The sequence below is a fragment of the Streptomyces sp. NPDC012888 genome (assembly GCF_042900645.1).
Lineage (GTDB): Bacteria > Actinomycetota > Actinomycetes > Streptomycetales > Streptomycetaceae > Streptomyces.
In genome coordinates this window covers 1-111386 of the sequence record NZ_JBIBBM010000012.1, presented here as the reverse complement: position 1 = coordinate 111386, position 111386 = coordinate 1, and the positions used below count along the sequence as shown (strand labels likewise).

The following is a 111386-nucleotide window of genomic DNA, read 5'->3' as shown; positions in this document are numbered from 1 at the left end:
TAGCGCTCGCCCGCGGGGGACGCCACGTCGTAGACGCCGTCGCTGACGAACAGCAGCCGGTCCCCGGCCTCCACCTGGAAGCGCTGGACGGTGTACACGGTGTCCTCGAACATGCCGAGCGGGAGCTGGGCCTCGAGTTCGATCGGCTCGGCCTTGCCGTGCCTCAGGCGCCACATCTTCGGCGAGCCGGCGTCGATGATCTCCGTCTCCCCGGTGGCCAGGTCGAAGCGCAGGTGCAGCACGGAGAGGTGCACGGCGCCCTGGTAGTGGCCGTAGACGGCCTGGTCGGCGAGGCACACCTGGTCCGTGAGGGAGAGGCCGGCACGGCGGGCGTTGCGCAGGGCGTTGATGGCCAGGTTGGTGAGGAGGGCGGCCTCGATGCCCTCGCCCATGCCGTTGGTGACGGTGAGGGTGAGGTGGTCCGCGGAGGTCGACCAGTCGAAGTTGTCGCCGTAGATCGCGTAGGCGGGTTCGAGCTGGGCCCCGAGGTCGTACTCGGGGCGGGAGCAGGAGCGGCCCGGCAGCAGCTGCCACTGCATCTCGGCGGCGAGGGTGAGGCGGTCGGCGCGGCGGGCCTGCAGATAGAGGTCGGTGTCCCGCTCGGCGACCACGATCCCGTAGCCCAGGACCTCCGCCACGTCGGCGAGTTCGCCGGCGGTCGCCTCGTCGAGGGCGTCGGCGCGGAGCCGGACGCTGAGGACGCCGAGGCGGTCCCCCCGCACGCTGATCGGAAGGTGCGCGGTGGCCGACCCCGTGCGCTTGTCGGTCTCGACGTAGGGTTCCTGAGCACCGAACGCCCGGCCGGGCGCACTGGTGTGGACGGGAACCGGCTCGGCAGTATAGGGCAACGCGCTGACCGGTTGCAGTATGGTCATCGCGTAGTCGGCCATGAGCAGGTCGACGGATTCGGCGGCGTAGTGAGCGGCGAGCGCTCCCTGCACCGCTTCGAGGAGGGCGTGGGGCGCGGCCCTGCGCAGGGCGCGTTCCACGGCCGTGAATCTCTCCACCGTTCGGGTACCACCTGTTCGGAACTCGGGAAAAGGAGCGGATGGTCTCTCATGCCTCAGCGACTGACAGGGCCTTTGCGAAGTGTCACAGTTGGGGACATGCATTCCAGAACTTCCCCGGGCGGCGATCGGGATGCTGCCGCGCAGTCGACTCGCGAGATCATCGAGCTGCTCGAGGTGCTCTGGAGCCGCGGCAGGGACGCGACCCCGACGGCACCGGCGTCGTCGTCCCAGCTCCGGGTGCTCTACGCGCTGGACCGCAACGAGGGGATCAACCTGCGCACCCTCGGCGAGGTGCTCAGCTCGGCCCCGTCGTCGGTGAGCCGCATGTGTGACCGCCTGCACGCGCTGGGGTTCATCAGGCGTTCCCCGAGTTCGTCCAGTCGCCGGGAACTCGAGCTGCGCCTGACGAGCAGGGGGGAAAGCTACCTCAGGGACCTCAGGGCCCGTCGCGAACGAGCGCTGCTCGAGACCATCAGCAACATGACGGTCGAGGACCGGGCCGCACTCGCAAGGGGTCTGGCCGGCCTCTGCCGAGCTGTCGAGGACACCAGTCCCAAGAGCGGAGAACGGGGCGGCAGCGCTGTGGAAACGGCCTGACCCGGTCTCCGGTCAGGCGAGTCGACCGGTTCACAGTACTCCTGGTGTTCTGGCTGCCGGGCTGTCCCGCAGGGTTGGCGCACTCTGCGCCCAGCCAGAGTCTTTCCTGACACCCACGTTTGTCAAACGGCAAATGTTGTCTGCCTGCAAGGTTAGTGGATTCACGCCTTGACTCACCCACCGCGCCCCACCGCGCCGCACCGCGCCCCACCGCGCCAGGGTGAAGCGGCAGCTGGTGGTCGCGCGTCGATCACGCTGCGCGCGCCCGTGGAGCGCGCCCTCCACCCCGCCGGCCGGGCCGTGTTGAGACCCCCGGGGGCGACTGACGGCCTTTCCCGGGCCGCGATCCCTCGGCTAACATTTGTCGCGCAACAACAATTGCGAAGGCGGACGCATGAACACCACGGAGCCCGAGCCACGGCTTCGAGTCAGTGGCGCCCTGCGAGAACGCGGCGACGCGGTGGCCGACCGCCGGGTGCGGCCGCAGTCGGAACGAGCCGTCCTCTGGTCGAACCGGGCCTGCGACTCCCGGGGGTCGAGACCACCCTGAACGCGCAACAGGGCATGACCGCACCTGGCCGGCAGCAAACCCCTCACCCCCAAAAGGGGGCCGCAGATGTCGTTCTCCGATGATTCCCGTCCCTCACGCCTCATCTCCCCGCCCACACCGCCGACGGACCCGCCGGACACCCACGACGACAGCGCGACGCACGAGATCAGGGCCGAGGAGGACCTGCTCACCGCACGCCACGCCGTCCGGGAGGCCACACTGCGCATCGGCTTCGGGCTGGTGGACCAGACGCGCATCGTGACCACCGCCAGCGAACTCGCCCGCAACGCCTACGTCCACGGCGGCGGAGGTGCCCTCACCGTCGAGCTCGTCCAGCGGGCGGGACGGCTGGGACTGAAGCTCCGCGTCACCGACCAGGGCCCCGGCATCGCCGACCTCGAAGCCGCCTTCGAAGACGGCTTCACCACGGGCGCCGGCCTGGGTCACGGGCTGGGCGGTGCACGCCGGCTGATGGACGAGTTCCACGTCCACACCGCTCCGGGCGAGGGAACGACCGTCACCGCCCTGCGCTGGAAGACCCGGCCGTGAACGCCGCCGCGGCACGGGGGTCCCGGCATCGCCGACATCGGCCCCAGCCTCACCGACGGCATAGACCACGCCGGACCCAGGCCCCCCGACCGCGCTGTCCGGCCTCCCGCCCACGCTCCTCGCGGCCCGCCCGGCCCACACCCGCCGCCGGAACCGCGACGACGCCACCGTCCTGGCCCTCGGCCACCACCTGGACCACAGATGACCAGTGACACCCTCCGCACACCGGCCGCCCTGCGCCGCACCGCACGCCGCATCGCACTCGCCCACCGGCTGGCCCCCGACGACAGAGCCCGTCTGGTGCTGTCCGTGGGCCAGGTCGCCGACCCCGTCCTCGCCGCCGGACACCCCGTCACCCTGACCTCCCGGCACGAGGCGTCCCCGCACGGCAACGGCTCCCTGACGCTCACCCTGCGCCTGCCCACCCGCGACGCCGTCACCACCCCGGCCACAGCACGACTCCCGCTCCCCGGCCGGCAGACCACGGACGGGGCCGTGTACTGGCACCTCGCCACCCCGCCCGCCCCGCCCGCCCCCGCACCCCACCACGGCCCTCTGCCCCCACCCCACGGCAGACCCGCGAGAACCGCGCCCGAGGACGCCACCGACCTCGCCCTGGCCGAAGAAGAACTGCGCGCGGTACTCGCCAAAGCCGACAACCTCACCGCCGAACACCGCAAGCTCAAGCACGAACTGGCCGAAACCAACAGCGGCGTCCTGGCCCTCTACGTACAACTCGACGAGCGGGACGAAGAGCAGCGCCGCTCCCACGGCCGGACCCTGCGCGCCCTCGAAGACGCCCTGCGCCCCAAGCCCCTGGACGTCGAAGGCCTCGAACTCGCCGTCCACTACGCCCCCGCAAGCACCGACGACCCGACCGGCGGCGACCTCTACGACTGGTTCGTACTCCCCGACGGCACCGTCCACATCACCATCGTGGACGCCCTCGGCCACGGCATCGCCAGCACCCGGACCGCGCTGAACGTCACCCACACCGTGCGGACCCTGGCGCTCGAAGGACACCCCCTCGACACCATCGTGGCGCGCACGGACCAGATCCTCGCCCCGCTGGACCACAGCGTCATGGCCACGGTCCTGCTGACCCGGTTCGACCCCGCGACGGGCGAGGTCCACCTCGCGAACGGAAGCCACCCTCCGGCGCTCCTCGTACGAGCCGACGGCACCGCCACCTACCTCATGGCGCGCGGCCGCGGAATCGGCTTCCCGCTCCCCGGCAGCGACAGCGTCGTCACGGCGGCCCTCGCACGCGACGACCTGATCGTCCTCTACACCGACGGCCTCACCGAAAGCCGCAGGGACCCCTTCGAGGGGGAGAGGCGCCTCCTCCTGGCCGCCGGCCGCCACCGGGGCCGCCCCACAGCGGAGATCCCCGCCGCCATCGCCGGCGAGGTGCTCACCGACGTCCTCCACAAGGACGACACCCTCGCCATCGCGGTCCGTTTCCCCGCCCGGCCGCCAGGGCGACGACCGGAACCGGGCGGTCCTTCCCCGCTGACGCCCTGAGGAACGAGGAAGGACTACGGCACCCGGACCCCGATCAGACACGTGTCGTCGTCCGTGTCGGATCTGCTGTGGGCGAGCAGGTAGTTCAGCCGTCGCTCCAGCCCGTCGGCGGGGGTCTCCGCCGCGGCCAGGAGCTGGTTCAGGGAGACCTGCACGGAGGTGTCCCGGCGCTCGACCAGGCCGTCCGTGTACATCAGCAGCGTGTCACCGGGTTCGAGCTGCACCTCTGCCTCCTCGTACTCCGCCTCGGCGATCGCGCCGAGGAGCATGCCGCCCGGCATCGGAAGCGTCTGCGCCCTCGGTCCCCGTACGAGGACGGGCGGCAGGTGGCCCGCCCGGGCCCACCGCAGCACCCGGCTCTCCGGGTCGTACAGGCCGCACACGGCGGTGGCCGTCACCTGCTCGGTCAGATGGTGCGCCACCAGGTTCAGCCATGACAGCAGCTGCCGGGGGCCCGCCCCGGTCACGGCCAGGCCCCGCATCGCGTTGCGCAGGACCACCATGCCCGTGGCCGCGTCGATGCCGTGGCCGGCGACGTCCCCGACGCACAGCAGCACCTTCTTCGACGGCAGCACCACGGTGTCGTACCAGTCGCCGCCCACCATCGACTCCTTCTCGGCGGGCCGGTACCGCACCGCGACCTCCAACCCCGGCGCGTCCAGCGGACCGCGGGCCGGCGGCATGATCGCGTGCTGGAGCTGCAGGGCCAGCCGGTTGCGCTCGGCCGCTTCCTGCTCGGTGTGCGCCAGCTGGTCCCGCGTGGCGGCGAGAGCCACCTCGGTCCAGTGCTGGGACGAGATGTCCTGGTACGCGCCACGGACGGCGAGAAGCCTGTCGTCGGCACCGAGAACCGGCTCGGCGATCACCCGGATGTGACGGGTCACCCCGTCCGGCCGCTGCAGCCGGAACGCCGTCGACGTCGCCCTCCGGTGGTGCAGCAGCGCCTGCAGGAACCGGCCGATGGCGACCGAGTCGTCCGGGTGCACGTGGTCCGCCAGATCGTGCAGCGCCACCGTGCCGTCGGAGACGGCCCGCCCGTACAGATCGAACAGCTGCTGGTTCCAGGTGATCTCGCCCGTCGCGAGGTTCTCCTCGAACCCGCCGATGCGGCCCAGGCGCTGCGCGTGCTGGAGCAGGCTGGCGAGCCGGGCCGTCTCGTCCTCGATGCGCCAGATCAGCAGCACGCACCCGCCGTGCCGGGTGATGCTCAGGTCGGCGACCGACGAGAGCGGCACCTCGTCCACGAGGGCGGTCAGCGTGACCCGCTGCGCCCGGAACGGCTCCCCGGTGGCGTAGACGCGTTCCGTCCGCTCGAACAGCTGGCTCTCGCTGGCGGCCACCGGGTAGGCCTCGAGCAGCAGGGCCCCGTTGACACCGCTGCGGGCCCGCCCCGCCGGGTCCAGGAAATGACTGTTGGCGTGGCGGATCCGGAAGTCGACCAGGTGCCCCTCGGCATCGAGGTGCGGGACGAGGACGAGGGCCGGATCGTACAGGCCTTCCGACAGTTCGATCAGCTCGGCCACAGCGGCCTCGCCCTGGGTCACGGGTGCCTCCGCGTCGCCGGGCGGAAGGCCTTCGAGCGTGTGCGCGCACAGCTCCGCGAGGGCCTCCAGCTGGCGGGCGATCACCGGCGAGGGCGGCGCGAGGGCCTGCGGCCAGCAGATCTCCAGCACGCCGTGGACACGCCCGCCCGTCCCGGACAGCAAGGCGATGCGCCCGCCCTCGGGGAAGTGCCGCTGCCCGATGGAGGGCGTCCCGTCCTCGCCCAGGGAGGAGAAACGCACGGTACGGCGCTCGGTGAGGGCCTGCCGGGCGACCGTGGCCACGCCGGGAGGTACGTAACGCCACCGGGCCGCCTCGTCCGGTGGGAAGCCGGCGTGCGCGCAGAGGGTGAGGGAGCCGTCGGCCCCCGCGGTCCAGACGGCGACGGCCGCCGCTCCCAGCGGCGCGAGGGCGTGTTGCAGCAGGGACTCCGCCACGGCCTGCGTGTCGCCCGTGTGCAGGACGGCGCTCTCGGCCGTACGGAGACGGACGGCGACCGACGCCTCGGACCGCTCACCGCCGCCCGGCCCACCCACCGCCTGGCGCACGAAGTCACCCACGGCCGCGGCGACCTGGTCGTGTGCGGCCTGGTTGACGACCTCCGCGGCGAGTTCGAGCTGCGACATGCCGGTCTGCTCGGCGAGCTCGGCGAGCTGCCGCGCGGCCCGGGCCGGTCCGCAGCGGAGCCGCTCGACCATGACGCCCGTCGCGAGTTCGATCAGGGCCCGGCCGTCAGCGGCGGCGTGGGCGGCTCGTACCTCCTCGCGAAGACGTTCGACCGTGGCGGCCAGACGGCCCACCGCCGACACCTGCTCCCCGGCCCGTGCCGGCAGCAGAGCGTCGCCGGGAGCCCCGGCCTCGGACTCCCCGGCGCCGCGGACCGGCACCAGGGCAGCCCGCCGGGCATCGGACCGGTCCGCCTGCGGCGGGACCGTACCGTCCTGCCCGGCGTCGTGGGGGAGGGTCACGACGCCCCCTGGGTGTCATCGTGCCGGGGTGCCAGCCAGCGGCGGACACAGGCGATGAGGTCGTCCGCGTCGACGGGCTTGGTGACGTAGTCGCTGGCGCCCGAGGCGAGGCTCTTCTCCCGGTCCCCGGGCATGGCCTTGGCGGTGACGGTCACGATGGGCAGGTCCGCGTGGGCCGGCATCCGCCTGATCTCCGCGGTCGCGGCGTACCCGTCCATCTCCGGCATCATCACGTCCATCAGGATCAGGTCGATGCCGGGATGCGAGGCCAGCGCCTCGATGCCCTTGCGCCCGTTCTCCGCGTGCAGCACCTCGATGCCGTGCAGCTCCAGGATGCCGCTGAGGGCGTACAGGTTGCGCGCGTCGTCGTCGACGACGAGCACCGTACGGCCCCGCAGCGAGCCGTCCACGGGGCGGGGCGTCTGCTGCCTGGTCTCCTCACCGCGCAGCAGCGGGACGACGTCGCCGGGCTGGTCGGCGGACAGGTGCAGGGCGATCCGCTCCCGCAGCTCGTCCAGGCTCGACAGCAGCTCCAGGGGTCGCTGCCGGGCGCGTGACTCGAGCATCCTCTCGCGCGCCGCGTCCAGCCGCCGGTTGTTGTGGGCGAGGACGGGGACGGTACGCAGGGCGGGGTCGCCGTCCATGGCGTCGAGGAAGTTCAGGCCCTCGTCGCCGGCCATGTCGAGTTCGAGGACCACGCAGTGGAACGGGGCCGCGGCCAGTGCTTCCGCCGCCTCGTGGGGTCCGACCGCGGCGACCAGTTCGATGTCGTGACGGTCCCCCATGTCGTGCCCGCCGCGCAGTTCGGCCACCGAGCTCTCCGCGACCAGCGACAGCAGCCCGCGGGGTCGTTCCTCGAGCACCAGCAGCCGGCGCGGCTTGCGGACGTCGGCGTCGCCGGACGCCGGCCGGTGACCGGGGGCCGGCTCTTCGGCACGCGGGGCGGAAGCGGGGGAGGAGCCCTCCTGGCCGTGGCCCGCCTGTTCCTGGTACTCGGCGTGCACGGTCGGCAGGTACAGGGTGAAGGTGCTGCCCTCGCCGTGGACGCTGTCGACGGTGAGCGCGCCACCGAGGAGGTAGGCGATCTCGCGGCTGATGGACAGACCGAGCCCGGTGCCGCCGTACTTGCGGTTGGTCGTCCCGTCCGCCTGCTGGAAGGCGCCGAAGATGGCCTCGAGGTGCTCGGCGGCGATCCCGATGCCGGTGTCCTTGACCCGGAAGGCGAGCACGGAGCCGCCGCGGTGCACGGTGGCGGGCAGCTCCTCGTCCGTGGCCGGCTCGATGCGCAGCTCCACGCTTCCGCGTTCGGTGAACTTGACGGCGTTGGAGATCAGGTTGCGCAGCACCTGCCGCAGCCGCGTGTCGTCGGTGACCAGGTCTACGGGCACGCCGGGCGCGGTGGAGAGGGAGAAGGCGAGGTTCTTCTGCGTGGTGAGCGGGCGGAAGGTGACCTCGACGTAGTCCAGGAGCTGGCGCAGCGCGATCGGCTCGGGGTTGAGGTCCATCTTCCCCGCCTCGACCTTCGACAGGTCGAGGATGTCGTTGATCAGCTGCAGCAGGTCCGAGCCGGCCGAGTGGATGACGCCGGCGTACTCGACCTGCTTGGCGGTGAGGTTCCGCGTCGGGTTCTGGGCGAGCAGCTGGGCGAGGATCAGCAGGCTGTTGAGCGGTGTGCGCAGCTCGTGGCTCATGTTGGCGAGGAACTCGGACTTGTACTTCGAGGCCAGCGACAACTGCTGGGCTCGGTCCTCGAGTTCCTGCCGGGCCTGTTCGATCTGCAGGTTCTTCGCCTCGATGTCCCGGTTCTGGGCGACCAGCAGAGCGGCCTTCTCCTCCAGTTCCGCGTTGGAACGCTGCAACTCCTCCTGCTGGACCTGCAACTGCTCGGAACGGGTCTGGAGTTCGCCGGCCAGCCGCTGCGATTCGTCCAGCAGCTCGTCGGTGCGGGCGTTGGCGACGATCGTGTTGACGTTGACCCCGACCGTCTCCATCAGCTGTTCGAGGAAGTCCCGGTGGATGGGGGTGAACTCGGTCAGCGAAGCCAGTTCGATGACGCCGAGGACCTGGTCGTCGACGACGATGGGCAGGACGACGAGACTGCCCGGCCGGGTGGGGCCGAGCCCCGAGGAGATGCTGATGTAGTCGGCCGGCACACCGTCCGCCGTGATGGTACGGCGGCTCCGGGCGGCCTGCCCGACGAGGGACTCGCCGAGACGGAAGCGGTCGTACCCGGCGCTGCCGGCGGGACGGCCGTAGGAGCCCACGCGCCGCAGCACGGTCCCGTCGGCGTCCTCCTCCGCCAGGTAGAAACCGCCGTACTGCGCGGAGACCAGGGGAGCGAGCTCGTCCATGACCAGCTCCGCCACCACGGCCAGGTCGCGGTGGCCCTGCATCAGCCCCGAGATGAGGGCGAGGCTGGACTTGAGCCAGTCCTGTTCCTGGTTGGCCCGCGTGGTCTCCCGCAGGGACCCGACCATCGCGTTGATGTTGTCCTTGAGCTCGGCGACCTCGCCGGAGGCGTCGACGGTGATCGAGCGGGTCAGGTCGCCCTCGGCGACCGCGCTGGCGACCTCCGCGATCGCGCGGACCTGCCGGGTGAGGTTCCCGGCGAGTTCGTTCACGTTCTCGGTGAGCCGCTTCCACGTGCCGGAGGCCCCTTCGACCTCGGCCTGTCCACCGAGCCGTCCCTCACTGCCGACCTCGCGCGCCACGCGCGTCACCTCGGCGGCGAACGAGGACAGCTGGTCGACCATGGTGTTGATGGTGGTCTTCAGCTCCAGGATCTCGCCCCGGGCGTCCACGTCGATCTTCCTGGACAGGTCACCGTTGGCGACGGCGGTCGTCACCTGGGCGATGTTGCGGACCTGCCCGGTCAGGTTGTTCGCCATGGAGTTGACGTTGTCGGTGAGGTCCTTCCAGGTGCCGGCGACGTTGGGCACCCGCGCCTGCCCGCCGAGGATGCCCTCGGTGCCGACCTCGCGGGCGACGCGGGTGACCTCGTCGGCGAAGGCCGACAGCGTGTCCACCATCGTGTTGATGGTGTTCGCGAGCGCGGCGACCTCGCCCTTCGCCTCCACCGTGATCCTGCGGGACAGGTCTCCCCGGGCCACGGCGGTGGCGACCTGCGCGATCGAGCGCACCTGACCGGTGAGGTTGGAGGCCATCACGTTGACGTTGTCGGTGAGGTCCTTCCAGGTGCCCGAGGCGCCGCGCACGGTGGCCTGGCCGCCGAGGTTGCCCTCGGTGCCGACCTCGCGGGCGACGCGGGTGACCTCGTCGGCGAAGGAGGAGAGCTGGTCGACCATCGTGTTGATGGTCTCCTTCAGCTCCAGGATCTCGCCCCGGGCGTCGACGGTGATCTTCTGGGAGAGATCGCCCTGCGCCACGGCCGTGGCGACCTGCGCGATGGAACGTACCTGGGAGGTCAGGTTGCCGGCCATCGCGTTCACGGAGTCGGTCAGGTCCGCCCAGGTGCCCGAGACGCCCGGTACCTCGGCCTGGCCGCCCAGGGTGCCCTCCGTACCGACCTCGCGGGCGACCCGGGTCACCTCGGAGGTGAACAGGGACAACTGGTCGACCATGCCGTTGAACACCGTGGCGATCTCGCCCAGCAGCCCGTCCGCCTCGTCCGGCAGCCGCGTGCCGAAGTCGCCGTCACGGACGGCGGTGAGCCCGGCGAGCAGCTGCCGCAGCTCGGGTTCCCCCACCTTGCCGGCACCACGGGCGCGCGTCCGCTGTGCGGGACGCGCGGTTTCGACCGTTGTCTCAGCCATGCCCATTCCTCGTCGACGTAACGGGTGCCCCGCCGGAGGACGGAGCACCGCAGCGGCCCGCGCGGCCGCCCCCTCGGTGCCTTGCCACATCAAACTGTTGCCGCATGACAAATACGCCGCAGAGTACCCCGTCACCCGGGCGGGGCGAAACCGACCACACGACCACCGCACTCCGGCGCACGCGGCCGTCCCCGCCGGGACGGGGCCCCGGCCCCACGCCTCCGCGGCCGGGCGATACGGTGACCCCGGTGCCACACACGGTCACCCCCACGCCCACCCCCGCCGCCCCAGCGGGCAGCGAACCCGATCCGGAGTTCCCGTCATGAGCCCAGCCCCGACGCCGCCCACCCAGCGTCGCCGCCGAGCAGCTCAGGCCGCGACCGAGGTCGTGGAACTGCTCGAGGTCGTCTGGGAGCGCAGCAGGGACGCACTGTCCCAGCCGGTGTCCACCTCGCAGCTGCGGGCCCTCTACGCCATCGAACGCGAGGAGGGGATCAACCTCCGGACCCTCGGAGAGGTGCTCGGCTCGACGGCCCCCTCGGTGAGCCGCCTCTGTGACCGGATGAGATCCCTGGGGCTCGTGGAACGCTCTCCCAGCCCGGTCAGCCGCCGGGAGCTGGAACTCCGCCTGACCGAGCAGGGCAGGGTCTACCTCCAGGAACTCCGCGAGCAGCGGGAGCACGACCTGACGGAGGCCCTCGGCACCATGTCCTTCGCCGAACGCGAGGAACTGCTCAAGGGCCTGCGGGGCATGAGGAACGCCTTCGAAGCCACGGGGACCGGCACGGCGCTGAGCGGCATCCCGGCGGACTGACCCCACCGTGACCCACCCGCACCCCACCCGAACCCCGGCCGCCCACCAGACGGCGCCCCAAGCCCGCCCGCGGCATCACATACCCTTCCTTCGTCGTTTCGGGAGAGGGCGGGCGAGGACCCAGTGGACGCGATAGGCCGAATCGGGCACGCATGGCTCATACCCCGGGGGCAGGGCGCCGCCGTTCACGCCCGCGACCTCACGACCGCCACCCTCACCGCGTGGGGCTGGCCGGCCGACCGCGTGGAGATCGCCGTACTCCTCGTCTCGGAGCTCGTCACCAACGCCCACCGCCACGCCGGCACGGATGCCTGGCTGCACCTCGATCCCATCCCGGACGGCGCCCGGCTCGCCGTCCGCGACAACGACCCGGCCCCACCCGTGCCCAGGACGCCCGATCTCGACCGCGCCACCGGCGGCTTCGGACTCCACCTGCTGGACCGGCTCTCCGCGGAATGGGGCGTCGACGGCGATTCCACCGGAAAGCGCGTCTGGGCCCACGTCCTCACCTGCGGCCCGGCGGGCTAACCTTTGCCTCACAGCAACTGTTCGGTCGCCGCGCCGCGCAGCGAGCACAGAGAGAGGCCGCAGCATGACAGCGAAGGATCCCCGTCTCGACATCGAGGTCCTGGTCCGCGACTCCGGCACCGCCGTCCTGACGGTGGGCGGTGAACTCGACGTGGACACCGCCACGTCCCTCCACCACCACATGGCGAACCAGTTCCTCCACGGCCGCCGCCACGTCGTCCTCGACCTGTCGAGGCTCGACTTCATGGATTCGTCGGGCCTGAACGTCCTCATCAAGGCGGGCCGCGAAGCCCGAGCCACGTCCGCCCACCTCCACCTCGCCGCTCCCACACCCGCGGTCCGCAGCCTCTTCGAGATAACCGGCCTCACCCTGAACACGCCGATTCACGACGACGTCGAAGAAGCGCTCAAGTCCGCCCACGCGAACCGCGAGGACACGCCCGTCCCGGACTAGCCGGCAGCCGGGCCGGCGGTCCTGCCGCAGGCCTGCATGACGGACGACTGGCTTCCCCCACACGCGTCTGCTCCCACCCGGCATGGCCCGGCAGTACTCGGCGCCGTACGCAAGCCGTTGGGCCCTGCTCGGGACTGCTACGGGTTCACTTCGACAACGAGTGCCGTTCCCGGACCGTGTGGCTCGGGAGGAGTCCGGGACAGCGAACCCCCGCTGCCAGGACGCGCGGCGGGCCACAGCGCCGGACCCGCACCGGTCTGCCCATGTCCGGCGGTCCGTTCGACAGGTACCGACCGGCGGGGGAAGATGGAAGCGAACGACTCCCTCCGGGGTGGGTCGGTACGTGCAGGGGGAGCGTGGACCCGTGCCGTACTGAACGCGGACTTCTCGTTCCTCTCGTCATAACCCTCGCCCCGCTACAGGTGTGAGGAACACAAGATGAGCAAGCGCATTGGTGTCTTCCTGGGCGCCCCGTTGCTGGCGTGCCCTCTCGTCCTCGGCCCGGCTGCATTCGCCGCATGGTCGGCCTCGCCGCAGGCGCCGCTGCCGGCGGCGCAGTGCTTCGTGGAACCGAAGCCGGGCGACGCGACGAAGTCGATCGTCACCGGCGAAGGGTTCAAGAAAGGGACCAAGGTGACCGTGGACCAAACCGACGGCCCCGGCGGCGTACTCGTCACCGTCGGCGACGACGGCAAGTTCACAGCCGCCGACCAGCCCAACGGCAAGTACACCGCTTCCGGTGGTGGCCTCAGCGCGAACTGCCTGAGCGGTCAGGCGGCCCAGGACGCGGTGAACAAGAACGCCATCGACGCCGCCCGCAGGGCCGGAGCCAAGGAAGGGTTCACCATCGGCAAGGAACTCGCCGAGGCCGGCAACTGCGATGCGGAGCCGAAGCCGAAGCCGGTGCCACAGGGACTCGTCCCCGATCCCGCAGCGCAGAAGGAAGCGAAGGAAGCGCACGACGCCGCCTTCGAGGCTGCCTTCAACACAGCCATCAAGCGGTACTGCACCGATTAGGAGTCGGGCAGCGTCGCCACGACCCGGCCGTGGTGCCGGGTCGTGGTGTGCTGCCCGGGCTGGCTAGGTGCTGGCTTGGGTCGGGGACCGCCCCCCTCCGCGTCGGCGGGTGCCTGGCGGTGAACCGGGGCATCGGTCCGCTAGGGGAATGGCACCGGTCCACAGACAGGTCGAGCCCTGCCCGGCGCGAAGAGCGCCGCCACCGATGACGGGCAGGCGTCGCCCCTTTTCCCGCGCAAGGCGCCGCAGGATCGCCGCCTGGAGCCGTAAGCGCAGTGGAACACCTTCGGATCGCGAGTTGGCAGGCCGTGCGGCGCGCCGGGGCTGTACACGAACGACCACTGTCGGTTGTCGTCTCGTCTCGGCCCTGGCCGCCGGTACGGCGGCCGCGTGTTCACGCAAGGCGCTCGGTGTGTCACATCGAATGACCGTCCGGCTCGCCGGCGCGCCCAGGGACGGTGCTCGCGAGGCCTCTAATGCATGATCGCGAGCGCGTCAAGTCCCGAGTTCTCGCAACGTGCCTCCGCCGGAGCGGTCGGGCCTACTTGAAGTGCGGCCCCCACCGGAACGACAACGGGACACCGCGCCGGCCGGACAGGACCCGGTCTCCGATACTTCTACCGCCAGGAGAAAGCCATGATTCGCAAGATCCACGCCTCCCACGACGTCCCCAAGCGACCCCGTCTCCGTCTTGCGACGGCCATCGCCTCGGGCGCGCTGCTCTCCGGTGCCGTTCTGCTGCCGGTCACCGCCGCGTCGGCGTCCACGATGCCCACCACAGCTGTCACGGGCGCGGTGAGCCACGACGACCACCACAAGCACGACCACCACAAGCACGACAAGCACAAGCACGACCACAACAAGCACGACAAGCACAAGCACGACCACGACAAGCACAAGCACGACAAGCACAAGCACGACCACGACAAGCACAAGCACGACCACCACAAGCACGACAAGCACAAGCACGACCACCACAAGCACGACAAGCACAAGCACGACCACGACCACCACAACCACGACAACGACCACCACAAGGACAAGCACGACGACCACTGACAAGCGGACGGTGCCGGGCCGGGCTCACCTGTTGGGCTGATGGATCGGGGCTGTGCCGGAGTCCGGCCGGGTGGCGGAATCGACGCCCCCGGCCGGACTTCCGCATGCCGCGACAAGGAAGAGCGGGCGCGGATTTCCGCCCGGCGGTGGCGGAATGCGACGGCTATCGCGGCGGTTGAGGGGGCGAAGGCCTTGCAGGTCTCGAAGGCGTCGAAGGCGTCGGCTCCTGAATCCCCTGAGCCGACGCCCTCCTTGGACCCTGTGGACCCCCTGGACCTTTAGACCCCAGGGATCTGCCGGGCGCGGAACGCCTCGCGCACCGCGGACGCCGCGTCCGCTCCGTACATGCGCTGCGCGGTCGCGATCGTCGTCAGTGCCGCGTCCTTGAAGCTCGTGTCCGCGCGGAAGCCGAATTGCGCGTTCACGATGATCCGGTCGGCGGTGCGGGCGCCGAGCGCCCCGCGGATGTCCCACAGGGCCCGGGACCAGATCTCGCCGTCCGCGTGGACCTCTCCGGTCCGGTCGGCGTACACCTTGTCCTCGTCGATGCGGCGCAGGCAGTGCGGGGCCGCGCTGTAGGAGACCGCGTCCCAATCGCCGACGCAGGCCGGGTCGGCCTTGAGCGGCCAACCGTACTTCGTGCCCGCGTGCACGCCGACCGCGACGGCGAGGTAGTCGCCGAACGCCTCGCCGATCGCGCCCGCCTCCGGCGACGTGCCGAAGCCGGGGACCTGGGCGTGGTGTACCGCGTGCCCGTACTCGTGGAGGACGATCTCGGCGTCCTCGGCGTCGTCCACCCCGCCCTTGCCGAATCGGATCTCGGCCTTCTTGTCGGTGAAGTAGGAGTTGTCGGCGCCCCATTGGTTGATCCGGACGGGCTGCACCCGGTCGTTGGCGCCGGGCAGCTCGCTGCCGAAGCCGAGGGCCTGCAGGTACTCCTGGGCCTCGTTGACCCAGAAGTACGCCATCACCTGCTCGAACTGGTCGTCGGTACGGCTGTACGTACCCACGTCCGCGAGCCGCGCCGAGGCGCCGGTGTCCGATCGTACGGTCGCCCACCGGCCGGAGAGCGAACCGCTGCCGTCCAGGTTCCGCAGCGCGGCCACGGTGTAAGCGGATTCCGGCACGGCCGCGTTGCCGTCCTTGCCGTCGGTCAACGCCTGGTCCCCGGAGGACTGGACCGGGTTGACCATGAATATGCGGGCCTGGGGGAGTGCGGTGCCGGCGGTGGCGCCTGCGGGCTGGGCGGAGACCGGGGCGGCCATGGTGCAGAGCGCCACGGTGGCGGTGGCCGCGGCGATGAGGCCGCGGGATGTGCGGCGTGCCATGAACATCCTCCTGTGATGGAGTGGCGGGAGGTGGTGTGCGTGTGCGTGGTGGTGCGGCCGTGATCCTTGCGTACGCGGAGCCGCTTTGACCAGGCCCGGGAAGAGGTTGTCGCCGACGGCCGCTGCGGCCGGCGGCATCGCGCGTACGAAAGGCGCGCTCGGCGGCGTACCGGCCCACCACTCGGTGATCCACACCCCGCCCGGCGAACTGCCCGCGCCGCTCGCCGGGCGGGCGCGGGTCCCGGCTCGACCGGTTCGCCGGACCCCTGGCCGGGACGCGTCCGAGCGATCTCATCGTCGCTCCGCCGCGGCAGGCCGCGCCTATCCCCCCAGAGCCGACCACCGCGCCGTCCTGCCCCCCCGGCGACCAGCCGCCCTCTCGGGATGACGCCCCGTGCCGGGCCCTGTGGGCCTGCCGCGGAGGGGACGGGTGTTAGGAAGGCGTCAATGTTTCCGGGACCGCATCCCCCTCGGGGCGGCCTTCCGCGTCCTCGCGCGTTGCCGGTCCGGAGGGCGGCCGGAGGGCCCTTGACCGTTGCCGCGCCTGCCCTGCACGGGCTTTCGGCCCCTGCGTCGATGGCCGGCGGGGGAGGTGCGGAGGTCTTTGGCCGTCGCGTTGGGCACGTCGGCTCGAGCAGCTGCGCGGGGCGCGCCGCCTATGGCGCGGGCGCATACTCGTTGATCGCCGCGCGACCCGTTCGGAGTGGTCCTGGGCGAACGTGGCGGAGTTGCCGGGAAGGGTTGATGGGGATCATGGGCGAGGCGAGCGAGCCGGTGATGCCGGAGGTGGTGGACAGCGCGGCTGCGCGGCTTCAGCCGACGGGCAGGCTGGCGCAGTGGATGCTGCGGCACCGTGTGCAGCCGGTGGGTCCGGCGGCCGGTGAGGCGCACGCAGAGCCGCACGCCTGGTGGAAGGTGATGTGCCTGACCGGCGTGGACTACTTCTCCAGCCTCGCCTATGTCCCCGCGATCGCGGCCCTCGCCGCCGGCGCCGTCTCGCCGCTGGCGACACTGCTGATCGTGGCGCTGACGCTGCTGGGGATGCTGCCGATGTACCGGCGGGTGGCGAAGGAGAGCCCGCACGGCGCCGGGTCGGTGGCGATGCTGGAGGACCTGCTGCCGTTCTGGTGGGGAAAGCTGTTCGTCCTCGTCCTGCTCGGCTTCGTCGCCACGTCGTGGATCATCACCATCACCCTGTCCACCGCGGACGCGTCCGTGCACGTGGTGGAGAACCCCTTCTTCCCGGCCGCCCTGCACGGCCACGAGGTCGCCCTGACCGTCGCTCTACTGCTGGTCCTCGGCGGGGTGTTCCTGCTCGGGTTCAGCGAAGCGGTCAGCGTCGCCATCCCGCTCGTCGCGGTGTTCCTCGCCCTGAACGCCGTCGTCATCGGCGTCGGCCTGGCCCACGTCATCACCACACCCGGCGCGTACGCGGCCTGGACCGATGCCCTCGTCGAAGGTGGCGGCGGTTTCGGCGACCTCGTCGGGCCGGCGCTGCTGGCCTTTCCGCTGCTGGTTCTGGGCCTGTCCGGGTTCGAGACCGGCGTGAGCATGATGCCGTTGGTCGCCGCCGACGGGGCAGACGCCGAGCAGCGGCTGCGCTCACGGATCCGCAACACCCGCCGGCTGCTGACCACCGCCGCCCTCATCATGAGCGTCTACCTGCTCTCGGCGAGCTTCGTCACCACCGTCCTGATTCCGCACGAGCTGTTCGAGCCGGGCGGCGCGGCGAACGGCCGTGCCCTGGCGTGGCTGGCCCATGAGCACGTCGGTGAGGCGTTCGGCACGGTCTACGACATCAGCACCATCCTGATCCTGTGGTTCGCCGGCGCCTCCGCCATGGCCGGGCTCGTCAACATCGTCCCCCGCTACCTCCCCGACTACGGCATGGCTCCCGAATGGGGACGCGCTGTCCGCCCGGTCGTGATCGTCTACACGCTCCTGTGCATCGGCATCACGATCGCCTTCGACGCCGACGTCGACGAGCAGGCCGGCGCCTACGCCACCGGCATCCTCGCCATGATGGTCTCCGGCGCCTTCGCCGTCACCGTGTCCGTCGCCCGGCACCGCCGGCGCGCCACCACCGTCGGCTTCGGCCTGCTCACAGCCGTCCTGCTCTACGCCCTGGTCGCGAACATCATCGACAAGCCGGACGGCATCGTCATCTCCGCGTTCTTCATCGCCGGGATCATCAGCGTGTCGCTGATCTCACGGGTCTCGCGCACCACCGAGCTGCGCGCCGACCGCATCGTCTTCGACGATGACGCCCGCCGGTTCGTCGACGCCACCCTCGCCCACGACGGTGCCATCAACATCATCGCCAACCGCCGCCAAGCCGGCGACGTCGCCGAGTACCGCGACAAGGAACGCGAACAGCGCGGCGTGAACCCGGTGCCCGGCCGCGCCGACGTCATCTTCCTGGAGATCGACGTGGTCGACCCCTCCGACTTCAGCGACACCCTCACCGTCCACGGCGTCGAAGTAGACGGCCACCGGATCCTGCGCGCCGAGGCGCCGGCCGCACCGAACGCCATCGCCGCGATCCTGCTGGCCCTGCGGGATGCCACCGGAGTTCAGCCCCACTGCTACTTCGCCTGGGCCGAGGGCAGCCCGTTGGTGCACATGGTCCGCTACTTCCTCCTGGGACGCGGCGATACCGCACCGGTCACCCGCGAGATCATCCGCAGTCACGAACCCGACCCCGCCCGCCGCCCCGGCATCCACGTCGGAGGCTGACCACCGCAGCCGTACGCAGCCGCGACACCGGCAGGCACGCCGTGAACGCTGCTCCGGACCGCCGCATGCGGCGTCGCGTCGCGCCGAGCAGACCTGGTGTTCGCGGGGACCGTCGGTCGGCGCCAGGCCGTTGACCCTCCCGACCGTCAACGGCCGACCGCGTTCCCGCGGGCCGGCCGCCGGAGGCCGCGTCAGCGGCCCACCGGGTCGCCGTCGGCGCCGTCGTTGCGGCCGAGCAGCAGGACGTGGCCGCCGTGGTCGAGGGGCGTGTCCACGCGCAGGCGGATGCGCCTCCCTCGCCCGTCACGGCGTCGACCAGGTGTACTTCGCCGCGACCGCCGCGGGTGACGGCCACCCAGCCGGAGCCCGGGGACGCTGCCACCGCACGACGTTGCACGCCCTCCCAGGGCGTGCCGCCACGTCGGGGGGCGCCGCCCATGGCGGGAGAGCGGGACGCGGAGGAGGGTGTCGTCGGCGCCCAGGAGCACCGGTTCGCGTGGCGACGAACACCTGCCCGGAATCGGGGTCCTGCGCGTCTCCGAGCCCGTCGTCCGGCACGGGCAGGACCGCGTGCGGCGTGACCGCCGGGCAGCCGGGCGGAGCCGTGAGGAGATCCGCGAACCGGTGGACCGCCAGCGCGCCCGGTTCCCTGTGCCGCAGCACCACCAGCGGGCCGCCGCCGCCCAGCACCCTCACGCCCGGCTCTCCGACGCGTGTGCGGACCCGAGCGGCCTCTCCGGTGGCCAGGTCGACGACGGTCAGGAGGTCCGACCGCGGCTCTGCGTTCTCGCCCGATCCGGTCGTGACGGCCAGTCGGCGGCCGGACGGATCGCAGGCCAGGTGCTCGGCCGGCACGGCCACGGGCACGGTGAGTTCCACGAGTTCCTCGCCGAACGGGTCGAGTACCGGCAGTTCCCCGCGGCGGTCGTCCACACATGCGACCCGCCCTCCCGGCAGCGTCAGGAACCCGGCGTGCTCGGAGAGATGCCGCCCGGTCAGGCGGGCTGTGACCGTGCCGTCCGGCACGCTCGCCACGTACACCGACCCGTCCACGTGGTCGGAGACGAGGAGCGAAGCGGTAGCGGATGGCGGACATCCGCGAACTGCCGAACGCCGCCGGCGACCGCACCGTCCTGGTGATCGCCCACCGGCTCGCCGCCGTCCGGCACGCCGACCACATCGTCGTCCTCGGCGCGGGACGGGTGGACGGCACGGGCGACCACCCGTCGTCGCCCCCGTCGCCCTGGTCCTCGTACGAGCCCTGGCGACCTGGCGCGAGATGGACCTCTCGCACGACCTGGCCTAACGCGTCCTCGCCACCCTGCGGGTGCGCGTCTTCGACGGGCTGGCCCGCAGCGCTCCCGCCCGCGTCGCCGGCCGGCGCAGCGGAGACCTCGCCGCCACCGCCATGGCCGACGTGGAGGCACTGGAGTTCTTCTACGCCCACACCACCGCCCAACTCCTGGCCGCCGGGGCGGTCTTCACCGGCGGTGGTGCGGTCCTCGCCACGGTGGAGCCGTGGCTGCTCGCGGCCGTGGTGGCCCCGCCCGCGCGCTGCTGGCGCGGCCGAGAGTCCTGGTACTGGACGAGTCCACCGCCCACCCTGGACAACTCCGGTGACGCCCAGCTCGCCACCGCGCTCGCCCAGGAAGGCCGCACGACCGTCGTCATCGCCCACCGCCGGGCCACCATCCGCCGGGCGGACCGCAAAGCCGTCCTGGAAGGCGGGCGCATCGTGGGGGAGGGCACCTGGGAGCAGCTCACGAGCCGCCCCGACAGCGCCCTGAACCGCAGCCTCGCCGACACCGCGACCGAGGAGGGGTCCTGACCGGTGCGTCGCACGCGTCCGCCGGGCCGTCGGCCGGCCCGTCCGCCGGCCCGGACACCTGCCTCGCTCCTACTCCGCGGCGGCCGGCGCGGCCAGTCCGGCGGGCAGGTCGCGGACGCCCATGCGCAGGTGCTCGACGTGGTAAAGGGCCTGGTCGAGGAGTTCGGCGACGTGGTCGTCGTACAGGGCGTAGACGATCGAACGGCCGTGGCGCTCGCCGGTCACCAGGCCGAGGTTGCGCAACAGGCGGAGCTGGTGGGAGCAGGCCGAGGCTTCCATGCCGACGGCCGTCGCGAGTTCGCCGACGGAGGACGGGCCCTCGCGGAGCCGGGCCAGGATGTGGAGCCGCGACGGCGTCGCGAGGGCCTGGAGGGTCGCGGCCACTTCCGCGGCGCCGACGGTGTCGAGGCGTTCGCGCGTCGTGGCGCTGCTGGTGGCGTGCGTTCCATGGCCCATGCGACCATGATACGGACAACATATGAAGACCTCTTCAGATGTTCTTGTATGGTGGAGGGGTCACCCCGTCCGCCCGTGAAGGGTTGCTTCGCCATGTCTTCCGTCCTGGACAGGCCCTCGACGGCCGCCGCCGGCCCGGACCGGGTACCGCCCCGGCGGCGCACCCGGATCCTGGCCCTGCCCGAGGCCCGGTGGGCGCTCGCCGCTCTCGGCCTGTTCCTGGCCGGCCTCCCGCTGTACCTGCTGGACGCTCCGGTGTGGCTGTGGGCGCCGCTGTTCGCGGCCACCTACGTGGCGGGTGGCTGGGAGCCGGGCCGGGAGGGGCTGAAAGCCCTCAAGGACAAGACACTGGACGTGGACCTGCTGATGGTGGTCGCGGCCCTCGGAGCGGCCGCGATCGGCCAAGTCCTCGACGGGGCGCTGCTCATCGTCATCTTCGCCACCTCCGGCGCCCTGGAGGCGATCGCCACCGCCCGCACCGCCGACTCCGTACGAGGCCTGCTCGACCTGGCGCCCGAGACGGCGACCAGGATCGCGGACGACGGCACGGAGCAGACCGTCCCGGCCGACTCCCTCGCCGTGGGCGACGTCGTCCTCGTACGGCCCGGGGAGCGCGTCGGCGCCGACGGTCGCGTGGTCGACGGCGCGAGCGAGGTCGACCAGGCCACCATCACCGGTGAGCCGCTGCCCGCGCCCAAGCAGCCCGGCGACGAGGTGTTCGCCGGCACCCTGAACGGTTCGGGCGCCCTGCGGGTGAAGGTCGGGCGTGACCCGTCGGAGTCGGTGATCGCCCGGATCGTGGCGATGGTCGAGGAGGCGGCGGAGACCAAGGCCCCGACGCAGCTGTTCATCGAGAAGGTGGAGCAGCGCTACAGCCTCGGCATGGTGGCCGCCACGCTGCTGATCTTCGTGGTCCCCCTGCTCCTGGGCGCGGATCTGCACTCCACGCTGCTGCGCGCGATGACCTTCATGATCGTGGCCTCGCCCTGCGCCGTCGTCCTGGCCACGATGCCACCGCTGCTGTCGGCGATGGCCAACGCGGGCCGCCACGGCGTACTGGTCAAATCCGCCGTCGTCATGGAACGCCTGGGACAGATCGACGCGGTCGCACTGGACAAGACCGGCACCCTCACCGAAGGCACCCCCCGGCTGACCGATCTGCGCCCGCTCGGCACCTCCGGCCTGGGGGAGGACGAGCTCCTGCACTTCGCCGCGGTCGCGGAGCACCCCAGCGAACACCCCCTCGCGCGCGCCGTCGTCGACGCGGCCCGGGCCCGCGGGCTCGCCCTGACGACCGCCGAGGGCTTCTCCTCCACCCCGGGCACCGGCGTCACCGCCACGGTCGACGGCCGCGCCGTCGCGGTCGGCAGCCCCGCCCGCCTGCTCGACGACCCCACCCACCCGGCCGCCGTCCTGGCCGCCGAACTGGAGGGGGGCGGGCGTACGGCAGTGGTGGTCACCCTCGACGGACACCCCGTCGGCGTACTCGGGATCGCCGACCGGCTCCGCCCCGGGGCCGCCACCGCCACCCGCGCCCTGGCCGGACTGGCCGGCCGCACCCCGGTCCTTCTCACCGGCGACAACCCGCGCGCCGCCGCCCGCCTCGCCGCCGAAGTCGGCATCACCGACGTACGGGCCGGCCTGCTGCCCCAGGACAAGGTGGCCGCCGTCCGCGAACTCCAGAACGGTGGCGCGAAGGTCCTGGTCGTCGGCGACGGCGTCAACGACGCCCCCGCGCTGGCAGCCGCCCACACCGGCATCGCCATGGGCAGGGCCGGCTCCGATCTCGCACTGGAGACCGCCGACGCCGTCGTCGTCCGCGACGAACTCGCCACCATCCCCACCGTGGTCAACCTCTCGCGCCGCGCCCGCACGCTGGTGATCCAGAACCTCGTCATCGCCGGTACCTTCATCACCGCCCTGGCCGTCTGGGACCTCGTCGGCACACTGCCGCTGCCCCTCGGCGTCGCCGGACACGAGGGATCCACCGTCCTCGTCGGCCTGAACGGCCTCCGCCTGCTCGCCGACGGCGCCTGGCAGCGGGCCCGGCCGACCGCACGCTGAACTGTCGGGAAAGCCGGGCCGGACGGTGCCGTGGCTGCGACCACCCTCCGGCCCGGAGCGTGCGGGCCGGCGTTTCAGGCCGCCTGCTCGTGTTCGCAGGCGTCCTCGATGCCGTACGTCTCCCAGGCGGGGAAGTCGTCGTCCGCGGGAACGGCCTCGCCCGGCATCAGCAGGCACGCGTCGAGGGCCGCGCGGAGGGCGTCGGCACGCAGGCCGGTGCCGATGAACACCAGCTCCTGCCCCTGCGTGGTCTCCGGGCCGCGGGCGCCGGAGGGCTCGAAGCGGGCGACGGCACCGGCCTGGGACCACAGGCCGGTCACCCGCGGCCGGCTGGCGAGCCGGAAGAACCCCTTGGAGCGCAGGACGCGCCCGAACGTACCGCTGTCGAGGCCCTTGGTGACGAAGGCCCACAGCCGTCCGGGGTGGAAGGGAAGGTCCGAACGGAACACGAGCGAGGAGATGCCGTACTCCTCGGTCTCCGGCACGTGGTCACCGTTGAGCTCCTTCACCCAGCCCGGAGCCTGCTGCGCCTTCTCCACATCGAAGAGGCCGGTCCCGAGGACGTGTTCGAGGGGCACCCGTCCGCGTACGGCGGGGACGACGCTCGCCTCCGGGTTGAGCCGGGAGAGCGTGGCGCGGAGCCGCCGCGCCTCCTCCGGTCCGACCAGGTCGAGCTTGTTGAGGACGATGACGTCGGCGAACTCGACCTGGTCCATGAGCAGGTCGCTGACGGTGCGCTCGTCGTCCTCGTACTGGTCCAGGCCGCGCGCGGCGAGTTCGTCGCCGCCGTCGAGCTCCGGCAGGAAGCCGACGGCGTCCACGACCGTCACCATCGTGTCCAGGCGGGCGAGGTCTCCGAGGGTGGCGCCGTCGTCCCGGGGGAAGGAGAACGTCGCGGCGACCGGCATGGGCTCGGAGATGCCGCTGGACTCGATGAGCAGGTAGTCGAACCGGCCTTCGCGGGCGAGCCGGTCGACTTCCTCCAGGAGGTCGTCGCGCAGGGTGCAGCAGATGCACCCGTTGGTCATCTCGACCAGGCGTTCCTCGGTACGGGACAGGGCCGCCTCGCCACCGCGCACGAGCGCGGCGTCGATGTTGACCTCGCTCATGTCGTTGACGATGACCGCGACCCGCAGCCCCTCGCGGTTGCCGAGCACGTGATTGAGCAGCGTGGTCTTCCCGGCCCCGAGGAATCCGGAGAGCACGGTCACGGGCAGCCGGTCGGTGGACGTCATGAGCGTTCAGCCCTCCGGGTGGACGAGGCCGCGCTCGTACGCCTTCACCAGGCGCTGCGGGACCTGGTGGACGACGCCGTCGACGGTGACCGGCACCAGCTGCGGCGTGGTCGCCTTCCACTGGGCGCGGCGGTGGCGGGTGTTGCTGCGGGACATCTTCCGCTTGGGGACGGCCATGGTGCGACTCCTCGTTCCGGATCTGACACGGAGAGGCTATATGAAAACGGTTGCCATTCTCAATTCGTCCGGCGCGGCAGGCCCCCGATGCTCGCCCGGGGCGGCCGGCGGCCCTGTCGTACCCGGGTTTCGGGGCAGGACGCGCGGAGACAATACGAGTGGCACACCGTCGGTCTCCTCGGGCCACGGTGGCCGGATCTCGGGGCAGGGGGGCAGCGTGTCGCGTGCGTGGAAGGCCGTGGCCATCGTGGTGGCCTTGGCGGGAACGGGCTCCACACCGTTGATCTGGGTACTGGACGGTTCGGACGCCGGACAGCTCACCGGGGCGTCCATCCAGGCCGCCGTCGGCATCGCGGCCCTGATCTGGGCGCTGCTCCAGCCGGGCGCCCCCCGCAACGCGACGCCCCGTACGGAGGACACGGCGGCGCGGACGGGTACGGCGGACGCGAGCGGCGGTGCGAGCGCCGTCTCGGGCATCAGGCGCCGGCCGGGCCGGGGCGGCAGCGGTTCGGCGCGGGCCGAGGACACCGGCGACGCCAGAGCCACCGGCCGGAACAGCCGCGGTGTCAGCGGCATCGACCACACCTGACCTGACCCCCGGCGGTCAGGCCCCGGCACCCGGCACCCGGCGACCAGCACCGGCCCCGACGGTCGAGAGCAGAGCCGGCCGAAGGCGAGGGACATCCGCTCATGACACCAGGAGACCGCCAGCCCGGGGAACCCTCCCCCTCCGGCCCCGCCGACGAGCAGCAGACGGCCGCCGGCACCACACCCGCAGCCGCATCCCCGCCGGCGACCGGCGAGACCCCCGGGCCCACGTTCCACGCGTCCGGGACCGGGAACGCGAACGCCTCCCACGGAGGCGTCGCCAACTCGGGCGTCATCGGGCGCCTGACCGTGGTCCAGCCCCGGAGATCCCCCAAGGACGCGCAGGGCAGTCCCGACGTCCCGGCGCTCTGGGAGCTCCGGCGACGGCGCATGGCCGGTGCGATCATGCTCGGGTGGGTCACCCCCCAGCTCCAGGACGCCCGTAAGCGGTTGCACCTGGTCGACGTCCCGATGACACTCGCCATCGCCGGCGACCGCCCCACGCCGCTTCCCCCCGGCACCCCACCACGCGACGTGTTCGAACGATCCGCTCAGCAGCTGCTGATCCTCGGGGAGCCGGGCGCGGGCAAGTCGACCCTCATGCTGCGCCTGATGGAGGACCTGCTCCGCGACGGTGATCCGTGGACGACGCCCCTGCCCGTACCGGTCGTCGTACCGCACGACCGTCCCGCCCCCGCCGACATGACGGACTGGTTGATCCCCCAGGTCACCTCCTGGTTCGACCTGCGGCCCGCCGAGGTCGCGGCTCTGCTCCACTTCGGCCTGCTGGTCCCGTGCCTGGAGGGCCTGGACGCCGTCGCCGAAGCCCACATGGAAGGATGGGCAGCGGCTGTCACCGGGCACCTTCGCCGGCACCGTGAGCAACCGATGGTCGTAGCGAGCCGCGAGGCGACGGCCCAGGCCATGCACCTCGACCCGGCCCTCACCGGCAGCCTGCGGATCCAGCCGCTCACCGACACACTGCTCGACGAAGCCGTCGCCTCACTCGGCGACGACCGCCACCCCGTCCAGGACCTGCTCGCCGACAACCCGGGCATCAGGGAATGGTGTACCACCCCGCTGATGCTGGCGGTGGTCGCCGCGGTGGACCCCGGCGACTGGGACGCCCCCTCGCACGAAGAGGTCCTGCAGTTCGCGGTCACCTCGTCCGACCCCCGCCACCTCGAGGCGATATGCGAATCGGCACAGGCCAGGCAGCACGTGCGCGAGCAGTACGCGGCCCTGCGGCACTACGTCGACAGCCTCCTGCGGGAACCCGCCCCCGCTCCCGCCACCCCACTCAGCAAGACCCGCAAGACCCGCAAGACCCGGCCGCTCGAACGCCCCGTGCCACCGGTACGCACGCTGCGCTCGGACCCGAAGCTGACCCGCGGGCTGCGCGGTCTGGCGCGGGCCATGAGGTACAGCGGGCAGGAGTACTTCGACGGCGTCACCCTGCTGGCCGCCTCGGACCCGGCCGAAGCCCGCCTCCTGGGCGCCCGGACCTTCGCCCCGCGGGTACGGCAGGAGATCGTGCGGGACCTGGCGATCGCCGGGATCGTCCTGAGCACCCATGCCTACTCCATGGCCCCGGGCGTCCTGCTGCTGTTCGGCTGGTCGCTGCTCATGCTCTGGTACACCCAGGTGTACGGCGGGGTGTTGGAGGCGCCGGCTCTGCGCTGGGTCGGGCGCTGGACCCACGTCCTGCCCGGCCAGTGGGGCGCAGCGGTGCGGACGGCGGCCCTGGGCTACGTGGTGACGTTCGCGTACGCCATCATGACGAGGCTGCCGTTCGGGACGGCCGCGGTCGTCGCCGCCGTCATGGCGGCCGCGCTCCTGGTCGTGGGAGCCGGCGCGGGCCTCGCCAAGTTCCGTACCCGCGGCACCGCGGCCGACCCGAGACGCTCCCTGCTCCGCGTCCTGCTGCGGGGACTCGCCGCCGCGGCCGTGCTCGGACCGGTCCACGCGGCGGCGGCGTGGTGGTGTGCGGAGCTGGCGGGGACGAAGAGCTTCTCGATCGGTCCGTGGGCCGGCGACGCCGCCTTCGGCGCCTTGTACGTCTTCACGGTGTCCGGCGGATTCGCGCTGATGCGGCACGTGATGGACCGGCTGCGGCTGCGCCTGAACCACGGCGTGCCCTGGCGGCTCGCGGCGTTCCTGTCGACGGCGACCGACCACGGCCTCCTCGTGGCCACCGGCAAGGGGTACCGGTTCGTGCACTCCACGATCCGTTCCGCGGCCGAGGTCGCCCTGGCCGACCGACCCGCCGACGTACCCGCCCCCACCCGTACCCACGGCCCCTGGGCGAGCGGGTACGACAGGCCGGACAGGCTCTTCGCAGGGGTGCTGGACGAGACGGTGGCACGGCGCGACATCCGCCGGAAGCTGGCCGCACGCCCCGACCTCGGGGAGGAGGGCCTGCGGGAGTCCCTCACGGCCCGGCGGGCCGCCGTGCTGTCGCAGGTGTCCGGTCACGAGGAGGCGTACCGTGCCGTGCTCCACCACACCCGGGCCGCCGACGACGCCGACCCCACGATCAGGCACTACCTACCGATCGCCCTGGTGTGGCTGCTCCTCGGCACCAGCCCCCTGGTCCGACTGGTCGTCCGCGACGGAGAGCCGGTCGGCTTGCTGGAGGGGGCCCTCAGCATCGGGCTCGTGCTCGCCCTCCTGATCGCACCGCTGTGGGCCCTGGGCCGCGAAGGCGACGAGCACTCCGTCGCGGTGCCCGTCATCGGCGTCGCGTACGTCCTCGTGGCCGTACTGTCCCTGGTGTTCGCTCTCTTCGGAATCCTGGACAGCCGGTTCGGCCGGGCCGCGCCCGACGCGTTCGACGGCCGGTACCTGGTGGCGGCATGGCTGGGGACCTTCTGCCTGCCCGCCGCGGTGGCGGCCGTCGGTTACGGCATCGGCCGGTCCCTCGACCGCCTGCGCATCGGCCGCCGCGTGAACTGGCCGGCCGCCGAAGCCGCGTTCGAGGAATGGACGGCGGCCCTGGAGCACGAGGTCCTGACCCGCGCCCACGCACTGCTCGACGAGGAACCACCGACGGAGCCGACCCGGCGCGACGACCGCCGCGCCGGCCCCGGGCCACCACCCGGGACCTACTGATCGTTTCAGAGGGGCAGCCCCGTCCGTCGCGGCCTCACACTTCGGCCGGCCACCGTTCCTCGGCGTGGGACGCCGTCAGCGCGCGGGCGTGTCCTGTTCGTAGCAAGAAGCCTGCTCCGGACTGCTCACCGGTGAGGTCCGTTCTGGCCGCTCGTCGGGTAGAGCACCACGGCCGGGATGACGATGATCGATCCGCTCCACGGCTGCATCCACGGCGGACGCGGGCGGGGCGGCGGGACTTTTACGGGTTGCCGGGTGATGATGACGCGGTGCGACTTGATCACGTGTCCTATGCGGTGGCCCGCGACAGCTTCGTCTCGACCGTCCAGTGGATCGGATCGGCCCTGGGTGCCGGGTTCGTCGACGGGGGCGTGCACCCGCGATTCGGCACCCGCAATTTCGTTCTCCCGCTGAGCGGCGGCACCTACGTCGAGGTCGTCACCACACTCGACCACCCCGCCGCCGACCGCGCACCCTTCGGCCAGGCGGTCGCGCGCCGCGCCGCCGAGGGCGGCGGCTGGCTCGGTTGGGTGGTCTCCGTCGACGACATCGCCCCGGTCGAGGCCCGCCTCGGCCGGACCTCGTCCGAGGGTCACCGTGTCCGCCCCGACGGGTTCGACCTGAGGTGGAAGCAGATCGGCCTGCTGGAACTGCTGGAGGACCCGCAACTGCCCTACTTCCTGCAGTGGCTGGTCCCCATGGAGGAGCGTCCGAGTGCCGACCCGCGCACCTCCACCACCATCCACGGGGTCTCCATCGCCGGCGACGCCGCCTCCATCGCCGAATTCCTCGGCGAACCGGCCGACCACCCCCTCGACCAGATCGACGTCACCTGGATCGAGGACGAGGAACCGGGCCTGGTCTCGGTCGAGTTCGCAACCGCCCACGGCCCGGTCACGATCTGACCAGGGCCCGGCCATGGGTGGAGCGGCCGGCCGTGGTGAGACTGCCGCCGGGTGGTGTGACCGGACGACGGCGAGGGCGCCCCCTGACCGTGCTGACCATGCCCGCCTCGCGGCGGAGGGCGCTGGCGCCGGCCGGAGGAGGTGGGGGCTCTCACGTGGTGGTGATGTGGGTGAGGGCGGTCTGGAGGCGGCGGATGGCGTCTTCGGCGTTCTCGTACTGCTGTGGGGTGGGCTGGGTGGCGCCGAAGGTGGGGCCGGCGCCGGGTGGCAGGGCGCGCCAGTTAAGGACGGGGCCGAGGGCGGTGCAGGCCGCGCCGAGGAACCAGGCGAGGCGGCCGTGGACGTGTGCGAGGGCGACCGCGAGGGCGGCGAGGGCCTCGCGCAGGTGCCGGAGCCGGTCGATCACCGCCAGCAGCTCCTGTATTTCAGCCGGTCCCACGGCGGCGCGTAGATCGGCGGCTGCTTTCGCGGCGACGGCCCGGTCCTGCTCGCTCACCTCCCAGAACCGGTCACGGATCTGCTGCTCGGCTTCTTCGGCGAGTTCCTCGATGGCGGTCCGCATGTCCACGCCCATGACCCTAGTGCCGGCGGCCGCCTCATGTGGAGTCCGCTGTCGCCTGAGGGGGTGACGCGGAGCCGGTACGGCGCCAGGATCTCGCGAACGGGCACTGCCCAGGTTCTGTTCCCGGGCACCTTCGACAGAGCGCGCACCGGCGCGCACCGGCTCGGACACCGGCCCCAGCAGCACGACCAGCCCACGTCGGCGCATGCGCCGAGTACCTCCCAGGACGGCACCGGCAGGCCCCGCCGGCGCTTGCGCGTGGGGCCGACACCACCGGCCTGACCCCGGGTCCAGCGGTCACTGGTGGGACGGGCCTTCACTGGCGTTGACCTGACGGTCCTCGCGTTCGTGGTGGAGGGCGCGCAGCCGGTTGCGGGTGGCGGCGGGCAGGCCGGCCACCACGCAGTCCCAGGCGTGGTGGAGCATGTCGGTGAGGTCTTCGTCGGACACCGTGTCGTCGTTCAGGTGCACGGTGAGCCAGTGCCAGCGGCGGCCCTGGTACCACGGGCGTACGCCCGCGTGCTGCTCGCACAGGTGCAGGGCGAGCCGGGGTTCGCACTTGACGGTGACCTGGTCGGGGTGGGTCCTGGTGGCAGCCGCGAGCATGGCGAAGATGCTGCCGCCGACCTTGTAGACGGGCCTGCTGGGACCGTACGGCTCTTCCTCCGTCACCTCGGGCAACGACAGGGCGAGCTCCGCGATGTCCTCGGGCGTCATGGTGATGTCCTTCGTCCGGCCGGGTTCCCCGGGGGCCGCGTTCAGCGGTAGTCGTCGGGGTTCGGTGCCTGACCGGTGCGCATGTAGTCCTGGAAGTAGCGGACGGAATCAGGAGTCGATCCGTCGGCGTCGGTGAAGCCGTACTGCTTCGCGAGGGTGCCGACGGACAGCGAGCCGCCGTTGAAGCGGGCCACGTCCGGGTCGGTGGCGAGCGCGGTGACGGCCCGGGCGGTGAAGAGCGGGGTCTCGGAAATGGCGAAGGTGGGGTCCACCTTGCAGCCGTCGCGCCAGTTCTCCTCGGTGATGTGGAACGCGTCGAGCATCGCCTCGGTGCGCATCCAGCCCGGCGCCAGGCCCACAGCCGTACAGCCGTACTCCTTCACCTCCTCCGACAGCGCCCACGTCATCCGGAACGGCGCGAACTTGGCGAGGTCGAAGGCGAACGGGGCGCGGTAGTGGTCGCGGTTGAACTCCTCGGTGCCGTCGGTGAGCTCCACCACCAGGCCGCCGGGCCGGCGGACCAGCAGGGGCAGGAGGTAGTGGCTGGTGACGTAGTAGGCCTCGATGCCGAGCCGCAGCATGCGCAGGCCGCTCTCGAGGTCGCAGTCCCACATCCTCTTGCCGCGCTCGACGAGGTGCTCCGCGCCCCAGATGGCGTTGACGAGGATGTCCAGCCGGCCCTGTTCCCGGTCGATGCGCTCGGCGAGTGCCTGCACCTGCTCCGCCTGGAGGTGGTCGACCGCGACGGGGATGCCCTCGCCGCCGGCGGCGGTGACCAGCTCGGCAGTGTCCTCGACGGTCTCGGCGCTTCGGCCCGACTCACTCGCCTTGCCGCGGGTGGTGCGGCCGGTCACGTAGACGGTGGCCCCGGCCCGGCCGAGCTCGACGGCGATCGCGCGAGCCCCGCCGCGGCTCGCCCCGGTGACCAGCGCCACCTTCCCCGCCAGCGTCATGCCTTCGTCGTGGTTCATGTGGTTCATGCGGTTCATTCCTTGTTCGCTCAAACGGGGGCGGTCGGAGCGGTCGGAGACCGTCCGTTCCCCGGCCAGTCGATCCCGTCCGGATCCGCATGCCACTGCGGCTTGCGGCCTGCGGATCCGGGCGAGTCGCGTGTGTCACGCCTGGTTGCCTGCGGCGCTGATGCAGAAGGGCTGGCCGGAGGGGTCGAGCAGTACCGTCCAGTGCTTGCCGCCGGGCTGGTGGGCGGGCTTGGTGGCACCGAGGCTGAGAAGGCGCTGCTCGGCGGCCTCGACGTCGCTGAAGGTGAGGTCGAGGTGGAAGACGAGCTCGTCCGCGGGCCAGTCCGGCGCCTTGAAGGACTCGGCGGTGTAGAACACGTACGTGGTGGTGCCGTCGCTGATCATGGCGGCGGTGTCACCGAAGGTCTGGGTGACCTGCCAGCCCAGGGCGGCGGCGTAGAAGTCGGCGAGCGCCTTGCCGTCGTGTCCCCAGAAGGCCGCGCACTTCACTGAGCCGGTAGCGGCTGCGTTGTTCTCGGTCATGGTGGTCACCAGTTCTGCTTCTGGGTGACGGCGATGACGTAGCCGTTCGGGTCGGTGAAGTAGAAGAGCTTCTGGCCCTGGTGCTCCATGACGTCCTTCTGGACGGTGACCAGGGGGCGGATGCGCTCGACGTAGGCGTCGAAGTCGTCCACCGCCAGGTAGAACATGCCGAACGCGCCGACCGGGGTGTCCTTCAGGACCGGCAGCCAGTCGCGCAGGTGCTCGTCCCGGTAGACCATCAGCGCGAACTCGCCGTCGAAGAGCAGGATGCGCAGGTCGTCGTCCGGGTCGTTGCCGGCCGGCAGGGCGGTGAAGCCGAGCTTCTCGTAGAAGTCGACGGCCTCCTGGGTGCCGGACACGCCCAGGCACGGAGAGACGGCAGGGGGCTTCATCAGGATCGCTCCTTGGCAGGTGAGGACGGGAGGGGCCACGCCCGGGGCTGCGGCTGTCAACGGCTCCCGTTTAGTACATCTGTACTGTAGCGCGAACGCAAGCCGGTGCGCAATACGGACATACCTCTTGATCGGGAGACTGTGCCCGCTGCCCTTCGCGCAGCCAAGGCGGCACAGCGCTCGGGACAGGCCGGCGTCAGTAGCGGGAACTGCGAGATCGGATTTACCGTACGGATGTACTGCAACCCGTAGATCGTGCAGATGGAGGACCTCGAATGACCGCCGAAAGCCCCACCCGGCGCCGCCGCGACCCACAACGGCGGATCGAGGAGATCGCCACCGCCACGGAGAAGGTGATCGCCGAACGCGGCATCGAAGGACTGACCCACCGCGCCGTCGCCGAAGAGGCAGGCGTCCCCCTGGGAGCAACGACCTACCACTTCGCCACCAAAGACGACCTGATCCACACGGCCCTCCAGCGGTCCGTCGACCGCTACGCCGCCTACCTCCAGGACTGGGCGGCCCAGCGGCCCGGCCTCACCCCCGACCAGCTGGCCGTCCTGCTCACCGACGTCCTGCTCAGCTGCATCGGACCGCAGCGCCCGCAGCAGGTCGTGGAATTCGAGCTCTACGTCGCCGCTCTGCGCCGCCCGGACCTGCGCCCCATCGCCGATCAGTACATCGAGCTCAGCATCCAAGCCCTGACGCAGTACACCGACCCCGTCACCGCCACCGCCACCGCAGCCGCCATGAACGGTCTCACCATGCGCGGCCTGGCCGGCACGCAAGCCCCGGCCCGCACCGACATCGAAACCGTCCTCCGGCGCATCCTGACCCCCAACCCCGTCCTCACGCGGCGAGATCGTCACGAGCGCGATGACCAGGCGGTGTGATCGAGGCGGACGAAGACCGCGTCCTCGCGCGGACGGAGGTCTGCCGGAGGGCGTCCGGCTACGGCCCGCACGAGCGTCGCAGGGCGGTGCGAGGCGGCAGCACGGTGATGCCCACCGTCGGCCAGAGCCCGCCCGCAGGCCCGGACGAGCCGGCACCCGAGCTCTGTCCCCGGGCACCTCCGCCGACCCCGCACACCACGACGACGGCCGGCACGTGCCCCCGCCCTGCCCGAGGCCCAGGTGCGGCACCTGGCCCTGTCCGCCATCTGCCGGGTGGTAGGCCGGCGAGCGGTGTTAGCCGCCGCGCCCAGGGGGGCACACGTCTTCCCGCCCGGGGCCCGTTCACCGGCCGGTGCCGGGACGGACCCGTTCACCACGTTCAGGGAGGCTGCTGGGATGACGACGGCTCGCGAGATCATGACGGAAGGCGCCGAGTGCATCGGTGCCGAGGAGACGGTGCTCGACGCGGCGAAGAAGATGACCCGGCTCGGGGTGGGCGCGCTGCCGATCTGCGGCACGGACGACCGGCTCAAGGGCATGCTCACCGACCGCGACATCGTCGTGAAGGTCCTCGGCGCCGGCAAGGACCCCGCCGAGGTCAAGGCCGGCGACCTCGCCCAGGGCGAGGCCGTCACCATCGGCGCCGACGACGACGCCGCCGAGATCCTGCGCACGATGAGCGAGCACAAGGTCCGCCGTCTGCCCGTGATCGACGGTCATCGCCTGGTCGGCATCGTCGCCCAGGCCGACGTCGCCCGCGCGCTTCCCGACCCGAAGGTCGGCGACCTCCTCCAAGCGCTGTCCACCGACTGACCCGCCACCCGCGAGGCGGGCGACCGGCGAGGCGCTGAGGTGGTGCCGGAGCCCGCGACTCACCCGGGCCCGCAGCTCCGGCCCCTTCGGCGGAGAGGCGAGAGCGCAAGGCACCCCTGACGCGCTGTCAGGCTCATCGGCACCGCTGGGCGGATACGCCGGGTCGCCCGGGCGTTGTAAGTCGCGGATGGCAGCCTGCAGGTCGCGGTGCCCGTAAGCGACGGTCATGCCGATGTGGACGGTGACGGGTCCGCGCGCGGGGGTGGTGCGGCTGCAGACCGCGCTGATGCGGCAGCTCCCGACGCGCACGCCGGCCAACGCTTCAGACCGAGGCTCGGAGAGCCCTCCGCAGACGCTCGCCGAACTCGGCTGGGTGTGTGGACAGGCCGATGTGCCCGCCCGGGAAGTGCTGGAGCTCCATGCCGAGACGTTCGGCCAGGAAAGCGGCCGAGCGGTAGGGAAGCTCTCCGCGTGAGTCCTGGCCGCCGGCGAGCACGAGTCGGTCCGACAGCGCCTGCAGCTGGTGCAGGTCCGGGGCGTAGGACATGAAGCTGGGCACGATCCGCCCGACGAAGTGCGGCAGGTTGGCCATCGTCTGCTCGGTCCGCGCCGCTGCCTGGGGCGGTAGCTTCGGCCCTGTCTTCGGCTCGCTGGTGTCACCGTCCTTCTTCAGGCCGGCAGCGAACGCGGCCATCGCCGGCATGAGCCCTTGGGTGCGGAACGTGTGCTGCACGTGTGCGACGAGTGCGCGGTGTTCAGTCGCGTCCGGCAGGACCTCCACTACTGGCGGCTCGTGCGCCACAAGGCGTGAGATGCGTTCGGGGTGGACGGTGAGCAGGTGCAGGGCGGCGATCGCGCCCGAACTGGCGCCGAACACTCGGGCGGGCTCGCCGGGCGACAGCAGTTCCAGCACCCGGAACGCGTCGTCGGCGTGCTCGGCCACTTGCTGCTCGGCGTCGGGGTCGTCCAGCGTGCTGCGGGACATGCCGCGCGGGTCGTAGGTCGCGACGGTGTATTCGCCGACCAGGTCGTCGGCTATGCCGTCGAAGGCGGCCGCGCCGCCCGTCCCTCCGGGGATCAGCAGCAGGAGCGGGCCCCGGCCGCGCACTTCGTAATGCAGCGTCGCGCCCTTCACGCGCAGGCTGCCGATGGTCGGGGCGCTCATGAGGAGTCTCCTTCTCGGGACGGGGGCCAGTGCTCCAGGAGGGTGTGCAGAGCGTCGAGCGCACGGGTCCAGGACTGCTGCGGCGACCGTCCCTGCGTGAAACCGCCCGCCGCTTCCAGGGCGACGAACCCGTGGAACGTACTGCGCAACAACCGGACCGCGTCGGTCAGGTCCGGCTCGGCCAGCCCGTAGCCGCGCAGCATGCCGTAGGTCAGCTCGACCGCGCGCCGTGGTCCGGGCGCCTTGGCGGCCAGCTCGGGGTCGATCCGGATTGGAGTCTGTGTGGCCATGTAGCGGCCCGGATGCTTGTGGGCGTACTCCCGCCAGGCATTAGCGAAGGCGATGAGTGCGTCCTTCCCCGCTCGACCGGCGGTCGCCTCCGCGATGCGGATGGTCTTCTCGTCCGCCGCCAGCAGGGCGATCCGGCCTCGCAGATCCTCCAGACTGCGGACGTGCGTGTACAGGCTCGCGTCCTTTACTCCCAGGCGCCGCGCCACCTGCGACATGGTCACCTGGTCGAGCCCGACGTCGTCCGCGAGCTCTGCGCCCGCGATCGTCACCCGCTCCGGTGTCAGTCCGGCCCGCACCATGCACCCTCCCAAGATCCTTGAGGTCCTAGTTCTAACCTAGTGATCCTAGGAAAGCAATCGATGCGATCAACAAGACGTGCGCGGCATCACGGACTGCCTGACAGGTCCTGGTCGTTGGGTGGAGGCTCGATGGCTGTCCGGAGCAGGGCTGTGCCGCCTGCGCGAGGCTTTCGGTCCCTCACCATGCCCGGTCCGCGATGAACCGGTACGGCAGCGTGGCCGAACGTTCCCGAGGTCCGACGGGGGCGGCCGGCTTGTGGGATCTCGGCCGGGGTGAGTCCCTGGTTCTCGTCGACGAAGGCGAGGGTGGCGTCGTCGAAGTCCGCGTTCGGCGGGGGTGTGGTGCCGGGGTCTGCGAACAGGCGGAGGGTGGCGCGGAGGGTCGCGTTGCCGGGGGTGTCGGGGCCGCCGGCGGGGAACGCGGCGGCGAGGTACGGCAGCGGCGTGCCGCCGGGGTAGACGTTGGGGCCGTTCGCGGTGAACAGGCCCAGGAGGGGTCCGGGGCCGCTGTTGACGCGGGCCATGAGTTTGGTGTTGAGGCGGCGGGTGAGCTCGGTTCCGGAGGTGGCGAGCTGTGGGTCGGTCAGGTACACCTGGGACTGCACCAGCGAGTCCAGAGCGGCCGCGATCAGCTCCTCCTTGTTGCCGGGGTTGGGGTCCTGGGGTGGAACACGCTCGGCCCCAGCTGGCGGAAGTCCTCGAATCGGTAGCGTTGGTTGAAGAGGATGTTCGGCAGCGTCTCACCCGGCCCCGGGGGACCGACCTGAGCGATCGAGGCCGGTGGAAGGTTGGCGAACCGAGCCCGGGCGAAGACGGTGCCGCTGCGGAGCGCGGCGATTGCCGGCTCGCCGAAGGTGCACTGCAGGGAGGCGGACGCTGCCCGCAGGGCCGGGTCCGGGACGGTGCGCCGCAGCCCGGGGTCGATGAGGAAGAGGCGTACGCCTTGGGCGGCACGGAAGGCTCCGCAGCGGCGGCTCAGGGTGGAGGCGAGCTGCTGGGCAAGTCGGCGTTCACTGGGCGATGGCCCTGCGGCGGGGGTCAGCGGTCCGGACGCCGCGGGCACCCCCTTCAAGCGGGTGCGGTTCACATCGACGTGCGGAGCCGCGATGTCCTGGACGTCAGGCTGGTACGCCCGGACCTGGTGGCAGGGGTGAGCGCGGACAGGGCCGTTGACCAGGGCGTGTTCAGGCATCCGCTCCGGTTCCAGCGGATCCGCGTGGACGTGTTGGTCGGACCACGTGCCGCGGTTCGGGCAGGGGGTTGCGGCGGCGGCCGGGTGAGTGCGCGGCCGGGGCGGGCCACCTGTGGGTGGCCGGCCCCAGCGGCAGGTTGCCGGTCAGCTCTGGAAGCGGTCGTGGGCACCGTCTGCGGCGTCCTCGGCCTGCTCCTGTCCCCGCCGGCTGCGCTGGCCGGCGCGCTCTTGGGCGTCCTGGCCGCGCTCTCGGGCCTGCTCGCGGCGCTCCGAGGCTTCGTCCTGGGCGCCTGCCCTGGCCTTTTGTGCCTGTTCCTTGAGCTGTTCCGCCTTGTCCTGGAACTGGTCCCTGATGCCCATGGCTCTCCTCGGTGTCGGGTTCTGGGGCCCTTCCATGACCTCATTCCCGCGACCGGCCGTCGCCCTGGCTTGAGCCGTCCGGGTGGTGCGGGGGAGCTGTCGTCGGGCGGCCGCCGGGACGGGCTTCGGTGTCCCACTCGCAGGGATGAATCCGGGCCTCGCGCACGCGTAAGCGGCCTCGGTGTGCCCCCAACTCGCTCCAGCAGCAGGGGAAATCGGGCGGGGTCAGCCCCGAGCCGACCGCCCACCGCCAGGCCGCCGGGCCGACGTCAACCCTGGCCCGTGGTCCGCGTGCGGTGGTGCAGGCCGCCGACACGGAGCAGGTGTGCGCGGCCCCGGATTCGTGCAGCCGGCGTTCGTGGAGCCGTACTCGCTCGATATGTCGGGCAGGAGCAGCGTCTCCCCATATGGGAGCCTGTGGTTCACGAGTTCGGGAGGCGCGCCGTTCGGGGCGGAGCCGATGTTCATGAGATCGGGAGGCACCCGGCCGCTCAGTGGTGACGGGCTAGCTTGACTGCCGAGATGAGCAGGAGCACGGCCAGTGCGGGGATGAGCACCAGGTCCGGGAACACACCCAGGAGCAGCCCGCCCAGCACCGCCCCGGTGACCGAGCCTGCGGCCATGACCGCCGTGAAGCGGAGGTTGGCGCCGAGGACGGCGAAGCTGCCGTCGCGGCTGTAGCGGGCGAACGCGACCAGCATGGTGGGCAGGGAGACCAGCAGGGACAGACTCCCGGCGGTCTTGATGCCCTCCCCGAACAGCAACACGATCGTCGGGATCAGCAGCTCTCCACCCGCAACGCCCATGATCGCGGCGACGACACCGATACCGAACCCAGCGGCGACGCCGACGGGAATCTGGGCCCAGAGCGGCAGGTCGAGGGTCCGCAGGGTGGTGGCGTGGGTCAGGGCCAGGGCGGCCGCCATGAGGACCATCAGGGCGGCCAGGACCTTGTAGAGAGTGGTGCTGCGCATGCGTACCGCCCAGGACGCTCCGGCCCAGGCGCCGAGCAGGCTGCCGGCCAGCAGGTTGACCGCGACGGGCCAGCGGGCGGCGACCTCGGCGGCCGGGACCGCGGCGAGGCGGGCGGGCAGCGCGACGAGAACCACGACCAGGCTCATCGCCTTGTTCAGGATGACCGCCGAAAGCGCGGCGAATCCGAAGAGGCTTATCAGCAGCGGCAGGCGGAACTCGGCGCCTCCCAGCCCGATCATCCCTCCCAGAACGCCGATGGCCGCTCCCGCACCGAACACCGCGGGTGCTGAGTGGGTCGGCCGTAGGGGATGGATGGTCTGGTCCGTGCTCATGACGGGCATCCTCGCTGGTGGCCCGCCCCTGCTGCTACGCAGCACTCCCACCTTCGGGACAAGACACCGGATGTCCGTTCCTGATCTGTTCGGACCTCCGAGAACGGGCTACGACGCCCCCACACGCTCCGCTCCACTGGCGAGGGCCCGGTGCTCTCGAAACCCGGGTTCTGGCTCAGGTTCTGTGGTGCGGCCACGCTGACTGAGCGGATCACCTCGCGGTTGGCCGATCCTGATGGCGAGAACGAACCCCGGGTTACTCCCTCGCCCCGGCTGTAGACCTCTGGCTAAGAGCGCCCGGCAGTAGGCGTGCTGGGCGGTCTTAATCGAGTGCGAGAGTCTCGGTCCGGGTGATACAAGGTCTGCGTGCCTGAGCATCTCTACTTCCCCACCCTGCTGCGGATGATTGACGAGCGGTCCGCCGCGTTTCGCGCCGCCGTCGCCGCGGCCCCCAGCCTCGACGCCGATGTCCCGTCCTGCCCGGGCTGGACGCTGTACGACCTGGCGAACCACCTCAGTGAGGGGGACCGCTTTTGGGGCTACATCGTGCTGAACACCGCGCCGGGCGACGAGCGGCCGAACAAGGACGGGCTGGCGGCGCCCAGGGAGCGCGAGGCCCTCATAACCTGGCTGGCCGACTCGACGGAGCAGCTGCTTACTGCTCTGCGCGAGGCCGGCCCGGACCGGGGGTGCTGGGCCTGGTGGGAGCCGCTGGCCTCGCCGCACACGGTGGCCGCCGTGGCCCGCCGCCGCGTCCCGGAGTCGCTGATCCACACCTACGACGCCCAGCTGGCCTCCGGTACCCCGCAGGAGCTGCCGACGACCGAGGCGGGCGACGCCATCGAGGAGTTCCTCGCCACCGTCTGCACCGGCACGGTCCCGTGGCCGGGCGAGCCCGCCACCATGGACTACCACGCAGCCGAGGCTGGCTCCTGGCGCCAGACGGTGGACGCCGCCGGTTCCCGCTTCACCCGCCTCACCGCGGCGGAGGCCGCCGAGAGCAAGCCCACCGCCGCCATCTACGGCACGGCGAGCGAGATGGCCCTGCTCATGTACATGCGCATCCCGGCCGGCTCGCTGCGGATGGAGGGCGACGCCGACCTGCTCCAGCAGCTGCAGGACTGGGGCTAAGACCGGCCGGCAAATGGATCACTTGAGGCGTCGGGTGGTGGGGCGGTCGTCCCAGCGGTAGCGCGGGGTCGCGCGGCGGATGAGCATACGCAGCGTGACGATCGCTGCGGACAGGTCGGCTGTGCCCCGCCTTCAGCAGTGCGTGGACCGCAGCGTGCCGGGCCCGGGTCCGATCGGCGAATCGGTGTCCGCGCGGCCAAGGAGAGCCGGACAAGTCCGCGGCCGGAACGGCCCCGAGATCGGGTCCAGGTTCAGGAGCCATAGGAACCGGAGCGCGGAGGCAGCAACGGTGCTGGGCAACGCTGCGCTCGGCAGCCTCGCTCAGGTTGTGCCAGAGGTTCCACCGGTCCGCGACCTGGGCGGCCTGCGGTGCATCGGCGCTGGCGCCCTCGGCGAGGAATGGCGCCCGATCCCGGCACACGACCTCGACGCCGGGCCGATCGGCGAACCAGGCCGCCAGGCTCGATGCCTCCCCGGTCGGGCAGTAGGTCGACAGGACGGCGGGTCTCGACGTCGACGAGGACGGTGCCGTAGTGGCGGCCCGCGGGTGGCGTACTCGTCGACGCCGAACCACACGCGGGGCGGGCACCTCCGGCTCGGGAAGAGCGTCGACCAGGCGCAGGGCGGTACTTCGGCTGACGGAGACTCCGAGCACGGGGCTCAGCCGAGCGCCGGCCCAGCCCGCCAGGGCGAGACCGACCGAGGCCAGCGTCGAGCGCAGCCGCTCGGTCCGTTGACCGTGTCGACGGGTCAGGCCGGGTATCTGCTCGACGAAGGTCCGGCAGGCGCATTCGCAGGTGCACCGGCGGACCCTCAGCCGGAGAACAACGCTTCGTCCGGCGATCGGCACATCAGCGGGAAACCACAGGGAAGAACCATGAACCCGGTTCGACCAGACCTCGCACGCCTGGCAAGCGGCACCGTTCGCAGTGCATTCGGCGTCGACGCGAACTATCGCGATGCTCACGTCCACCGACAGCACCGCGGCGTCCGTGATTGACGGGACAACAGCTCTTGCAACCGGAGCACGATCTCTTCCACAGCCCCGAAGTGTCATCCCAACCGCCCTGACGACGGCTCAGTTTCGGGCGACTTCGCATACTGCCGAGGGAAGCCCAACCGTCACTCAGCGTGGCCGCGTCACAGAAGTTGTGCCAGAACCGAAACTCGTGAACATCTGGGGCCCGTGGTTGCCCCCGACCGCCGCCCAAACCGCTGTCGAAGCACTGTCCGTTGTCGTGGACAAGGCCAAGCAGCGTGATCGGCAGCAGGAGGTGGTGCGAACTGCTCCTGCCAGCCCGGCGGCACATCCCGCAGAGGGGGTCGTGGGGGGCAGGTGTGGTGGGAGGCCGAGGACGGGGTTCGTGCAGCCCAGCGCGGGGTGTTCCCCGCAGTCGTTGCAACAGGGGTGGTGCTGTCGCCGGTCCGGGTGAGTCATTGCTTCCGGGCTGTGGGGTGGGCTGCGAGGGCTGTGACGGCGGCGGCGATCGACAGTGCGGCGAGCAGTGTGAACAGGGCGGGGTATCCGCCGAGGGGCCCGGCGAGGACGGCGCCGGCGAAGGGGGCGAGGGCTGCTGCGGCGTGTGCGGGTGCGCTGAGGAGTCCGGAGAGTCGGCCGTAGTGGGTGGTGCCCCAGCGGTCGGTGACGGCGGTGGCCTGGAGGAGGGTGAGGTTGCCGCGGATGACCCCGGCGAGGAGGGAGACCGCGAGGAGTAGTGCGTAGGGGCCGGTGCTGGTGGCGAGGGCTGCGGTGGTGAGGGCGCCGAGGGCGATCAGGGTGACGCTGCGGGCGGTGACGTCGAGATGGCGGGCGAGCGCCGCGTAGAGGATGCGGCCGAGGGTTTGTCCTGCGCCGCCGAGGCCGAGGGCCCATGCGGCCTGGGTGGTGGTGTAGCCGCGTTCGATCAGGAGGGGGACGAGGCCGATGACGACGGCGTACATGGCGAACGCGGACAGGGTGAAGGTGACGGCCAGCATCCAGAACGCCCGGCTGCGCACGACGTGTTCATGTCCGCTGTTGACGTGCGACGGGCTCGGCGGGGCCGGTGGCCAGGGGGCTTTCAGCCCGAGGGCGTGGGCCGGGACGGTCAGGACGGCGAGGATGCCGGCGAGCACGGCGTAGGTGGCGCGCCAGGACATGTGGTCGGCGAGGGCCGCGGTCAGGGGTGCGAAGACGGTGGAGGCGAGCCCGCCGGCGAGGGTGACGATGGTGAGGGCGCGGATGTGGTCGGGGGCCCACCAGCGGGTGAGGGCGGCGAAGGCGGGCTGGTAGAAGATGCCGGCCATCGCTGCTCCGGCGAGCAGCCATCCGGCGAAGAAGACGGCCGGGTTGGGGGCGGCGGCGATCACCAGCAGGCTCAGGGCTCCCAGGACGGAGCCGGCCGTCATGACGGTGCGGGGGCCGCGATGGTCCAGGACGCGGCCGACGTAGATGCCCGCGACAGCGGAGACGACGAGGGCGGCGGAGAACGCCGCGGTGGTCGCACCCGCGCTCCAGCCGGTGTCGGCGGTGATGGCGGGGTTGAGGACCGGGAAGGCGTAGTAGACGATGCCCCAGCTGGTGATCTGGGTGAGGCAGAGGGCGGGCAGCACGGCGCGTGGCCGCGACCGGACCCCCGTCCCGGTCGCGGCCACGCCGCTTCGGAGGTCGCTCACCTCAGCAGCCGCCGGAGGCGGCGGGGGCGGTGCCGATGGTGAGCGTGGCGGGGGCCGCGCAGCAGCCGCCAGCGGTCTCCTCCGCGGCTGCGGGCTCGTCGTAGAGGCCGGCGCCGCCGCAGACGCCGGTTTCGGGGAGGGTGAGTTCGACGCGTTCGGCGGCTTCGCGGTCGCCGGCGAGGTGGGCGGCGATGGAGCGGACCTGCTCGTAGCCGGTCATCGCGAGGAAGGTGGGGGCGCGGCCGTAGGACTTCATGCCGACGAGGTAGACGTCCTGCTCGGGGTGGGAGAGCTCGTCCTGGCCGTGGGGATAGACGGTGCCGCAGGAGTGCTGGTTGGGGTCGATCAGCGGGGCCAGGGCGAGGGGGGCCTGGAGGCGCTCGTCGAGGCCCAGGCGCAGCTCGTCCAGGAAGGACAGGTCGGGGCGGAAGCCGGTGAGGACGATGACCTCGTCCACCGGGTCCAGGCGGCGGCCGTCCTCGCCGATGAGGACCAGTCGGCCGCCCTCCGCTCGTTCGATGGCGTCGGTGCGGAAGCCGGTGACGGCGTCGGCATAACCGCCGTCCACCGCGGCCTTGGCGGCGAGGCCGAGTGCGCCGCGGGCGGGGAGCTGGTCGGCTTCGCCGCCGCCGAAGGTGGAGCCGGAGATCCCCCGGCGCAGGATCCAGGTGGCGTGAGTGCCGGCCGCGTCCTGGGTCTTGGCAAGGTCGGCGAGGTAGGCGAGGGCGGTGAAGGCGGAGGCGCCGGAGCCGATGACGGCGGTGCGCTTGCCGGCGTAGCGGGCGCGGATGGCCGGGTCCGTGAGGTCGGGGACGCGGTAGGTGACCCGGTCGGCCGCTGCCTTCTCGCCGAGGGCGGGAAGGCCGCTGGCGCCGGCGGGGCTGGGGGTGGACCAGGTGCCGGAGGCGTCGATGACGGCGCGGGCGAAGACGCGCTCCTCGCGGCCGTCGGCGTGCTCGATGTGGATGACGAAGGGCTGGGTGTCGCGGTCGGCATCCACGATGCGGTCGCGGCCGGTGCGGGAGACGCCGGTGACGCGGGCGCCGAAGCGGACGCGGTCGCCGAGGACGTCGGCGAGGGGCTGGAGGTAGTGCTCGGCCCACTCCCCGCCCGTCGGGTAGGAGTCCGCGTCCGGCTTGACCCAGCCGGTCGGGGCCAGGAGCTTCTCGGCGGCCGGGTCTACGACCTCAGCCCAGCGCGAGAACAGGCGTACGTGGGCCCAGTCGCGGGTGGCGGCTCCGGCGTGCGGGCCGGCTTCGAGGACGAGGAAGTCCAGGCCGCGGTCTTCGAGGTGCGCTGCGGCGGCCAGTCCGGCGGGGCCGGCCCCGATCACGACGACGGGCAGGTCGGTGGTGGCGGACGCGGTCATGGCGTGTCTCCGGGGTCTTGGTGCAGCTGACGGGTGAGCGGGGCAGACGGGGCGGGCTGGAGGTGGTCAGCAGCAGCCGACGCCGGTGACGACGGCTTCGCGCTTGGCCTGCGGGTCGCAGCAGGCTCCGGCTTCTTCCGCCGGCTCGCTGGTGCCGCAGCACGGGGAGGCCTGGGTGCGGGCCGTCTCGGCGGCGGGCTGTGCGGGGGTGGGGCCGCAACAGGAGGCTGCGGCTTCGGTGACGGGGGTGGTGGGCTCGGTCATGACGACTCCTGGTGTTTCGATGACTGTCGATGCCTTGCCGCCAGCATGGCAGCTGCTTCGATGGACGTCAACATAGACATTCATCGATTCGAGGTCATGGAGCATGTCGGCGTGGCGGTCGTCGGGGGCGGCCAGTCCGGCTTGGCGGCCGCGCAGGCCCATGTGCAGGCGGGGCTGAAGCCCCTCGTGCTGGAAGCGTCGGAGCGGGTGGCCGGTCGCGGCCGGGGCCGCCGGCGACAGGCACTGCGACAGCCTGCCCCTGTTCTCGGCGCCCGGTTCAGGGCGCTGCCTGGCCTGCCTTGTGGTGGGACCCGGACCGCTACCCGCACCGCGACGAGGTCGTCGCTACCTGGACCAGCACGCCTCCCGCCTGGACGCCACCCCGCTCGGCCGCGCCATGCGCACGCCGCCGGCGTAGCTCGTCCTGGAGGACGGTCGCTGCGGCGCAGCGCTCGCCGCGGGCCTGCCCGGGCGCCGCACCGTCTTCACCGGCCTGGACGGCGGGAAGGTCATCGGGGCGGACGGGTGACCAGTCGACACGGCTGGGCGGCCCTGGCGCCGCGACGGCGCCTCGCTCACCCACCCCGGGGTTCGCGATCGCAGGGCTGGAGTGGCAGCGAAGCCTGTCCTCGAACTCCCTGCGCGGGGTTGGCTGGGTGGGACGCCGAGCGGGCCGCCCGCCGCCCGGCCCGCCACCTCTCGCGCAGGTGAGGCGATGGCAGGACTCCCGCCTAATTCGACGTGTGTCAACATAGACGTATGTCGAACGTGAAGGTGTTGCCGCTGCTGGAGCCCGAGGCCGTCGTGCCCTGCTGCCCGCCGCTGACCGAGCGCCCGATCTCCGCGGACGAGGCCGAGGTCGCGGCGAGGATGTTCAAGGCGCTCGGTGACCCGGTGCGTCTGCGCCTGTTCTCCGCCGTCGCCTCCCACGAGGGCGGTGAGGCCTGCGTGTGCGACATCTCCGACGTGGGTGTGTCGCAGCCGACGGTCTCCCACCACCTGAAGAAGCTGAAGGAGGCCGGCCTGCTGTCCTCCGAGCGGCGCGGCACGTGGGTGTACTACCGGGTCGAGCCTGCCGTGCTCGCCGCGATGGGTGCGCTGTTGGCCGGTGCCGCGAAGGGGGCCTGAACGCAGTGCACATCACCTCACTGCTGCCCGAGCACGCCGACCGGCTCCTCGCGATCTACCAGGCCGGGATCGACGAGGGCGACGCCACGTTCGAGACGACGGCACCCGAGTGGGCCGTGTTCGACGACGCGAAGCTCGCCGAGCACCGCTTCGTCGCCCTGGACGAGGACAAGACCGTCGACGGAGGCGGCCGGGATCTGGACGATCCAGTCCGGGATCTTCCCCGAGAACACCGCCAGCCTCGCCCTGCACGAGCGGGCCGGCTTCCGGGTCATCGGGACCCGCGAGCGGATCGCCCGCGACCGCCGCGTCTGGCGCGACGTGGTTCTGCTGGAGTGGCGCAGTCCCCCGCGCTCGGCCGGGCCGGCTCTGCCGGCGTGGCCGACTCCAGGAGCTGATGGAACTCCGCCCGCACACGCTCCGGCTCGGCGCGCAATGCCCGGCCGTCGAAAGCCGGTCCCGGCGGTGCGTCCGTGCCCGCTCCCTGTCCCGTACAGGGTCAGTCCGGTTCCGGCGCAGGCCCGTCAGGCCAGCAGGTCCCGGAGCTGGCGGGCGGTTTCCCGGGCAGGGCGGCCGACGCCGATCAGGGTGGCCGAGGCGGGGCCGGTCCAGTCGCCGTAGCCGAGGAAGTGAAACCGGGGATCCTCCAAGGACCCGGTGCCGCTCGTGGTGATGTGACCGCGGCTGCCGCGCAGGCGCAGCCCGGCGAGGTGCGCCAGGGCCGGGCGGAAGCCCGTGCACCAGATGACCGCGTCGGCAACGGCAGCGGTGCCGTCCGCCCATTGCGCGCCGGTGGCGGTGAGCCGGCTGAACATCGGCTTGGCCGTCAGGAGTCCGGCGTCGCGGGCCGCGCGGACCGGGGGTACGGCGACGATGTCGCCGAGGGAGGCGACGCCGCCGGTGTCGGCCCGGCCTTCATCGAGGGCGCGGCGGCGGGCGGTCGCGGCGTCGAAGAGCGCGCGGCCGTCGATGTCGTCGGCGAGGTAGCGGGGCGGGCGCTGGGTCACCCAGGTCAGGTGGGCCGTGCCGGCGAGGTCGGCGGCGATCTGTGCCCCGGAGTTCCCACCGCCCACCACGATCACGCGCTGCCCCGCGAACTCGGCCGGGCTGCGGTACTGGACGGTGTGCAGCTGGCGTCCGGTGAACTCGCGCCGGCCCGGGACGGCCGGGAGGAACGGGCGGGTCCACGTCCCGGTGGCGCTGACGACGGCACGGGCCTGCCAGTCGCCGCAGTCCGTCTCGACCCGCAGGAAGGCGCCGTCGCGATGAACGGCGTGCGCCCAGCCCCCGTGCTGGACCGCGAGTTCGTACCGCTTCTCGTAGTCCGCGAGGTACGACACCACGTGGGCGGCGTCGGGGTAGAGGTGTCCGTCCTGCGCCGGCATCAGCCGGCCGGGCAGCGAGGAGTACGCGGCGGGGGAGAACAGGCGCAGCGAGTCCCAGGTGTGCTGCCAGGCCCCACCGGGCGTGGCCTGGGCGTCGAGGATGACGTGCTCGATGCCCAGGCGGCGCAGGTGGTAGCCGGCGGCGAGCCCTGACTGGCCGCCGCCGATCACCACCACGTCCGTGCGTCGGCTCATGCCGCGGGCGCCCCGGTGTCCGTCTTGCCGCGCATGAAGATGACCGCGACCAGCCCCAGGCCGACGACGACACCCACCAGCTGCATCACGATGAAGCCGGCCACCGAGGACGGGGCGATACCGGCGAAGGTGTCGGTGAAGGCGCGCCCGATGGTGACGGCCGGGTTGGCGAAGGAGGTGGAGGAGGTGAACCAGTACGCGGCACCGATGTACGAGGCGACCGCGAACGGCGCGAACCGCAGCCGGTCCGTCTTCGCCAAGCCGAAGATCAACAGAATCAGGCCGGCGGTGGCGACGACCTCGCCCAGCAGCAGGTTCCCGGCGGAGCGGTCGTGGGTGGACCACTTGACGAGCGGTTCGCCGAACATGGCGTCGGCCAGGATCGCGCCCGCGATGGCTCCGGCGATCTGCGAGGGCACGTACACGGCGAGCTCGCGGGCGTTGACGCCGCCTCCGCCGCGGCGGGCGGTCCACCATTCGGCCAGGGTCACGGCCGGGTTGAAGTGGGCGCCGGAGACCGGGCCGAGGAGGGTGATCAGGACGCCGAGGCCGAAGACGGTGGCCGTGGAGTTGGCCAGCAGCTGCAGGGCGACGTCGTCGGTGAGCTCGGTGGCCTGGATGCCGGAGCCGACCACGACGGCGACGAGGGCGGCGGTGCCGACCAGCTCGGCGGCGGCGCGGGCGATCAGCGGGGTGCGGGGCGGGGTCGCGCCGGGGGCGGGCTGCGGCGACGTGTCGGAGGTCACGGCGTCGCTCGCGGCGGGCTCGGTGGCGGTCAAGGCGGGTTCTCCTCGGGCACAGGTGAGGCAAGGCGCGGGATGGCTAGGGGCAGGACCGCTTGAGGTTCGCTTCGGCGGTGGCGCGCGCGGTCGCCGCGAGGTCGGCGAACTGACCGGCGATGCCTTCGATGACTTCCGGGCGCAGGCGGTAGTAGGTGAACCTCCCGCACGGCTCCGTCTCCACGACCCCGGCCTCGCGCAGCACCTTCAGGTGGTTGGAGAGGTTGGTCTGCCTGGCACCCGTCTCCTCCACGAGGTGGGTGGTGCAGAGCGTCTCCCTGGCGAGGAGGGTCACGATCCGGAGCCTGAGCGGGTCGGCCAGAACCCGGAGCAGATCAGTGTCGACTGACGTCATCATGTGCTGATACTGTCACATCAGCTGGGGCTGACACCAGCCCGTGCTGACCCTATTGGCTCCTTTGAACGGGAACGCCATGCCCACGCCTCCCTCGCCCCTTCTGCCGGACGAACGCCTGGCAGCGGGGGCCGCCCGTCTCGCCTCCCGGTACGCCGGCCGCTTCGCGCCGGAGACCGTCCTCGGCCTGCTCGCCGACTCCTGCACCCGTCTCGCCGAGCACGCCCGGATCCGCACGCACCCGGTCGTGCTCGCGGAGCGGCTGACCGCCGAGCGCCTGGACGCACTCGCCCACACCCGGGACCTGGCGGACGGCGACCGGACGCGGGTGCTGTTCGTGTGCAGCCAGAACGCGGGCCGCTCCCAGATGGCCGCAGCCCTCCTGGCCCACCGCGCAGGGGAGAACGTGGTCGTCTCCTCGGCGGGCACCCACCCCGCCGCCGACGTCGAGCCGCACATCCTCCAGGCCCTGACCGAAGCGGGCGTGGAACCGGCCGACGCCTACCCCAAGCCTCTCACCGACGAAGTCGTCCAGGCCGCGGACATCGTGATCACGATGGGCTGCGGCGACACCTGCCCCGTCGTCCCCGGCCGCCGCTACCTCGACTGGCCCGTCCCCGACCCCGAAGGCGCGCCGATCGCCGTCGTCCGCGACATCCGCGACGCCGTCGACACACACATCACCGACCTGCTCACCCAGCTCGGCACCCAGAACCAGTGAACCGCTCGACCCCCGCAGTCGCCCGATCCCCAAGGAAGAACGATGTCCTCCGCTCCTGCCGCCTCCGTCCTGTTCGTCTGCATCCACAACGCCGGCCGCTCCCAGATGGCCGCGGGCTTCCTGCGCCACCTCGCCGGCGACCGCATCGAGGTCCGCTCCGCCGGTTCCATGCCCGGCGACCAGATCAACCCCTCCGCAGTGGCGGCCATGGCCGAGCTGGGCATCGACATCTCCGACCAGACCCCGAAGGTGCTGACCCCCGAGGCCGCGCAGGCCTCGGACTACATCATCACCATGGGCTGCGGCGACGCCTGCCCGTACTTTCCCGGCAAGACCTACCTCGACTGGCAGCTCGAAGACCCGGCCGGCCAGGGCGTCGAGGCCGTCCGCCCCATCCGCGACGAGATCAAGGGCCTCATCGAAGGCCTGATCGCCGAGATCGACGCCAAGCACAGGGCCTGAGGCCGACGTGACCGACACGGCCACAAGACCGTGATCATCGCCACCGGATCCGGCTACCGCAAGCTCGGCCTCCCCAAGGAGGACGAACTCGGACACGACCCGCGCACCGAGCTGTTCACCGGCCAGGTCGACCTCGACGACGCGCGCTACATCAAGGTCGCCTCACCCTCGACCCGTACGAACATCCCCGGCGTCTTCGCCGCCGGCGACGTCGTCGACCACACCCACCGCCAGGCCATCACCGCAGCCGGCACCGGCTGCGCAGCCGCTCTCGACGCCGAGCGCTACCTCGCCGCCCTCACCGACCAGCCCCGCGACACAAGCCTCCTGGTCTGAACGGCGTAATTCCAGTAAGGGCCCCGCTGTGGGCCGCAACGGACGGACGTAGCGGCCCACAGGAGCTCCAGCCGTCTGCTGACGAGTCGCGCTGGGTTCAGGGCGCGGGTCGGGTCACGGTTCGCGGAGCGGCCGGCGTCGTTGCGCTGTTCAGCTCGGTGACGTCAGCCGACGCCCCGAAGTCCTGAAGCCCTCCATCTTTCCTCGCCGAGCCTTCGCCCTGACCAGGCCCCACAACGCTCGGCGTCCGCCACGCCGCCTTCGACCAGGTCGTCCGCTGTGTGATCACGGTCGTCGCCGTCGCTCCGGTAAAGCCGACCGGGGCCCCCGGGGTACGTGCTTCCCGGCAAGGCTGCTCGGGGCCGGGGCCGGGGCCGGGGCCGTCGCGGCGCCCAGCCGGAACCCGGTCAGACGTACCAGAGCACGGCCACGGCGCGAAGAACGCCGCGCAGACGAGCGGCGCGACCCAGGCGGGCGTGCCGGACGCGCGGGAGGAACGGGCCGCTGGAGAACCGTTCCCCCGGCGGCGCCGCTGGTCGCGGCGAACTCACCGGCGGCGGAGTTCACCATGCGGGTCGAGGGGTTCGACTACTGGCTGGCGGACGAGGCGTGGCGACGAACCATTGCTAGGGCGGCTAACGATCTTGCGCATCTTGATCGAAGAAGCTGTGGAGCGCTTTCTCCATCTCCTCTTTTAGTCCGGTCAGCCGGGAGAGGAGGAACTGTTCCTCCGTGGACAGGTAGCTGCCGGATTGGATCTTTGTCATCAGTTCCGCGATTCTCTCCGCCACGATGCTCACGCAGATATTGGCTGCTTCGTCGAAGCCCTCGGAGAATACTGCTACGTGGCGCTCATCGGCTCGCGCCTGCTGGTCCTCCCACACTTGGCGCCCAATTTTCAGGGTGGCTTCTTTCCAGTCCGGCACGCTGCCCCCTCGTTGTAAGTGATGCCGCGTTGATCAAAGTTACCGTCCCGCACCCGAGTTGGCTGCCTACTCGCAGCAGATCGGCGAGCAGCCCGCGGCTGCCCCGCCCTGCCGTTGCGCGCCTCTCCCAGAGCCTCGCAGCCTTCCGCACAGCAGGGCCTGATGAGGGCTCACATGGTTTCCAGCGCCATCAGGTGGCCGTAGGGCACCACGGGACGTCCCCGGGTCGTGTGCGCCAGCCGCGCCCGGGCAGACCTGGCAGTGTCGGGCGTCGAGGCGATACAGACCATCCCTACGGCGGCCGTCTCCCATGTGCGCTGTCATCGCCGGTGAGAGAGCACCCAGCCGCTGCCGGACTCCCATGAGCCTCGGGTGAGCTGCCTGATACTGCCGCACGACCGGACCGGGCCGGTGGCCTCTCGTTGCGCCCGGGGCATCCTGCGCCCGGTCCTGCCCGCCGAAGCTGTGAGTGGGTGGAACGGCGGGCCAGGCAGGCCGCAGTGTCCGTATCCGGTACATGCCTCACGACCACGGGATCGAGGTCTGCGACCTGGCCCGGCCGCCATCTCGGGCCCCCTCACCTCGCCGACGCCGCGACCCCTGAACAGCCGGGCGATCACGCGCTGGCCGCTCCCGCGGCTGTCTGTCGACCAACCTGCACCTGGCCTGCGCACGGGCAACGGCCCTTGCCGCTGGTCCTGGTCATGGGTGCATGCGGGCACCCTTGAGCACCTTGTCGACCGCGTTGCGCGGCCCGTACACCGCGAGCCCCACCAGGTCCAGCTGGTTCCCCGGCACCGCGCGCACCGCCGCCCGGTTGTCGCGGTCGTTGCCCGTGGCGAACAGGTCGGAGGTGAACACGGCCCGCGGTAGCGCACGCGCCAAAGCGCGGCCGTGCGTGGTGGTGAGCGCCTCCTTCGTGCCCTGGAAGACAAGAACAGGCTGGCGGAACATCGGCAGATACGGGGTGCCGTCCGCGTCGGCATACGGCTCGCCGATCACCTCGGGCAGCTCGGTGCCGAGCCCGCTGACCAAAAATGCGGTTACGTTCAGCCGCTGCCAGGGCTCCAGATCCTCACGCAACAGGACAGCGATCTTGGTGTCGAACCGTGCAGGGGTGCTCTCGATCGTCATGCCGGCAGCCTGCCAACCGCCCCGCCCCGACTTCTTGTACGTTCTTTGCATGGTGACAGCCCGGAACGAGGTCTCCGCGTGGCGCCCGCGCGTGTCCGGCGTCGTCGAGGTCTTCCACGCCCAGTTCACCGAACACGCCTACCCGATGCACGTCCACGACGTATGGACGCTGCTCATCGTCGACGACGGCGCCGTCCGCTACGACCTCGACCGCCGCGAGCACGGCACCGCCCCCGGCACCGTCACCCTGCTCCCCCCTCAGGTCCCGCACAACGGCTCGCCCGCCACTGCGCACGGCTTCCGCAAACGCGTCCTCTACCTGGACCTGACCCGGCTCGACGAGAGCATGATCGGCCCGGCCGTCGACAGCCCCGACTTGCTCGACCCGCTGCTGCGCTTGCGTGTCGCCCAACTCCACACGGCTCTGGCCGACCGCGGCGACGCCCTTGAGGCGGAGAGCCGCCTCGCCCTCATCGGCGACCGGCTGCGCGACCACCTGCGCCCACAGCCGGTGACCGATCCGCCCGCCGACCGAGGCCTCGCCCACCGCCTGCGCGAGCTGCTCGACGCCCGTCTGCCCGACGGCGTCGGCCTGGACGTGGCCGCGAAACTGCTGAACGCCCACCCCTCGCACCTGGTGCGCGTCTTCACCGCCACCTTCGGCATCGCACCGCACCAGTACCTGATGGCACGCCGCGTCGACCGTGCCCGACGCCTGTTGCTCTCCGGGCTACCGCCCGCCGAGGTGGCCCCCGCAACCGGCTTCTACGACCAGTCGCACCTGACACGCCACTTCAAACGCCACACCGGCACCACCCCCAGCCGCTACGCCCGCGGCACCTGGCCGTCGTAGCGGCTGGGGCGGTGCGCACCGCGGTCCTGCTGCTGCGACGGCGGACATCAGCCGCAACGGGCACGTCTACCACAGCATCCGGCGCATCGACGGCGGCTGGACGAAGTTCGGGGAACCGCCGGCCCGATCGGCACGGTCGGCGCGGTCGCGACGGCGAGCGTCGACGGCCGGCTCCAGGTCGCCGCCGTCGCGGGCGGCAAGGTGTGGCACACCCTCCGCACCCCCGCCGGCCACTGGTCCGAGTGGGGCGACGTGACCCGGGCCGCCGGCGCCACCGGCCCGGTCACCGCCGTCACCTTGGCCGGCACCGGAGCTGACGCCCACCTGGTCGTCGCGACCGACGCGGGCACCCGCCAGTACCACGCCATGCGCCGCGCCAACGGCACCTGGGAGGGCTTCGCCGAACTGAAGGGCGGCCTCGGCGCGGTCACCGTCTCGTCGGTCGCGGGCGCCGCCGTCGACGGCGAGTTCCAGCTGGGGGCGACGACGACCACGGGCAAGGTGCTGCACACGGCGCGGCGGACCGACCGCACCTGGTCGGCGGCAGCGCCGGTCACCCTGACGGGCGCGGACGGCACCCCGTCGGCGGTCTGGCTGGCCGGCACGCTGTAGCCCCCGGACCCGGACCCCGGACCTGCGGCCCGGCCGACGGGGCGGCATGCCCGACCCCGTGTCACCGGCGTCCGAACGAGTTCACCCCCGACCTGTGGCTGCGTGGCCTCTTCTGCCGGCCGGGGGGACGGTTCCCCGGCTGCTACCACGCAGCCACGAGGCCGCGCCGGGCCGCTCGAAGGGGCCCGCACCCGGGTGGGTGCGGGCCCCGTTCACGCAGGTCCTGACCGCCGCTCCAGCACGGGCGGTACCGCTACTTCGGGCAGGCGTCCTGGGTGACCTTGCCGCCGGCGACGCTCGCGGTGGCGGGGTCGATGGCCAGGCACTTGCCGGTCCAGTTGTTGATGAAGGCGTAGGCCGTGCGGGACGTACCCGCTATCTCGACCGGGGTGGGGACGATGTTCCACATCTGGCTGCCCGAGAACCAGCGGGTCTCGCACTCCCACCAGAACAGCTGGGTGCCCGCGGCCGGCGGGGTTCCGTTGTTGTAGGGAACGGTCAGGCACTTGCCGTTGCTCGCCTTGACCCAGAAGTGGCCCCTGCCGTCGTAGTTGGGCTCTTCGGCCGTCCACTGGTGGCTGCTGGGCGGGGTCGACTGGCATTCGCGCTGGGTGACCAGTCCACCGGCCTTCGAGCTGTCGAACTCAGGTCCGCGCACCATGCACCGCTTGCGGTACTTCGTGTTCTCGTAGGTCCTGGTGCCGTCGTTGACCGTCCAGAGGGCCGGGTGGTCGCCCTTGACCAGAGCGTCCTTGTTGCGGTCGATGATGTTCTGGATCAGGGCCCAGCCGGGGAAGTCCGACATGACCACGCCGATGCGGCCTCTGGTCGCGTTGCTGTTCAGGTAGTTCATGAGCATGAGGTTCTGGCCGGGTACGTAGCTGACCACGCCTCCCGAGTCGTCCACGTAGCCGCCCGCGTACTGCTCCGGGCTGGGTTCGGCCAGGTTGGAGGTGGCGGAGGTGTACGTCATGTACCAGCTGTCGCCGGTGTCGGCGCTCGCCCTGTCGATGTTCGCCTTGACGCCGTTCCACTTCGTATCGGCGTCCTTCGGCTTCCAGTCGTCCGCCAGGTTGGAGTGGAAACCGCTGACGCCGTAGGAAGCGCTGGAAGTGCTGTCGGAGACGCCGAAGGTGCCGAGCACGATCTTGCCGCGGACCTGGTCCAGGGTGGGTGTCGAGGCCAGGCTGTTCCTCGTGACGGAGGGCTTGTAGAAGCGGTTGCCGTACTTCTTCGCGTAGCGGTCGAAGATGGCCGCGATCACGCCTGCGGAGACGTTGGACGGGTCGTTGGTACAACCCGTGGCGCCGCCACCGGTGCCGATGGGGCACTCGGCCTTCAGGCGCATCACGATCGTCTCGCCCTGGTTCCGGCTGAGGAAGTCATCGGCCTTGGTGAGGACGTCGTCGAAGTTGGCGTTCTGGTAGATCGCGCCGTGGTGGATCGTGAAGAACTCGTTCTCGGTGACGCGCACGCGCACGTCGAGGGCGCGGATCCCCTTGTCGAGCTGCTCGGTCAGGGTCACCGCGTTGTCCCCGAGGTCCTCCTGGGTCTGCGCGAAGTAGCCCCCGTGGATGGACAGCGTGTCGTGGGTGCCGAGGATCGACAGCCGGGACAGCGGGGTGCGGCCGTCCAGGCCCTTCATCCAGTCCCGCTTGAGCGGCGCGTTCCTGAGGGAACGGAAGGCGTCCGCCTTGCCCGACCCGGCCGCCACGGCCGCCGGGGCCGTCGCGGAGACCAGCGAGCCCGCGGCGACGCAGCCCGCCAGCAGCGGGGCCAGCGCGCGAAGCCGGCGCCGCGTTCCGGCGCGGGAACCGTGGGAGAGAGGGTGGTGAGACATGGAACTCCTGATACCGGACCGTGCTCGACAGGGATGACCGCCCCACCGGCGGTACCGGTCGGGCCGTGCGGCGGGAGGAGAGCGCGAAGGCACGTACGGTCGCCAGGGGCGGCCACCCGGGGCACCCGTCACGACATCGGGAACCCCCGGCATCGGCGGCTCCGGCCCGCCGTCCCCCGCACTCTTCCTCCGGCCTGCGCCCAGTCCATCACCGGGCACCCGGCCCTGACCATGCAGTCCCACCGGCAGAACTAGCGCTCTCCTACTTCTGCCGGTGAGAGCCCCCGGCGTCCACCCCCCTGCCCCCGCGCCCACCCCGGGCCGGGCCGGGTCGTGTCCGATCCGTTCGCCGAGGCCCTGGCGACCCTGGCCGAGGCCGCGCAGAACTCAGCGACGGCTTCCGCCTGCTGCTGACGATCTCCGGCGCCGTACGCCGCGCGCCGCCCGGAAACTCCGTACGGACAAGGAGGAGGAACTCACGCAGGGCGAGGAGCAGCTCCCCCGGGCCGGGCCGCCGACGAGCTGCGCCCTCCCCTCGACGACCGGGTGCCGGCCGACCTGACGGCGGGGGAGGAGTGGCCGGCGATGGCGGGGCAGATGCTCCTGCTGCAGAGGGGCCGGCGCCGACCTGAGCCCGTTCCTGCGCCAGCTCGGCCCGGTCACCCAGACCGTCTATCGGGCAGTGGAGCCAACGCCGCGCACGGCCGGGGCGCCGGCGTCGACCGGGCCGTCGCCCCCTCCTGGCCCAGCAGGGCGCCGCCGCACCGGCCGTCCCCGCTCAGCCGCCCTTACCGCCTTCGGTCGCCTCGCGTGCCGCGGCGAGGGCCCGTCCCCTGACTTCGCCGAACAGCTGGATGGTGGTGGCCGCCAGGACGTCGTCCCTGCCGATGGTCCGCCTGTCCCCAGATCTGGTGGACAGGGCCAGGACGGACTCCGGCAGGGGCGCAGGCGCATCAACCGGATCGCCCGGCGTCACCACGGTGACCGTGCCGAACCGCTTGATCCCGCCTTCCCGGACCACCATGGCCGCGTCCCGGGCGAGGTCCGTCAGGAACACGCTCGCGAGCCCGTCCAGATCGCGGACCATCGCCGGGACAGCTGCCGTAACCCGGTCGCGCAGCAGTTTCCTGACCCCGGCCTCGAACCTGTGGGCGCCCAGCACCGCACTCGCCTTACGCGACCTGCTGCGCTTGGGAGCGGGGACGGCGATACCCGCAGCGTCGTACACGACCCCGGTCAGCCCCTTGAACGTAGGACTGTGTTCGTACCACCTGCCGCCCACCTCCAACTCGACATCCCGGCCGATGGCCGTCACGAGGTCCTCGGGAAGCAGCTTCTTGCGTCCTACTTCGCGGGCTCCTTGCAGCGCGCCGTCGATGATGCCCGTCAGTACGGTCTCCGTCACCGCCGAGGCAGCACGAGCGGCCGACCGCGAGAGGTGAAGTGGGGTGACCTCCCTGACCACCGTCCTGACGAGGGAGGGTTTGAACGTCAGCACGTCCACGCCCGCGTTGGACGCTGAGCCGGTGCGATCGGGACGTATGGGATGTGCGGGCATTGGTCTGGACGCTCCTGCTGCCGGTACCGAAGGGCCCGCTTCGCTCCGCGGACCTGCTCTCCTGAGCCATCCTCCGCCAATGCCGCACTCGTTCAAAGGTCCCACCGCGCGGTCGCTTGCGTGACTGGGCGACCGAGGCGACCACTTGTCACTCGCTCGGCTCCCCATCCCCGGAGCACTCTGCCCGGCTATACGAGGGTGTCCTCAAGACCGGCCCCACCTGTGGCTGATGTCGAGCCGGTTGCGGATCGTTGCGCACAACGACTGTCCCGCGTGGCGGAGCAGGGTCGTTCGCACCGGGCTGACCTCTGCTACGGCAGTGGTGGCAGTTGCCGGGTCCCTGGGGGGAGTCCGGTCCAGGCTCAGGAGGTTCCGCGTCAGGCGACGTTCGTACGGGCGTCGGATTCGGTGCCCGCTGCGTCCTTCCTTACGGCGGTGGATCCGGCAGCGGCGGAGGCGGTTCTGGCCGCGGCGGCTGCCGGAGCGCGTGGATCGCGGTCCCGGTGCTGCCGGTCGAGCTACGGACCTCGGTGTGGAACGCGCTACGCAGCACCCGGGGCGATGCTGCCATCACTGACCGGCTTGCCCCCGGGGTGGGGGCTTCGAACAAGCCAAGAAGAGATTGAAGGACGCCCGCACCCGCAATCGTCAGTTCTGCGAACGCGTCGTACGCACTCACCCCGCAGAGTTCGCACCGCAGACCCGTGCTGCGGCGGAACGGGCCTTGAAGGGCTCGGACGCGGACCGGGCCGCATACGTGAAGAACGGCTACGCCCAGGACCGCCACAGCGACCGAGACGGCCGGAATGCAGCTGCCGGCGAGCGACAGGCGCTGCTCGACAGGGATCGGGAATTCGTAAGGGCGCTGGCCGAGCATGACCCGGGCGAGCAGGTCCGAGTGGCGGCGCAGTGGGCGGCCCGTGCCGGCGCCACGGACGAGGAAGTCCAGGAGTTCTACGGGTTCGGCTGGGCGGCTGGAGGGGCGTTGGACCTCGAGGGCCATCAACTGCGGACTGCGGATGCCGAGGCCCTGCGCCACCGCGCGCTCACGGTGCTGCTCGACGCCGCGACCGATGAGAGGCCGCGCTGCGCGATGCGCCCGAATCCGCCGTGGCCCGCGCTGAGGCGGTGCGCGCCTGGCGGGCCGTCGTCGCGTTGGCTTCACGGCCTGCTGTGGCTCGACGCTCCGGCGCTGGCAGTAGCGGCAGCCTGTGTTCTCGCTGTTCACGGAGTGGTTGGTGGGGCTGCTCTCCAGCCCGCAGTTCGAGCACTCACACCGCCATGGCGCAGCCGAGGCTATGAAAGGATCCAACGGCCTGAAGCGGGCATCGATCATGATCTGTATGGCTGTCTCTGGGGGCGACCCGTTGCGCGTCGATTGCGGGCCACGGCGCCTTGCCGCGTTGCGTTTCGGCCTGCCGGCTGTAGGGGCAGGCACTGCAGCGGTGTCCGGATTTCACGTTGTTGTACGTGGGCGTTGCCTCTGTCCCGCAGGCTGTGCACTCGCATCCCACGATGCACCTGAGCCTGTCGTGGCTGAGACACTGAGCCCTTTAAACACAAGCGTCACGGCATGAACGTCCAGGTCCTCATCGACCCTTTCGGACGTCTGCTCTGGGTCTCGCCCGCCCTGCCCGGCTCCACCCACGACCTGACCGCCGCCCGCATCCACGGCATCGTCGACGCGCTCGTCGAGCCTGGCCCCAAGTGCTGGGCCGACAAGGCGTATCAGGGCGCCGGCGGATCCATCCGGGTGCCCTTCCGCGGCCGTCGCCTCAAGCGGTGGCAGCGCCTGCACAACAGCACGCACGCCAAGATCCGCTGTCTCGGCGTGCAGGCCATGGCCACGCTGAAGTGCTGGCGCCTCCTACGGAAGCTCCGGTGCAGCACGAACCGCATCACGAACTTCGTGAAGGCCGTCCTCGTCCTTCACCACGCATCAGCGTGAGGTTGGAAGAAAGGCTCACTTGCTGGTGATTGCCGCAGGACCCCGACTGCGGCGGGCGGTGGTACGGGCCGTGCTTGCTGCTGCACTCGGCCTCTGCCTTCTGGCCTGCATGCCTGGTTTTCAACCCGAGAGCCTGCGCATCGCGGTGGATGGCGGCGATAGCATGCCGCTCCCAGCGGATCTACCCACCAGAGGTGTAGAGAGTGACCACAAGCGGATCTTCCCCGGACCAGGATGGCTTCTCAAGCCCCGGGGATACGGTCCCGAGCAGTCAGGGACCTTCAGGGAGCGATCCCACTGGTGGAGGCGGCTCTGGATGGACCATGCTGCACAAGCTCACAGCCCTTGGAGTGGCGGCCACCCTCTTCGGTGGCCTGGCCACACTCATCGCGCCCATGCTTGCGGACAAGGATGACGACAAGCCTCCCGCAATGGTCCCTGTGACGCCGTCCCAGGCGCCTACGCGTGCATCGACGGGGTCCGCCGCCCCCAGCAAGGGTCAGACAAGCGCTCCGTCTCAGGAACCCAAGTCGGCATACCAGTTGGCATACCCCGAGCGGTTGCTCAAGCTCCGCACCCCGCGGTCCAACGAGTGCTGGAACGCCTTCGTCGACTTCGACGAGGGACGAGCGGGATCGGACCGCAGCCGCGTCGCCGTGTCCGAGGAGGCGGACGTTGCGCTCACCAGGTGCGCCTCCTTCGGATTCGAAGTGCACGTCGCCAACGCAGGCGCAGTCAATACGCCGATCACGACTGCAGAACAGTGCCTTGAGGCTGCCCGAGGAGGCGGGATCCAGACCGTCGAGGGTTTCGACCTACTCAAGGACGAGGACCCGATCAAGCGCGGCACCGTACTGTGTGTAGAGACCTCTGAAGGCAAGGTTGCTCGGGCCCTCGCCGAGGAAGTGAAGTGGACCCGCCTTGGCCAAGATCAGGTCGAGTGGGCTGTCGACTACACCTTCAGGGTGACCACCTGGCAGAAGAACCCCTGACGATCAGCCACCGACCGCTTGGAGAACTCGTGCAGGGCGGTTGAAGCGATTCCATGCATGGCGCCTTTGCGGAACAGCTCCGCCTGTGCCTTACAACGGCGATCCCCTGCGGGGCCGAACGGAAATCTCACCGTCCGCACCCGTACAGGGCCGCTGGACGCTCCAGGGGGGGGCGTGGAGCCCTCGGCGCTCACGGGTGATCGTTCATCTGCTCGACGCAAACGCCCCTCTGGCGGCTCATCAGGACCTGCGTGCAGACACGGGGGGCGTACAGGACCGCCGCCCCGGATGCCGGCGCCAGCCCCTGGGCTTCCCCCGAGCAGGGGTCCGGCGCCGTCCGGTCGCCCACCAGCGGCTGCTGTCATACCGGCGCAGACGGGCACGTGCACCGCCCCGGTCCGCTGCGCACCCCTCCGCCCCCGGCCTGCCGTGCGACTGGGCAGGGGTGTGAGCGGAGCGTTTCTTCGGTGAATCTCATCCCCCGTCCGGCCGATACACCCTCGGTCGGCAGGCGTCCCGGGGTGTCAGGGCATTTTCCACAGCACGAGGTGGTGTTCAAAGGCCACCGCCAGGCGGGTGCTGTCAGGGCTGAAGCCGAGGGATGTGATGGGCGCACCGTCGATGGCTTGGCGGAGCTGCGACGCGTCTTTGGCGTTCTTCGCGTCGAAGTGTGCAGGGGCTTGCGGGTACGGGCGGACCAGATCTGCGTCTCGCCAGACAGGTTCCCAGCGGCCAGCGGCTTTCGGTCCGGGCTGAACGCCAGGGAGATGACGTCGGCGGAGCCGAAGTCCAGGGTGTCGACCTGTCGGTGGCTTCGGGGGTGCCAGAGGCCGACCGTCCCCGAGCCGCCGACCGCCAGGCCACGCCGTCAGGTTGGAAAGGGTTCACTGTCTGGCACCTGCCTGCTGTCGGCCGCACATGATGCAGCCACTGGCCTGGGATTTCGCTGAGTGGTAAGTCGTTGCGCCCTCGTGCCCGCACGTCAGGCAGGTGTATGCCCATTTCTTGGTTGCGCCGGGGTAGGCGCCGATAGGCTCCAGGCCACGCTCGCGCATGACGGTAGCGGCGGCCTCAGGGTCCACTACCTGTCCCGCGCAGTACCGGCATCCGTGCCCCTTTCTCGCGGTCCCGTAGCGGGGAAGCACCTCTTTCCCGCAGGTGATGCAACGACACCGCCACTTAGCGTTCGATCCAGGGTACGGCTCCAGAGGCTCAAACCCAGCCTTGCGCATCACGTCTGCGGCTTCCTCCGGGGAAATACCGGGGCGACCCTTGCGCTTGGGTGCTTCTGAGCTCTTCACGGACTTTGATCGGGTGGCGCTTAGCCGCTTCGGCACACTCCGGGGAGTTGTTGAGGACTGCGACGCCGATTCAGCCTTCACATGCTTCCGGGCATGACCGTCCCTGATGTACGCGGCGAGTTGTCTCCTCAGCTCTTTGATCGCTCTGCTGCGCTGGACGTGGAGCTGGTTCGTGGTGATCCCCAGAGCCTCCGCGATGACAGCATCGGACGCCCCAGCTGCCTGCAGGCTGACTACGTGGCGTAGGCTTCCTCGCTTCAAGCCGGCGACTGCTTCACGCACGATGCCCCAGACTTCCGAGTCGCGCATCTGTTCGGAGACTTGATCGCGGGCGGTTTCGTCGATCAGCGCTACGAGAGTCGCCTCGTCGGCGAGGGTCACACGTCGGAGACTTCGCAGCATGTCGATCGCCTTATGGTGGGCTGTGCGGGTCACGTACCCGGTCAGGTTCTCCAGTTGCCCTATGCGTTCCCAATTGCGGTATGCGTACTGGAGCGCCTCGGCGGCGACATCTTCGGCGTCGGACCAACTGAGTGCCGGGAACCGCGCCCGCACGTAGGCGGCAATCTTCGGGCGGAGCGTCTGGAAGAGATCTTCGAAGCGCGCCGAAGAGGCCGACGTGACGGTCCCGCCAGCGTCGGCCTCGCCTGCGGTGTGGCCGCTAGGCGACACCGGCATCGGCGCCATTGGTCTTGCTGTCTTCATCGAGGGCATCCGCCATCAGCATCAGTCGGCGTACGCGCCGGGTGATGCTGATCAACTCATCAACACCGTTGATGACTACGTGCCCGGTGGCAGCCGCAATCACGCCCGCCTGAGTCCAGCTCGCAGCTGTATCCCAACGATCTCCGATGAGCTCGACAGCTTTGCTGGAAGTCAGCAGCACTACGCCCACCGCATACTCGACGGTCACTTTCATGGCCTCATTCTCCTTGGGCCGGTATCCGCGTCTGTTCTTTGACAGGTGACCAGGACTCCCCGGTGCAACGGGGTGCTGACCGTCCCGAGAGTCACGCAGCACAGTGGATCGGATGAGGCGCGTGGAGAGCAAGGCCGATGTTCACGTGTGAGTGGTTTTTGGGCATGCTGAAGGCGCCCGCCGCAGATTTGCGGTAGACGTCATCGTTTTCGGTTGTAAGGTCCGGCTGCTGGGGCTGCCCCGTTGCACCGGTACAGCTAGCAGCCGGACCTCGTGACAGACGCGGATAGGGCCCGTCGAGTATCTAGCGTGCTGGAACCCTCGGTTCTTTCTTGGAACCCTTGTTCCTTACAACGGGCAACTGCCCTCTGCACAGCCATCGAGCGCACCTGCCCGCGTCCTCGATGTCGGTGGCGGGCCCGGCGCCCATGCCGGGTGGCCTGGACGGAAGGGCCGGACAGGCCGGCTCTAAGGGCGGAGCGGGCGTCAAGGGCGGTGACGGAGAAGTCGTCATCACCTGGTGACACCCGCCTCAGTACCCGGGTTGCTCCTTGCCCAGCCCGGGCACGGCCCGCGGGACCACAGCCGGCCGGTGCAGAGCGCGACCACCGGTCCACGAACGCGGGCCGGCGCGGAGCATTCGCCCGTGCCGGGCACATGGAGCGGGGCTCAGCGGAGGTGATCTTGTGTCATTCGCCATATGGGCTGTTCACGGGGCGATACGGTATCGCCGACCGACTCTGAGGAGAGCAGCATGGCAACTGGCAAGGTCAAGTGGTTCAACGCGGAAAAGGGCTTCGGCTTCATCGCGCAGGACGATGGAGGCCCGGACGTGTTCGTCCACTTCTCCGCCATTCAGACCACCGGCTTCAAGGAACTGTACGAGGACGACCTGGTCGAGTACGACGTGACCCAAGGGCCCAAGGGGCCCCAGGCGGAAAACGTCACGAGGCTTTAGCTGGCGCGCGAGCCGGACTCTGCGCTGCGACGCTGGCCGCGTTGCATGCTGGCCAGGGCGCAGCGCAGGGTTCGACGGGAGCACGGCTGTGTGATGTGAGCCGGGGGAGGGTGGACGCATGCCGCGCTCAGGTCACTGCCACTCAACTCTGGCGTTCCAGCTCGTACTGGCCCAGGGTGTCCTGTGCCCCGGAGTTGATCGCGGGCCGTCAGACTTTGAGGGGAAGGCCGCACTGTCAGGTGACAGGTGCAGGCCGTGACGGGGGGCTGGCATGCGGTGGGTGTTCCGGTGGATCGTCAGGGGCTCGGGCGAGACGAGACCCCTGGACGTGTATGACGTCGCGTTCTTGGCGGGCGGGGCCCGGCATGTGGTGGACAGCGCGGTCACCACGTTGCACCAGCGCGGGCTGCTCGTGGTGCGCAACGCGCAGGTGCATTCCGTGGAGGGGGATCAACCTCTGCATCCGGTCGAGCGCGTGCTGGTCGCCTTCTGCGGGCGCCCGGCGGACATCGACACCGTACGAGCCGTCCTCGAACGCTCCCCGGAGGTTGAGAACATCGGCCGCGGGCTGGCCACGTGGGGTCTGGTGGCGGGCGCGGAGCGTCGAATGAGCCCTGCGGGCCGGCGACATCTCCAACAGGCCGAGCGTGACCCGCGCATGCTGGAGTACGTCTTTCCTCATCGCAGCCCGCGCTGGGAAGGGCCCGTGCCACCCCCAGCGGGCCAGCCCCGAAGGCGACCGGGCGGCAATCGTCGTTACGGCAAACCCGGTCCCGGCCCGGATACGGATACGCACTCCGGCGGCGGTCACAGCGGCGGGGGCGGGGGCGAGTGAAGTCCCACTGGCCACTTCGCTACGGGGTGGATCACGCGGGCCGGGTAGGGGCGGGGTGGACGGAGACGCATCCGGATGCCGCGATCAACCCGGCGAGAAGCGGAGGCAGAGACCAGCGGCGCATGTCGTCACGGTGCCACAGCCGGGCCCGCTGCGGGGGCCGAACCGGCCACGACGGCGTCGTGCAGTCGACGGTGCGGCGGCGGGCAGTCAGGATGCTGCCCTGCCGGGCTGCCCCTCCCCTCCCCGCCCCACCCGTCCGCTGCTCGGAGAAGATCACGGATGGGCCGGCGGGGTCGTGAACACGAGTGAGGGAACCCAGCGGCTGCCGCCCTGCTTGACCAGGGCGTCGACGAGCTGGACGCGCTGCCGCTCCGTCAGGGGCCCCAGGACGCAGACGGCAAGCCGGCTCCTTCCTTCGGGCGGCCGGACGTAGGGCCAGCCGGCCGGCCGGAGCACGCTCGGCACGGGGGCGTGGGGTTCGAGGTCGAGGTGGAGGCCGGTGAACCGGTGGGGCGCCGTACTCCGGACCTGCTCGATGGCGATGCGCTGGATGTCACTCCAGGCGAAGTGGCAACGGCCCGCCGCGGAAACGGTCACGATGCCCGCAGGTCCGACGGACAGGCTCCATGGCGAGGCCCCTGTCCGGAGCGCGCTCGCCCGCAACGCGCGCACGGTCCCTACCACGGCGCTCACCGTGATCAGAGCTCCCGCCAGGCCGACGAGCCCTGCGACAACGAAGAGGAGCGACCATGCGCCGTCCATCCTGCCGCTGGGCCCCCGGTCGACCAGTCCTGCGTGGAAGGGGACGTAGAACATGCCCGCCGAGACCGCCGACAGGATCAGCCCCTCCAGCCACGTCGACAAAAGACCCTGGCCCTTCGCGTATGACTCCAGTGGTTCCCGGCCCGTCCAGCCGACTTCGAACGTCCAGCCCTCATCGGAGGTACCCGGTGCCCCGCGGCCAGCCCCGGCGGGCCGCTGGACCCGATCCTCGCCCCGGCGTGCGGCCACCGCCCGCGCCGCCCGGGCGAACCGGGCGAGCAGCACCCGGCGTGCCGCTTCGGACCTGGGAGCGGTGACCGTGGCGACGAGGGCGCTCGCGGTGACGACCGCTGTGGTGTCGGGGCGGTCGGAGGCGCCCCTCAGAACCCTGATCCGCTCGCGCACCTCGCGGGCCGTCCCCGGCCGCAGGGCCGGATCCCGGGCGAGGAGGGTCGCGACCAGGTCGCTCAGGGCGGGCGGGAGGCCCGGCCGTACCGCGTCCAGGCGGGGCGCGTCGTCATCGAGCTTGAGACGGATCACGGCCAGCGGGCTGTGTCCGGTGAAGGGTGGCCGCCCGGTCAGCAAGGTGAACAGCACCGACCCGAGTGCGTAGAGATCGGAACGCTCGTCGCCCCGCGCCGACAGGAACTGCTCGGGCGCGCCGTATTCGGCGGTCCCCGCAGGGGTCAGCTGGGAGGACCGGGCCACAGCGGTGAACGCGGTCTGCAGGAACCCGGCGATGCCGAAGTCGACGACCTTCACCTCGCCCTCGCCGGTGAGCATGACGTTGTGCGGTTTGATGTCGTAATGCACCACTCCCGCCCGGTGCGCGGCGACCAGCGCCGTGCAGATCCCCTCGGCAACGGTCAGCGCCTCGGCGAGCGGCATGGGCTGACCAGAGCGGACGTACTCGCTCAGCGGCCGGCCGTCCACCTTCTCCATCACGAGGTAGAGCACGTCCTCGTGCGCACCGCGGTCGTGGACGGCGGCCACGTTCGGGTGGTTGATCCGAGCCGCGGCCAGCGCCTCTCGTTCGAACCGCTGGGCGAGCTCCGGTAACGCGCCCTGTTCCAGGACCAGCATCTTGACCGCGACGTCCCGGCGCAGGCTGCGGTCCCGTGCTGCCCACACCTCGCCCATCCCGCCGCGCCCCAGCCGCTGCACCAACTCGTAACGGCCCGAGAGCAGTTCTCCCCTGTTCATGCCGCCCAGCTTCCCGCTAGGGCGAACGCGGGATCAAGAATTTTGCCCGAGCTTGCAGGGGGCTCGGCTCAGCCGCCGCCACCGTGACGGTGGCGAGCCGGAACGGTGACGGCTAGCGCCGTGACAACATCGAGGGGCGGTCCGTCTGCGCGGCAGGCGCTGTCCCCCATGTCAAGGTGGGTGAGCGAGACAGTGGTGCCGGCGCTCGAAGACGCCCTCAGCTGCACCCTGCCGGCCGTCAGCCCGCGCCGTCCGCAGGTAGCTACGAGAACCAGGCTGCGGGCCGGCTGCAGGTGCCGTTGGCGGCCTGGCGGTGGGCGGTCGGTTCGGGTCTGGTCCCGTCGGCCGACGCCGGCCCTGGCTTGTGGTCGCGGGCGGTCGTGGAAGCCGCCGACCCGGAGCAGGTCCGCGCGGCACTTAGGGGCCCGATCGGTGTCGGGGTGGCGGCGGACCGGCTGACGGAGGCCCTGCGGGCGCCGTTGCGGTGCCGGCCGCGGGTGACCGCTTCGGCGGTCGGCGACCTGGCCCGCGCCGACGCAGCTGACATGCCCTCAATGATCGTCGTAGCCACCACAGCAGTACCCGACCACCTACGCGGGGCCCTGAGCCGCTGGCTAACGGAGGTCGTCCCCGGGATCTTCGTGGGAAGCGTCTCGGCAAAAGTGCGCGACGAACTCTGGACCCGGGTAACGGCCGTCGTCGGCGACGGCCAGGCGGTACTCATCCACCTGGCCCCCACCGAACAGGGCCACGCCCCGAACAGCCGGCACCCGGCGGCGCATCCCCGTCGACTTCGACGGTCTGACCTTGATCGGAATGAAGGGACTACCTCAAGCCGCGATCGCAAAGAACGCGCAAAGGGCGTAGAAAGGCGCAGGTCAAAAAGTGTCCTCCTCGCGACGCGGGGATGTTCCGGCGCGTCCGCCGGCTCCGCCGCCGTCGTAGGCGCGTGGACGAAGTACTCGTTGTCGACGCTGGCAGGAGATCATCACTGAGGGCGTGCACAGAGCTGTCACGTATGTCCCCGGCCCTCCGAAGGGCCGCTCCGTCGACCTGATCGGCTGTACCGTCATGGGCTTTCGCGTTGCTCCCAGCGCGGCCGATGAGTTTGGGGTTCCCGGCCGGTCCAAGCTCGTGACAGCCGAGGAAAGGACACCGCCATGTCGGAGCTTCTCGTCGATTTCATCACCTCCCTCGACGGCTACGCATCGGGAGAGGGATGGCCCGGGTTCTGGGGCCTCGAGGGCCCGGAGTACCTCGCCTGGCTCGGAGAGCAGCCCGAGGCCACCTACCTGATGGGGGCGAACACCTACCGCCTGATGTCGGGCTTCGCCGCGGGCGAGGTTCCGAATGGACAAGACGAGTTCAGGCCCGAAGAGGAGGCGTCGGTCGACGAGCTCACGCAGGCCTCCAAGATGGTGTTCTCCTCTACGCTCGAGGAGCCGCTGACATGGGCCAACTCCACGCTCGTCCGCGGCGACGCCGTCGAGGCGGTCCGCGCCATGAAGTCGAGTGGCTCGGGGCTCCTGAGCACGATCGGCAGCCTCAGCCTGTGCCGGTCCCTGCTACGAGCCGGACTCGTCGACCGCTTCCGGGTCGTGATGTTCCCGGTGATCACCGGGGCCACGGGCGAAGAGCGCATCTACGACGGCTACCCGGACGTTGCCCTCGAGATGATCGACCACCGCACCTTCGACGGCCGCATCCAGCTGGTCGAGTACAAGCCCCGCGTGCTCGAGCATCCGCCGCTCGGCGCCCCTGCGTGACATCGCCCCCGTCCTCCGGCCTGGACGGCCGCCAGGCCGGTTCCGGCGGTTTCGGTTGCTGGGCCCCCACACGCGCTCCTCGCTCCTACGTTCCACATGCTTCTTGATGCCACGACGTGGAGGGAAGAGCGTCCCCTGGCCGATCTCAGAGATCGTCATCAGCGCAGCCCTGGACGGAGCGTGTGTGCTCGCTGTCCCTGCCCGTCACCGCAGTGATCAACGCCTCCAGCTCTGGAGCGAGGTCGCGCATCACCTGGCGCTGCTGGATCCGCGACCAGGTGTGCAGGGCGCGCCGGCGCACCCGCCGGACGGTTCCGCGGGCGCTGGCCTGGGGCGCAGGCGGGGTTCAGGGGTCGGTAAGGCCGAGCTCGCGGCCGGCGCCGCATATATCGCACGGGTCGACACCGGGCTGGCGCAGGGCATCGCGGACCTGTTCGAGAGTGGCGGGCCGGGCTCGGCCGGAGGTCAGGGACCGTTATCGTATACCTGTTCGAATCCATGGTTCCGCTTACGCGGCGGAGGCGAAAGAGTGACCGGCGAGTGAGCGCTAGACCTGTCCGTTGAGCGGTGGACGTGCCGTGCCGTGCCGTGCCGAGCTGTGCACTCGAGGTGGCCAGACCGGCCGCAGTAACCCGGGTCTGTGCTCCCGGCGGCGTATGTGACGCCAGAGGTCCGGTATGTGCGGGCGCTGTGGGTGTCAGTGATCTCTTGGAGACTGCCATCCATGATCCACGCACAAGATGTCGACTGTACGACCGGCCACCTGCCTGGTCAGGTATGTGAGGTCCCTACGCGGCGGATCCGGATCCGCTGGTACGCCGCCCGGCGATCGCAGCCGTCGGTCTCTTCCTCGGCGACGGCGAGCGCGCCGCCCACATTCTGGCCGAGCGCCTGCCGGCCGCGTGGCCGCGTTTTCGTCAGAAAAGGGTGCGGCGATCGGGCAGCGCGGTCAGCGGTCGTGGAGCAGGGCGCCCGCTTCGGCGAAGCTCAACGGGCACGACCTCCGGGGCTCGCGTGAGAGCGGTGCATTTGTAGGATCAGTGTCATGACTGCCGATGCCCCACTCAGCCGTGAGTCGTTCCGGCGCCTTCACCCGATTACCGTGCCCGGACCAGTGGACAAGCTGCCGGACCGTGTCTGGACGGACGACGAGTGGGACCGGATCCGGCGGGGCTACAAAGCCAGGGACATGGACGAGAAGTGGAACGCCTTCGTTGAACACGACGTCCTTTTCATGCACCGGAGCTGGACTGGTTATGGAGTCTATGAAGCGTCCTTCGCTCCCGCGCCCGGCGGCGGCTGGAGGATCGCCTCCGCTGTCGTGGAGGCCGATGGAGACCGCTACCGGAGCAAGGGTGCCGAGTACGACTGTCTGATGCTGGAGCTGGTCATCAGCGCGATCATCCTGGGTGAACCCGCTGCCGACCTGCGAGCTGGTTTGGTGGAGTTGACAGCCCGGGGTTCGGCAAGGAGCGACCTTCCCGCGGGCGTGGTGCAACACAGCGTTCTGGGCTTGCGCTCGGGATCGTAGGACCTGTACCCGCCGTTCGAAGCCGGCGGACCGACACGACGCCCGATACGCGCCGCGCTCGCCGCGGTTCCGCGAACACGCCGCGGAACTCGGGATCACTGCTGGGCAGGAGCTGGCCGAACGCCTTCTTCCCGGCCCACGTCCAGGCTGAGGAGGAAGGCGTCATCGTGAGCCGGAACACCACCGATGGATCACAACCCACCTCGTGAGGTCGTCCCGAGCCCGACGACCGAAACCTAGCCGAGCTTCAGTGCCCGTCCCAAGAGGCGAGAGTTGCCGGAAATTACCGCCTCTGGTTCCTTGGACACCGCTGCGAGGGACGCTCAGTTCATCTGGCCCAGGTTCTGGGTGCACGTGCGGAACAGCACGTTCGGCTGGTCGTAGGTGGAGGGAAGAGCCGGCGATGAGAGCGGCAGCGATGAACTCGCCGTTGCTGACGTACCTCCCGTCACGCGCTCCAACACGTGCTTGCCGGTGTAGCTGCTGACGGTAGGAGGTTCCATGGGCGTGACGTTCTTGCGCAGCCATACGGCCATCTCCATCACTGGTCCTCGCATCGGGCCAGCTCTCCCGGTTTGGCGGCGGGCTTGGCCTCGGGCTGTGCGCCCGTCTCGCGCCGAAGATCGAAGACGCCGATCCCGAAGCAACCCAGCTGTGGATGTTGACCGCATACCTCGGCCTTGTTTTCTCCATCTGCAGGGACGACCCACGTCCATCCCGGGGGGCGATCAGTGGTGAACCTGAGGCAGTCGGCGGCCCTGGCGCCCCAGCTGCATTGGCTAGCGATGTCGCCTCGTACCGGGAACATCCACACTCCTATCAAGGCGAACGCTGCCCCAAAGAATGAGCCAGAAGTTTCCGTTATGCACGATTCCAGGGAAGTGATGAGAAACGGTCTCTTCCGACGCTAGAGTCGCAGGTCACGGAGTCTGCTCCCCGCGCACGCGGGGATGACCCCCTCACCGCGCGGCTGCAGCTGGCCGAACAGGCCTGCTCCCCGCGCACGCGGGGATGACCCCTGATCTGACCCACCGTCCAGCGGCCGGCGGTGCTGCTCCCCGCGCACGCGGGGATGACCCCGGCGAGTAGGGCAGCGCGCCAGCGCTGCGCGGCTGCTCCCCGCGCACGCGGGGATGACCCCGTTCGTCGGCAACACCGGCTCCGGCAAGACGACTGCTCCCCGCGCACGCGGGGATGACCCCGGCGCAGATCCAGGTTGCCTTCCGCTCCGCCTCTGCTCCCCGCGCACGCGGGGATGACCCCTCCATGTGGCTGCCGCTGATCCAGGTCAGCTCCTGCTCCCCGCGCACGCGGGGATGACCCCAGCAGCGGGACCGCGCGGTGGCTCCAGGGTGCCTGCTCCCCGCGCACGCGGGGATGACCCCTGGTTCAAGCAGCGTTCCCGATTCTCCGAGTACTGCTCCCCGCGCACGCGGGGATGACCCCAATCCGCGCGCGATGCCAATTCCTGAACACCGCTGCTCCCCGCGCACGCGGGGATGACCCCCCTCGCCGCGGGTGTTCCCCGGGGGAACAGCCCTGCTCCCCGCGCACGCGGGGATGACCCCACCGACCCGCTGGCTGCAGCCGCAGCCCCAACCTGCTCCCCGCGCACGCGGGGATGACCCCCGAGCGCTGGACTACGCCGCCGAGCTGGATGACTGCTCCCCGCGCACGCGGGGATGACCCCGCGAGCGGGCCGGGGTCGCTCGGGGGCTGCCACTGCTCCCCGCGCACGCGGGGATGACCCCCACCTGCCCGAACCCCTCAGCAGCGGCGTCGTCTGCTCCCCGCGCACGCGGGGATGACCCCTCCGCGGTCCCGTCGGCGTTGATGGTCCAACCCTGCTCCCCGCGCACGCGGGGATGACCCCCACAGGTCGCCGCCGATCTGGGCGCACAGCGCCTGCTCCCCGCGCACGCGGGGATGACCCCCGCCGCCTCCAGGCCGTCGCGGACGACCCGTCCTGCTCCCCGCGCACGCGGGGATGACCCCACGGGCATCAGCTGTTCCAGGGAGACGGCGATCTGCTCCCCGCGCACGCGGGGATGACCCCCAGCCGCCGGCGAGGGCGGCAGCCACCGGAACCTGCTCTCCGCGCACGCGGGGATGACCCCGTGGGGCGCCCCGGATGTAGGAGTTCGGGAACGCTGCTCCCCGCGCACGCGGGGATGACCCCGGCGTGCGCCGCGAGACGGTGTGGACCTGGGACTGCTCCCCGCGCACGCGGGGATGACCCCGCGCTTGTGAAGTGCAGCGATGGACTTCATCGCTGCTCCCCGCGCACGCGGGGATGACCCCGCCATCCACAGCGCCCGCGAGCTTGGCGATCTCTGCTCCCCGCGCACGCGGGGATGACCCCGGTGTCCAGCAGCAGGCACAGCAGCTCAACCGCTGCTCCCCGCGCACGCCGGGATGACCCGCACTGGCCCAGCGCGGGCGCCAGGTCGCGAACCTGCTCCCCGCGCACGCCGGGATGACCCCATGGTGCGTACGCGCACGTGGAACAAGTACGACTGCTCCCCGCGCACGCGGGGATGACCCCTTCCCCACCCCGCCGGTCCGTAGCGAGACGGGCTGCTCCCCGCGCACGCGGGGATGAACCCAACACGACCACGCCGAGCACCTCGACGCGCCCCTGCTCCCCGCCCACGTGGGGATGAACCCGAGGGGCTGACCTTCGCTCCGGAGGCGCCGGACTGTTCCCCGCGCACGCGGGGATGAACCCACCGGTCCGTGGACGAAGGAGGTCGCCGGACGCTGTTCCTCGCACGCGGGGCTCAACCCTGCACGCCTCCGGGCTCCGGAGAGTGGTTGTACGACCTGCAAACCGGGCAGGTCGCTCACCCACTACCAAGTGGTAAGCATTCCGCCCATGGTGGCCATGTGCCGGACAAGTCATACAACCCTCACGCTTGCCTGGGGTTGGTGGCCGAGCAGAGGGTTTGCGTAGAGGTCCAGGTTTCTGCTCTAGGGGAGAGTGGTGCTGGGCACCCGCATCCCGTCGCTGTCCACGGTTGGCATGAGGGCAAAGGGTTCGTTGTTCGTTGAGCTGGGGGATCGGATCGTGGCCAGGCGCGGGTCGCGGGCGGTCTTGACGAAGCCGTTCACGCGGTCGCGATCGACACACTGATGGTGGGCGATTCGCCGAGACGGATCGTCCATGACACACAGCACATCCGTCTGATCGCAGCGGCATGAGACGAGCTGCCCCCGATCGTGGTCCACCGGACCACCATGACGGTGATCGACGGTGGCTTCGTTCACTTCAGGCGGTTCTGACTCAGGTTCTGTGGACCGGCCACTGGACCGGCCGCTCTGATTCACGCATCGGCTTGTGGGGGCCGCTCACGGACGGGCGCGGCTCCGGAGAACATGAGCCCGGAGCCGAGGTCCGGCTCGGGTGAGGCCCCCTCAGCTGAGGGCAGTCTGATATGAGTTGATCATGAATGCTGAAACTCTTGACCCACTAGAACGCCTGCTCGCAGAGCGGGCTTGCGAGCGGCTGGTCGTCGAGTTCGTCCACCGGCTCGACCTCGGGGATCCGAGCTCGGTGGCGGACCTCTTCACGCAGGACGGCACCTGGGAATGGCCCGCCGGCGACCGCCGCATTGCGGGTCACGATGCCCTGCGCACCTACTTCGGCAACCGGCCCGCAGACCGGCTGTCACGCCGTATATGCACCAACATCCTGGTTACCGTGACCTCTGCGGACACCGCCGCCGCCACCACCTACTTCACCACCTACCGTGTCGACGGCTACAGGGATGGCCTCGTACTGCCGCGGCCCCCGGTTCAGGTGGGGCACTACGAAGACGCGTTCCGCAAGGTGGACGACACTTGGCTGCTCACCACGCGAACTCTCTTCCTCTCCTTCGCCGGTCCCACGGAACGCCTCGACGGACCCGGCCAGTCATGAGAACGGCTCCCTGCCGACCGGCCGCCAAGGGACCTGAGCCACGGGGAGTGACACACATTGAAGCAACGCGTCCTCCAGCTCACCACTGACAACTGCACTCTCGACGAGCGGCTGAAGGCCGCCCGCTCGAACCTGCGCTGACCAGACCGGCGAGTCGCCGCCCTCGAAGTCCGCCCACCTCGCCGAACAGGGACCACCGGCCTGGTCCTCTTCGGCCGAGGCCCGTGGATGTCAGTGCTGCGGTCCATACTCGTGCCGCGGCGCCACCCGGGCACCGCAGTACGAGGGGAGCCACATGGCTGAGGTGCTGGTCTTCCACCATGGACACGGGTTGACCGCCGGTATTCGCAGTTTCGCCGACCAGTTGCGCCGGGCCGGACACACCGTCCACGCTCCAGATCTGTACGACGGGCAGGTATTCGACGGCCTCGAGGAGGGCGCCGCCTATGCCGAGAGCGTCGGGTTCGACACGATCATCGCGCGCGGAGCCGCCGCCGCCGAGGGGCTGCCTGCGGGACTCGTCTATGTTGGCTTTTCGCTCGGCGTCCTGCCGGCGCAGAAGCTGGCCCAGACTCGCCCTGGCGCAAGGGGTGCATTGCTGCTCGAGGCGTGCGTTCCGGTCTCGGAGTTCGGCGCCGCCTGGCCCCAAGACGTTCCGGTTCAGATTCACGGCATGGACGCAGATCCGTTCTTCGCCGGGGAGGGTGATGCGGACGCCGCCCGCGCGGTCGTCGAGACGGTGACGGATGCCGAGCTGTTCCTCTACTCCGGCGCCAGGCACCTGTTCACCGACAGCAGCCTGCCGTCCTACGACGAACAGGCCGCGATGCAGGTCAACCACCGGGTGCTTGGCTTCCTCGACCGCATTAAGTAGGGAATCAACGACCTGTCCCGTCGGCGGCAAGGCGGCCGTTCGCATGGGTAGATGACGAAGCCACGGACACGGATAGTGCCTGGGTCGCGCCGCCTACCGGCCATGACGGACGGGGGTGTGAGCCGTCTCTGTGACTGAGTGGATTTGACCATCGCGCTGATTGCCTAGCCTGGGTCCGAGGCTCACCAGCCCGCTTACGGTGCGCTCCCGGGTTGCGGTGGAACGGCGCCGTTCGAGAGCCAGGCGGCCAGGTCGTCGGCGTGGGTTTCGAGGAACTCATGGGCGAACTCGCGTGCGCGCGCGGGGGAGTGGCCCAGCTCCTCGTAGAGCGCGGCGAGGTGGCCGACGGCCGCTTGTGGATCGCCGCGGCGGTCTCCCGCGCGGACCGCAACGCCGCCGGCGACTGGAGCCCAGACTCCACCCTCACCGACGACGTCTACAACCGCCCCGACGGCACCATCGACACCAGCAAGCACGACCCCCTGGACGCCGTACCGCTTCACGGCGGGTAGCCGCAGGCGGGGACAGGTCACCCTATGTAGCCGCGTCCCCGCCAAGGACGGTCTCCTGCGACCCCGAGCGAGACGCCGGAGCCGCACGCTGCCCTTTCCGGTGGGACCGCTGGGTGTCCCGGGCGGGATTCCCACGGTGCCCCCGTGCACGTCCTCCCCCCGGAGCCGCCCGCGGAGCGGCGCAGTGCAGGCCGGGACTGGCGAGGTAGCCGTACACGAGGATCGTGCGCACCATGGGGCCGAGTTCTTCGAGGGCCTGGTAGGTGGGTGCTTGGGGCCGCCACGGGTGAAGCGCCGCAGGACCTGCTCCACCTCTGCGGTGCCCAGGTGCAGGGTGGTGACCCCGGTCATCTGCTTCCGATGAGGGCGAGGATTGCGACGGGTAGCAGCAGCATCCACTGAGGGAGTTGCAGTAGCGGCCGGCGCCAGTCCGCGGTCAGCGTGACGATGAGGAACACCGCCGCGTACGCGAAGAACTGGGCGGCGATGAACAGCACGAGTGCCGTGCTGGGCGCGGCTGCGAAGGCGAGGGCGAGGAGGGCGCCGGAGCTGAGCAGCAGGTCGGCGGTGACCATGTGCCACACGACGTGCAGGGTCCGCTTGGGCTCGACGGCTACCTCGCTGCCCAGGAGCGGGCGGACGATCGACCGTCCGCCGGCGAGGATGTGGATGACGGTGGTCGCTGCCCCGATGCCGCCCGCGGTGAGGAGCCAGCCGTTCATCGGACCTCGATTCCCTTGACGACTATCGCGGCGATCTGCCGGGCCAGGTCCGGTCCGGGGCGTTCACCGACGACCCCCAGGTGGAAGAAGACGGCCCCGGCCAGCATGTCCAGGACGAGGTCGACCGGCAGCTGCGCACCGGTTTCACCACGCCGCTCCGCCCGCTCGAACACCACGGTCAGCCGTTGCTTGGCCGGCTGGAGGAACCGGGAGCGGATCGTTGCGCGGAGCTCCGGTGTGGCGGCGAAGTCGGCCAGCAGGCCGGGCAGCGCCGCTGCGGCCGCCGGGGCGGAGAACTCGTCGACCAGTGATTGCACGACCGCAGTCAGGTCGCCCTCCAGCGTCCCGGTGTCCGGGAGGACCGCCGTATCGGTGGAGGTGAACACCGCCTCATAGACCAACTCCGGCTTGCCCGACCACCGGCGGTAGACCGTGTCCTTGCCGACACCGGCTCGCGCCGCGACCGCGCCCATGGACATCGCCGCGTAACCGCTTTCCGTAACCAGTTCGGCAGCCGCCTGGATGATGGCGGCACCGGAGCGCTCGTCTCTGGGACGCCCGCGTGCAGGAGAAGAGGAAGTCATACCCGAACATTTACCATACGGGTCGTCCCGTATGGAATATGGCTGGCGTGATTGTAGACCCAGCTGGCTCCGGTCTTGTTGCGACGGCTTTCGGCCCGGACGAGGGGTCTTGTGACCGCAGCTGTCGGGGATCCGGCCCCGTCTCTTGACGTCGGCATGGGCGGGGCCGGGAGCGGCGACCGGCGGCGGCGGGTGGTCTGTTGCAGGTAACTTGCTTCTACCCTGGCGGTGCCGGCAGTGCAGACCTGTCAGCGGGAGATGACTCCTCCGAGGAGTGCGTTTCCGGGGCCAGGCGACGGGACAATACGGAGTGGCGGCCGTCAGCCTCCTGGGGGCGGCAGTGCCGGAGCGAGGGGGAACCGCTGTGTCTCAGGCATGGAAGATCACGGTCGTCGTGCTGGCGGTGATCGGAGTCCTGTCCACACCGCTGATCTGGCTTCTGGACAGCCCTGGTACCGGACAGCTGGCCGGGGCCACCGTCCAGGCCGCCGCCGGCATCGCCGCCCTGGTCTGGGCCCTGTTCCAGCGCCCGTCCTCTGCCGGACCCGTAGACAAAGCCACCCGGACCGGGAAAGCCAGCAGCGGCGGCACTACCGGCATCCGGCGGCCCGGCGGCCGGGGGCGGGGCTCGGCCACAGCCGAGCGGACAGGTGAGGCCAGCGGCAAGAACTCCGTCTCCGGTATCGACTACTCGAACTAGGTCCGCACCCATGGCGAAAGCCTCGTCGCACAGGGCAAGGGACGATCAGCCCGAGCCGTCATTGACCGTGGCGGACACCGGCAATGCCGGGGCCGCCGGCGACGGGATGGCGGTGACCGGCTACCGGGGCCCGGCCCCGGGAAGCGGCCCTGAACCCTCCGCCTCGGTACACCTGTCCCGCACCGGGGACGTAACGGCCACCGGCGGGGGAACCGCCATCAGCGGTTACGTCCACACGCTGACCGTGCAGCACGCGCCGCGGGAGCCGGCCTCCTGGCCGCATCGGGTCGGCGTGGTCCCATCCCCGGCACGCTCCTTCCAGCACCGTGCCGAGGCAGACCGGCTGCGGGCGGCGGTCGCCGGCGGGGGTACTGCGGTGCTCTGCCAGGTGCTGACCGGGATGGGCGGCGTGGGCAAGACCCAGCTCGCCGCCGACTACGCCCGCGCCGCCTGGGACGACGGAGGACTGGACGTCCTGGTCTGGGTCACGGCGAGTGCGCAGTCGCCCGTGGTGAGCGGATACGCGCAGGCCGGCATCGAACTGTGCGGGGCCCACCCCGACGACCCTGACCAGGCCGCAAAGGAATTCCTGGCCTGGCTGGCCCCCAAGCCCGGGCAACGGCCGTGCCGGTGGCTGATCGTCCTGGACGACGTCGCCGACCCCAGCGATCTCATCGTCCACCCCGACGACCCCGGCAACCGCTACAGCCTGTGGCCGCCGGCCAGCCCCCACGGCCGCGTGCTGCTCACCACCCGCCGCCGTGATGCCGCCCTGTTCGGGCAAGGCCGCCTCCGGATCGAGGTCGGCCTGTTCACCGCTGACGAATCCGTCGCCTACCTCACCGCGTCCCTGAATGCCCAAGGCCGGATCGAACCCGCCGACCAGCTCACGGCCCTCGCCCGCGACCTCGGACACCTGCCCCTGGCCCTGGCCCAGGCCGCCGCCTACCTCATCGACTCCGCCGAGACCGCGGCCACCTACCGCGATCTGCTGGCCGACCGCGCCACGAAACTCACCGACCTTGCCCCCGAGGCCCTACCCGACGAGCAGGCCGCGGCCCTCGCCGCTGCCTGGTCCCTGTCCATCGACCGCGCCGACACGCTGCGCCCCGCAGGCTTGGCCCGGCCCATGCTCGAACTGGCCGCCCTGCTCGACGCCAACGGAATACCCCAGGACGTCCTGACCGGCCGGAGGGCTCGCACCCACCTCGCCGCACATCGCACCACAGCCGGCCCTGGACGAGCGTGGCGACCGAAGTGGTGGCCGGGCAGACGGCAGCGCCCGGCGGCACCCGTCACCCCCGAGGAGGCGTTCGGCGCTCTGAGGGCCCTGGACCGGCTCAGCCTCATCAACCACACCCCGGGCGCCCCCCACCAGGCCGTGCGCGTCCACCAGCTCATCCAGCGAGCCACCCGCGACACCCTCACCCCCGACCAGCACGACCACGCCGCGCGCGCCGCCGCCGACGCCCTCATGGCGGCCTGGCCCGCCGTAGAACGGGACACCGACCTCGCCCAGTCCCTGCGCACCAACACCGACGCGCTGATCCGCCACGCCGCAGACGCCCTGTACCGGCCGGGCGTGCACGCAGTGCTGTACCGCCTTGGCCGCAGCCTTGGCGAATCCGGCCAGGTCACCGCTGCCATCGACTACTTCCAGGACCTCGCCACCACCACCGGCAGCCGCCTCGGCCCTGACCACCCCAACATGCTCACGGCCCGTAACAACCTCGCCGGCTGGCGGGGTGAGGCGGGGGATGCCGCAGGAGCGGCGCAGGCCTTCACTGACCTGCTTGTCGACCAGGTGCGGGTACTGGGCCCTGACAACCCCGACACCCTCACCACCCGAAACAACCTCGCCACCATGCGGGGGGAGGCGGGGGACGCCGCAGGAGCGGCGCAGGCCTTCGCCGATCTGCTGGCCGACCAGATGCGCGTACTGGGCCCCGACCACCCCTACACCCTCACCACCCGAAACAACCTCGCCATCTGGCGGGGGCGGGCAGGAGATGCGGCGGGGGCGGCGCAGGCCTTCGCCGATCTGCTGGCCGACCTGGTGCGGGTACTGGGCCCCGACCATCCCAACACCCTCAGCACTCGAATCAACCTCGCCTCCTGGCAGGGGGAGGCGGGTGATGCGGCGGGTGCGGTGCAGGCTTTCACCGATCTGCTGGCCGACCAGGTGCAGGTACTGGGCCCCGACCACCCCCACACCCTTACCACCCGAAACAACCTCGCCTCCTGGCAGGGGCAGGCAGGAGACCCCGCGGGTGCGGTGCAGGCTTTCACCGATCTGCTGGCCGACCAGGTGCAGGTACTGGGCCCCGACCACCCCCACACCCTCGCCACCCGAAACAACCTCGCCACCATGCGGGGGCAGGCGGGGGATCCCACAGGAGCGGCGCAGGCCTTCGCCGATCTGCTGGCCGACCGGGTGCGGGTACTGGGCCCCGATCACCCCGACACCCTCACCACCCGACACAACCTCGCCTCCTGGCAGGGGGATGCGGGGAATACGGCAGGAGCGGTGCAGGCCTTGGCTGACCTGCTGGTCGACCTGGTGCGGGTACTGGGCCCCGATCACCCCGACACCCTCGTCACCCGAAACAACCTGGCTTCCTGGCGGGGTGAGGCGGGGGATGCGGCAGGAGCGGCGCAGGCCTTCGCCGATCTGCTGGCCGACCAGATGCGGGTACTGGGCCCCGACCACCCCGACACCCTCATCGCCCGAAACAACCTCGCCGCCATGCGAAGAGAAGCGGAGACGACGCCCGGGACGCCGGGTACCGATCGTTCATAAAGCGCCCGGATCGGCTGCTGCAACGGAGGTCGTCAGCTTCCGGTACGGGCGGGGCGTGGACGCACGCCTAGGAACCGGTGGCGCTGTTTGACCACGCGGTGACGTGGCCGCGCAAGAACCGCGTTGCTGCTGCCGGGCGTCTCGCTGCGACGTCAAGGATGAAAACGTCGCCCGGCTCGCCCCACGCAAGGACCGGCACATCGACTTCCTGGGCCGCTGCCTGTTCAGCATCACCGGCAGCGGGCCCGGCCAGGGCCTGCGGCCCTTCCCCGACTCAGACGCGCCGAGGACGGTAACGAGGCGGAGTAACCCGGATCAGTCCGGACCGGTGTCCACTCAAGCTATGAGCAGGCGGAGTCCGAGGTCTGCCGCGTCGAGGTCGGCGAGGTCGCTGTTGGGCTCGGCCACCGGCCGGAACGGAGGTCGTCACCGAGGCTCCGTACCGCCCGCTGATCACCCTCGGCCCGACCTCGTCCACACCGACATCGCACGGCGCACGTGCTCTTCCAGGTACGCCCCCGGTCCGGGCTTCACCGCACTACGCGAACCGGATGGACGCTGCGAAGCGCTGCCCCCGGGGCCGTCGACGCGACTGCTGGTCTCCTCGCCCCCGCCGGAGCTGCTGCCGGACGGCGAGGGTGCCGACATCGAGCTCTTCCGCGAGGTGGCGCTCAACCCAGACGTCACCGTGGGCGTGTTGCACGTCTCCGAGATGGCGGCGTCCTGCGGCGACGCCCCGGCCAACGAGTACCCGGCCTGCCACGTCCACCAGCAGGGCTGGGGCCCCCGGTGCAGGTCACCGCAGAGGGCGCCTCCCGGCTGCCGCTCGTCCTCGCCGGGATAGGCGACGGGGCCTGAGCCCGCCGGAGCCGTACCGAGGCCCTCGCACCAGGAGTGGTGCGAGGGCCTCAGGCGTGCGCAGGGGCGCCGTATGGATCAGGCGGCGGCATTCGCGCAGATGGCGTAGAACTCGCCGCTCACCGGATCGCCGGCCCCCGAGACGGCCATTGTCCAGACGGTACCGGCGGCATTCGGGCCCGACGTCGCCACGCGGAGGTTGCTTTCGAAGCCGCTGGTGATGTCGACCCCTCCGCTGAGGACCCGCTTTCCCGCCGGGCAGGCGATGCCTCCACTAGAGCGACACCCCGGGCGTCAACCCCGTCTCGGTCGTGGCCAAGCTCAACAGGGACGCCTACGTCCAGCCGCCCCACCCGGCGGTGTGGCTGGTCAACGGAAAGCAGTACCGCAGCACCTACGGGTCGAACCGGTGCATGGTGCGCGGTGACGAGTTCCCGGACGGGAGCGGCGGCCTGGTGACCCAGCGCGCCTGCGCGGACTCGGTGCCCAGCAGCCACCAGTGGACGGCCACCTGGCCGAACTACGACAGCAAGGGCCACTACTGGCTCAAGGCGGGCAACGGCTCCTGCCTGACGGTCCCGTACGACAACGGCACACCGCCCGGTGACGGCACGCAGCTCTTCTGGTGGCCCTGCGAGACCAGGTGGTTCTCCGGCAGCCAGCTGTGGAACGTCATCCCGGTGAACCTCAGCGGCACCGGTCAGGGCAACGGCTACTACTTCATCAACCAGTGGACCGGCAAGTGCCTGACCCTGGACCCCTCCACGTCGACCGCGAAGGCCGGCAAGGTCACGCAGGCACCCTGCCCCTCGCACTGACGACGGACCGTGCTGGTCGCAGCCACAACGCATGGCTGCGACCAGCACTTTCGGAACCGGCCCAGGTTCCGTCTCTCTGGTCGGCACCGGTCCGGACGAGGATGCCGGCCAGGCGGAGCGCGGCACGGAGCTCCGCCGCTCGCAGACCTCGTGGTCGAAACCCGGCGGGCGACCTCCTCGGCGGCCCCGCCGCAAGCCGGCCGGTGCAGGGCCCAGCAGAGGACGGCCCACGGATCGGCGAAGCCGAGGCGTAAAGCGCCGCAGTCCGGCCGAGGCGCCACGCCCGTGTCATTCGACCCCGCCGCAAGGAGGGCCGGCTTCCCGGCAAGGCCGCATCCCGCCGAGCATCCCAGCAGGTCAGAGGGGGGACGTCCCACAACGTCCGCACTGGGCCGACTCCGATGGTCAGGATCCGGAGCAACCGGCAATCCTTTCCGTGCCATGCGAACGGCACGGCGGATCATCACCCCGCCGCGTACGTCACACGCTCCGCGAATGAAGGGATGCTCATGTCGCTCACCACGTTCCGTACGGCCATGGCCGCGACGACGCTCGCGCTCGCCTGCACACTCCTCGGCGGCCCGCCGGCGTCGGCCGCACAGCAGACGTCCGAGGGAGGCGTCAGCGCTCAGGGCACGTTCACGTGGACCCGGAGCTGCGGCACCACGTACCGCGGGACCGTCACCCAGAGCTACGCTGAGACGACGAAATACGGCGGAGGCTCGTGCAAGGGTTACGCCTGGGTCCGGGTGCAGCACTACGGCGTGTGGGGTGACTGGGTCTACCACCCCACCAACGCGGCGATCCACCTCGGATCCGGCATCACCGCGGCACAGCACAGGGGATGCGGCGAGTGCGCCGTCTACACGCGCTACCCCTGAGTGCCTGCTGAGCCGGCCCCGCCCGCACACTGACGCGGGGGGTGCCTCGATGGGACGGTTCACGCGCCCTCCGCCGGTAGGCGTGCCGTCGACATCCGACACCGACCCTGGCAGCGATCCCGACCAGCCCACCGGCCGGACGGGGATGCTCCGTGGCGTGTGAGATCGAGCCGCGCGACCCTGCCCGCCCACCCGGGCGGGCAGCCGGCCGGCGCCACGCCGCCCGAACCCTCCACCGCACACCCGCAGGCAGACCGGACGGTCGAACTCCCGCAGCCACTCGCCCCACACCGGCAGCGTCCGCCGCCCCCGGCGCCGCTGCACGGCCGTGCCGGCCGGGGCGGGAGGTTCCGCCGGGTCGGTGGCGGTGGTGTGACGGAGCGTCGTAGCCGGCGCGTGAGCGCGACGGTCGGCCGGCTGAACGTGCCGGCCGGCCCACAGGTGAGCGACGCCCGCATCCACCCTGTGGCGGGTGTGGTGCCCGGGACGATGCGCGGCTGCCCTGTAAAGGGTGACGTGTTCTGTCAGTTTTGGCAGGAACGATGGATGACATGAGCAACGAGGACACCACCAGGCAGAAGAACACTCGGAACACCGAGCAGGCCAGTCCTGTCGGTCCGCTCGCGGGGCGGGTCGCGCTCGTGGCGGGTGCTACCCGCGGGGCGGGACGAGCTCAGGCTGTGGAACTGGGCCGGGCGGGTGCGACCGTGTACGTCACCGGCCGTACCACCCGGGCCCGGGCCAGCGAGGTCGGCCGGACGACCGAGACCATTGAGGAGACGGCCGAACTCGTCACCGCAGCGGGCGGCACCGGAATCGCGGTTCCCACCGACCATCTCGACGAAGCCCAAGTACGCGCCCTCGTCGAGCGGATCGACCGGGAGTACGGACGGCTCGACATCCTCGTCAACGACCTGTGGGGCGGCGAGCACCTTCTGGTCGCCTCGGTGTTCGGGAAGAAGAGCTGGGAGACACCGCTCGCTGACGGCCTGCGGATCCTGGAGCTGGGCGCGCGCTCGCACGTGATCACGGCGGCGCTGCTGCTTCCGCTGCTGATCCGCTCCGACGCGCCGCTGCATGTGGAGGTCACGGACGGCACCGCGCACTCCAACCGCCGCTACCGGGAGAACATCTACTACGACCTGGCGAAGAACGCTCCGATCCGCCTCGCGTTCGGGCTGGGTCAGGAGCTGGCGCAGTACGGGGGCACGGCGGTCGCGGTGTCCCCGGGCTTCCTGCGTTCGGAGCAGATGCTCTCCCACTTCGGTGTGAGTGAGGAGAACTGGCGTGACGCGATCGCCCAAGAGCCGGCGTTCGCGATCGCGGAGTCCCCGTACTACCTGGCCCGTACGGTCGCGGCGCTGGCCGCCGACCCGGACCGTGCGAAGCGGTGGAACGGCAAGTCCACCTCCAGCGGCGAACTCGCCAGGGTGTACGGGGTGACGGACGTGGACGGCAGCCGGCCGGATGCCTGGGCGTACTTCGAGGACGTGACCTACGGCGGCAAGGAAGGCTCCGCTGAGGACTACCGCTGATCCGCGGCTTCCCCGGGTCACGCCTCCTGAGAGTCGGTCTGGTAGAGGGCGGCCAGGGCTGCGGCGCGCTCACGGAAGCGGGCGCGCAGGCGAGCCGGGGCCAGCACCTCGACGTCCGCGCCGAGCCGGGCCAGCTGGTCGAAGGCGACGTCCTCGGACTCCGCCGGCAGGTCGAGGGTGACCAGGCCTGCGGGGTCCGGGGCGCTCGCGGAGGCGAGCGCGTCCGCGATGGCAGCCCCGTCCACGACGGCGGGCAGCCGCCGCAGCCCCCAGCTGCTCAGGCGGATGGTGACGGTGGTGCGCAGCAGGGTGCGGGCGAAGGCGGCCGAGCGGGCCTCCCAGTGCGCGGCCAGCTCGAAGGCCGGGTCGCGCACGAACGGCTCGTCCGCTCCGGGAACGGGGCCCAGGGCGGTGATCCGGTCGACGCGGTAGGTACGCCAGCCACCGTCATGGTCCTCCCGCTCTCCGGGGATGCGAGCCACGGCGTACCAGGTGCCGGCCTTCAGCACGAGCCCGTACGGCTCCACCACCCGTGCCACCACCCGTGCCACGGCAGGGGACGGTGCGCCGTCCCGGCCCGGCCGCGCGTACGACAGTTCGACGACCCGGTCCGCCCACACCGCGCGGGCCAGCTCCGGCAGCAGTGCTGGGGTGGCCGGTTCGCGGAACCAGGCCGGGGCGTCGAGGTGGAAGCGGTGCACCGAGGACTCGGCGGCCTGGCGTACCGACGGGAGCAGGGTCGCGGTCAGCTTCAGCCGGGCAGTTTGCGCTGCGTCCGACAGCCCCAGATCCTGCAACGCCGAGGGCAGGCCGGACAGGAAGAGCGTCTCCGCCTCGCTCGGGCCGAGCGTGGTGAGCCGGGTCCGGTACCCCGCGGCAAGGAAGTACCCGCCCACCCGGCCCCGCTCCGACCGGACGGGGACGCCGGCCTCCTGCAACGCCTGGGCGTCGCGGATCACGGTGCGCTCGGAGACCTCCAGTTCACGGGCGAGAGCGGCCGCGGTCAGGCCGGGGTTCGACTGGATCAGAAGAGCCATACGGATCAGGCGGGCGGCACGCATCCCCCAAGGATCACCGACCCGGCGAACGAACGGGGATCTCGTGCCGCCGCTGGTCCACCCGGGGACAGCCCGAGAACTGAGCGCGGTGAGGTCCGGGGGCTGACGGAGCAGGAGGGGCAGAAACGCCAGCAGATCGTTCGGCGGGGCCAGCCGTGATGGCCGTCCTGGAGGAGCGCTGGGCGCTGAACAGCGTCGACACTCCCGCCGACCCCGGGTCACCGGCCACACCCCAGTAGGTCTCCGAGCGCGCGGCCGGACCTTCTACTCCCGACGCCCGTCGCTCGCGGACGCCAAGGACGAGATCCGCGTCTGGCCCGTTCGGCCGGCGAACCCGTGCCGGTACGGCCGAGGCGGCTGCTCTCGCCGACGCCGTGGCGTCCGGACGGGTGATGATGGGATCCTGCCGGCCGCCTTCGTTCGCGTGGCCGCCCCAGGGACCTTAGACAGGTGACATGGACGAGGTGAAGGTGTCGTGGGATCGAGGCGAGACGGTGCCGGCGGGCGGTGTCTGCGAGTGCGGCTGCAGTGGGGATTGTCACGGGAGGGCTGACGCGAACGCGCACCGCTTCACACTTCTGCCGCCGGACTGCTCGGGCAAGGCCTGGAGACGGTGGGAGCCGGCGTACCCGGAGAACTATCTCGGCTGACCGGCGGGCACCTGGCAGTACCGGCGCCGGCTGAAGGGGGGCGGGCGGGACTTTCAGGCCAAGGCCAAGGCCAAGGCCGGAGACCTCGCCCAGGGCGAGGCCGTCACCATCGGCGCCGACGACGACGCCGCCGAGATCCCTACGGGTTCTGGGGTCCTTCCGAGGAGTTCACGCAGACCACCTGTGCCCCCGTGACCGAGGCCCGCTTCCTGAGCTCGTGGCAGTCACCTGCCAACCCGTGGTGCCGTCACCGGATTCGAAGGGACGGAGTCCATCTCGGTCCAGATCGGGCCGGCGAGAGTGGAGGTGGAGAAGCCACCCCCGGTGGAGTGCTTCCCCACAGGGCAGCGCGCAATGGCGCTGGCCCTCTGCCCAGGCTGAACAGTGACCACCTGGCGCCCCGTAATACCGCCCCCGGCGCCGGGGTCGGCGACGAGGTTGAGGTCTGCTCGCATGTGCCCGACTGACTGACCTCGGTCCTCAACACCGCCACCAACGCGGTGATCACCACCATCGCCGTCGGTGAGACCCCCGTCGACGTGGCGGTGGACCCCGGCCGCGCCCGCGCCTACGTCACCAATCGCGAGGACGCCACGGTCTCGGTGATCAACACCACCACCAACACCGTGGCCACCACCGTCCCCGTCGGTGAAGCACCGTGGGAGGTCGCGGTCGACCCGGGCCGTGCCCGCGCCTACGTGGTCAACGGTGCCGCCGACTCGTTGTCCGTGATCAACACTGAGACCAACACGGTGGTGGACACCATCACAGTCGGCACCGAACCGGCCCACGTGACGGTGGATCCGGCCCGCGACCGGGCCTACGTGACCGTCTCGGGAGACGACACGGTCGCGGTCGTCAACACCGACACCAACGAGGTGGTCGACCCCATCGCCGTCGGCAACACCCCGAACGGCATCGCCCTCCTGAACGGCACCCGAAAGGGCGACTGAGGAACGGCGGACCGCACGATGCGGCGGCGGGGGCGCCCGGGTCTCCCGGGCGCCCCGTAGCCGAGCCGGCCGTCCGGGCGCCGGGACGGGGCCGGTCAGGGTGCGGGTAAGTGCCCTGAACCCCAACCTTGGCGGTATGCCGACCTCGTTCAGGACTGCCCCGTGCCTGCGATCGGGGCCAGGCAGTTTCGCCGATGGCGGTCACCAGGTACTGCTTGGCCGTCGATTCCGGAGCCCTGCCCAGCCCGGTAACCCCGCCGCCGCGGATACGGAGGAAGAACCGGTCATTGGGCTCTTGCCTACGCTCGCGCCGCCACCTGGACGAAGGTCACCGCACCGCCGAACTGGACTGAGGTCACCGGGCCGCGGTCCGCGAGGAGTGCCGCCTGCTGCGACGTTCCGCCTCGACATGGACAAGCGGATCGATCTCCTGCTCGTCCCCGCACCCGGCCCGCACCGAGCACCGCTCAGCGCGTCGGACGGTAGGTCGTGACGATCACTCCGCTGCTGGTCGGCTGAGCGTTGACCAGCTCCAGCGGAACAGGCCTGCCGGTGGATCGCAGTGCGCCACGCACTGGACCACATCCACCCCGTGGCGACCCTCGCCCGCGCCGACGGCCGCCAGTCCCGGCTGCGCGGAGGCATCCTCGCGATGTATGCCGCCGTCCGCGCCTTCGAGGCCCGGTGGGGCCTGGCGCCGATGTCCCGCAGGACCCCCCCGCGGTGTGCCGCCCAGCAGCGCGTGCCACAGCCACTGCGTGAGGCCCCGCGCCATGGCGACGGGCGCCGGGACACGATCAGCCCCTGTCGGCTGTCGGCTGCGACGTCACAGCAGACGGCCCGGGGCGTGAGGCCCACGAGTCGGTCGGTCAGTCACGACGCGTCGACCGAGAGGCCCTGGTGGGTGGTGTTCGTCGTTCCCGGGCTCTGGACGGTGCTGTTGTTGGTGATGTTGTCGAACAGCGTGACCACCCCGCTGAGGTCGACGGGAAGGACCGACCCGTTGCCGTTGCCGTTGCCGTCTCCGCACCCGCCGCCGGTGATTGTGGTGGGGTCGCTCGCCGAATCGCTGGTTCCGGCCTGCTGCGCCTCCACCGTGGCGGTGTTGGTGACCGTGCAGGGAGCGTCGGCCGCGACGTTGACGGTGATGCGGACCGTGTAGCCACCACCTTCCGGCAGGCTCGATGACTCGCAGCCGATGGTCCGGGTGCCGCTGATGAAGCACTCGACGGTCACGCCTTCGGAGGTGCCGGTGGTGACTCCTCCGCTGAAAACGCTCAGACCTTCCGGGAGTTCGTCCGTCAGCACCGTCTTCCCGGTCTCGTCATCCCCGACGTTGATCACCGTGATCGTGTACACGCCCTGCCCACCCCGGGCGAAGTCGCCCGGGTGGGCCTTCGTGATCTCCGGCTGGCCCACGGCGTACGCGGGAGCGGCTCCGAACGCGAGCGGCAGGACAAGGCTCAGCCCGAGGGCGGTGCCAAGGGTGGAGCTCCGCCACCTGAACGAACGCTTGGCCATGGGGTCTCCTCTGACGTGGAGGTGTGGGATGAAGGGTCCCAACGACAACGCGCCGGGGACGAGGAGATCACGGGTCACCGCAGCACCTCACTCGATCACCTGCCTCCCGTCGGCCACATGGAGCAGTCCCGCTGTGGTCGGGCCCGGCGGATCGGCCAATTGGCCACGAGGGTCTCCATGCATGCCGACCAGCACTGGACCGTAGCGGACTGACACCCCCCCGGCCGGTATCGCGGAGTGCCTCACCGCCGCCACGGCGGCATCAGGGCGCAGGTCAGGCAGGGCCAGACGGGGCCCTTCCGTCGGGAGGGCGGTCAGATGCGGCCGTCGCGCGTCCGCGGCCGGCACGCCAGTGCCTTGCGGATCGGGGCCGTATGAGGGCACCTGGGGGGCGGGTACGAGAAACAGCCGCGGCTGCCCCGCCGGAGGTTCCTCGCGCACGGTCGGCGGCCCGCCCGGCCGGCGGCCGCGTTCGCCGCCCCACCCACCGCCGTCCTGCCCGGCAGACGACGGGCCGGTGTCAGGGTGCAGGACGTGTTCCGGTACGCCGAGCCCGGTCCGGACCTCCTCGAAGTACTCCGCGTCCTCGTACGGGCCCGGTTCACGGGCGGGGCGGCGGTGCGCCAGACCGGCCAGCAGCCGCACGGCATCCCCGTGGCCGTGCCGCGCGGCCTCGGCCACCACGAAGCGTGCCTCATCGGCCCAGTCCGCCCCGGCCCGCAGGGCCAGGGCGGCCATCCGGAACATCGCCCCCGGATGCCCGGCCGCCGCGGCCTGGCCGAGCCAGTCCGCGGCGACGGCGAGCTCACCCCGGCCCAAGGCCTTCGACCCGAGCAGGTACAGGGAGTTCGCCCGTTCCCATCCGTCCCGATCGAGACCGTACAGACCGCCCAGCGGACCGAAGTCACCCCCGAGCTGGTCCCATCGGCAGAGCCTCGTGCAAGCGGTTGAGGAGTGCCTGGGCCGCGGGGCTCGTGGGTCCGGTGGCCGGCCAGGCCAGGACGATGCGGGCACGCATCCGGGGCTCGACGATCTCCAGGGTGCGCAGCGGTCCGCCGAGGTCCGGTTCCTCCTCGCCGAGGGGCAGTACGGCGACGCCCAAGCCCCGGGCGGCGAGCTGCGCGAGCACGTGGGGGGCTGCCGCCTCGAAAGCGACCCGGGGCCGGAATCCGGCCTGTGCACAAGCGCGTTCGAGGGTCGCGCGGACTCCGGTTCCACGCGGCAGGCAGATCAGCGGGCGGTCCCGCAGATGTGCCAGGGGGATGCTGGTGCGGTCCGTGGGGGTGAGCAGGGCGTCGCCGGGCGCGACGGCGGCGGCGAGCGGAGCGTCGATGACCGTGCGGTAGGAGATGCCGGGCGGGGATGCTTCCCCGGTGGGTCCGAGGAGGGCGATGTCGATCTCTGCGGACAGGAGCGCGGCCTGCATCCGCTCCGAGGTGTCTTCGGTGAGGGTGATCTCCAGTGCGGGGTGGGCACTGTGGAAGTCCGCGAGGAAGGACGGGACGTCTAAGGCGTGGCCGGTGGCGCCGGAGACCAGTCCGAGGGTGACCCGGCCGCGCAGCAGTCCGGTGTGTTCGTCCACGGTCTGTCGCACTGCGTCCGCGGCGGCCAGTGCGGCGCGTGCGTACGGCAGGACGGCCCTGCCCACCTCGGTCGGCGTCACCGACCGGTTGGAACGGTCGAGCAGGGACTGCCCGAGCTCCTTCTCCAACTGGCGGATCTGGGCGCTGAGGCCGGGCTGGGCCAGATGCAGCCGGGCGGCGGCGCGGGTGAAACCGCCTTCCTCGACGACGGTGACGAAGTAGCGCAGCTGACGAAGCTCCATAATCGATCATTCTAGATCGCAGCACATCAATCTATTGGACGTATGGTTCCCGCTGGCCGCAGGCTTGATCGCATGGAGAAAAGGGCATCGCGCAAGGGCAGGAACGCCGAGGTCAGGGCGTGGATCGCGGCGGAACGCCAGGAGTTGGCCGACCTGCTCGACGGCCTGCGGGCCGATCAGTGGAACGAGCCGAGCCTCTGCGCGGGATGGCGTGTCCGTGAGGTCGCGGCGCACATGTCGACGGGGTTCCGGCTCTCGCTGCCCGCGACCATGGGCGAGCTGGCCAGAGAGCGGGGGAACCTGCACCGGATGACCGACCGTGTCGCCCGCAGGGACGCGGCCGTCCATTCCACCGCCGAGCTCGCCGCGTTCCTGCGGGAGGGTGCGCACCACCCCTGGACGCCCCCGGTCGGCGGGTTCACGGCGGCGCTGGGCCACGACGTGGTGCACGGTCTGGACATCACCGTCGCTCTCGGCCTTGCCCGGCGCGTCTCCGAGGAACGGCTGCGCATGCTGCTCGACGCGATCCGGCCCAGCGGCCTGAGGTTCTTCGGCGCCGACATCTCCGGGGTGCGGCTGTGCGCCGAGGACTTGAACTGGTCGTACGGATCCGGTGCCCCCGTTTACGGCGCCGCCCAGGACCTCCTCCTGCTCGCCTTCGGCCGCAGGCTGCCGAGCGGCCGGCTCCGCGGCGAACCCAGCAGCCGCTTCACCACCGCCTGAACCCGAGTACCTCCCGCTCGCAAGGAGCCCCACTGTGCGCCCCCGCTTTCTCCAAGCACTGTCCCTGCTGTCCACCGGGTTGCTTGCCGGCGCTTTCAGCTATGGCGCCGTGAATCTCGCACCGACCTTCAACGCCGTCCCCCTCGATACGAGACTGGACTTCCACGCCGAGCTGATGAAGATGAACGGGATCACCGTGCAGGGAGCCATGGTGCTCTCAGCTCTCAGCTCGCTCGCCCTGGCCGGCTGCACCCGCGGTCGACCCCGAGGCCTCGCGGCCGCGGCAGGGGCCCTGACCGTCGCGTCCTTCCTGATCACCCGTTTCGGGAACGTACCGATCAACGGCCGCATCAAGCAGTGGGCCGCCACCGCACCGCCGGCTGACCACGCGGACGTCCTGCACCGTTGGGAACTCTTCAACGACGCGCGTACCCTCACCGCCGTGGTGGCGTTCGCCCTCCTCATCTTCTTGGCCCTGCGACCGGTGCGAGAGCCGGGCAGCTGACCGGATTCTCGCGGGGCATGAAGAACGCTCCGCGACAAGCATCCCGACGCGCCTGAACCTCAGCGCCATCACCCGCCCGCTCCGTGGAGCGCTCACGCCACCCGGCCGCAGGGGACGGCCCCGGTGGTCAGGAGGCGGGCGCAGCCACCTGAACCCCGGACCTCGGGCCGGAATCCGGCCACGGCGTCACCGGAAGTGCCTGGGTGCTCCGGTACCTGGTCCGCGGCAACCCGCTGGGCCCCGACCAGGGGGCGTTGGTCGGGGCCCAGCGAGTTGCCGCGGACCGGCGCCGCGGTAAGGGGTGTGGTTCAGTGGCGGCGGAAGGCGTCCTTGGCGTCTTCCTTGGCCTGGCGGGCGTTGCCCTTGGCCTGGTCAGCGCGTCCGTCGGCGGCCATCCGCTCGTTGCCGGCCATGCGGCCCATGGCCTCCTTGACCTTGCCCTTGGCCTGCTCAGCCTGCGCCTTGGTCTTCTCGGTGCCCGACATGGGGACCTCCTCGTGTAGTACCGGGTTGGTCGTGACGACTCGCCTGCTCAGGATCCCGAGGCCCAAACCCCCGCATCGGTCCGCCGATCTCGGAACCCCCCGGCCGGCCCCGCCACCGGCGGCCCATCAGGGCACCTGAGGTGCGCCGGATCGAGGCGGCAGCGTGACGAGCGAGCACCCGGGCGCGCGTTTGCCCGCCTGCGCGGATAAGAAGCACATCAGGATCATGCGCATGGGTGCCGTCTGGTCGGGCACCCGGTGTTTCGGAGGTTGATAACTATGGTTCCCCTGCTTCTTGTTCTTCTGCTCGCCCTGATCCTGTTCGGTGCCGGTTTCGCGGTGGAGATCCTCTGGTGGGTCGCGATTGCCGTCCTGGTGATCTGGCTGATCGGCTTCGTGGCCCGTCCCAAGAACAGCAGCGGCCGCTGGTACCGCTGGTAGGCAGCCCGAGCACTGCATGCCGGTGGGCCACGCCATGACGGGGTGGCCCACCGGCATGTCCCCGCCCGGAACCACAGCCTGCACACCGCAGACGCCCGCGGAGCGGAAACCGGGAGGCGACCGACATCTGCCCTGCGGCGGGTGTCAGTGCCACTTGGTGACGTCCGCCTGCATGGCGGCGGGGGCGCCCATCCGGTCCCGCCAGTCGGTGCCGGTCGGCCGCCCGCCCTGGCCCGGTGCAGCCGTCCTCGCCGTGGATGTGGCAGGCCATCCAGGCATTGACGGCGACGCTGACGATGACGCTGTAGGGCCGGAGTTGGGGGCCGGCTGCTCTAGGCAATCTTGCACTGGTTCGACGACGCAGGCCTCCTCGGTCTCTCCCGAGCGACCGTCGATTCCGCCCATACAGACACGCCCGGCCCTGCTGCGGGCAGCGACCAGCGTCGGCGCCAGCGGATGCGGAGGTGTGAGGGAGGTGTGAGGTGCGTTTTCGGGGGCAGAAGGCGGCAGCGCCGCCGCCTGCGGATACCCCCGAGTCGCGGGCGGCGGCTGCGGTGCACGCGACCCGTCGAGGCGATCACCGGCGCCAAGGCCGCCCGCAGGTCCTGCTCCTCGGCCGCGACGACCAGGAATGCCGGCTGCCGGCCGTGCACGCCGCCGTGCCGTGCCGGGCCTTCGCGGCCTTCCCCGGGGCTGACCGCCGTACCTGTGCCAGGTACGGCGCCGCGCGGGCCCTGTGCGGGGGTGTGACCAGCGGCAGAGGATCGATTGGGAGGAAGCCTGGCCGGGCGATCCGATCCGGGCGGGGGAGGAGCAGGGAGCAGGGGGCAGGGGCAGGAGCAGGGGCAGGACCAGGCCGTGCCCGAGCAGAAGACCACCGGCTGGCTCTCGCGCCTGCGCCGCTGATCGACGGGAAGCTACTGCCGTCGTCCCAGCCTGCCGAAGGTGTTGACATTGGGGCTCAGTTCGATGCACGCGTTCATCAGGAGGTGCAGGTTGGGGATGCGCTCGATGACTTCGGAGCGGGGCGCCTGGGACCGGCGTTGGGTGCCGTTGAGGTAGAACGATCCGTCCCGGCAGAAGATCTCCACGATCTCGCTCCAGCTGCAGCCGTATTCCTTGTCCCACACCCGGTCCTTGTTGAGGCTGTAGGGACCGAAGGCGACCGTTTCGCCGACCTCGATACGTTCCAGCGTACTGGGCAGCTGGGCGCGGGTGACAGCGTCCTGGATCCCGTCGCCCCACGAGTTCGGGTACAGGAACGGCGCCCCGTTGGTCCATGAGCTGACGCCGAGTGCCGCCTTCGCGGATTGGAACAGCGGGATGCGGCCGAAGCCGATGTCGAGCGCGTTGCTCTGCGGGTCGATCAAGGCTTGGCAGGACAAGCCGTCCTGACGACGGAACTGCAGGACGCGTACGGTGCGCCAGTCGTACGCGGCCAGGTAGCCCTCGGGAGAGGTGACGACCAGGCCGCCGGTGAACAGGAACATGCGCCAGTCACGCCACTTGCGGTTCCTGAATCCTTGCGAGGTGGCGATGGTGTCCGTCCGGTCCCCTAGCCCTTGCCGGGCGGCGAGCCGGGCGGCAGCAGGCGAGGGTTGCTCGCGGCGTATGTGCGCAATCTCGTCGGTAGCCATGCGGTGATCCCCCGAGGACGAGACAGGCAATGAGAATCTGAAGATAGATCAGTTCTTTGAGTCGCCGGATGGTTCGCCCATTGTGGTGACACGACAGTGGCACGTGTCCGCCCGGGCTGCGGGCCGAGTGCGTCCCGTTCGTCGCGCCCGCCCGGCCCGGCCGAAACGCGCCCGCCCGGAAACACCCGCCGCAGCCGGGGTCAGGCGGAGGTGAAGAGAGTGGTGCGTGCGCCGTCGAGGACGAACCCGTTGTCGAACCGGACGCGTACGGTCATGTGCAGCCCCTGCTCCTGATGGGCGGTCCACGCCGCCTCCAGCGCGCCGACCTGCTCCTCGAGCTGCTTCCTGCTCGCCGGCGGCATCTGGGAGCCGTAGTCGTCCAGGAGCGACTTGAGGCGCAGGTACTCCCGCACCGCCTGACTTTGGTGCAGGTCCTGGTGGTCGTCCAGCCGCTCCACGGTCCCCTCGCAGCCGGCGCCGAGCGACAGCCGCCCGACCACGGCACCGGTCCCCGCGGGGGAGTCCCCGGCCAGGGAGACCGCACCGTCCAGGGCGAGATCCTCGACCAACCGCACTCGCCCGCCCTCTTTCAGCGTCATCGCTCCATTATGAACGCCGTGGTGGGAGTGGCGACAAGGCATCTGTCAGGACCGCACCACGCTGTGTAATGTCACACGGCATGATCTCCTTACGTTCTTTCGGGCCCGTCGCGGCAGTCCTGGCCGGCCTGCTCGCAGCGACCGTGTCCGCGGCCCCCGCGCACGCGGCCGAAGCCCCCTCGTGTTCCGCGGCGGCTTCCCCCTCCGTGCCCGGCCCCCCTTCCGCGCGGCTCGACCCCGAGCAGAGCCGGCTGGCGGACCCCCGTACCGCAGCCCTCGTCGAACGGGGCGGACTGGCCGGCTTCGTGGACCGCTTCCCAGCCGCCCTCTGCGCCACCCGCGGTCCCGGCGAAGCCACCCGTCTGGCCGACGCCTGGGGCCGGTCCCTGTGGCAGGCGTCCGTACGGCGCGCCCAGGGCCACCGGCCGGGCGGTGACCTCCCGGCCGGCGACGACCGGCCGCTCTACTGGGCGCGGCTGGCGATGACGGCGGCACTGGCCCACTGGGAACCCCCGTTCTCCCTCGACCGCCCGGCGCTGCGCGCCCGCTTCGAGGACGCCTCCCGCGGCCTCACCGACCACGGCTTCACCGGTGCGCCCGGCGTGCGCCGCGTCTTCATCAGCGGCTTCGACCCCTTCGGGCTCGACTCCGAAGTGCGCCGCGCCAACCCGTCCGGTTCCGCGGCCCTCCAGCTCCACGGCACGCGCATCCGCCTGGCGGACGGCAGCACCGCCGAGATCCGTGCCGTCGTCCTTCCCGTTCGGTACGCCGACTTCGACGCCGGCATCGTGGAGCGGGCGTTCGCCTCCCGCCTCGTGGCCCACGGGCGGGACTCGGCCGACCTGATCGCCACCGTCAGCCAGGGGTACCCCGGCACCTTCACCCTCGAGGGATGGGCGGGCCGGTCCCGCTCGGCCGATCCCTACCCCGACAACACCCACGCCCTGTCCGGCGGCACCCGCACCCGTCCGGTCACCGCACCTGGCGTCGGCCCCGGCCCGGAGTTCATCCGCACAACCCTTCCCGCCGACGCCGTGGTCGGCGCCGTCCAGTCGCCCTACCCGGTGCGGCTGAACAACGCCGTCACCGAAATCCCCGCCGGTGCAACGGAACCGGTCGACCGTCAGGACGGACCCACTCCCGGTTCGCGGGCCGTGGCTGGCGGCGGAGGCGGGTACCTCTCCAACGAGGTGGCCTACCGCACCGGCCTCCTGCGCTCGGTCCTCTCGCCCTGGACGCCCGGGGGCCACATACACACCCCGGTGCTCACCGGCCTCCCGGCCGACCCGCAGCTGCTGACCGGCCCCGAGTTCGCACGGAACGAAGCCGCCATCGCCGCCCAGGTCCGCACCATCCTCGAACACGCTGCCGCACGCCCGGGACGGCCCGCCACGCCCGTCCCCGACCCGGTGCGGCCTGCTCCGCTTAAGCCCCTCCGATCGCTCCCTTAAGCGCGACCTAAACGCCGCCCCCGCCGCCCTGAATCGAACTTTTGCCCCTTCCGGTGCGGCTAGCGTGCTGCCTCGTCCAACCCACCAGTAACCAGAGGCAGGCACGCGATGGGCAGCACGAACGGGCACCGGCGCAGGGCGGGTACGAAGACCAGGGCGGTCGGAGGCGTCGCGCTGGCGATGCTGATCGGTGGCACCGCCTTCGCCTTCACGGGCACCGCGGAAGCCGCCGCGGTCGGCGCCGTCTACACGAAGGCGAGCTCCTGGGCCGGCGGTTACACCGGCCAGTACGTCATCACCAACCACACCGGGCAGGAACAGTCCGACTGGACGCTCCAGTTCGACCTGCCCGCCGGAGTGCGCATCGACTCCCTGTGGAACGGCACCCACACCGCCGACGGCCGGCACGTCACGGTGAAGCCCGCCGCGTGGAACCGCAGGATCGCCGCCGGCGCATCCGTCACCGTCGGTTTCGTGACGAGCGGCGCCGGTACCCCAGGAAACCCGACGGCGTGCCGCATCAACGGCGTGAAGTGCTCCTTGGACCAGGGGCCGACCGCCCCGCCCACCACCGCCCCGACGCCGACGGCGAAGCCCACCGTGAGCGCGACACCCACCACCCGGCCGACCACCGGACCCACCGGGAGCGCCTCGCCGACCGCGACCCCGCCCCGGCCGACCACCGGCACCCCGCCCGGCGGGGCGCGCTTCGCCCCCTACGTGGACACCTCCCTCCACCCGGCGTACGACCTGCTCGACACCGCGGCGAAGACCGGGGTGAAGGAGTTCCATCTCGCCTTCATCACCGCCGGCGGCGGCTGCACCCCGATGTGGGGCGGGGTCACCGACCTCGCGAGCGACAAGGTCGCCGCCCAGATCGGCGCCCTGCGCGCGCAGGGCGGCGACGTACGGGTCTCCTTCGGGGGCGCCGCCGGGCGCGAACTCGCCCTCAACTGCGCGACCGCCGACGAACTGGCCGCCGCGTACGGCAAGGTCGTCGACCACTACCGGCTGACCAAGGTCGACTTCGACATCGAGGGTGCGGCCCTTCCCGACACCGCCGCCAACGACCGCCGCGCGCAGGCGATCGCGCGGCTGCAGAAGTCGCACCCGGGCCTGGACGTGGCGTTCACCCTCCCGGTGATGCCGGAGGGCCTGACGCAACCGGGCGTGGCGCTGCTGGCCGGCGCGAAGCAGGCGGGCGTACGGGTGGACGGCGTCAACATCATGGCGATGGACTACGGCCCCGCGTACAGCGGGGACATGGGCCAGTACGCGATCGAAGCGGCGACCGCCACCCAGGCGCAGATCAAGGGGGTGCTCGGGCTCTCCGACGCGGCCGCGTGGAAGACGGTCGCCGTCACCCCGATGATCGGCGTGAACGACGTGACGAGCGAGGTCTTCACCGTCTCCGACGCCGGCCAGCTCGTGGACTTCGCACGGTCGAAGGGAATCGGCCGCCTCGCGATGTGGTCCGCGACCCGCGACCGCCAGTGCGCGGCGGGGGCGGTCAACCACGCCGACCCGACCTGCAGTTCCATCCTCCAGCAGCCGCTGGCGTTCACGAAGGCCTTCGCCGCCCTCCGCTGACCCCGGCGGTCCGGCACCGCTCGTCCGGCACCTGACGACGGTGCCGGACGAACGGCCCGCCGCCCGGCCCACGGGTCACTCGTCGAGATCCGCAGTCGAACCTACCGGCTGACAGAACCGCCTTCTGGTGGTTCTTTGTCGGCATGGGCGCCGTCTTCGGCATGGTCGGGCTGGGCTTCCTCCCCGGGGCTTTGTCGTACGCGGCTGACCACGGGTTCCGCCCGGGTCGTGCTGCCACCCCAGGGCAGGCCACGCCCGCCGGGGGCCGCGTCGCGGAGGGAGTTCTCCGGCCGCCGTCAGCGTCGGCGTGGTCCGGTCCGTCATCAGGTCAGGAAGCTCTTCTGCCACTGGAGGAAGTCCATGCTCAGCGCGGCGTCCGCGAGAGCCTTCGCAGATGGCGCCTTGAGCGAGGCGAGGCTGGTGTCGATCCAGTTCTGGGTGAGGCAGTAGCCCTGCTCCCGGTCCTCGACCGACTGCACCAGGCATTCGAGCATGTCGGCCGCGCGGGCGACGATGGTGCGGCCAGTAGTTTCCCGGCGGCGGTGCGGCGGGTGCTTCAGCCGAAGAGGTCCCAGCCGAAGGCCGGGTCGTACGGGGTGGTGGAGATGCCGACGTCGGCCGGGCCGATCAGGCGTGCCCCGGTCGTGCCGATCCCGCTGCCGTCCGAGGGCAGCGTCGTCACCGTTCCTGCCGCCCGTCGCCGTCGACGTCGCCGACGGCCAGGGAGGTACCGAGGCCTTCCAACCCTTTGGAGTGAATACCGTTCCGCCATCGCCATCTTCGATTACGACGGAGTGCTTATCGGGTTCCCAGTAGCCCACTCGACCATTCCGAAGATATCTAGTCTCCACGTTGGGAACATCCCCATTTATACTGCGGACGCCCCGGCCGAGGCCGGCCGGGGCGTTTCGGGGTGGGGGCCGGTCAGTCCCAGGTGGAGTCCTGGAGGTTGAACTTGCCGGGGGTTGCGCCTTCTACGAAGCGCAGGCAGCCGTCCTCGACAATCATGGGGCGGCCGGTTTCGCGGTTGTTCTGCCAGATCTCGTAGTAGTTGCCCATGTCATAGAAGGCCACCGGGTCGACCTTGGAGGCGACAGTGGTCACCCAGCCGCTGCTGGAGTCGATCCACTTGCCCTCGTCGGTGGCGCAGGTGACCTGCAGGTAGCCGCCCCAGTTGCCGTCCTTGGACCACGCGCCGTCAGCGACCTTCACCCACAGGGTCGGGTTCTGGTCCTGGAGGATCTCGGTCTCGGTCCTGAGGACCTCTTTGCCGTCCACCTGCTTGGTGGTGCGCCCCATCACGTTGACCCCGATGCGCCAGTCGTCCTTGAACCGCACCGTGGACTGCGAGGAGCGGGAAGGGATGTACCGGGTGTCGGGGAAGTCCGGCTTGGAGGTGTCGATCTCGAAAACCTTCCAGGCGAAGTTGCGCATGTGCTGGTTCTCTTGCCCGCTGGTCTCGGGGTCGGTCCGGATGAACTCTTTGAGCTGGTCCTCGATACCGCTGGCCCCCTGGACACGCTGGACGATCCGTCGCAGGCGATCCCCTTCGGGACCGGCGACCGTCAGCCTGCGGGCCTCCTCTGCGGCCGCCTGCTGCGTGCGAAGCTCCTCCAGGACCTTCAGCTGCTGCTGTCGTTCCTCCTCCGAGCCGAAGAAGTTCTCGGGCTCGACCCAACGCTCCATCTTGGTGATCTTGGCGCTTCGCTCCATCAGCTCGCGAGAGGAGGGGGCCAGCGTGTTCAGGATCAGCTCCTCGATGCGCCCCTGCTTCCCCTCCTGGTGCGCCGCCTCGATCTTCGCGACCTCTTGCGGATCCAGTGTCGTCACCTCTGTGGGCGCGTTCTCGTCCGAGAAGATCAGGAAGCTCTTCTTGCGCAGGTACCCCATGGTGGCTCGCTCCAACTGTCAATGAGTGACGATTAGTTGCGTTGCACAACAAGCCTAAGTGGATCATGGGGGACCAGAGTGGACTGGAACGCGCCGTTCACCCGATCGGGCTACGAAGCAGCCCACTCCGCCGCGAGGGCGACATGGCGCGGGCACGGCGAGCCGGGGGGCCGAGGCCGCCGACCTGGCCGCCAGGGCCGCGCGCCCCGTGGGCTCATGGCCCACAGCCGACCACCAGCAGGCCGCAGTAGCCCCGTTCTAGCCTCTGTACGCCTCCCTGAGCGCCCCACAGGGCCCTGCAGCCCGCCTCCTCGCGCGGCAACCTGAAAGGCGCTCAAGGCCCAGGAGTGGCTGGAGTCGTGGACGGACGTGTCCGGCGTCGAGGGCATCTTGTAGCCAGGGTTGGGTGTTGACCGATTGACCACCCTGTTGCCCGTCCACAGTTCTACCTGTCACGACTGCCTCTGTCTTTGAGTCCTGCGCAGGTCACGCCGAATCCTGTGGCAACGCCTGCATTCGGTCTCTACAGTCGCCACATGGCCACCGAGGACGAGAGCCCAAGTCCGCCAGACATCACTGTGATGCTCAAAGACCAGGCCAGTGCCTGTAAGGCAGCGCGCGACGCCATCGCCGCCAGCGGCGAGGTCATGCTCTACGACGGACAACCGCCAATGTGGATGGTCCTTGGCATCGCTGCGACAAGGCTGAGGCGGTCGTTGAAGATCGGCCTGACGACCCTCGGCCTCGACGAGTCCGTTGAAATTCTCGGCGCTCGGGACGGCGACGAGCACCTGCGAACCGGCAGCATCGTTGCAGCAGATCGATCTTGGTTGTTCACCCTGTACTTCGACGCCACCGGGACCGAGCTCCTGGCATGCAGCAGTGTCAAGAACGAGCGTCCCCCGCGCCGGGACGCTCAGAGGCTCCAGCCGAAGAGGCCGCCACCTGTGTTCACCGCGGACGCCGCAAGGCGGGCAACTCCCTGCAGGACCGCCAGTAGATCATCGTCGGTCATGTCGTCCCCGTCCTCAGACCGGAGCCGCGTGGTCCAACGGCCAGCCAGCTCTTCCAGTTCGGCCGAGGTCGCGTTTGCCAGCGCCTGGGTCAACCGCTGCGGCAGAGCGAACACCTCAACGCCATCGTTCAAGGGTGCAGTGACCCACTCCGGCCACGGCCGCCACGCATAGATCTGCTCAGGAAGCGGGGCCCCGGCCGAAGGCGCCTCGAAGTACATGTCCCATTCGGCGATGGCGGTGTCCGGCTCAATGAAACGGCAGGTCACTGACTCAATGGCCTCCCCAGGTCCCCGCAGGCGCGTGGCAGCAGCAGTCTCGTCGTCGGCGGCGAGGAAGAAGACTATGTCGTGGGCCATCCGAGCATGATGACAGCCCGCCGAACTGACACGGGCGAGGGGAGGAGCCGGGTCATCGGGGACGGCGAGGCAGCGGAGTAACAGCGCGGGCATCGTGAAGGGCGGCGCGCAGGACGCTGTTGTCGATGCTCAGGCGTTGGATGGCGGCGATGGCGAGTTCGAGCTGTTCGGCGAGGCCGCGGTTGGTCCGTCGCAGCCGGACGAGGGCCGGCCCGGGCGGCGGGCGCTGACGTTCGACGAGCTCCAGACGCGTTCTTCGACGCCGCTGACGATCGGGTCGAGGAGACCCGCCGGAAGCGGCGCAAGGGGGTGCTGGCGGCGTGGCGGGACGCGATCCTCCTCAAGCAGGTCTATGCCTATGGGACGCGGCGCCGGGAAACGGCGATGCTGGATCTGGCCGACCTGCGGCGGAACCCGCGGGCGCCGCAGTATGGGCGGGTCGGTGCAGTGGAGGTGCGGTTCGGGAAGGCGTCCCGCGGGAGCCCACCGAAGCGGCGGATGGTGCTGACGGTCCCGGAGGTCGAGTGGATCGTCCCCCTCATCGTGGAGTGGCCGAGGTGAGGCCCGGTTTCTCTCCGGGGCGGCATTCGGCGTTGTGGGTGACGGAGCGGTGTGGCCGGATCGGGGTGCGGCGCCTGGACGAGGTGTTCGCCGCGGTGCGCGAGCGCGCCGGGCTGCCGGGCGAGCTGGACCTGCACTGCCTGCGGCACACGTACATCACGCACCTCGTCGTACACGTGGTCATGAACTTCAGTTGTCCTTCGACGGGGATCCGACGTGCACCGTGTGGGTCTACCTCTACGGGCACTTCGGCGATGCAGAGGACCCGAGCATGTGCCCCACGAAGGACCCTGACGCCGGCTGCCCTCCAGACGGCTACCTGAAGCGGGGATGAGGCGGCTTACCACCCCTGACGCGCATTGCAGCCGCAGGGAGCGCACCCTTGCCAGCCTTGGCCGCATGAACAGACCACCGGCTCGAACCTCGCAACCGCTGGAGCCGGACAGGAATGCCGCATGTTTCGAATGACGCTCCCCGCCAGCTGGGGCCTCGGCGTGGACGCCGGCACGGCGGGAGGCGTACGCGAACGATCAGGGCCAGGCCGCCAGCTTGGTGGCGGTGACGGCCCGCTCGAACCGCTCCAAGTCCGACCAGGACCCGGCCGAGTGGCTGCCGCCAGCGCCGGAGGCCCTGTGCCGGTACGGCGCGGAGTGGACCGCGACAATGCTCCGCTGGGGCCTGGCGGTGGACGAGGCAGAGCGGGACCGTCTGATGGAACCTCTTCCGCACCGTCGTCGAGTTCAACCCGGCCCGGGGTGAGCCGGGCGCGGTGATCCAACGCTAGGGGGAAGTGGAGGTACAGGATGGGAGTGGCCCCGTTCGCAGAGCGTTGACGGCCGCGAACGCGGCCCGCAGGGCCCCTGCTCCGTGCGACCATCACAACCCACAGAGGACGATATGTCTCAAGTTCCGGCAGATCTGCGATTCACCCGGTCCCACGAGTGGGTCCGTCTGGAGGCTGACGGCACCGTGACCGTCGGCATCAGCCACCACGCCCAGAACGCTCTCGGCGACAGTGTTTTCGTCGAACTCCCCCAGGCTGGGGTGGTGGTCGCCGCAGGCGAGACGGTCAGCCAAATCGAGTCAACGGAGGGGGCAACGGACATCTACGCCCCGGTCGGAGGCAAGGTCGTCGAGGTCAATACCAAGCTCGAATCCCTCCCTAGGCTGCTCAACTCGGAACCCTACGCCGCCTGGCTCTTCCGACTGGAGCCCTCCGACAGGAACGCACTCGACGGTCTCGATCTTCTCGACGCCGCCGGCTACAAAGCAGCGTGCGGCGAATGACCGCAGGCGTTAGACGTCGTTGCTTATGGCTGTCAGAGCGACGTGAGAGTGTCCTGACATGAGCTACGACCTTGCTGTCTGGGAAGGCGAGAGGCCGGCGGACGACAAGACCGCCGGCCGAGTCTTCAACGAGTCGTACGACCGCTACATCGACGGCGAGGCGGAAGAGCCTCCATCCGAACGCATCGCGGGCTTATGTGGCTGCGCTGCTTGAGCGGTGGTGTGACCTCACCGAGGACGAGGAGGACACTTCGCCCTGGTCAACCGGCCCGTTGATCGGTGAGGCCAGCGGCCCGCTGATCTACTTCCCCATGCGTTGGAGCATGGCCGAGGAGGCATCGGCCTACGCGGCGGCCGTGGCGGCGTCCATGGGGCTGGTCTGCTTCGACGTGCAGCAGGACCGGCTCAGACCGTGAGCGGCCCCACCAATCGGCGATAGGAGATCAGGGTCTCGGCTATGCCGACGAAGGCGAGGAAGTGTTCGGCCTTGCGTTCGTAACGGCGGTGGAGCCTTCGGCAGCCGGCCAGCCAGGATACGGTTCTCTCGACCACCCAGCGATGCCGGCCCAGCCGCTGTGAGGACTCGACGCCCTTGCGGGCGAGCGGTGGCGGATACCTCGGCGACGGAGCCATCGTCGCAGTTGCTCGTAGTCGTAGCCCTTATCGGCATGCAGCTTCGCCGGGCGCCGGCGGCGTGGGCCGCGGCGGGACCGGATCGGTGGGATGCCGCGGACGAGAGGTTCCAGGCCCTGGCTGTCGTGCAGGTTCGCGCCGGAGATGCCCAGGGACAGAGGCAGTCCGTTCCGGTCGGTGATCAGGTGGATTTTCGATCCCAGCTTGCCGCGGTCGGTCGGATTCGGTCCCGTCAGTGGCCCCCTTTTGGGGCCCGCAGGCTGACGGAGTCGATCGCGCACCGCGACCAGTCCAGCTCGCCCCGCCCTCCGAGTTCGTCGAGGACCACGCGATAGAGCCTCGCCCCAGACCCGGTCCCGGCTCCACTGGGCGAACCGGCGGTAGACCGTGGGCCAGGCGGGGCCGAACACCGGCGGCAGTTGCCGCCATGTGCAGCCCGAAGTCGCCACGAAGATGATCGCCGCCAGAGCTTCACGGTCTCCCGCCCGGCGTCGGCCACCGCCCTGCGGACGTATCACCACCGTCGGCGGCACCACCCGCCTGAACAGCACCCACAACTCGTCCGGCACCAACCGCTCAACCAAATCCGTCATGCACGGATCAGCGAATGATCACGTCATAAGAAACGACGTCTTAGAGCGCCTAACACAATGAGATGGATCGGCCCTGGTGGCCGTGTCCGGTCTGCGGGTTCGGCGTTGTCCGTGTCATGGGGGCTTCGCCGTGGATCGTGTCGGATGACCTGTGGCAGCGGATTGAGCCGCTTCTACCGAAGCGGGAGAGACGGTTCAGGTACCCGGGTCGCAAGCCGGTCCCGGACCGGCAGGTGCTGTGCGGGATCCTGTTCGTACTGCATACCGGCATTCAGTGGGAACACCTGCCCCAGGAGCTCGGCTTCGGGTCCGGCATGACGTGCTGGCGTCGACTGCGGGACTGGAACGAGGCAGGGGTCTGGCAGCAGCTGCACGAGGTGTTGCTGGCCGAGCTGAACGCGGCGGCCCGGCTCGACTGGTCGCGGGCGGTTGTCGACTCCAGCCACGTCAGAGCGCTAAAAGGGGGCTCCAGACAGGCCCGTCGCCAGTTGACCGGGGACGGGCCGGCTCCGAGCACCACCTGATCACCGACGGACACGGCACCCCGCTCGCCGTCATCCTCACGGGCGGCAACCGCAACGATGTCACCCAGCTCATGCCCCTGCTCGATGCCGTCCCACCAGTCCGCGGCAGGCCCGGGCGGCCTCGCCACAAGCCTCAGTCGGTCTTCGCGGACCGCGGCTACGACCACGACATCTACCGCGACCAGGTCCGGGCCCGTCGGATCCTCCCCGTCATCGCCCGCCGCGGCACAGCGCATGGGAGCGGCCTGGGCGCCTACCGATGGGTGGTCGAGCGCACCTTCGCCTGGCTCCACGGCTTCAAACGACTTCGTGTCCGCTGGGAACGTCGAGCCGACATCCACGAAGCCTTCCTCAAACTCGCGTGCTGCCTGATCACCCACCGCCAGGTGCTGTCCTTGGCCGGCCCGGCAAACTGATCGCATGAACCGCGACGCCCTGCAATTCGCACTGTCCCAGGACGGCAGCATCTCAGCACGCGCAGCCCTGGCCGAGCTGGAGGCAGGCGCGGACTTCCAGGTCTTCCTGAACCAAACGGCTTCTGCTCGACAGCTCTGGGACATCTGGTCCTGGCGGCACGAAGTCATGCTCGAAACGGGCGTCACACCCCGGCCCGGACTTGCCGAAGCCATCACCGGACTCCAGGCCGCAGGAACAGCTCGGGTCTACATGGCGACCGTCACTGGGTCGCAGAGGCGATTCATCCTTGTCCTGTCGGAAGACCTCACCCAGTGCGTCGCCTGCTGGTGACTACCTCATTGTGTTAGGACCTCTTAGAGCCGGTTTTCGTTCTGATGTTCCTCGACCCCCGAGTCAGGCGGTGCCGCGCCGAGCGCCTCACGCGCACTCCGCCTTCTCGCCCACGGGGGTCCAGTCGGATGGGCCCTGGTTGCCCACTGCTCGGACCTGGAAGCAGTACCTGACCTTCGGGTCGAGGTGGGGAACCGAGAAGGTCTTGGTATTGGCACCCACGCCGAAGTTCTGGTTGAGGGTGGTGTTGCGGACCTCGTAACCCGTCTCGTTGTTGGCGTCGTCTTCCCAGTCCACTCGGACGGTCTTTTCGTCGCCGACAGGGACCGCCGTGGCGACGACGTTCGAGGCCTCGGTCGGCCGCCCGACGTCCACTGCGGCTACCCTGTGCGTGATCGAGAATTCCGCCGACGTCGAATCATCCGACAGGAACTCACGGTTCCTCACGACCAGCTCCTCGCTCCGGACTTTGCCCAGGAGAATTGGCCTTTCCGAGACCCGTATCGTTCCCTCTCTGTCGGGGTCGTCGCACCGCGTCCCTTCGTACAGGGACAGCGTGCCGTTGGGAGTGACGGTCTCGTCGCGGCGGAGGTAGAACGTGAGGACGAGGACGCCCGTGGTCTCCCCGCCCGCGCAGCGGGAGAAGCGGAAGGTACCGCTCGTGGCGTCATGCGTGAGGTCGACCGCTTGGCTGAAACTGCCTCCGGTCACCTCCCCGCCGGCGTCCCGCACATTGAGCACTCCCCGAATCCACATCGTGTGAGTGTTACGCGCAGCAGCGGGCTCCGTCATGCCCACGAACAGGACGGGGGTCAGCAGCACCGCAGCCCCCGCGGCATATCGCAGCTTCATCTCACACCTCGTGCTTCTCCCCCCTCGCCATGGCACTGCGAACTTGGTGCGGGCGTGCACTGATACCGCCCCTACCGTTACGGTCCCACCGGGGCAATTCCGGCGCATCCCGAGAGTGACGCCCGTGCGGGGCCGGGCCGGCCACCGGTAGCGGAGCCCGGTGCGCTCCAGGTACGCATATCGTGCGCTCCACGCACACTGCGCCGCGCCGCCCGCCAGCATGTCCCGGTGAGGAAGCCGCCCGGATAGCCGGCTTCGCACACTACTGAGTGGTCGGCCACCGCAGCGCGGCTAGAAACAGGACCAGCCCGTGCCTATGGCGTGCGCGGGCCAGGCTCGGTGCCCGGTTCCCGGGGGCAGTACCACCGGCTACGGCCTGGGGGTGATCCGGCAGGCTTCGCGGTTGGTCCGGCAGTGCTCCTGCCACAGGTCAATCAACGGGGGCGGCACGGGTTTCTGGGCTACGGTCACGGACGCTTCGGCACTGTCCCACGACTGGACTTCCTGTGCGTTGGTTACCCAGAGCGTGTCGATCTGTCTTGTTTGCCCTGGGTTGACGCTTGTCGAGGCCCAGTCCGTGTCGTCAAGGTCGAGGTTCTCGCAGGTCGACTCTTCATACAGTTTTAGCTCCGCGAGTGCGTCGATCCTTTGGGAGGGCTGAAGTACCAGTTGGATGGTCAGCTTTCCCGTGGTCTCCCCTGCTGCACAGACTCTGTGAGTTATGCGAAGGCTGGGCCTTGTATGCGTAAGGGTGAGTGTCTTCGTTGGGATAGTGAAATTTACGATGTGCCTTTGATTTGGGGGGATTGAAAAGAAGGTTCCATTGTCGGTTACGCGCATCCATCCGCTGACGACGACAGTGTGTGAGGAAGATGCGGCAGCAGGAGTCGTCATGCCCGCACATGGTATGGGGGTCAACAACACCGCAGCCGCTATGACGTGTCCGAGTTTCATGATGAGGCCTAGCAGATATCGGGTATCGGTGTGCGGTCCCGTATCACCAGAATCTCACCGCTGTAGAACTGGCGCATTCCGAGGCGGGTTCACCAACAAGCTACTTGGGAGTTCGTCAGTTCTGGTCTCCCAACGAGCCACTTTCCCGGTTCCGGGAAGTTGGGTGTCACCCCCCCACCCCCCGGAGGGGAAACCGCCTCCCCCTACCCCCCCCTTGTCACAGGAGTATCGTCAGGCGCCTGCGGCGCGGGAGAGGGAGGTGGGTGTCGACTCCGTCGACAACGGGCCCTCGGCTGAGGCTGTCGCGGAGGCCTACGAGTTCCTGCAGGACCCGCGCCTTTGCTCGCTGAGGCGATCGAGGCTCAGGGGTGGGCTCTCGATGACGAGCTCGTTGCGAAGCTGACCGATCAGAGTGGTCCTCCGATCCACAGCTTCCCCTCGGTGCTGACGAAGCGGATCAAGGAGCTGCCTCGGCACACGAGCCGAAAGCGCTCCCGCCAGGTTCCCGGCAAGCGTCAGGTGACGGCTGCTGGTGCTCTGGACCCTGCATGCACGGACTGCTACTTGTCGGGCGGGACCGATGACCTGCGCGAGCGGTGCCGCTACACCCGGGCACTTGCCGGCTGACAACTGCAAAAACGCGAGCGGCGGCCGATTCCCGCTAAGAAGCCCGGCCGCCGCCGCTGCGCTCGACCTCAGGAAGGAAGAGAACTGCATGTCTAGTTCTGTGACCGCATAGGTTCACCGGGTTTGCTCGTTGTGCTGGTTGGAGGCGATGCCGCTTCCTACCACTAGGGGAGGCGGGGTGGCACCACCGGTCAGGGTCCGGAGGCTGACGGAGCAGGAGGGGCAGAAGCTCCAGCAGATCATTCGGCGGGGCAGCACGAGCTCGGTGCGGTTCCGGCGGGCGATGATGCTGCTGGCCTCGGCCGGCGGCAGCACGGTCCCGGTGATCGCGCGGCTGGTCCAGGCGGACGAGGACACCCCATGTAGACGGCCACGACCCGCCCGACCGTGCTGGGCAAGCCCTTCACCCGCTGGTCGGTCCGCAAACTGGTCGATCACATGGCCAGGCCCGTTCGGATCGGCCGGGAGGCCCTGCGGTGCTTACTGGCCTGGCTATGTACGCGAGTAGCGACGGCAGATGTACGCCAGTGTGAGCGGCATCCGTTTCTGGTCGGGGGCGATGTACACGAGAACGGTCGGCACCGACCCAGCGTGATTGCTACGGGGATCAAGAGTTCAGAGTCTTATGGATTCAGGACTTCCTGTACTGTCGGTGGTGTGCTGACTCTCGCTGCTGACATCGAGGTGCTGGCGCGGTTCGGCCGCGCGCTCGCCGACCCGATCCGCTGCCGGATCCTCCTCGCCCTGCGCGAGGCTCCGGCCCACCCCGCCGACCTCGCCGACACGTTGGAGATCTCCCGGACCCGGCTGTCGAATCACCTGGCGTGCCTGCGCGACTGCGGCCTGGTCGTCGCGGTACCGGTCGGCCGCCGCACCCGCTACGAGCTCGCCGACGAACGCCTCGGCCACGCGCTGGACGACCTGCGTACCGCTGTGGTCGCCGTCGAGGCCGACAAGACCTGTGTGGACGCGGACGAGAAGGGCTGCTGCTGAGATGACCGCCGAGATACCCATCGGCATAGGCCCGGCCCCGGCCCGCCGGGACGCACTGGCCCGCCGGATACGACTGCTGGTCGCGGCGACCATCACCTACAACGTCATCGAGGCGATCGTCGCGATCACCGCCGGGACGATCGCCTCCTCCACCGCGCTGATCGGCTTCGGCCTGGACTCCGTCATCGAGGTCTCCTCCGCCGCCGCGGTCGCGTGGCAATTCTCCGCCCGCGACCACGCGGAGCGCGAGGCACGAGAGAAGACCACCCTGCGGATCATCGCGGTGTCGTTCTTCGCGCTCGCCGCCTATGTCAGCATCGACGCCGCCCGTGCCCTGGCCGGCACCGGCGAGGCTGAACGCTCCATCCCCGGCATCGCCATCGCCGCCCTGTCCCTGGCCGTGATGCCCTTCCTGTCCGCCGCCCAACGCAAGGCAGGCCGCGAACTCGGCTCCGCCAGCGCCGTCGCCGACTCCAAGCAGACCTTGCTGTGCACCTACCTGTCCGCCGTTCTCCTGGTCGGCCTGGCCCTCAACGCCACCCTCGGCTGGTCCTGGGCCGACCCCATCGCCGCCCTCGTCATCGCCGCGATCGCGGTCAAGGAAGGCCGCGACGCCTGGCAGGGCAAGGGCTGCTGCGCGGCCCCCGCCGCCGTTGCGACCACATCGGTGGCTGAGGCCGGCGCTTGTGGTTGCCGTCCCGGGTGCGACTGCTGCAAATGACCGGCGGCTCCGGTGCTGCCATAACTCGTGAACATTCGCACCCGAGGCTGGCCCTCAGCTGCCTCCCAAACCGGTGTCAAAACGCTGACCGTTCTCGCGTACAGAGCCACCCATGCTTCCCCCCATCTCAAAACGATCAACCACAGCGGTCACGGCCGCCGTCGTGCCGACATCCCCGGCCGGCGTCGCTCACACGCTGCGCATGACCGCCACGACCTTGCCGAGGATGGACGCCGTTTCGCCGCTGATCGGCTCGAAGGAGTCGTTCTCCGGCATGAGCCACACCGTCGAGCCCTCCCGCCTGAGACGTTTGACCGTCGCCTCGCCGTCGATCATGGCGGCGACGCTCTCACCGTTCTCGGCGTCCGGCTGCACCCTGACGGCGACCGTGTCGCCGTCCATGATGTGCGCCTTGATCATCGACTCGCCGCTGACCGGAATCCGACGGGTTCGCCGAATCTTGGAGGGCTCAGGAAGGGAACCGATGGCAGACTACGCCCGATCGCGTGCGCCCTGACGTAGGTTCGCGTGCCCGGGTATGTGCACTGGTCCAGCGGTGGGGATTCAGATCTTTCGCGAGAACACCGTGTCAGCGGTCACTTAATTCACTTCATGACCGCCGCCGCCGCCGCGGCGTCGGCGGGCGAGGTGGTGATCAGCTCTCTGGGGTATCTGGCTCCATCCAGGTCGAGGGCACGCGTCCTGAGTCGTTGCCGTACCGCCAGCGCTCGACAACGTTCTGGCTGAAAGCTGGGTCGTCGAGGTCGGCGTCTTCCATGACGATGACCTGCATCTTGCCGGCGAGTTGCTGCAACGTGCGGTGAATGGCCTCGTACGTGTTCAGCAGATGCGTGCGGTCGTTGGTCTGCAGGCCTTCCTCGCCGGTCGGTTCTACTGGGAAGTACACCTGCGACGGTTGGTCGAGGACCAAAACGCGGGGAACCGGGCTCTGGTGCCTGGTGAACCACTCATGGAGGCTGAGCAGAGTGGAAACGTGGTAGCCCAGATGATTCTCGGCACTCCCCATGTCCTTGAGCTGGACAGGTCCGTCGGTGGTGTCGGCGATAACCGTGAGCCGGTTGAGGTCGAGCCGGATGGGCGAGGCCGCGAAGTCCAGGTCCAGTCTTCTGGCCTTCTCCCTGATGTCTTGGTTAATCAGGGAGAGGAAGCTGGCAAGACGCTCGTCCTGGGTGCTCCCGCTGAGCTGTTCCTCCAGCCCCGCGATTTGGTCGCGCAGTTCGTCACGGCGGTCCAGGACACGAGGCGCCGCGGCCTGCTGGGCGATCGTGTCGACGTAGAGGCTGATGCGTCCCTGGACGATGGCGGCCCGGCGCAGGTCGTCGGGCTCCTGCTGGGTCGTGCGCAGGCCCGTGGTGAGTTCTTGAACCTGCTCCTGGTTGCGGGCAAGTTCTGACCGGAGCTCTTGCAGGCGGTCTTCCTGGTCGGCGATGAGCCGGCGGATAGCGGGTGTGTCGTTTCGGATGACCCCGAGGTCGCCGTCGAGGAGGGCGAGGTCCCGTGTGAGGCTGGCAATAGTGTCGTTCGCCGAGGGAATGGTGCTGTCGCAGACGGGGCAGTGGTCGAGATCCCCGGCTTCTGAGTCCTGCCGGAGGAGACCGAGGGAGGTAAGGCGGGCGCGCTGTTCGTTGGCCTGGTCGCTAAATTCGTCGTTCTCCGCGAGGGCACCCTTGAGGTCGGCGATCCGGGCCCGAGCCAGCGCGAAATCTCGGCGCAGGTCCGCTCGACGGGCGTGGAGGGTCGCAAGGGGGGAGGCATCGTGATCAAGCCCCTGACCAGCCGCCAACGCCCCTCGTACCGCGGGTGGACCAAGATCCGCCGGCGGGACACCACCAAAGCGATCATCGGCGCGATTGCGGGTACCCCGGCCCGCCCGCAGCTGCTCGTCCTCGGCCACCACGACCAGGAACTGGAACCTGGGCTGTATGCCGGCACGGGCAGGCGGGCTGTCCATCCGGATCCCTGAGAGGCCTCCGGGAGGCGATCTGTGACGGGCAGACGGGCAGACGGACCGCGCTCCACGCGAAGCACGTGCCATTTCGAACTGGCTTGGGCAGACGTCAGCTACCAGCGGGGGCAAGGCATCTATGACCGTTCGGCCTGGTGCACCTCGGCCTCGTGTCGGGGAACGCGGGGTTGGTGAGGATCGGCCTCAGGGCCTGGATCAGTGCCACGTCAGGGGACGGTCTCGTAGACGCCTCTGGTGCCGGAGCGAACGGGTGAAGCGATTGTCCCACCCCGTGATCACGCCGCGCGCAAGGCGTTGCTGTAGTGCCAGGAGTGCCTCTCGAACCACCCGACAGGAGAAGAACGACTATGTTCATGCACAAGCTGAGGCGAGGGATGTCCGCGCTCGGGACCGTCCTCGCGCTGAGCATCGCCCTGCCGATCGCCACGGGGGCCACCCCCGCGTACGCCGTCGCGGAACTCCAGGTGACGAAGTCTCACGAGGGGATCTTTATGCGAGGCGGGCAGGGGGTCTACCACATCGTGATCACCAACACCGGTACGGCGACCACGGATTCGGTGAGCATCGTGGACATCCTCCCGGAAGGGCTCACCTTGAGCGGTTTCACTTCCTCAACAAACCCAGTGGATCCGCAGGGCCCAAGCTGCTTCCTGCAGGACCCGGGGTTCGCCTGCAGTTACACCTTCCCCGCCAGTTCGACCCTGACGATCAACGCCACCGTGGACATCGCCGCTAACGCTCCCTGTGGGCCCATCACCAACGAGGTCACCGTCGACGAGCCGGCGGAGAACATCTCGATCTCAGCGAGCGACACGACGACCATCACCGGCACAGGCTGCCCCAACGGAGACGGAGACGGAGACGGCGGCTCCATCCTGCCCGTCAACCTCAGCGGGGTCGTCACGCTGTTCAACAACATCAACACCAACAACAACCTGCTCAGCCCCGGCGCAACGAACACCACCCACCAGAACCTCGGGATCAACGCACCCTGACGTTGGACCCCGACGTCAGCCGGGTGGCGTGTACGGCCCGCGCCGGCTTCACGCCGAGCTTGGCCAAGCGGCGCTGCTGCTCGGTGCTCAGCCGGTGGAAGTCGCGGCGTTGTGCGGCCAGCCATCGGCCGATGTCCTCGCCGTGCCACGTCACCCCGGCACGACGTGCGCCAGGCGCGCACCCGCCGCCAGGAGGGCCTGCAGCCCCGGCGCGTTGGCGTTGCCAGTCGACCGTCCAGCCGAGCGCGCCGGGGTTCCAGCCCGGATCGCTGGCGGCGGCCCCGCGGCTGGGCGCGTGCGGGGTCTTTGCTGAGTCCTCCAGGCCGGCGGATGTTGGTCAGCCACTGTCCGACCGGCTTGTCCAGTGCGGTGGCGTGCCGGGGTGCGGCCAGGATCCGGGTGCGGCTCGTAGTAGGCCCGCGCGGCGGCGAGGTTCTCTGTGAAGGCGGCGTCGGCGGTGTCCCACAGGATCCCGAGCTGCTCCAGCTCTGCGGGCCGTTCGCCAGTCATGTTCCCGGCCCTAAGGGCTGTCCCGTCACTGCGCGAGCCGTTCACGCACCGCGTGTTCGTCCGACCACCGGTCCGGCGCGGTGATGTGAGTGGGTGGGGTGGTGGTAGCGGTTGGGTGTGAGCGGGTGTGCGGGGGTTCGTCGTGTTGAGGACCTTGTGTGGCTCGGGGTTTCGTGACACGGGTTGTTTCGGGCCGGTGGTCTTGGCTGTCGTGGGGTGACCAGGCTGCTGCTATGAGGTGGCTAGGACGGTGGTGGGTGGCTGTCATGGGT

Annotated in this window: 103 protein-coding genes, 13 pseudogenes and 1 CRISPR repeat array (1 of these 117 running past the window's edge); of the genes and pseudogenes, 56 read left to right on the top strand and 60 right to left on the bottom strand. The window is 70.5% G+C overall.

The annotated features are described in order from the left end of the window. On the bottom strand, positions 1 to 1007 hold the 5' portion of the coding sequence (locus ACFY61_RS21745) for a PP2C family protein-serine/threonine phosphatase (protein WP_389474206.1). 169 nt of this gene lie to the left of the window's left edge; 1007 of the gene's 1176 nt are visible here — the first part of the coding sequence; it begins with the start codon at positions 1005 to 1007; the stop codon falls past the left edge of the window. Between the two features lie 99 nt (positions 1008 to 1106). On the opposite strand from ACFY61_RS21745, the gene ACFY61_RS21740 reads away from it, so the two are divergent. The 3 genes from ACFY61_RS21740 (at position 1107) to ACFY61_RS21730 (ending at position 4230) form a co-directional block, all read left to right on the top strand. Then, entirely contained in the window at positions 1107 to 1607 is a 501-nt protein-coding gene (locus ACFY61_RS21740; RefSeq protein WP_389474204.1) for a MarR family winged helix-turn-helix transcriptional regulator, read from the top strand. Between the two features lie 616 nt (positions 1608 to 2223). Further along, a complete protein-coding gene (locus tag ACFY61_RS21735; RefSeq protein WP_389474203.1) occupies positions 2224 to 2706 on the top strand; it encodes an anti-sigma regulatory factor in 483 nt (160 codons plus the stop codon). 201 nt (positions 2707 to 2907) lie between these two features. Beyond that, a complete protein-coding gene (locus tag ACFY61_RS21730; protein WP_389474201.1) occupies positions 2908 to 4230 on the top strand; it encodes a PP2C family protein-serine/threonine phosphatase in 1323 nt (440 codons plus the stop codon). A 14-nt stretch (positions 4231 to 4244) separates the two neighbouring features. Here ACFY61_RS21730 and ACFY61_RS21725 read toward each other — a convergent pair whose 3' ends face one another. Then, complete coding sequence (locus ACFY61_RS21725) at positions 4245 to 6740, bottom strand: SpoIIE family protein phosphatase (protein ID WP_389474200.1); 2496 nt, start codon at positions 6738 to 6740, stop codon at positions 4245 to 4247. Then, positions 6737 to 10513 (bottom strand): HAMP domain-containing protein, encoded by a 3777-nt coding sequence (locus tag ACFY61_RS21720; protein ID WP_389474198.1) that lies wholly within the window; start codon positions 10511 to 10513, stop codon positions 6737 to 6739. The genes ACFY61_RS21725 and ACFY61_RS21720 overlap by 4 nt, the downstream gene beginning before the upstream one ends. Before the next feature lie 322 nt (positions 10514 to 10835). On the opposite strand from ACFY61_RS21720, the gene ACFY61_RS21715 reads away from it, so the two are divergent. From ACFY61_RS21715 to ACFY61_RS21695, 5 genes are all read left to right on the top strand, one after another. Then, entirely contained in the window at positions 10836 to 11327 is a 492-nt protein-coding gene (locus tag ACFY61_RS21715) for a MarR family winged helix-turn-helix transcriptional regulator (RefSeq protein ID WP_389474197.1), read from the top strand. Positions 11328 to 11450: 123 nt separating this feature from the next. Beyond that, positions 11451 to 11855, top strand: a complete 405-nt coding sequence (locus ACFY61_RS21710) for an ATP-binding protein (protein ID WP_389474196.1) — start codon at positions 11451 to 11453, stop codon at positions 11853 to 11855. Positions 11856 to 11919: 64 nt separating this feature from the next. After that, the gene (locus ACFY61_RS21705) at positions 11920 to 12309 is read left to right on the top strand and encodes an STAS domain-containing protein (RefSeq protein ID WP_389474195.1); all 390 of its coding nucleotides are present in this window, start codon (positions 11920 to 11922) and stop codon (positions 12307 to 12309) included. Positions 12310 to 12747: 438 nt separating this feature from the next. Beyond that, a complete protein-coding gene (locus ACFY61_RS21700) occupies positions 12748 to 13326 on the top strand; it encodes a hypothetical protein (RefSeq protein ID WP_389474194.1) in 579 nt (192 codons plus the stop codon). Between the two features lie 636 nt (positions 13327 to 13962). After that, positions 13963 to 14385 (top strand): hypothetical protein, encoded by a 423-nt coding sequence (locus ACFY61_RS21695; protein WP_389474192.1) that lies wholly within the window; start codon positions 13963 to 13965, stop codon positions 14383 to 14385. Between the two features lie 278 nt (positions 14386 to 14663). Here the strand turns inward: ACFY61_RS21695 and ACFY61_RS21690 are convergent, their stop codons facing one another. Then, positions 14664 to 15713 (bottom strand): M4 family metallopeptidase, encoded by a 1050-nt coding sequence (locus tag ACFY61_RS21690; protein ID WP_389474190.1) that lies wholly within the window; start codon positions 15711 to 15713, stop codon positions 14664 to 14666. A gap of 151 nt (positions 15714 to 15864) precedes the next feature. Between ACFY61_RS21690 and ACFY61_RS21685 the strand changes: the two are divergent. Then, positions 15865 to 15960, top strand: a pseudogene (locus tag ACFY61_RS21685) (SAM-dependent methyltransferase); the annotation flags it as partial. Between the two features lie 530 nt (positions 15961 to 16490). Beyond that, on the top strand, positions 16491 to 18449 hold the full coding sequence (locus tag ACFY61_RS21680) for an amino acid transporter (protein ID WP_389474362.1): 1959 nt from the start codon (positions 16491 to 16493) through the stop codon (positions 18447 to 18449). Positions 18450 to 18640: 191 nt separating this feature from the next. Here ACFY61_RS21680 and ACFY61_RS21675 read toward each other — a convergent pair. Next, positions 18641 to 19502: pseudogene (locus ACFY61_RS21675) on the bottom strand (hypothetical protein). Between the two features lie 160 nt (positions 19503 to 19662). Here ACFY61_RS21675 and ACFY61_RS21670 point away from each other — a divergent pair. Next, a pseudogene (locus ACFY61_RS21670) lies at positions 19663 to 19993 on the top strand (ABC transporter ATP-binding protein); the annotation flags it as partial. Positions 19994 to 20346: 353 nt separating this feature from the next. On the opposite strand, the gene ACFY61_RS21665 reads toward ACFY61_RS21670, so the two are convergent. Beyond that, complete coding sequence (locus ACFY61_RS21665; protein WP_389474188.1) at positions 20347 to 20733, bottom strand: ArsR/SmtB family transcription factor; 387 nt, start codon at positions 20731 to 20733, stop codon at positions 20347 to 20349. A gap of 93 nt (positions 20734 to 20826) precedes the next feature. Here ACFY61_RS21665 and ACFY61_RS21660 point away from each other — a divergent pair, with 93 nt between their 5' ends. Continuing rightward, the gene (locus ACFY61_RS21660; RefSeq protein WP_389474186.1) at positions 20827 to 22797 is read left to right on the top strand and encodes a heavy metal translocating P-type ATPase; all 1971 of its coding nucleotides are present in this window, start codon (positions 20827 to 20829) and stop codon (positions 22795 to 22797) included. Positions 22798 to 22871: 74 nt separating this feature from the next. On the opposite strand, the gene ACFY61_RS21655 is transcribed toward ACFY61_RS21660, so the two are convergent. Next, positions 22872 to 24032, bottom strand: a complete 1161-nt coding sequence (locus ACFY61_RS21655) for a GTP-binding protein (protein WP_389474184.1) — start codon at positions 24030 to 24032, stop codon at positions 22872 to 22874. 6 nt (positions 24033 to 24038) lie between these two features. Further along, on the bottom strand, positions 24039 to 24209 hold the full coding sequence (gene rpmF / locus ACFY61_RS21650; RefSeq protein WP_389474182.1) for a 50S ribosomal protein L32: 171 nt from the start codon (positions 24207 to 24209) through the stop codon (positions 24039 to 24041). 217 nt (positions 24210 to 24426) lie between these two features. Here rpmF and ACFY61_RS21645 point away from each other — a divergent pair, with 217 nt between their 5' ends. The 3 genes from ACFY61_RS21645 to ACFY61_RS21635 all read left to right on the top strand — a co-directional run bounded on the left by ACFY61_RS21645 (position 24427) and on the right by ACFY61_RS21635 (position 28813). Beyond that, positions 24427 to 24798, top strand: a complete 372-nt coding sequence (locus ACFY61_RS21645) for a hypothetical protein (RefSeq protein ID WP_389474180.1) — start codon at positions 24427 to 24429, stop codon at positions 24796 to 24798. A gap of 101 nt (positions 24799 to 24899) precedes the next feature. After that, positions 24900 to 27908 (top strand): NACHT domain-containing protein, encoded by a 3009-nt coding sequence (locus tag ACFY61_RS21640; RefSeq protein WP_389474178.1) that lies wholly within the window; start codon positions 24900 to 24902, stop codon positions 27906 to 27908. A gap of 269 nt (positions 27909 to 28177) precedes the next feature. Then, positions 28178 to 28813 carry a VOC family protein gene (locus ACFY61_RS21635; protein WP_389474176.1) on the top strand — a complete coding sequence of 212 codons (636 nt, stop codon included), beginning with the start codon at positions 28178 to 28180 and terminating at the stop codon, positions 28811 to 28813. Between the two features lie 151 nt (positions 28814 to 28964). On the opposite strand, the gene ACFY61_RS21630 is transcribed toward ACFY61_RS21635, so the two are convergent. The 5 genes from ACFY61_RS21630 to ACFY61_RS21610 all read right to left on the bottom strand — a co-directional run bounded on the left by ACFY61_RS21630 (position 28965) and on the right by ACFY61_RS21610 (position 31986). Next, a complete protein-coding gene (locus ACFY61_RS21630; RefSeq protein WP_389474361.1) occupies positions 28965 to 29375 on the bottom strand; it encodes a hypothetical protein in 411 nt (136 codons plus the stop codon). Positions 29376 to 29672: 297 nt separating this feature from the next. After that, positions 29673 to 30092: an MmcQ/YjbR family DNA-binding protein gene (locus ACFY61_RS21625; protein ID WP_389474174.1), complete on the bottom strand. Its 420-nt coding sequence runs from the start codon at positions 30090 to 30092 to the stop codon at positions 29673 to 29675. A 41-nt stretch (positions 30093 to 30133) separates the two neighbouring features. After that, the gene (locus tag ACFY61_RS21620; protein WP_389474172.1) at positions 30134 to 31072 is read right to left on the bottom strand and encodes an SDR family oxidoreductase; all 939 of its coding nucleotides are present in this window, start codon (positions 31070 to 31072) and stop codon (positions 30134 to 30136) included. 135 nt (positions 31073 to 31207) lie between these two features. Continuing rightward, on the bottom strand, positions 31208 to 31594 hold the full coding sequence (locus tag ACFY61_RS21615) for a VOC family protein (RefSeq protein ID WP_389474360.1): 387 nt from the start codon (positions 31592 to 31594) through the stop codon (positions 31208 to 31210). A 5-nt stretch (positions 31595 to 31599) separates the two neighbouring features. Then, positions 31600 to 31986 (bottom strand): VOC family protein, encoded by a 387-nt coding sequence (locus ACFY61_RS21610; protein WP_389474170.1) that lies wholly within the window; start codon positions 31984 to 31986, stop codon positions 31600 to 31602. A 275-nt stretch (positions 31987 to 32261) separates the two neighbouring features. Here ACFY61_RS21610 and ACFY61_RS21605 point away from each other — a divergent pair, with 275 nt between their 5' ends. After that, complete coding sequence (locus ACFY61_RS21605; RefSeq protein WP_389474168.1) at positions 32262 to 32879, top strand: TetR/AcrR family transcriptional regulator; 618 nt, start codon at positions 32262 to 32264, stop codon at positions 32877 to 32879. 396 nt (positions 32880 to 33275) lie between these two features. Beyond that, entirely contained in the window at positions 33276 to 33692 is a 417-nt protein-coding gene (locus ACFY61_RS21600; protein WP_389474166.1) for a CBS domain-containing protein, read from the top strand. A 322-nt stretch (positions 33693 to 34014) separates the two neighbouring features. Here ACFY61_RS21600 and ACFY61_RS21595 read toward each other — a convergent pair whose 3' ends face one another. From ACFY61_RS21595 to ACFY61_RS21570, 6 genes are all read right to left on the bottom strand, one after another. After that, positions 34015 to 34857 (bottom strand): alpha/beta fold hydrolase, encoded by an 843-nt coding sequence (locus tag ACFY61_RS21595; RefSeq protein ID WP_389474164.1) that lies wholly within the window; start codon positions 34855 to 34857, stop codon positions 34015 to 34017. Beyond that, a complete protein-coding gene (locus ACFY61_RS21590; protein WP_389474359.1) occupies positions 34854 to 35447 on the bottom strand; it encodes a TetR/AcrR family transcriptional regulator in 594 nt (197 codons plus the stop codon). Before ACFY61_RS21590 ends, ACFY61_RS21595 begins: the two co-directional genes overlap by 4 nt. Positions 35448 to 35533: 86 nt before the next feature. Beyond that, on the bottom strand, positions 35534 to 36052 hold the full coding sequence (locus ACFY61_RS21585) for a hypothetical protein (protein ID WP_389474162.1): 519 nt from the start codon (positions 36050 to 36052) through the stop codon (positions 35534 to 35536). A 23-nt stretch (positions 36053 to 36075) separates the two neighbouring features. Then, positions 36076 to 36639, bottom strand: coding sequence for a hypothetical protein (locus ACFY61_RS21580; protein ID WP_389474160.1), 564 nt, complete (start codon positions 36637 to 36639; stop codon positions 36076 to 36078). A 144-nt stretch (positions 36640 to 36783) separates the two neighbouring features. After that, positions 36784 to 36999 carry a hypothetical protein gene (locus ACFY61_RS21575; protein WP_389474159.1) on the bottom strand — a complete coding sequence of 72 codons (216 nt, stop codon included), beginning with the start codon at positions 36997 to 36999 and terminating at the stop codon, positions 36784 to 36786. Between the two features lie 491 nt (positions 37000 to 37490). Then, entirely contained in the window at positions 37491 to 38306 is an 816-nt protein-coding gene (locus ACFY61_RS21570; RefSeq protein ID WP_389474157.1) for a sulfite exporter TauE/SafE family protein, read from the bottom strand. Between the two features lie 366 nt (positions 38307 to 38672). Between ACFY61_RS21570 and ACFY61_RS21565 the strand changes: the two genes are divergently transcribed. Further along, positions 38673 to 39437, top strand: coding sequence for a maleylpyruvate isomerase family mycothiol-dependent enzyme (locus tag ACFY61_RS21565; protein WP_389474155.1), 765 nt, complete (start codon positions 38673 to 38675; stop codon positions 39435 to 39437). An 18-nt stretch (positions 39438 to 39455) separates the two neighbouring features. Here the strand turns inward: ACFY61_RS21565 and ACFY61_RS21560 are convergent. From ACFY61_RS21560 to ACFY61_RS21545, 4 genes and pseudogenes are all read right to left on the bottom strand, one after another. After that, positions 39456 to 39551: pseudogene (locus tag ACFY61_RS21560) on the bottom strand (IS5/IS1182 family transposase); the annotation flags it as partial. 1320 nt (positions 39552 to 40871) lie between these two features. Beyond that, a complete protein-coding gene (locus tag ACFY61_RS21555; protein ID WP_389474154.1) occupies positions 40872 to 42092 on the bottom strand; it encodes an MFS transporter in 1221 nt (406 codons plus the stop codon). Between the two features lies 1 nt (position 42093). After that, positions 42094 to 43461: an FAD-dependent oxidoreductase gene (locus ACFY61_RS21550; protein WP_389474152.1), complete on the bottom strand. Its 1368-nt coding sequence runs from the start codon at positions 43459 to 43461 to the stop codon at positions 42094 to 42096. Positions 43462 to 43527: 66 nt separating this feature from the next. Then, positions 43528 to 43725, bottom strand: coding sequence for a hypothetical protein (locus tag ACFY61_RS21545; RefSeq protein ID WP_389474150.1), 198 nt, complete (start codon positions 43723 to 43725; stop codon positions 43528 to 43530). Between the two features lie 45 nt (positions 43726 to 43770). On the opposite strand from ACFY61_RS21545, the gene ACFY61_RS21540 reads away from it, so the two are divergent. The 3 genes and pseudogenes from ACFY61_RS21540 to ACFY61_RS21530 form a co-directional block, all read left to right on the top strand. Next, positions 43771 to 44436, top strand: a complete 666-nt coding sequence (locus tag ACFY61_RS21540; protein WP_389474148.1) for an NAD(P)-binding protein — start codon at positions 43771 to 43773, stop codon at positions 44434 to 44436. A gap of 48 nt (positions 44437 to 44484) precedes the next feature. Then, entirely contained in the window at positions 44485 to 44853 is a 369-nt protein-coding gene (locus ACFY61_RS21535) for an ArsR/SmtB family transcription factor (RefSeq protein WP_389470056.1), read from the top strand. Then, a pseudogene (locus tag ACFY61_RS21530) lies at positions 44850 to 45201 on the top strand (GNAT family N-acetyltransferase); the annotation flags it as partial. The gene ACFY61_RS21535 and the pseudogene ACFY61_RS21530, both read left to right, overlap by 4 nt. A gap of 176 nt (positions 45202 to 45377) precedes the next feature. Here the strand turns inward: ACFY61_RS21530 and ACFY61_RS21525 are convergent. From ACFY61_RS21525 to ACFY61_RS21515, 3 genes are read right to left on the bottom strand one after another with little or no spacing between them, the layout of a single operon-like run. After that, entirely contained in the window at positions 45378 to 46433 is a 1056-nt protein-coding gene (locus ACFY61_RS21525; protein ID WP_389474146.1) for an ArsO family NAD(P)H-dependent flavin-containing monooxygenase, read from the bottom strand. Next, the gene (locus ACFY61_RS21520; RefSeq protein ID WP_389474144.1) at positions 46430 to 47212 is read right to left on the bottom strand and encodes an aquaporin; all 783 of its coding nucleotides are present in this window, start codon (positions 47210 to 47212) and stop codon (positions 46430 to 46432) included. The genes ACFY61_RS21525 and ACFY61_RS21520 overlap by 4 nt, the downstream gene beginning before the upstream one ends. Positions 47213 to 47255: 43 nt before the next feature. Beyond that, positions 47256 to 47570, bottom strand: coding sequence for an ArsR/SmtB family transcription factor (locus ACFY61_RS21515; protein ID WP_389474141.1), 315 nt, complete (start codon positions 47568 to 47570; stop codon positions 47256 to 47258). 76 nt (positions 47571 to 47646) lie between these two features. Here ACFY61_RS21515 and ACFY61_RS21510 point away from each other — a divergent pair, with 76 nt between their 5' ends. The 3 genes and pseudogenes from ACFY61_RS21510 to ACFY61_RS21500 form a co-directional block, all read left to right on the top strand. Further along, complete coding sequence (locus ACFY61_RS21510; protein ID WP_389474140.1) at positions 47647 to 48288, top strand: low molecular weight phosphatase family protein; 642 nt, start codon at positions 47647 to 47649, stop codon at positions 48286 to 48288. A 42-nt stretch (positions 48289 to 48330) separates the two neighbouring features. Further along, complete coding sequence (locus ACFY61_RS21505) at positions 48331 to 48750, top strand: arsenate reductase ArsC (RefSeq protein ID WP_389474138.1); 420 nt, start codon at positions 48331 to 48333, stop codon at positions 48748 to 48750. Between the two features lie 87 nt (positions 48751 to 48837). Beyond that, a pseudogene (locus tag ACFY61_RS21500) lies at positions 48838 to 49086 on the top strand (FAD-dependent oxidoreductase); the annotation flags it as partial. A 635-nt stretch (positions 49087 to 49721) separates the two neighbouring features. Here ACFY61_RS21500 and ACFY61_RS21495 read toward each other — a convergent pair. Both ACFY61_RS21495 and ACFY61_RS21490 read right to left on the bottom strand, forming a co-directional pair. Continuing rightward, positions 49722 to 50012, bottom strand: coding sequence for a hypothetical protein (locus ACFY61_RS21495; protein WP_389474136.1), 291 nt, complete (start codon positions 50010 to 50012; stop codon positions 49722 to 49724). A 702-nt stretch (positions 50013 to 50714) separates the two neighbouring features. Further along, positions 50715 to 51146, bottom strand: a complete 432-nt coding sequence (locus ACFY61_RS21490) for a DUF2000 family protein (protein WP_389474134.1) — start codon at positions 51144 to 51146, stop codon at positions 50715 to 50717. Positions 51147 to 51195: 49 nt separating this feature from the next. Here ACFY61_RS21490 and ACFY61_RS21485 point away from each other — a divergent pair, with 49 nt between their 5' ends. Continuing rightward, complete coding sequence (locus ACFY61_RS21485) at positions 51196 to 51999, top strand: AraC family transcriptional regulator (protein WP_389474132.1); 804 nt, start codon at positions 51196 to 51198, stop codon at positions 51997 to 51999. 66 nt (positions 52000 to 52065) lie between these two features. Here the strand turns inward: ACFY61_RS21485 and ACFY61_RS21480 are convergent, their stop codons facing one another. Next, the gene (locus tag ACFY61_RS21480; protein ID WP_389474130.1) at positions 52066 to 52209 is read right to left on the bottom strand and encodes a hypothetical protein; all 144 of its coding nucleotides are present in this window, start codon (positions 52207 to 52209) and stop codon (positions 52066 to 52068) included. On the opposite strand from ACFY61_RS21480, the gene ACFY61_RS21475 reads away from it, so the two are divergent. Continuing rightward, positions 52201 to 52611 (top strand): hypothetical protein, encoded by a 411-nt coding sequence (locus ACFY61_RS21475; protein ID WP_389474128.1) that lies wholly within the window; start codon positions 52201 to 52203, stop codon positions 52609 to 52611. The genes ACFY61_RS21480 and ACFY61_RS21475 overlap by 9 nt on opposite strands. Before the next feature lie 253 nt (positions 52612 to 52864). On the opposite strand, the gene ACFY61_RS21470 is transcribed toward ACFY61_RS21475, so the two are convergent. Both ACFY61_RS21470 and ACFY61_RS21465 read right to left on the bottom strand, forming a co-directional pair. Next, positions 52865 to 54451 carry a phosphatidylinositol-specific phospholipase C domain-containing protein gene (locus ACFY61_RS21470; RefSeq protein ID WP_389474127.1) on the bottom strand — a complete coding sequence of 529 codons (1587 nt, stop codon included), beginning with the start codon at positions 54449 to 54451 and terminating at the stop codon, positions 52865 to 52867. Between the two features lie 778 nt (positions 54452 to 55229). Beyond that, the gene (locus tag ACFY61_RS21465) at positions 55230 to 56009 is read right to left on the bottom strand and encodes a hypothetical protein (protein ID WP_389474125.1); all 780 of its coding nucleotides are present in this window, start codon (positions 56007 to 56009) and stop codon (positions 55230 to 55232) included. A gap of 1555 nt (positions 56010 to 57564) precedes the next feature. Between ACFY61_RS21465 and ACFY61_RS21460 the strand changes: the two are divergent. Together ACFY61_RS21460 and ACFY61_RS21455 are read left to right on the top strand one after the other, a co-directional pair. Further along, positions 57565 to 57957, top strand: a pseudogene (locus ACFY61_RS21460) (transposase family protein); the annotation flags it as partial. Between the two features lie 323 nt (positions 57958 to 58280). Further along, on the top strand, positions 58281 to 58949 hold the full coding sequence (locus ACFY61_RS21455) for a hypothetical protein (RefSeq protein ID WP_389474124.1): 669 nt from the start codon (positions 58281 to 58283) through the stop codon (positions 58947 to 58949). 884 nt (positions 58950 to 59833) lie between these two features. On the opposite strand, the gene ACFY61_RS21450 is transcribed toward ACFY61_RS21455, so the two are convergent. Next, on the bottom strand, positions 59834 to 60955 hold the full coding sequence (locus ACFY61_RS21450) for an RNA polymerase sigma factor (protein WP_389474123.1): 1122 nt from the start codon (positions 60953 to 60955) through the stop codon (positions 59834 to 59836). After that, positions 60912 to 61169 (bottom strand): hypothetical protein, encoded by a 258-nt coding sequence (locus ACFY61_RS21445; protein ID WP_389474122.1) that lies wholly within the window; start codon positions 61167 to 61169, stop codon positions 60912 to 60914. The genes ACFY61_RS21450 and ACFY61_RS21445 overlap by 44 nt, the downstream gene beginning before the upstream one ends. 754 nt (positions 61170 to 61923) lie before the next feature. Between ACFY61_RS21445 and ACFY61_RS21440 the strand changes: the two genes are divergently transcribed. Beyond that, positions 61924 to 62127, top strand: a complete 204-nt coding sequence (locus tag ACFY61_RS21440) for a cold-shock protein (RefSeq protein ID WP_389474120.1) — start codon at positions 61924 to 61926, stop codon at positions 62125 to 62127. A 271-nt stretch (positions 62128 to 62398) separates the two neighbouring features. Next, positions 62399 to 62962, top strand: a complete 564-nt coding sequence (locus ACFY61_RS21435; protein ID WP_389474119.1) for a TIGR04222 domain-containing membrane protein — start codon at positions 62399 to 62401, stop codon at positions 62960 to 62962. A gap of 276 nt (positions 62963 to 63238) precedes the next feature. Here the strand turns inward: ACFY61_RS21435 and ACFY61_RS21430 are convergent, their stop codons facing one another. Further along, a complete protein-coding gene (locus tag ACFY61_RS21430; RefSeq protein ID WP_389474117.1) occupies positions 63239 to 64930 on the bottom strand; it encodes a protein kinase in 1692 nt (563 codons plus the stop codon). Between the two features lie 545 nt (positions 64931 to 65475). Between ACFY61_RS21430 and cas2e the strand changes: the two are divergent. Continuing rightward, positions 65476 to 65797, top strand: a pseudogene (gene cas2e / locus ACFY61_RS21425) (type I-E CRISPR-associated endoribonuclease Cas2e). Positions 65798 to 66090: 293 nt separating this feature from the next. Beyond that, positions 66091 to 66696, top strand: a complete 606-nt coding sequence (locus ACFY61_RS21420) for a dihydrofolate reductase family protein (protein WP_389474116.1) — start codon at positions 66091 to 66093, stop codon at positions 66694 to 66696. A 346-nt stretch (positions 66697 to 67042) separates the two neighbouring features. On the opposite strand, the gene ACFY61_RS21415 is transcribed toward ACFY61_RS21420, so the two are convergent. Further along, complete coding sequence (locus ACFY61_RS21415; RefSeq protein ID WP_389474357.1) at positions 67043 to 67165, bottom strand: DUF6233 domain-containing protein; 123 nt, start codon at positions 67163 to 67165, stop codon at positions 67043 to 67045. 576 nt (positions 67166 to 67741) lie between these two features. On the opposite strand from ACFY61_RS21415, the gene ACFY61_RS21410 reads away from it, so the two are divergent. Continuing rightward, a complete protein-coding gene (locus ACFY61_RS21410; protein WP_389474115.1) occupies positions 67742 to 68227 on the top strand; it encodes a hypothetical protein in 486 nt (161 codons plus the stop codon). A 323-nt stretch (positions 68228 to 68550) separates the two neighbouring features. Here the strand turns inward: ACFY61_RS21410 and ACFY61_RS21405 are convergent, their stop codons facing one another. Next, complete coding sequence (locus tag ACFY61_RS21405; RefSeq protein ID WP_389474113.1) at positions 68551 to 68769, bottom strand: hypothetical protein; 219 nt, start codon at positions 68767 to 68769, stop codon at positions 68551 to 68553. Positions 68770 to 69156: 387 nt separating this feature from the next. After that, positions 69157 to 71014: a CRISPR direct-repeat array (repeat unit 29 nt; unit sequence CTGCTCCCCGCGCACGCGGGGATGACCCC). A 183-nt stretch (positions 71015 to 71197) separates the two neighbouring features. Continuing rightward, positions 71198 to 71494, bottom strand: a complete 297-nt coding sequence (locus tag ACFY61_RS21400; RefSeq protein ID WP_389474111.1) for a hypothetical protein — start codon at positions 71492 to 71494, stop codon at positions 71198 to 71200. 178 nt (positions 71495 to 71672) lie between these two features. Between ACFY61_RS21400 and ACFY61_RS21395 the strand changes: the two genes are divergently transcribed. The 3 genes from ACFY61_RS21395 to ACFY61_RS21385 all read left to right on the top strand — a co-directional run bounded on the left by ACFY61_RS21395 (position 71673) and on the right by ACFY61_RS21385 (position 73532). Beyond that, positions 71673 to 72146 carry a nuclear transport factor 2 family protein gene (locus ACFY61_RS21395; RefSeq protein WP_389474109.1) on the top strand — a complete coding sequence of 158 codons (474 nt, stop codon included), beginning with the start codon at positions 71673 to 71675 and terminating at the stop codon, positions 72144 to 72146. A gap of 295 nt (positions 72147 to 72441) precedes the next feature. Further along, the gene (locus ACFY61_RS21390) at positions 72442 to 73020 is read left to right on the top strand and encodes a dienelactone hydrolase family protein (RefSeq protein WP_389474107.1); all 579 of its coding nucleotides are present in this window, start codon (positions 72442 to 72444) and stop codon (positions 73018 to 73020) included. A gap of 260 nt (positions 73021 to 73280) precedes the next feature. Continuing rightward, positions 73281 to 73532 (top strand): hypothetical protein, encoded by a 252-nt coding sequence (locus ACFY61_RS21385; RefSeq protein WP_389474105.1) that lies wholly within the window; start codon positions 73281 to 73283, stop codon positions 73530 to 73532. Between the two features lie 347 nt (positions 73533 to 73879). Here the strand turns inward: ACFY61_RS21385 and ACFY61_RS21380 are convergent, their stop codons facing one another. Next, positions 73880 to 74254, bottom strand: a complete 375-nt coding sequence (locus ACFY61_RS21380; protein ID WP_389474104.1) for a hypothetical protein — start codon at positions 74252 to 74254, stop codon at positions 73880 to 73882. After that, the gene (locus ACFY61_RS21375) at positions 74251 to 74838 is read right to left on the bottom strand and encodes a TetR/AcrR family transcriptional regulator (protein ID WP_389474102.1); all 588 of its coding nucleotides are present in this window, start codon (positions 74836 to 74838) and stop codon (positions 74251 to 74253) included. Before ACFY61_RS21375 ends, ACFY61_RS21380 begins: the two co-directional genes overlap by 4 nt. A 364-nt stretch (positions 74839 to 75202) precedes the next feature. Here ACFY61_RS21375 and ACFY61_RS21370 point away from each other — a divergent pair, with 364 nt between their 5' ends. Further along, the gene (locus tag ACFY61_RS21370) at positions 75203 to 75538 is read left to right on the top strand and encodes a hypothetical protein (protein WP_389474100.1); all 336 of its coding nucleotides are present in this window, start codon (positions 75203 to 75205) and stop codon (positions 75536 to 75538) included. 292 nt (positions 75539 to 75830) lie between these two features. Continuing rightward, positions 75831 to 78338, top strand: a complete 2508-nt coding sequence (locus ACFY61_RS21365) for a tetratricopeptide repeat protein (protein ID WP_389474098.1) — start codon at positions 75831 to 75833, stop codon at positions 78336 to 78338. Between the two features lie 336 nt (positions 78339 to 78674). Here ACFY61_RS21365 and ACFY61_RS21360 read toward each other — a convergent pair. Beyond that, positions 78675 to 78860, bottom strand: a pseudogene (locus ACFY61_RS21360) (MerR family transcriptional regulator); the annotation flags it as partial. Between the two features lie 647 nt (positions 78861 to 79507). On the opposite strand from ACFY61_RS21360, the gene ACFY61_RS21355 reads away from it, so the two are divergent. From ACFY61_RS21355 to ACFY61_RS21345, 3 genes are all read left to right on the top strand, one after another. Then, on the top strand, positions 79508 to 80014 hold the full coding sequence (locus tag ACFY61_RS21355) for an RICIN domain-containing protein (protein WP_389474096.1): 507 nt from the start codon (positions 79508 to 79510) through the stop codon (positions 80012 to 80014). A 509-nt stretch (positions 80015 to 80523) separates the two neighbouring features. After that, on the top strand, positions 80524 to 80895 hold the full coding sequence (locus ACFY61_RS21350; RefSeq protein WP_389474094.1) for a hypothetical protein: 372 nt from the start codon (positions 80524 to 80526) through the stop codon (positions 80893 to 80895). Between the two features lie 551 nt (positions 80896 to 81446). After that, a complete protein-coding gene (locus tag ACFY61_RS21345) occupies positions 81447 to 82430 on the top strand; it encodes an SDR family oxidoreductase (RefSeq protein ID WP_389474092.1) in 984 nt (327 codons plus the stop codon). A gap of 17 nt (positions 82431 to 82447) precedes the next feature. Here the strand turns inward: ACFY61_RS21345 and ACFY61_RS21340 are convergent, their stop codons facing one another. Next, the gene (locus tag ACFY61_RS21340) at positions 82448 to 83491 is read right to left on the bottom strand and encodes a helix-turn-helix transcriptional regulator (protein WP_389474090.1); all 1044 of its coding nucleotides are present in this window, start codon (positions 83489 to 83491) and stop codon (positions 82448 to 82450) included. Positions 83492 to 84605: 1114 nt separating this feature from the next. Between ACFY61_RS21340 and ACFY61_RS21335 the strand changes: the two genes are divergently transcribed. Continuing rightward, on the top strand, positions 84606 to 85091 hold the full coding sequence (locus tag ACFY61_RS21335; RefSeq protein ID WP_389474355.1) for a YncE family protein: 486 nt from the start codon (positions 84606 to 84608) through the stop codon (positions 85089 to 85091). 873 nt (positions 85092 to 85964) lie between these two features. On the opposite strand, the gene ACFY61_RS21330 is transcribed toward ACFY61_RS21335, so the two are convergent. The 3 genes from ACFY61_RS21330 to ACFY61_RS21320 form a co-directional block, all read right to left on the bottom strand. After that, entirely contained in the window at positions 85965 to 86612 is a 648-nt protein-coding gene (locus ACFY61_RS21330; RefSeq protein ID WP_389474088.1) for a hypothetical protein, read from the bottom strand. 87 nt (positions 86613 to 86699) lie between these two features. Further along, complete coding sequence (locus tag ACFY61_RS21325; protein WP_389474087.1) at positions 86700 to 87350, bottom strand: hypothetical protein; 651 nt, start codon at positions 87348 to 87350, stop codon at positions 86700 to 86702. A 166-nt stretch (positions 87351 to 87516) separates the two neighbouring features. Then, positions 87517 to 88437: a LysR family transcriptional regulator gene (locus ACFY61_RS21320; protein ID WP_389474085.1), complete on the bottom strand. Its 921-nt coding sequence runs from the start codon at positions 88435 to 88437 to the stop codon at positions 87517 to 87519. Between the two features lie 72 nt (positions 88438 to 88509). On the opposite strand from ACFY61_RS21320, the gene ACFY61_RS21315 reads away from it, so the two are divergent. Together ACFY61_RS21315 and ACFY61_RS21310 are read left to right on the top strand one after the other, a co-directional pair. Further along, positions 88510 to 89160 carry a maleylpyruvate isomerase family mycothiol-dependent enzyme gene (locus ACFY61_RS21315; protein WP_389474083.1) on the top strand — a complete coding sequence of 217 codons (651 nt, stop codon included), beginning with the start codon at positions 88510 to 88512 and terminating at the stop codon, positions 89158 to 89160. A gap of 109 nt (positions 89161 to 89269) precedes the next feature. Next, on the top strand, positions 89270 to 89665 hold the full coding sequence (locus tag ACFY61_RS21310; protein ID WP_389474081.1) for an anthrone oxygenase family protein: 396 nt from the start codon (positions 89270 to 89272) through the stop codon (positions 89663 to 89665). Between the two features lie 308 nt (positions 89666 to 89973). On the opposite strand, the gene ACFY61_RS21305 is transcribed toward ACFY61_RS21310, so the two are convergent. Then, positions 89974 to 90150, bottom strand: a complete 177-nt coding sequence (locus tag ACFY61_RS21305; RefSeq protein ID WP_389474079.1) for a CsbD family protein — start codon at positions 90148 to 90150, stop codon at positions 89974 to 89976. A 279-nt stretch (positions 90151 to 90429) separates the two neighbouring features. On the opposite strand from ACFY61_RS21305, the gene ACFY61_RS21300 reads away from it, so the two are divergent. Continuing rightward, positions 90430 to 90591, top strand: a complete 162-nt coding sequence (locus tag ACFY61_RS21300) for a hydrophobic protein (RefSeq protein WP_389474078.1) — start codon at positions 90430 to 90432, stop codon at positions 90589 to 90591. Between the two features lie 144 nt (positions 90592 to 90735). On the opposite strand, the gene ACFY61_RS21295 is transcribed toward ACFY61_RS21300, so the two are convergent. From ACFY61_RS21295 to ACFY61_RS21285, 3 genes are all read right to left on the bottom strand, one after another. Then, positions 90736 to 90870 (bottom strand): hypothetical protein, encoded by a 135-nt coding sequence (locus tag ACFY61_RS21295; RefSeq protein ID WP_389474076.1) that lies wholly within the window; start codon positions 90868 to 90870, stop codon positions 90736 to 90738. Between the two features lie 638 nt (positions 90871 to 91508). Further along, entirely contained in the window at positions 91509 to 92228 is a 720-nt protein-coding gene (locus tag ACFY61_RS21290; RefSeq protein ID WP_389474074.1) for a DUF6585 family protein, read from the bottom strand. A 200-nt stretch (positions 92229 to 92428) separates the two neighbouring features. Beyond that, on the bottom strand, positions 92429 to 92827 hold the full coding sequence (locus tag ACFY61_RS21285; protein WP_389474072.1) for a hypothetical protein: 399 nt from the start codon (positions 92825 to 92827) through the stop codon (positions 92429 to 92431). A gap of 80 nt (positions 92828 to 92907) precedes the next feature. Here ACFY61_RS21285 and ACFY61_RS21280 point away from each other — a divergent pair, with 80 nt between their 5' ends. Together ACFY61_RS21280 and ACFY61_RS21275 are read left to right on the top strand one after the other, a co-directional pair. Next, positions 92908 to 94278 carry a pyroglutamyl peptidase gene (locus ACFY61_RS21280; protein WP_389474070.1) on the top strand — a complete coding sequence of 457 codons (1371 nt, stop codon included), beginning with the start codon at positions 92908 to 92910 and terminating at the stop codon, positions 94276 to 94278. 108 nt (positions 94279 to 94386) lie between these two features. Continuing rightward, the gene (locus tag ACFY61_RS21275; RefSeq protein ID WP_389474068.1) at positions 94387 to 95868 is read left to right on the top strand and encodes a cellulose binding domain-containing protein; all 1482 of its coding nucleotides are present in this window, start codon (positions 94387 to 94389) and stop codon (positions 95866 to 95868) included. Positions 95869 to 96191: 323 nt separating this feature from the next. Here ACFY61_RS21275 and ACFY61_RS21270 read toward each other — a convergent pair whose 3' ends face one another. The 5 genes from ACFY61_RS21270 to ACFY61_RS21250 all read right to left on the bottom strand — a co-directional run bounded on the left by ACFY61_RS21270 (position 96192) and on the right by ACFY61_RS21250 (position 99130). Beyond that, complete coding sequence (locus tag ACFY61_RS21270; protein ID WP_389474066.1) at positions 96192 to 96362, bottom strand: hypothetical protein; 171 nt, start codon at positions 96360 to 96362, stop codon at positions 96192 to 96194. Positions 96363 to 96424: 62 nt separating this feature from the next. After that, complete coding sequence (locus ACFY61_RS21265; RefSeq protein ID WP_389474065.1) at positions 96425 to 96550, bottom strand: hypothetical protein; 126 nt, start codon at positions 96548 to 96550, stop codon at positions 96425 to 96427. Then, positions 96547 to 96612 carry a hypothetical protein gene (locus ACFY61_RS21260; RefSeq protein WP_389474353.1) on the bottom strand — a complete coding sequence of 22 codons (66 nt, stop codon included), beginning with the start codon at positions 96610 to 96612 and terminating at the stop codon, positions 96547 to 96549. The genes ACFY61_RS21265 and ACFY61_RS21260 overlap by 4 nt, the downstream gene beginning before the upstream one ends. A 180-nt stretch (positions 96613 to 96792) precedes the next feature. After that, positions 96793 to 97758, bottom strand: a complete 966-nt coding sequence (locus ACFY61_RS21255) for a hypothetical protein (RefSeq protein ID WP_389474063.1) — start codon at positions 97756 to 97758, stop codon at positions 96793 to 96795. A 916-nt stretch (positions 97759 to 98674) separates the two neighbouring features. Continuing rightward, positions 98675 to 99130, bottom strand: coding sequence for a hypothetical protein (locus ACFY61_RS21250; protein ID WP_389474062.1), 456 nt, complete (start codon positions 99128 to 99130; stop codon positions 98675 to 98677). A 1041-nt stretch (positions 99131 to 100171) separates the two neighbouring features. On the opposite strand from ACFY61_RS21250, the pseudogene ACFY61_RS21245 reads away from it, so the two are divergent. From ACFY61_RS21245 to ACFY61_RS21235, 3 genes and pseudogenes are all read left to right on the top strand, one after another. Continuing rightward, a pseudogene (locus ACFY61_RS21245) lies at positions 100172 to 100450 on the top strand (hypothetical protein); the annotation flags it as partial. 138 nt (positions 100451 to 100588) lie between these two features. Beyond that, a complete protein-coding gene (gene gcvH, locus ACFY61_RS21240; RefSeq protein ID WP_389474060.1) occupies positions 100589 to 100978 on the top strand; it encodes a glycine cleavage system protein GcvH in 390 nt (129 codons plus the stop codon). Between the two features lie 58 nt (positions 100979 to 101036). After that, positions 101037 to 101394, top strand: a pseudogene (locus ACFY61_RS21235) (hypothetical protein). On the opposite strand, the gene ACFY61_RS21230 reads toward ACFY61_RS21235, so the two are convergent. Continuing rightward, complete coding sequence (locus tag ACFY61_RS21230) at positions 101384 to 101611, bottom strand: transposase (RefSeq protein WP_389474058.1); 228 nt, start codon at positions 101609 to 101611, stop codon at positions 101384 to 101386. The pseudogene ACFY61_RS21235 and the gene ACFY61_RS21230 sit on opposite strands and share 11 nt — an antisense overlap. An 8-nt stretch (positions 101612 to 101619) precedes the next feature. Then, positions 101620 to 102204: pseudogene (locus ACFY61_RS21225) on the bottom strand (IS5 family transposase); the annotation flags it as partial. Positions 102205 to 102320: 116 nt separating this feature from the next. Here ACFY61_RS21225 and ACFY61_RS21220 point away from each other — a divergent pair. Together ACFY61_RS21220 and ACFY61_RS21215 are read left to right on the top strand one after the other, a co-directional pair. Then, positions 102321 to 103144 (top strand): IS5 family transposase gene (locus tag ACFY61_RS21220; RefSeq protein WP_389474351.1). Its coding sequence is split into 2 segments (ribosomal slippage): positions 102321 to 102644 and positions 102647 to 103144, totalling 822 coding nucleotides; the frame shifts between segments, so codons are not numbered across the junction. Between the two features lie 4 nt (positions 103145 to 103148). Next, a complete protein-coding gene (locus ACFY61_RS21215) occupies positions 103149 to 103475 on the top strand; it encodes a hypothetical protein (RefSeq protein ID WP_389474056.1) in 327 nt (108 codons plus the stop codon). A gap of 87 nt (positions 103476 to 103562) precedes the next feature. Here the strand turns inward: ACFY61_RS21215 and ACFY61_RS21210 are convergent, their stop codons facing one another. Beyond that, entirely contained in the window at positions 103563 to 104327 is a 765-nt protein-coding gene (locus tag ACFY61_RS21210; protein WP_389474054.1) for a fibronectin type III domain-containing protein, read from the bottom strand. A 1695-nt stretch (positions 104328 to 106022) separates the two neighbouring features. Next, complete coding sequence (locus ACFY61_RS21205) at positions 106023 to 106265, bottom strand: hypothetical protein (protein WP_389474370.1); 243 nt, start codon at positions 106263 to 106265, stop codon at positions 106023 to 106025. Between ACFY61_RS21205 and ACFY61_RS21200 the strand changes: the two are divergent. The 3 genes and pseudogenes from ACFY61_RS21200 to ACFY61_RS21190 form a co-directional block, all read left to right on the top strand. Beyond that, a pseudogene (locus tag ACFY61_RS21200) lies at positions 106174 to 106397 on the top strand (IS630 family transposase); the annotation flags it as partial. The gene ACFY61_RS21205 and the pseudogene ACFY61_RS21200 sit on opposite strands and share 92 nt — an antisense overlap. A 168-nt stretch (positions 106398 to 106565) precedes the next feature. Next, positions 106566 to 106901, top strand: coding sequence for a helix-turn-helix transcriptional regulator (locus tag ACFY61_RS21195; RefSeq protein WP_086747225.1), 336 nt, complete (start codon positions 106566 to 106568; stop codon positions 106899 to 106901). Between the two features lies 1 nt (position 106902). Further along, on the top strand, positions 106903 to 107622 hold the full coding sequence (locus tag ACFY61_RS21190) for a cation transporter (RefSeq protein WP_389474052.1): 720 nt from the start codon (positions 106903 to 106905) through the stop codon (positions 107620 to 107622). Positions 107623 to 107811: 189 nt separating this feature from the next. Here the strand turns inward: ACFY61_RS21190 and ACFY61_RS21185 are convergent, their stop codons facing one another. Both ACFY61_RS21185 and ACFY61_RS21180 read right to left on the bottom strand, forming a co-directional pair. Further along, positions 107812 to 108063 (bottom strand): LexA family protein, encoded by a 252-nt coding sequence (locus tag ACFY61_RS21185; protein WP_389474350.1) that lies wholly within the window; start codon positions 108061 to 108063, stop codon positions 107812 to 107814. Positions 108064 to 108277: 214 nt separating this feature from the next. Beyond that, the gene (locus ACFY61_RS21180) at positions 108278 to 109594 is read right to left on the bottom strand and encodes a DUF3732 domain-containing protein (RefSeq protein ID WP_389474050.1); all 1317 of its coding nucleotides are present in this window, start codon (positions 109592 to 109594) and stop codon (positions 108278 to 108280) included. A 362-nt stretch (positions 109595 to 109956) separates the two neighbouring features. Between ACFY61_RS21180 and ACFY61_RS21175 the strand changes: the two genes are divergently transcribed. Beyond that, entirely contained in the window at positions 109957 to 110604 is a 648-nt protein-coding gene (locus ACFY61_RS21175; protein WP_389474048.1) for a hypothetical protein, read from the top strand. On the opposite strand, the gene ACFY61_RS21170 is transcribed toward ACFY61_RS21175, so the two are convergent. Next, on the bottom strand, positions 110591 to 110758 hold the full coding sequence (locus tag ACFY61_RS21170) for a hypothetical protein (protein WP_389474046.1): 168 nt from the start codon (positions 110756 to 110758) through the stop codon (positions 110591 to 110593). The two genes, ACFY61_RS21175 and ACFY61_RS21170, sit on opposite strands and share 14 nt — an antisense overlap. Between the last annotated feature and the right edge of the window lie 628 nt (positions 110759 to 111386).

Bases quoted from the DNA above. Each gene is read 5' to 3' on its own strand.
- ACFY61_RS21580 (WP_389474160.1), bottom strand. From the start codon at position 36,639: ATGCCTGAACACGCCCTGGTCAACGGCCCTGTCCGCGCTCACCCCTGC.
- ACFY61_RS21655 (WP_389474184.1), bottom strand. From the start codon at position 24,032: ATGACGTCCACCGACCGGCTGCCCGTGACCGTGCTCTCCGGATTCCTC.
- ACFY61_RS21395 (WP_389474109.1), top strand. From the start codon at position 71,673: ATGAATGCTGAAACTCTTGACCCACTAGAACGCCTGCTCGCAGAGCGG.
- ACFY61_RS21660 (WP_389474186.1), top strand. From the start codon at position 20,827: ATGTCTTCCGTCCTGGACAGGCCCTCGACGGCCGCCGCCGGCCCGGAC.
- ACFY61_RS21270 (WP_389474066.1), bottom strand. From the start codon at position 96,362: ATGCTCGAATGCCTGGTGCAGTCGGTCGAGGACCGGGAGCAGGGCTAC.
- ACFY61_RS21285 (WP_389474072.1), bottom strand. From the start codon at position 92,827: ATGACGCTGAAAGAGGGCGGGCGAGTGCGGTTGGTCGAGGATCTCGCC.
- ACFY61_RS21455 (WP_389474124.1), top strand. From the start codon at position 58,281: ATGCTGCACAAGCTCACAGCCCTTGGAGTGGCGGCCACCCTCTTCGGT.
- ACFY61_RS21325 (WP_389474087.1), bottom strand. From the start codon at position 87,350: ATGGCCGCCCTGGCCCTGCGGGCCGGGGCGGACTGGGCCGATGAGGCA.
- ACFY61_RS21305 (WP_389474079.1), bottom strand. From the start codon at position 90,150: ATGTCGGGCACCGAGAAGACCAAGGCGCAGGCTGAGCAGGCCAAGGGC.
- ACFY61_RS21410 (WP_389474115.1), top strand. From the start codon at position 67,742: ATGACTGCCGATGCCCCACTCAGCCGTGAGTCGTTCCGGCGCCTTCAC.
- ACFY61_RS21295 (WP_389474076.1), bottom strand. From the start codon at position 90,870: ATGCCTGGATGGCCTGCCACATCCACGGCGAGGACGGCTGCACCGGGC.
- ACFY61_RS21525 (WP_389474146.1), bottom strand. From the start codon at position 46,433: ATGAGCCGACGCACGGACGTGGTGGTGATCGGCGGCGGCCAGTCAGGG.
- ACFY61_RS21175 (WP_389474048.1), top strand. From the start codon at position 109,957: ATGTTCATGCACAAGCTGAGGCGAGGGATGTCCGCGCTCGGGACCGTC.
- ACFY61_RS21490 (WP_389474134.1), bottom strand. From the start codon at position 51,146: ATGACGATCGAGAGCACCCCTGCACGGTTCGACACCAAGATCGCTGTC.
- ACFY61_RS21350 (WP_389474094.1), top strand. From the start codon at position 80,524: ATGTCGCTCACCACGTTCCGTACGGCCATGGCCGCGACGACGCTCGCG.
- ACFY61_RS21485 (WP_389474132.1), top strand. From the start codon at position 51,196: ATGGTGACAGCCCGGAACGAGGTCTCCGCGTGGCGCCCGCGCGTGTCC.
- ACFY61_RS21705 (WP_389474195.1), top strand. From the start codon at position 11,920: ATGACAGCGAAGGATCCCCGTCTCGACATCGAGGTCCTGGTCCGCGAC.
- ACFY61_RS21605 (WP_389474168.1), top strand. From the start codon at position 32,262: ATGACCGCCGAAAGCCCCACCCGGCGCCGCCGCGACCCACAACGGCGG.
- ACFY61_RS21190 (WP_389474052.1), top strand. From the start codon at position 106,903: ATGACCGCCGAGATACCCATCGGCATAGGCCCGGCCCCGGCCCGCCGG.
- ACFY61_RS21440 (WP_389474120.1), top strand. From the start codon at position 61,924: ATGGCAACTGGCAAGGTCAAGTGGTTCAACGCGGAAAAGGGCTTCGGC.
- ACFY61_RS21545 (WP_389474150.1), bottom strand. From the start codon at position 43,725: ATGACCGAGCCCACCACCCCCGTCACCGAAGCCGCAGCCTCCTGTTGC.
- rpmF (WP_389474182.1), bottom strand. From the start codon at position 24,209: ATGGCCGTCCCCAAGCGGAAGATGTCCCGCAGCAACACCCGCCACCGC.
- ACFY61_RS21740 (WP_389474204.1), top strand. From the start codon at position 1,107: ATGCATTCCAGAACTTCCCCGGGCGGCGATCGGGATGCTGCCGCGCAG.
- ACFY61_RS21540 (WP_389474148.1), top strand. From the start codon at position 43,771: ATGGCAGCTGCTTCGATGGACGTCAACATAGACATTCATCGATTCGAG.
- ACFY61_RS21595 (WP_389474164.1), bottom strand. From the start codon at position 34,857: ATGAGCGCCCCGACCATCGGCAGCCTGCGCGTGAAGGGCGCGACGCTG.
- ACFY61_RS21470 (WP_389474127.1), bottom strand. From the start codon at position 54,451: ATGTCTCACCACCCTCTCTCCCACGGTTCCCGCGCCGGAACGCGGCGC.
- ACFY61_RS21570 (WP_389474157.1), bottom strand. From the start codon at position 38,306: ATGAGCACGGACCAGACCATCCATCCCCTACGGCCGACCCACTCAGCA.
- ACFY61_RS21625 (WP_389474174.1), bottom strand. From the start codon at position 30,092: ATGACGCCCGAGGACATCGCGGAGCTCGCCCTGTCGTTGCCCGAGGTG.
- ACFY61_RS21420 (WP_389474116.1), top strand. From the start codon at position 66,091: ATGTCGGAGCTTCTCGTCGATTTCATCACCTCCCTCGACGGCTACGCA.
- ACFY61_RS21590 (WP_389474359.1), bottom strand. From the start codon at position 35,447: ATGGTGCGGGCCGGACTGACACCGGAGCGGGTGACGATCGCGGGCGCA.
- ACFY61_RS21720 (WP_389474198.1), bottom strand. From the start codon at position 10,513: ATGGCTGAGACAACGGTCGAAACCGCGCGTCCCGCACAGCGGACGCGC.
- ACFY61_RS21730 (WP_389474201.1), top strand. From the start codon at position 2,908: ATGACCAGTGACACCCTCCGCACACCGGCCGCCCTGCGCCGCACCGCA.
- ACFY61_RS21505 (WP_389474138.1), top strand. From the start codon at position 48,331: ATGTCCTCCGCTCCTGCCGCCTCCGTCCTGTTCGTCTGCATCCACAAC.
- gcvH (WP_389474060.1), top strand. From the start codon at position 100,589: ATGTCTCAAGTTCCGGCAGATCTGCGATTCACCCGGTCCCACGAGTGG.
- ACFY61_RS21535 (WP_389470056.1), top strand. From the start codon at position 44,485: ATGTCGAACGTGAAGGTGTTGCCGCTGCTGGAGCCCGAGGCCGTCGTG.
- ACFY61_RS21575 (WP_389474159.1), bottom strand. From the start codon at position 36,999: ATGGGCATCAGGGACCAGTTCCAGGACAAGGCGGAACAGCTCAAGGAA.
- ACFY61_RS21280 (WP_389474070.1), top strand. From the start codon at position 92,908: ATGATCTCCTTACGTTCTTTCGGGCCCGTCGCGGCAGTCCTGGCCGGC.
- ACFY61_RS21715 (WP_389474197.1), top strand. From the start codon at position 10,836: ATGAGCCCAGCCCCGACGCCGCCCACCCAGCGTCGCCGCCGAGCAGCT.
- ACFY61_RS21665 (WP_389474188.1), bottom strand. From the start codon at position 20,733: ATGGGCCATGGAACGCACGCCACCAGCAGCGCCACGACGCGCGAACGC.
- ACFY61_RS21695 (WP_389474192.1), top strand. From the start codon at position 13,963: ATGATTCGCAAGATCCACGCCTCCCACGACGTCCCCAAGCGACCCCGT.
- ACFY61_RS21375 (WP_389474102.1), bottom strand. From the start codon at position 74,838: ATGACTTCCTCTTCTCCTGCACGCGGGCGTCCCAGAGACGAGCGCTCC.
- ACFY61_RS21445 (WP_389474122.1), bottom strand. From the start codon at position 61,169: ATGAAAGTGACCGTCGAGTATGCGGTGGGCGTAGTGCTGCTGACTTCC.
- ACFY61_RS21320 (WP_389474085.1), bottom strand. From the start codon at position 88,437: ATGGAGCTTCGTCAGCTGCGCTACTTCGTCACCGTCGTCGAGGAAGGC.
- ACFY61_RS21275 (WP_389474068.1), top strand. From the start codon at position 94,387: ATGGGCAGCACGAACGGGCACCGGCGCAGGGCGGGTACGAAGACCAGG.
- ACFY61_RS21430 (WP_389474117.1), bottom strand. From the start codon at position 64,930: ATGAACAGGGGAGAACTGCTCTCGGGCCGTTACGAGTTGGTGCAGCGG.
- ACFY61_RS21435 (WP_389474119.1), top strand. From the start codon at position 62,399: ATGCGGTGGGTGTTCCGGTGGATCGTCAGGGGCTCGGGCGAGACGAGA.
- ACFY61_RS21735 (WP_389474203.1), top strand. From the start codon at position 2,224: ATGTCGTTCTCCGATGATTCCCGTCCCTCACGCCTCATCTCCCCGCCC.
- ACFY61_RS21255 (WP_389474063.1), bottom strand. From the start codon at position 97,758: ATGGGGTACCTGCGCAAGAAGAGCTTCCTGATCTTCTCGGACGAGAAC.
- ACFY61_RS21450 (WP_389474123.1), bottom strand. From the start codon at position 60,955: ATGAAGACAGCAAGACCAATGGCGCCGATGCCGGTGTCGCCTAGCGGC.
- ACFY61_RS21600 (WP_389474166.1), top strand. From the start codon at position 33,276: ATGACGACGGCTCGCGAGATCATGACGGAAGGCGCCGAGTGCATCGGT.
- ACFY61_RS21630 (WP_389474361.1), bottom strand. From the start codon at position 29,375: ATGCGGACCGCCATCGAGGAACTCGCCGAAGAAGCCGAGCAGCAGATC.
- ACFY61_RS21250 (WP_389474062.1), bottom strand. From the start codon at position 99,130: ATGGCCCACGACATAGTCTTCTTCCTCGCCGCCGACGACGAGACTGCT.
- ACFY61_RS21615 (WP_389474360.1), bottom strand. From the start codon at position 31,594: ATGACCGAGAACAACGCAGCCGCTACCGGCTCAGTGAAGTGCGCGGCC.
- ACFY61_RS21515 (WP_389474141.1), bottom strand. From the start codon at position 47,570: ATGATGACGTCAGTCGACACTGATCTGCTCCGGGTTCTGGCCGACCCG.
- ACFY61_RS21610 (WP_389474170.1), bottom strand. From the start codon at position 31,986: ATGAAGCCCCCTGCCGTCTCTCCGTGCCTGGGCGTGTCCGGCACCCAG.
- ACFY61_RS21315 (WP_389474083.1), top strand. From the start codon at position 88,510: ATGGAGAAAAGGGCATCGCGCAAGGGCAGGAACGCCGAGGTCAGGGCG.
- ACFY61_RS21215 (WP_389474056.1), top strand. From the start codon at position 103,149: ATGAACCGCGACGCCCTGCAATTCGCACTGTCCCAGGACGGCAGCATC.
- ACFY61_RS21180 (WP_389474050.1), bottom strand. From the start codon at position 109,594: ATGGACAGCCCGCCTGCCCGTGCCGGCATACAGCCCAGGTTCCAGTTC.
- ACFY61_RS21345 (WP_389474092.1), top strand. From the start codon at position 81,447: ATGAGCAACGAGGACACCACCAGGCAGAAGAACACTCGGAACACCGAG.
- ACFY61_RS21380 (WP_389474104.1), bottom strand. From the start codon at position 74,254: ATGAACGGCTGGCTCCTCACCGCGGGCGGCATCGGGGCAGCGACCACC.
- ACFY61_RS21210 (WP_389474054.1), bottom strand. From the start codon at position 104,327: ATGAAGCTGCGATATGCCGCGGGGGCTGCGGTGCTGCTGACCCCCGTC.
- ACFY61_RS21550 (WP_389474152.1), bottom strand. From the start codon at position 43,461: ATGACCGCGTCCGCCACCACCGACCTGCCCGTCGTCGTGATCGGGGCC.
- ACFY61_RS21405 (WP_389474113.1), bottom strand. From the start codon at position 68,769: ATGGAGATGGCCGTATGGCTGCGCAAGAACGTCACGCCCATGGAACCT.
- ACFY61_RS21680 (WP_389474362.1), top strand. From the start codon at position 16,491: ATGCCGGAGGTGGTGGACAGCGCGGCTGCGCGGCTTCAGCCGACGGGC.
- ACFY61_RS21465 (WP_389474125.1), bottom strand. From the start codon at position 56,009: ATGCCCGCACATCCCATACGTCCCGATCGCACCGGCTCAGCGTCCAAC.
- ACFY61_RS21390 (WP_389474107.1), top strand. From the start codon at position 72,442: ATGGCTGAGGTGCTGGTCTTCCACCATGGACACGGGTTGACCGCCGGT.
- ACFY61_RS21690 (WP_389474190.1), bottom strand. From the start codon at position 15,713: ATGGCACGCCGCACATCCCGCGGCCTCATCGCCGCGGCCACCGCCACC.
- ACFY61_RS21620 (WP_389474172.1), bottom strand. From the start codon at position 31,072: ATGAACCACATGAACCACGACGAAGGCATGACGCTGGCGGGGAAGGTG.
- ACFY61_RS21290 (WP_389474074.1), bottom strand. From the start codon at position 92,228: ATGGCTACCGACGAGATTGCGCACATACGCCGCGAGCAACCCTCGCCT.
- ACFY61_RS21330 (WP_389474088.1), bottom strand. From the start codon at position 86,612: ATGGCCAAGCGTTCGTTCAGGTGGCGGAGCTCCACCCTTGGCACCGCC.
- ACFY61_RS21510 (WP_389474140.1), top strand. From the start codon at position 47,647: ATGCCCACGCCTCCCTCGCCCCTTCTGCCGGACGAACGCCTGGCAGCG.
- ACFY61_RS21230 (WP_389474058.1), bottom strand. From the start codon at position 101,611: ATGGCTCCGTCGCCGAGGTATCCGCCACCGCTCGCCCGCAAGGGCGTC.
- ACFY61_RS21340 (WP_389474090.1), bottom strand. From the start codon at position 83,491: ATGCGTGCCGCCCGCCTGATCCGTATGGCTCTTCTGATCCAGTCGAAC.
- ACFY61_RS21640 (WP_389474178.1), top strand. From the start codon at position 24,900: ATGACACCAGGAGACCGCCAGCCCGGGGAACCCTCCCCCTCCGGCCCC.
- ACFY61_RS21700 (WP_389474194.1), top strand. From the start codon at position 12,748: ATGAGCAAGCGCATTGGTGTCTTCCTGGGCGCCCCGTTGCTGGCGTGC.
- ACFY61_RS21300 (WP_389474078.1), top strand. From the start codon at position 90,430: ATGGTTCCCCTGCTTCTTGTTCTTCTGCTCGCCCTGATCCTGTTCGGT.